The organism is Streptomyces katrae, assembly GCF_000717655.1.
Classification (GTDB): domain Bacteria; phylum Actinomycetota; class Actinomycetes; order Streptomycetales; family Streptomycetaceae; genus Streptomyces; species Streptomyces katrae_B.
On record NZ_JNZY01000013.1, the window covers coordinates 1 to 115,343 of the forward strand.

89 protein-coding genes, 1 tRNA gene, 1 pseudogene and 1 riboswitch (1 of these 92 running past the window's edge) are annotated in these 115,343 nt (G+C 72.1%); of the genes and pseudogenes, 32 read left to right on the forward strand and 59 right to left on the reverse strand.

The features are described 5' to 3' along the window. Positions 1 to 388: 388 nt before the first annotated feature. Positions 389 to 1,397: pseudogene (locus IF09_RS40350) on the reverse strand (stage II sporulation protein M). 111 nt (positions 1,398 to 1,508) lie between these two features. Between IF09_RS40350 and IF09_RS0117955 the strand changes: the two are divergent. Together IF09_RS0117955 and IF09_RS0117960 are read left to right on the forward strand one after the other, a co-directional pair. Next, entirely contained in the window at positions 1,509 to 2,498 is a 990-nt protein-coding gene (locus IF09_RS0117955) for an RDD family protein (RefSeq protein ID WP_030296864.1), read from the forward strand. A gap of 18 nt (positions 2,499 to 2,516) precedes the next feature. Then, on the forward strand, positions 2,517 to 2,822 hold the full coding sequence (locus tag IF09_RS0117960; protein ID WP_030296866.1) for a hypothetical protein: 306 nt from the start codon (positions 2,517 to 2,519) through the stop codon (positions 2,820 to 2,822). Between the two features lie 44 nt (positions 2,823 to 2,866). On the opposite strand, the gene IF09_RS0117965 is transcribed toward IF09_RS0117960, so the two are convergent. From IF09_RS0117965 to IF09_RS0118000, 8 genes are all read right to left on the reverse strand, one after another. Then, the gene (locus tag IF09_RS0117965; RefSeq protein ID WP_030296868.1) at positions 2,867 to 3,487 is read right to left on the reverse strand and encodes a hypothetical protein; all 621 of its coding nucleotides are present in this window, start codon (positions 3,485 to 3,487) and stop codon (positions 2,867 to 2,869) included. An 89-nt stretch (positions 3,488 to 3,576) separates the two neighbouring features. Continuing rightward, on the reverse strand, positions 3,577 to 5,013 hold the full coding sequence (ahcY, locus tag IF09_RS0117970) for an adenosylhomocysteinase (protein ID WP_030296870.1): 1,437 nt from the start codon (positions 5,011 to 5,013) through the stop codon (positions 3,577 to 3,579). A gap of 330 nt (positions 5,014 to 5,343) precedes the next feature. After that, positions 5,344 to 6,279, reverse strand: coding sequence for a cation diffusion facilitator family transporter (locus IF09_RS0117975; RefSeq protein WP_030296873.1), 936 nt, complete (start codon positions 6,277 to 6,279; stop codon positions 5,344 to 5,346). A gap of 92 nt (positions 6,280 to 6,371) precedes the next feature. Further along, the gene (manA, locus tag IF09_RS0117980) at positions 6,372 to 7,529 is read right to left on the reverse strand and encodes a mannose-6-phosphate isomerase, class I (RefSeq protein ID WP_030296874.1); all 1,158 of its coding nucleotides are present in this window, start codon (positions 7,527 to 7,529) and stop codon (positions 6,372 to 6,374) included. Positions 7,530 to 7,572: 43 nt separating this feature from the next. Then, positions 7,573 to 8,706 (reverse strand): SIS domain-containing protein, encoded by a 1,134-nt coding sequence (locus IF09_RS0117985; RefSeq protein ID WP_030296875.1) that lies wholly within the window; start codon positions 8,704 to 8,706, stop codon positions 7,573 to 7,575. A gap of 139 nt (positions 8,707 to 8,845) precedes the next feature. Next, positions 8,846 to 9,031, reverse strand: coding sequence for a Trm112 family protein (locus IF09_RS0117990; RefSeq protein ID WP_030296876.1), 186 nt, complete (start codon positions 9,029 to 9,031; stop codon positions 8,846 to 8,848). Positions 9,032 to 9,117: 86 nt separating this feature from the next. Further along, positions 9,118 to 10,488 carry a phosphomannomutase/phosphoglucomutase gene (locus tag IF09_RS0117995; RefSeq protein ID WP_030296878.1) on the reverse strand — a complete coding sequence of 457 codons (1,371 nt, stop codon included), beginning with the start codon at positions 10,486 to 10,488 and terminating at the stop codon, positions 9,118 to 9,120. A gap of 76 nt (positions 10,489 to 10,564) precedes the next feature. Further along, entirely contained in the window at positions 10,565 to 10,996 is a 432-nt protein-coding gene (locus IF09_RS0118000; protein WP_078613320.1) for a DUF3499 domain-containing protein, read from the reverse strand. An 86-nt stretch (positions 10,997 to 11,082) separates the two neighbouring features. Here IF09_RS0118000 and IF09_RS0118005 point away from each other — a divergent pair, with 86 nt between their 5' ends. Beyond that, positions 11,083 to 11,562: a metallopeptidase family protein gene (locus IF09_RS0118005; protein ID WP_078613321.1), complete on the forward strand. Its 480-nt coding sequence runs from the start codon at positions 11,083 to 11,085 to the stop codon at positions 11,560 to 11,562. Positions 11,563 to 11,587: 25 nt separating this feature from the next. On the opposite strand, the gene IF09_RS0118010 is transcribed toward IF09_RS0118005, so the two are convergent. The 3 genes from IF09_RS0118010 to IF09_RS0118020 form a co-directional block, all read right to left on the reverse strand. Beyond that, positions 11,588 to 13,066, reverse strand: a complete 1,479-nt coding sequence (locus IF09_RS0118010; protein WP_030296883.1) for a DUF5719 family protein — start codon at positions 13,064 to 13,066, stop codon at positions 11,588 to 11,590. Beyond that, positions 13,063 to 16,719: a glycosyltransferase family 2 protein gene (locus IF09_RS0118015; protein WP_030296885.1), complete on the reverse strand. Its 3,657-nt coding sequence runs from the start codon at positions 16,717 to 16,719 to the stop codon at positions 13,063 to 13,065. The genes IF09_RS0118010 and IF09_RS0118015 overlap by 4 nt, the downstream gene beginning before the upstream one ends. Positions 16,720 to 16,976: 257 nt before the next feature. After that, a complete protein-coding gene (locus IF09_RS0118020) occupies positions 16,977 to 17,240 on the reverse strand; it encodes a WhiB family transcriptional regulator (protein ID WP_003983763.1) in 264 nt (87 codons plus the stop codon). A 643-nt stretch (positions 17,241 to 17,883) separates the two neighbouring features. Here IF09_RS0118020 and IF09_RS0118025 point away from each other — a divergent pair. Genes IF09_RS0118025 through IF09_RS0118035 form a run of 3 tightly spaced genes read left to right on the forward strand, consistent with a single transcriptional unit; the run spans position 17,884 to position 20,741 of the window. Further along, a complete protein-coding gene (locus IF09_RS0118025; protein WP_030296887.1) occupies positions 17,884 to 18,432 on the forward strand; it encodes a cysteine dioxygenase in 549 nt (182 codons plus the stop codon). 30 nt (positions 18,433 to 18,462) lie between these two features. After that, a complete protein-coding gene (gene cofD / locus IF09_RS0118030) occupies positions 18,463 to 19,422 on the forward strand; it encodes a 2-phospho-L-lactate transferase (RefSeq protein WP_030296888.1) in 960 nt (319 codons plus the stop codon). After that, entirely contained in the window at positions 19,419 to 20,741 is a 1,323-nt protein-coding gene (locus IF09_RS0118035) for a coenzyme F420-0:L-glutamate ligase (RefSeq protein ID WP_030296890.1), read from the forward strand. Before cofD ends, IF09_RS0118035 begins: the two co-directional genes overlap by 4 nt. Positions 20,742 to 20,753: 12 nt before the next feature. On the opposite strand, the gene IF09_RS0118040 is transcribed toward IF09_RS0118035, so the two are convergent. Together IF09_RS0118040 and IF09_RS0118045 are read right to left on the reverse strand one after the other, a co-directional pair. Further along, positions 20,754 to 21,794 (reverse strand): DNA-3-methyladenine glycosylase family protein, encoded by a 1,041-nt coding sequence (locus IF09_RS0118040; protein WP_030296892.1) that lies wholly within the window; start codon positions 21,792 to 21,794, stop codon positions 20,754 to 20,756. Between the two features lie 160 nt (positions 21,795 to 21,954). Further along, positions 21,955 to 23,379 carry a peptidoglycan recognition protein gene (locus tag IF09_RS0118045; protein ID WP_030296894.1) on the reverse strand — a complete coding sequence of 475 codons (1,425 nt, stop codon included), beginning with the start codon at positions 23,377 to 23,379 and terminating at the stop codon, positions 21,955 to 21,957. Between the two features lie 140 nt (positions 23,380 to 23,519). Between IF09_RS0118045 and IF09_RS0118050 the strand changes: the two genes are divergently transcribed. From IF09_RS0118050 to IF09_RS0118065, 4 genes are all read left to right on the forward strand, one after another. Then, positions 23,520 to 24,272, forward strand: a complete 753-nt coding sequence (locus IF09_RS0118050) for a TIGR03089 family protein (RefSeq protein ID WP_030296896.1) — start codon at positions 23,520 to 23,522, stop codon at positions 24,270 to 24,272. A gap of 204 nt (positions 24,273 to 24,476) precedes the next feature. After that, positions 24,477 to 25,685: an LCP family protein gene (locus IF09_RS0118055; protein WP_030296897.1), complete on the forward strand. Its 1,209-nt coding sequence runs from the start codon at positions 24,477 to 24,479 to the stop codon at positions 25,683 to 25,685. 224 nt (positions 25,686 to 25,909) lie between these two features. Further along, positions 25,910 to 27,646 (forward strand): LCP family protein, encoded by a 1,737-nt coding sequence (locus IF09_RS0118060; RefSeq protein ID WP_030296900.1) that lies wholly within the window; start codon positions 25,910 to 25,912, stop codon positions 27,644 to 27,646. A 143-nt stretch (positions 27,647 to 27,789) separates the two neighbouring features. Next, positions 27,790 to 29,400, forward strand: coding sequence for an LCP family protein (locus IF09_RS0118065; RefSeq protein WP_030296904.1), 1,611 nt, complete (start codon positions 27,790 to 27,792; stop codon positions 29,398 to 29,400). 79 nt (positions 29,401 to 29,479) lie between these two features. Here IF09_RS0118065 and IF09_RS0118070 read toward each other — a convergent pair whose 3' ends face one another. Further along, the gene (locus IF09_RS0118070) at positions 29,480 to 30,508 is read right to left on the reverse strand and encodes a glycosyltransferase family 2 protein (RefSeq protein ID WP_030296906.1); all 1,029 of its coding nucleotides are present in this window, start codon (positions 30,506 to 30,508) and stop codon (positions 29,480 to 29,482) included. 175 nt (positions 30,509 to 30,683) lie between these two features. Here IF09_RS0118070 and IF09_RS0118075 point away from each other — a divergent pair, with 175 nt between their 5' ends. Continuing rightward, complete coding sequence (locus tag IF09_RS0118075; protein ID WP_078613323.1) at positions 30,684 to 32,237, forward strand: LCP family protein; 1,554 nt, start codon at positions 30,684 to 30,686, stop codon at positions 32,235 to 32,237. An 18-nt stretch (positions 32,238 to 32,255) separates the two neighbouring features. Here the strand turns inward: IF09_RS0118075 and IF09_RS0118080 are convergent, their stop codons facing one another. Next, positions 32,256 to 32,807 (reverse strand): acyl-CoA thioesterase, encoded by a 552-nt coding sequence (locus IF09_RS0118080; RefSeq protein ID WP_030296909.1) that lies wholly within the window; start codon positions 32,805 to 32,807, stop codon positions 32,256 to 32,258. A 106-nt stretch (positions 32,808 to 32,913) separates the two neighbouring features. On the opposite strand from IF09_RS0118080, the gene IF09_RS0118085 reads away from it, so the two are divergent. After that, a complete protein-coding gene (locus tag IF09_RS0118085) occupies positions 32,914 to 34,266 on the forward strand; it encodes an LCP family protein (RefSeq protein ID WP_030296911.1) in 1,353 nt (450 codons plus the stop codon). Positions 34,267 to 34,323: 57 nt separating this feature from the next. On the opposite strand, the gene IF09_RS0118090 is transcribed toward IF09_RS0118085, so the two are convergent. From IF09_RS0118090 to IF09_RS0118105, 4 genes are all read right to left on the reverse strand, one after another. After that, positions 34,324 to 35,406, reverse strand: a complete 1,083-nt coding sequence (locus IF09_RS0118090; protein ID WP_030296913.1) for a nucleotidyltransferase family protein — start codon at positions 35,404 to 35,406, stop codon at positions 34,324 to 34,326. A 144-nt stretch (positions 35,407 to 35,550) separates the two neighbouring features. Further along, the gene (locus IF09_RS0118095; RefSeq protein ID WP_030296914.1) at positions 35,551 to 36,645 is read right to left on the reverse strand and encodes a hypothetical protein; all 1,095 of its coding nucleotides are present in this window, start codon (positions 36,643 to 36,645) and stop codon (positions 35,551 to 35,553) included. A gap of 30 nt (positions 36,646 to 36,675) precedes the next feature. Then, on the reverse strand, positions 36,676 to 41,463 hold the full coding sequence (locus IF09_RS0118100) for a DUF6531 domain-containing protein (protein WP_051832615.1): 4,788 nt from the start codon (positions 41,461 to 41,463) through the stop codon (positions 36,676 to 36,678). A 268-nt stretch (positions 41,464 to 41,731) separates the two neighbouring features. Next, on the reverse strand, positions 41,732 to 42,889 hold the full coding sequence (locus IF09_RS0118105) for an acyl-CoA dehydrogenase family protein (protein WP_030296918.1): 1,158 nt from the start codon (positions 42,887 to 42,889) through the stop codon (positions 41,732 to 41,734). A 227-nt stretch (positions 42,890 to 43,116) separates the two neighbouring features. On the opposite strand from IF09_RS0118105, the gene IF09_RS0118110 reads away from it, so the two are divergent. Further along, entirely contained in the window at positions 43,117 to 44,460 is a 1,344-nt protein-coding gene (locus IF09_RS0118110; protein ID WP_030296920.1) for a UDP-glucose dehydrogenase family protein, read from the forward strand. 7 nt (positions 44,461 to 44,467) lie between these two features. Here the strand turns inward: IF09_RS0118110 and IF09_RS0118115 are convergent, their stop codons facing one another. The 4 genes from IF09_RS0118115 to IF09_RS0118130 form a co-directional block, all read right to left on the reverse strand. Further along, entirely contained in the window at positions 44,468 to 45,571 is a 1,104-nt protein-coding gene (locus tag IF09_RS0118115) for a dipeptidase (protein ID WP_030296921.1), read from the reverse strand. 137 nt (positions 45,572 to 45,708) lie between these two features. Beyond that, positions 45,709 to 46,905 carry a dipeptidase gene (locus IF09_RS0118120; RefSeq protein ID WP_234321052.1) on the reverse strand — a complete coding sequence of 399 codons (1,197 nt, stop codon included), beginning with the start codon at positions 46,903 to 46,905 and terminating at the stop codon, positions 45,709 to 45,711. Further along, the gene (purE, locus tag IF09_RS0118125) at positions 46,902 to 47,438 is read right to left on the reverse strand and encodes a 5-(carboxyamino)imidazole ribonucleotide mutase (protein WP_030296924.1); all 537 of its coding nucleotides are present in this window, start codon (positions 47,436 to 47,438) and stop codon (positions 46,902 to 46,904) included. The genes IF09_RS0118120 and purE overlap by 4 nt, the downstream gene beginning before the upstream one ends. After that, a complete protein-coding gene (locus IF09_RS0118130; protein WP_078613324.1) occupies positions 47,435 to 48,574 on the reverse strand; it encodes a 5-(carboxyamino)imidazole ribonucleotide synthase in 1,140 nt (379 codons plus the stop codon). The genes purE and IF09_RS0118130 overlap by 4 nt, the downstream gene beginning before the upstream one ends. A 236-nt stretch (positions 48,575 to 48,810) precedes the next feature. Between IF09_RS0118130 and IF09_RS0118135 the strand changes: the two genes are divergently transcribed. After that, a complete protein-coding gene (locus IF09_RS0118135) occupies positions 48,811 to 49,368 on the forward strand; it encodes a GtrA family protein (protein ID WP_030296928.1) in 558 nt (185 codons plus the stop codon). Between the two features lie 74 nt (positions 49,369 to 49,442). Here IF09_RS0118135 and IF09_RS0118140 read toward each other — a convergent pair whose 3' ends face one another. Then, positions 49,443 to 50,708 (reverse strand): ATP-binding protein, encoded by a 1,266-nt coding sequence (locus IF09_RS0118140; RefSeq protein ID WP_030296929.1) that lies wholly within the window; start codon positions 50,706 to 50,708, stop codon positions 49,443 to 49,445. A 12-nt stretch (positions 50,709 to 50,720) separates the two neighbouring features. Continuing rightward, positions 50,721 to 51,398: a response regulator transcription factor gene (locus IF09_RS0118145; protein WP_030296931.1), complete on the reverse strand. Its 678-nt coding sequence runs from the start codon at positions 51,396 to 51,398 to the stop codon at positions 50,721 to 50,723. Between the two features lie 493 nt (positions 51,399 to 51,891). Here IF09_RS0118145 and IF09_RS0118150 point away from each other — a divergent pair, with 493 nt between their 5' ends. After that, positions 51,892 to 53,409 (forward strand): peptide MFS transporter, encoded by a 1,518-nt coding sequence (locus tag IF09_RS0118150; protein ID WP_030296932.1) that lies wholly within the window; start codon positions 51,892 to 51,894, stop codon positions 53,407 to 53,409. A gap of 81 nt (positions 53,410 to 53,490) precedes the next feature. Here IF09_RS0118150 and IF09_RS0118155 read toward each other — a convergent pair whose 3' ends face one another. The 8 genes from IF09_RS0118155 to hutU form a co-directional block, all read right to left on the reverse strand. Next, positions 53,491 to 54,804 carry a hypothetical protein gene (locus IF09_RS0118155; protein ID WP_030296934.1) on the reverse strand — a complete coding sequence of 438 codons (1,314 nt, stop codon included), beginning with the start codon at positions 54,802 to 54,804 and terminating at the stop codon, positions 53,491 to 53,493. 14 nt (positions 54,805 to 54,818) lie between these two features. After that, on the reverse strand, positions 54,819 to 55,910 hold the full coding sequence (locus IF09_RS0118160; protein ID WP_051832617.1) for a hypothetical protein: 1,092 nt from the start codon (positions 55,908 to 55,910) through the stop codon (positions 54,819 to 54,821). Further along, a complete protein-coding gene (locus tag IF09_RS0118165) occupies positions 55,907 to 56,893 on the reverse strand; it encodes a hypothetical protein (RefSeq protein WP_051832619.1) in 987 nt (328 codons plus the stop codon). Before IF09_RS0118165 ends, IF09_RS0118160 begins: the two co-directional genes overlap by 4 nt. A 17-nt stretch (positions 56,894 to 56,910) precedes the next feature. Continuing rightward, a complete protein-coding gene (locus tag IF09_RS0118170) occupies positions 56,911 to 57,576 on the reverse strand; it encodes an LPXTG cell wall anchor domain-containing protein (RefSeq protein WP_030296939.1) in 666 nt (221 codons plus the stop codon). A 158-nt stretch (positions 57,577 to 57,734) separates the two neighbouring features. Then, positions 57,735 to 58,913 carry an imidazolonepropionase gene (hutI, locus tag IF09_RS0118175; protein ID WP_030296940.1) on the reverse strand — a complete coding sequence of 393 codons (1,179 nt, stop codon included), beginning with the start codon at positions 58,911 to 58,913 and terminating at the stop codon, positions 57,735 to 57,737. A gap of 199 nt (positions 58,914 to 59,112) precedes the next feature. Further along, positions 59,113 to 60,453 carry a formimidoylglutamate deiminase gene (locus IF09_RS0118180; protein ID WP_030296941.1) on the reverse strand — a complete coding sequence of 447 codons (1,341 nt, stop codon included), beginning with the start codon at positions 60,451 to 60,453 and terminating at the stop codon, positions 59,113 to 59,115. Beyond that, positions 60,444 to 61,634, reverse strand: a complete 1,191-nt coding sequence (locus tag IF09_RS0118185) for an allantoate amidohydrolase (protein WP_030296943.1) — start codon at positions 61,632 to 61,634, stop codon at positions 60,444 to 60,446. Before IF09_RS0118185 ends, IF09_RS0118180 begins: the two co-directional genes overlap by 10 nt. A gap of 35 nt (positions 61,635 to 61,669) precedes the next feature. Then, on the reverse strand, positions 61,670 to 63,334 hold the full coding sequence (hutU, locus tag IF09_RS0118190) for a urocanate hydratase (RefSeq protein ID WP_030296944.1): 1,665 nt from the start codon (positions 63,332 to 63,334) through the stop codon (positions 61,670 to 61,672). Positions 63,335 to 63,438: 104 nt separating this feature from the next. On the opposite strand from hutU, the gene IF09_RS0118195 reads away from it, so the two are divergent. Both IF09_RS0118195 and IF09_RS0118200 read left to right on the forward strand, forming a co-directional pair. Then, positions 63,439 to 64,803, forward strand: a complete 1,365-nt coding sequence (locus IF09_RS0118195; protein ID WP_037635291.1) for a diaminopimelate decarboxylase — start codon at positions 63,439 to 63,441, stop codon at positions 64,801 to 64,803. A 192-nt stretch (positions 64,804 to 64,995) separates the two neighbouring features. Further along, complete coding sequence (locus IF09_RS0118200; RefSeq protein ID WP_030296946.1) at positions 64,996 to 65,466, forward strand: hypothetical protein; 471 nt, start codon at positions 64,996 to 64,998, stop codon at positions 65,464 to 65,466. Between the two features lie 138 nt (positions 65,467 to 65,604). Here the strand turns inward: IF09_RS0118200 and IF09_RS0118205 are convergent, their stop codons facing one another. Then, positions 65,605 to 66,447 (reverse strand): MurR/RpiR family transcriptional regulator, encoded by an 843-nt coding sequence (locus tag IF09_RS0118205; RefSeq protein WP_030296947.1) that lies wholly within the window; start codon positions 66,445 to 66,447, stop codon positions 65,605 to 65,607. A gap of 192 nt (positions 66,448 to 66,639) precedes the next feature. Between IF09_RS0118205 and IF09_RS0118210 the strand changes: the two genes are divergently transcribed. After that, positions 66,640 to 67,005: a hypothetical protein gene (locus IF09_RS0118210; RefSeq protein ID WP_030296948.1), complete on the forward strand. Its 366-nt coding sequence runs from the start codon at positions 66,640 to 66,642 to the stop codon at positions 67,003 to 67,005. A gap of 369 nt (positions 67,006 to 67,374) precedes the next feature. Here IF09_RS0118210 and IF09_RS0118215 read toward each other — a convergent pair whose 3' ends face one another. After that, complete coding sequence (locus IF09_RS0118215) at positions 67,375 to 68,760, reverse strand: cystathionine beta-synthase (RefSeq protein WP_030296949.1); 1,386 nt, start codon at positions 68,758 to 68,760, stop codon at positions 67,375 to 67,377. A 122-nt stretch (positions 68,761 to 68,882) separates the two neighbouring features. On the opposite strand from IF09_RS0118215, the gene IF09_RS0118220 reads away from it, so the two are divergent. From IF09_RS0118220 to IF09_RS0118230, 3 genes are all read left to right on the forward strand, one after another. Further along, entirely contained in the window at positions 68,883 to 69,941 is a 1,059-nt protein-coding gene (locus IF09_RS0118220) for an SGNH/GDSL hydrolase family protein (RefSeq protein ID WP_037635294.1), read from the forward strand. Positions 69,942 to 70,135: 194 nt separating this feature from the next. Next, on the forward strand, positions 70,136 to 71,356 hold the full coding sequence (locus IF09_RS0118225) for an acetyl-CoA C-acetyltransferase (RefSeq protein ID WP_030296951.1): 1,221 nt from the start codon (positions 70,136 to 70,138) through the stop codon (positions 71,354 to 71,356). A 546-nt stretch (positions 71,357 to 71,902) separates the two neighbouring features. Next, a complete protein-coding gene (locus IF09_RS0118230) occupies positions 71,903 to 72,742 on the forward strand; it encodes a hypothetical protein (protein ID WP_030296952.1) in 840 nt (279 codons plus the stop codon). Here IF09_RS0118230 and IF09_RS0118235 read toward each other — a convergent pair. Then, on the reverse strand, positions 72,726 to 73,091 hold the full coding sequence (locus IF09_RS0118235) for a hypothetical protein (RefSeq protein WP_030296955.1): 366 nt from the start codon (positions 73,089 to 73,091) through the stop codon (positions 72,726 to 72,728). The two genes, IF09_RS0118230 and IF09_RS0118235, sit on opposite strands and share 17 nt — an antisense overlap. A gap of 106 nt (positions 73,092 to 73,197) precedes the next feature. Between IF09_RS0118235 and IF09_RS0118240 the strand changes: the two genes are divergently transcribed. Then, complete coding sequence (locus tag IF09_RS0118240; RefSeq protein ID WP_030156482.1) at positions 73,198 to 73,428, forward strand: DUF4287 domain-containing protein; 231 nt, start codon at positions 73,198 to 73,200, stop codon at positions 73,426 to 73,428. Positions 73,429 to 73,555: 127 nt separating this feature from the next. Here IF09_RS0118240 and IF09_RS0118245 read toward each other — a convergent pair whose 3' ends face one another. Together IF09_RS0118245 and IF09_RS0118250 are read right to left on the reverse strand one after the other, a co-directional pair. Further along, positions 73,556 to 74,404, reverse strand: coding sequence for a Bax inhibitor-1/YccA family membrane protein (locus tag IF09_RS0118245; protein ID WP_030296956.1), 849 nt, complete (start codon positions 74,402 to 74,404; stop codon positions 73,556 to 73,558). 134 nt (positions 74,405 to 74,538) lie between these two features. Continuing rightward, positions 74,539 to 74,618 (reverse strand) — tRNA-Leu (locus IF09_RS0118250). A 481-nt stretch (positions 74,619 to 75,099) separates the two neighbouring features. On the opposite strand from IF09_RS0118250, the gene IF09_RS0118255 reads away from it, so the two are divergent. Then, positions 75,100 to 75,873: an ABC transporter ATP-binding protein gene (locus IF09_RS0118255; RefSeq protein WP_030296958.1), complete on the forward strand. Its 774-nt coding sequence runs from the start codon at positions 75,100 to 75,102 to the stop codon at positions 75,871 to 75,873. A gap of 59 nt (positions 75,874 to 75,932) precedes the next feature. Continuing rightward, positions 75,933 to 78,485: an ABC transporter permease gene (locus IF09_RS0118260; protein WP_030296959.1), complete on the forward strand. Its 2,553-nt coding sequence runs from the start codon at positions 75,933 to 75,935 to the stop codon at positions 78,483 to 78,485. Between the two features lie 114 nt (positions 78,486 to 78,599). Here the strand turns inward: IF09_RS0118260 and IF09_RS0118265 are convergent, their stop codons facing one another. The 9 genes from IF09_RS0118265 to IF09_RS0118305 form a co-directional block, all read right to left on the reverse strand. Beyond that, positions 78,600 to 79,997 carry an SAM-dependent methyltransferase gene (locus IF09_RS0118265; RefSeq protein WP_030296961.1) on the reverse strand — a complete coding sequence of 466 codons (1,398 nt, stop codon included), beginning with the start codon at positions 79,995 to 79,997 and terminating at the stop codon, positions 78,600 to 78,602. 197 nt (positions 79,998 to 80,194) lie between these two features. Further along, complete coding sequence (locus IF09_RS0118270) at positions 80,195 to 81,580, reverse strand: NAD(P)/FAD-dependent oxidoreductase (RefSeq protein ID WP_030296962.1); 1,386 nt, start codon at positions 81,578 to 81,580, stop codon at positions 80,195 to 80,197. Between the two features lie 447 nt (positions 81,581 to 82,027). Further along, a complete protein-coding gene (locus IF09_RS0118275; RefSeq protein WP_030296963.1) occupies positions 82,028 to 82,969 on the reverse strand; it encodes a Ppx/GppA phosphatase family protein in 942 nt (313 codons plus the stop codon). Then, positions 82,966 to 83,514: a DUF501 domain-containing protein gene (locus tag IF09_RS0118280; RefSeq protein ID WP_030296964.1), complete on the reverse strand. Its 549-nt coding sequence runs from the start codon at positions 83,512 to 83,514 to the stop codon at positions 82,966 to 82,968. Before IF09_RS0118280 ends, IF09_RS0118275 begins: the two co-directional genes overlap by 4 nt. Before the next feature lie 74 nt (positions 83,515 to 83,588). Beyond that, entirely contained in the window at positions 83,589 to 84,077 is a 489-nt protein-coding gene (locus IF09_RS0118285) for an FtsB family cell division protein (protein ID WP_030296965.1), read from the reverse strand. Positions 84,078 to 84,195: 118 nt separating this feature from the next. Further along, entirely contained in the window at positions 84,196 to 85,482 is a 1,287-nt protein-coding gene (gene eno, locus IF09_RS0118290; protein ID WP_030296966.1) for a phosphopyruvate hydratase, read from the reverse strand. 320 nt (positions 85,483 to 85,802) lie between these two features. Continuing rightward, positions 85,803 to 86,504: a transglycosylase family protein gene (locus IF09_RS0118295; protein ID WP_030296967.1), complete on the reverse strand. Its 702-nt coding sequence runs from the start codon at positions 86,502 to 86,504 to the stop codon at positions 85,803 to 85,805. A 2-nt stretch (positions 86,505 to 86,506) separates the two neighbouring features. Next, positions 86,507 to 86,678, reverse strand: a riboswitch (cyclic di-AMP (ydaO/yuaA leader). Between the two features lie 282 nt (positions 86,679 to 86,960). After that, the gene (locus IF09_RS0118300) at positions 86,961 to 87,998 is read right to left on the reverse strand and encodes a LysM peptidoglycan-binding domain-containing protein (RefSeq protein WP_030296969.1); all 1,038 of its coding nucleotides are present in this window, start codon (positions 87,996 to 87,998) and stop codon (positions 86,961 to 86,963) included. A 102-nt stretch (positions 87,999 to 88,100) separates the two neighbouring features. Continuing rightward, positions 88,101 to 89,375, reverse strand: coding sequence for a cytochrome P450 family protein (locus IF09_RS0118305; RefSeq protein WP_030296971.1), 1,275 nt, complete (start codon positions 89,373 to 89,375; stop codon positions 88,101 to 88,103). Positions 89,376 to 89,490: 115 nt separating this feature from the next. On the opposite strand from IF09_RS0118305, the gene IF09_RS0118310 reads away from it, so the two are divergent. Continuing rightward, a complete protein-coding gene (locus IF09_RS0118310; protein WP_051832621.1) occupies positions 89,491 to 90,702 on the forward strand; it encodes a globin domain-containing protein in 1,212 nt (403 codons plus the stop codon). A 12-nt stretch (positions 90,703 to 90,714) separates the two neighbouring features. Here IF09_RS0118310 and IF09_RS0118315 read toward each other — a convergent pair whose 3' ends face one another. Together IF09_RS0118315 and IF09_RS0118320 are read right to left on the reverse strand one after the other, a co-directional pair. Then, on the reverse strand, positions 90,715 to 91,707 hold the full coding sequence (locus tag IF09_RS0118315; protein WP_030296974.1) for a nucleoside triphosphate pyrophosphohydrolase: 993 nt from the start codon (positions 91,705 to 91,707) through the stop codon (positions 90,715 to 90,717). A 61-nt stretch (positions 91,708 to 91,768) separates the two neighbouring features. Next, positions 91,769 to 92,395 carry a SurA N-terminal domain-containing protein gene (locus IF09_RS0118320; RefSeq protein WP_030296975.1) on the reverse strand — a complete coding sequence of 209 codons (627 nt, stop codon included), beginning with the start codon at positions 92,393 to 92,395 and terminating at the stop codon, positions 91,769 to 91,771. Between the two features lie 192 nt (positions 92,396 to 92,587). On the opposite strand from IF09_RS0118320, the gene IF09_RS0118325 reads away from it, so the two are divergent. Then, entirely contained in the window at positions 92,588 to 95,014 is a 2,427-nt protein-coding gene (locus IF09_RS0118325) for a YfhO family protein (RefSeq protein ID WP_051832623.1), read from the forward strand. Between the two features lie 266 nt (positions 95,015 to 95,280). Here the strand turns inward: IF09_RS0118325 and IF09_RS0118330 are convergent, their stop codons facing one another. After that, the gene (locus IF09_RS0118330; protein ID WP_324606853.1) at positions 95,281 to 96,792 is read right to left on the reverse strand and encodes a serine/threonine-protein kinase; all 1,512 of its coding nucleotides are present in this window, start codon (positions 96,790 to 96,792) and stop codon (positions 95,281 to 95,283) included. Then, positions 96,789 to 97,379, reverse strand: a complete 591-nt coding sequence (locus IF09_RS0118335; protein WP_051832626.1) for a hypothetical protein — start codon at positions 97,377 to 97,379, stop codon at positions 96,789 to 96,791. The genes IF09_RS0118330 and IF09_RS0118335 overlap by 4 nt, the downstream gene beginning before the upstream one ends. A 269-nt stretch (positions 97,380 to 97,648) precedes the next feature. Here IF09_RS0118335 and IF09_RS0118340 point away from each other — a divergent pair, with 269 nt between their 5' ends. Next, positions 97,649 to 98,500 carry a hypothetical protein gene (locus IF09_RS0118340; protein WP_030296983.1) on the forward strand — a complete coding sequence of 284 codons (852 nt, stop codon included), beginning with the start codon at positions 97,649 to 97,651 and terminating at the stop codon, positions 98,498 to 98,500. 72 nt (positions 98,501 to 98,572) lie between these two features. Then, positions 98,573 to 98,755 (forward strand): antitoxin, encoded by a 183-nt coding sequence (locus tag IF09_RS0118345; protein ID WP_030296985.1) that lies wholly within the window; start codon positions 98,573 to 98,575, stop codon positions 98,753 to 98,755. 147 nt (positions 98,756 to 98,902) lie between these two features. Here IF09_RS0118345 and mfd read toward each other — a convergent pair whose 3' ends face one another. The 3 genes from mfd to IF09_RS0118360 form a co-directional block, all read right to left on the reverse strand. Continuing rightward, positions 98,903 to 102,436: a transcription-repair coupling factor gene (gene mfd / locus IF09_RS0118350; RefSeq protein ID WP_030296986.1), complete on the reverse strand. Its 3,534-nt coding sequence runs from the start codon at positions 102,434 to 102,436 to the stop codon at positions 98,903 to 98,905. A 227-nt stretch (positions 102,437 to 102,663) separates the two neighbouring features. After that, on the reverse strand, positions 102,664 to 105,189 hold the full coding sequence (locus IF09_RS0118355) for an ABC transporter permease (RefSeq protein ID WP_051832627.1): 2,526 nt from the start codon (positions 105,187 to 105,189) through the stop codon (positions 102,664 to 102,666). A gap of 53 nt (positions 105,190 to 105,242) precedes the next feature. Further along, entirely contained in the window at positions 105,243 to 106,019 is a 777-nt protein-coding gene (locus IF09_RS0118360; protein ID WP_369778606.1) for an ABC transporter ATP-binding protein, read from the reverse strand. Positions 106,020 to 106,502: 483 nt separating this feature from the next. Here IF09_RS0118360 and IF09_RS0118365 point away from each other — a divergent pair, with 483 nt between their 5' ends. Further along, the gene (locus tag IF09_RS0118365; protein ID WP_106975090.1) at positions 106,503 to 107,960 is read left to right on the forward strand and encodes an MFS transporter; all 1,458 of its coding nucleotides are present in this window, start codon (positions 106,503 to 106,505) and stop codon (positions 107,958 to 107,960) included. A gap of 88 nt (positions 107,961 to 108,048) precedes the next feature. Next, a complete protein-coding gene (locus tag IF09_RS0118370; RefSeq protein WP_234321053.1) occupies positions 108,049 to 108,924 on the forward strand; it encodes a hypothetical protein in 876 nt (291 codons plus the stop codon). A gap of 26 nt (positions 108,925 to 108,950) precedes the next feature. Here the strand turns inward: IF09_RS0118370 and IF09_RS0118375 are convergent, their stop codons facing one another. Next, positions 108,951 to 109,808 (reverse strand): alpha/beta fold hydrolase, encoded by an 858-nt coding sequence (locus tag IF09_RS0118375; protein ID WP_030296997.1) that lies wholly within the window; start codon positions 109,806 to 109,808, stop codon positions 108,951 to 108,953. Positions 109,809 to 109,889: 81 nt separating this feature from the next. Between IF09_RS0118375 and IF09_RS0118380 the strand changes: the two genes are divergently transcribed. After that, on the forward strand, positions 109,890 to 110,438 hold the full coding sequence (locus tag IF09_RS0118380; protein ID WP_030296999.1) for a CGNR zinc finger domain-containing protein: 549 nt from the start codon (positions 109,890 to 109,892) through the stop codon (positions 110,436 to 110,438). 24 nt (positions 110,439 to 110,462) lie between these two features. Here IF09_RS0118380 and IF09_RS0118385 read toward each other — a convergent pair whose 3' ends face one another. The 3 genes from IF09_RS0118385 to IF09_RS0118395 all read right to left on the reverse strand — a co-directional run bounded on the left by IF09_RS0118385 (position 110,463) and on the right by IF09_RS0118395 (position 115,035). Further along, positions 110,463 to 111,344, reverse strand: a complete 882-nt coding sequence (locus IF09_RS0118385; protein ID WP_106975089.1) for a cellulose-binding protein — start codon at positions 111,342 to 111,344, stop codon at positions 110,463 to 110,465. A gap of 135 nt (positions 111,345 to 111,479) precedes the next feature. Next, positions 111,480 to 114,014, reverse strand: a complete 2,535-nt coding sequence (locus tag IF09_RS0118390) for an SUKH-4 family immunity protein (RefSeq protein WP_030297002.1) — start codon at positions 114,012 to 114,014, stop codon at positions 111,480 to 111,482. Between the two features lie 7 nt (positions 114,015 to 114,021). After that, positions 114,022 to 115,035, reverse strand: coding sequence for an SMI1/KNR4 family protein (locus tag IF09_RS0118395; protein ID WP_037635303.1), 1,014 nt, complete (start codon positions 115,033 to 115,035; stop codon positions 114,022 to 114,024). A 230-nt stretch (positions 115,036 to 115,265) separates the two neighbouring features. On the opposite strand from IF09_RS0118395, the gene IF09_RS0118400 reads away from it, so the two are divergent. Further along, positions 115,266 to 115,343, forward strand: the beginning of a protein-coding gene (locus IF09_RS0118400) for a YwqJ-related putative deaminase (RefSeq protein WP_030297006.1). Its footprint extends 495 nt past the window's final position; 78 of the gene's 573 nt are visible here — the first part of the coding sequence; the start codon lies at positions 115,266 to 115,268; its stop codon lies beyond the right edge, outside the window.

Consider the following 115,343-nt stretch of genomic DNA (forward strand, 5'->3'; position numbering starts at 1 on the left):
TGGCACGCTGTTGAGTTCTCAAGGAACGGACGCTTCCTTTGTACTCACCCTCTCGGGCTTTCCTCCGGGCTTTCGTTCTTCGTTTCCGACTCTATCAGAGTCAGTCCCGCTTGCTTTCCGGGGTCTTCGCTTTCGCGCTTTCCCTTTCCGGCGATGCCGACCCTACCAGAAGTTTTCCACCGGATTTCCCGGCTTCGGTTTCCTGGATGAGTGGTCGACGGTGCCCCAGTGGAATTCAATTCCTTGGGGGCGAGAGAGATGTTAAGCGATCACTGCCGAACTTGTCCAGTTCGAGGCAACCGTTAAAATCTACCTCCCCACGGCGCCTGTGTCAACAGTCGCTGCGGGACGACGAGGAGACTAGCAGCTCAGCCGGGTCGTACGCACATCAGGCCGCGGTCGGCAGCGTGGCCCGTCTGGTCGGCTGCCTCCACGTCGCCCGCCTCGCCCGCGCGCGAGGCCCGGCCACCCAGGACGTAGACGTACGCCAGGAACGCGGCCTCGGCGACGACGCCGATCGCGATGCGGGCCCAGGTCGGGAGGCCGGAGGGGGTTACGAAGCCCTCGATCAGGCCCGAGACGAACAGGACCGCCGCCAGGCCGATCGCCATGCCCAGCGCCGCGCGGCCCTGCTCGGCGAGGGCGGCGCGGCGGGTGCGGGGGCCCGGGTCGATGATCGTCCAGCCGAGGCGGAGACCGGTGCCCGCGGCGACGAAGACCGCGGTCAGTTCGAGCAGGCCGTGCGGCAGGATCAGGCCGAGGAACACGTCGAGGCGGTCGGCCGAGGCCATCAGGCCGATGCCGGTGCCGAGGTTGAGCATGTTCAGGAAGAGGATCCAGAGCACCGGAATCCCCAGGAACGCGCCCAGGACCAGGCATATCGCGGCGGCCTGGGCGTTGTTCGTCCAGACCTGCGCGGCGAACGAACCCGCCGGGTTGCTGGAGTAGTACGTCTCGTACCCGCCGCCCGGCTTCGTGAGCGCCTTCAGGTCGTCCGGGGCCGCAATGGCGCTCTGGACCTCCGGGTGGATGGCTATCCACCAGCCCAGGAGCACCGCGATCGCGACGGAGATCAGAGCCGTCGGTATCCACCAGCGGCGGCTGCGGTAGACCGCCGCCGGGAAGCCGACGGTGAAGAAGCGGGCCGCGTCGCGCCAGCCGCCGCGGCGGGTGCCGGTCACCGTGGCACGGGCGCGGGCGACCAGCTGCGTCAGCCGGCCCGTGAGCCTGGGGTCGGGGGCGCTGGACTGGATCAGGGAGAGGTGCGTGGAGGCCCGCTGGTAGAGCGCGACCAGCTCGTCCGCCTCGGCGCCGGTCAGCCTGCGGCCGCGGCCCAGCAGCTGTTCGAGGCGGTCCCATTCCGCCCGGTGGGCCGTCACGAAGACGTCGAGATCCATCCGGTTGCCGCTCCCCTGCCCCAGGACCCTGCTTCTGCTTACTCCTACCGTGGTCAGCTTGGCAGACTGGACGACCAAGGGGCGGGTCCGGTCACGGGAAAGGTGTGCAGGGTGAGCGATCTGGTGACGGGGGACGCGGTCGTCCTGGGTTTGCGGCCGGCGAGGCTGCCGAGCCGGGCGCTGGCCGTCTTCCTCGACCTGCTCGTGTACCTCACCGGGTACCTGATCATCTCGATCGGGCTGACCTTCGCGACCGCCTCGCTGGACGTGGCCGCGCAGGCCGCGGTGTCGGTGGCGAGCTTCGTCCTGGTGCTGGTCGGCGTGCCGATCGCGGTGGAGACGCTGTCCCGCGGACGCTCGCTCGGCAAGCTCGCCTGCGGGCTGCGCGTGGTGCGCGACGACGGCGGGCCGATCCGGTTCCGGCATGCGCTGGTGCGCGGGGCGATGGGGGTCGTGGAACTGCTGGGGACCTTCGGGGCCGTGGCCTGCATCGCGTCGCTTGTGTCGGCGCGGGGGCGCCGGCTCGGGGACGTGTTCGCCGGCGCACTGGTCGTGCGGGAGCGGGTGGCGGGGGCGCCGGTGATGCCGGTGCCTCCGCCGCCGCCCTGGCTGGCCGGACGGTTCTCCGGACTGGATCTGTCGGCCGTACCGGACGGGCTGTGGCTGGCGATACGGCAGTACCTGACGCGGATGAACCAGCTGGACCCGCAGGTGGGAGCCGCGATGGCGGCGAAGCTCGCGGACGACCTGGTCGCGCGTACGGGGACGCCGCCGCCGGTGGGGGTGCCGGCTGCCGCGTTCCTGATGGCGGTGGTGCACGAGCGGCAGACCCGGGACGCGGCCCGCGCCTTCGGCACCGGTCCCATTGCGCCCGGGGTGCCCGGGACCGTGGCGGGCCTGTCCGGGATGGCTCCGGGGACGCCGCCCGCGTGGGGGCACCCGGCTCCCGGGGCGCCCGTACCGCAGGCCGGACCGCACGCGGGTCAGCCGGCCCCGGTCCCGGGCGGGGCGCCCGCGGCGCCCGCCGCCCCGGTGGTGGCGCCCGCTCCGGCGGCTCCCGTGCCGCCGCGGCCCGCGACCGGGTTCGCGCCCCCGGCGTGATCATCTAGCCTGCACGGCATGTCTGCGAACGTCTCCTTCACCTTCCGCGTCACGGGCATCGAGGACGAGGCCCGGGCGCTGGCGGTCGTCGAGGAGCTCCGGGAGCTGATGCGGGACGAGAGCATCGGCGGCCAGGTGAGCATCGGCATCGTGCCGGAGCGCGACGGGCAGGTCGTCACCGGCGGGACCGACTTCCCGGTCTCCGTCAGCCGCGCCCACCTGTGGTGCCCGGAGTTCGAGAAGTCCCTCGCCTGGTACGCGAAGGAGGCCGCGCCTTCGGCGACGTGCGCGGTCGAGTGGAGCCACCCGGACGAGGAGCACTGACGCGGGGCGGGGCCGCGGAGCCGGGCCGGGATTGCCGGGCCGCTTCAGTCCTCGGGGAACGTCGAGGGCGGGGTCTCCAGGTGTTCGAGCTCGATGCCCGGGGCCGCGAGGACCACGTCCCCGGCCAGGTGGACCGTGTGGACCTCGCCGGTGTCCAGGGCGGTGACCCGGTATTCATCCACCACGAGCGGCCCGCTGTCCGTCGCGTGCTCGGCGCGCCCCAGCAGCGCCCAGGCCTGGTCGACCGTACGGGGCGCCAGCACCGGGTCGGTGAGTGCGACGAGCCGGACCCGGGTGGCGGGGGCGCCGGGGGTCAGGCGCAGCAGGCGGGCCGTCGCGACGAGGAAGGCCGGCGACGTGCCGGTGAAGCCCGCGGCGGGGACGTTGCCCTCGGTGGCCTCGGTGCCGGTGGGGTCGGAGCGCACCCAGGTGACACCGTCGATGGCGGCACCGCGCACCTGCCAGCTGGAGGCGTTCACCTCGAGGCGGATGGGGCGGCCGAGTTCGTCGACCGCCAGGTCGACCGAGCCGCGGTGGTCGCCGCCCGGGCCGGTGAGCTGGGAGACGTAGCGCCAGCCGGAGGGGCCGGGGGCGCAGTGGAAGTGCTCCTCGCCGAGCGGGGCGTGGTCGTGCGGGTCGTGGAGCGAGTAGCGGCCGCGGGGCATCGTGTCGGTCCTTGCCTGAGTACGGGGCAGGCCCCCGGCATCTCCGCCGGGGGCCTGCGTGACGTGCTGTCGCTCCTGCCGCGTGGGGATCAGTAGCGGTAGTGGTCCGGCTTGTACGGGCCCTCGATCTTGACGCCGATGTACTCGGCCTGCTCCGGGCGGAGCGTGGTGAGCTTGACGCCGAGGGCGTCGAGGTGGAGGCGGGCGACCTTCTCGTCGAGGTGCTTGGGCAGCACGTAGACGTCGGTCGGGTACTCCTGGGGCTTGGTGAAGAGCTCGATCTGGGCCAGGGTCTGGTCCGCGAAGGAGTTCGACATCACGAACGACGGGTGGCCGGTCGCGTTGCCCAGGTTCAGCAGACGGCCCTCGGAGAGCACGATCAGGACCTTGCCGTCGGGGAACTTCCAGGTGTGGACCTGCGGCTTGACCTCGTCCTTGACGATGCCCTCGATCTTGGCCAGGCCGGCCATGTCGATCTCGTTGTCGAAGTGGCCGATGTTGCCCACGATCGCCTGGTGCTTCATCTTGGCCATGTCCGAGGCCATGATGATGTCCTTGTTGCCCGTGGTCGTGATGAAGATGTCGGCCGTCTCCACGACGTCGTCCAGCGTCGCGACCTGGAATCCGTCCATCGCGGCCTGCAGCGCGCAGATCGGGTCGATCTCGGTGACGATGACGCGCGCGCCCTGGCCGCGCAGCGACTCGGCGCAGCCCTTGCCGACGTCGCCGTAGCCGAACACGACCGCGACCTTGCCGCCGATGAGGACGTCGGTGGCGCGGTTGATGCCGTCGATCAGCGAGTGGCGGCAGCCGTACTTGTTGTCGAACTTCGACTTCGTCACGGCGTCGTTGACGTTGATCGCCGGGAACAGCAGCGTGCCCTCGGCCATCATCTCGTACAGGCGGTGCACGCCGGTGGTGGTCTCCTCGGTGACACCGCGGATCTCGGACGCGAGCTGCGTCCACTTCTGCGGGGTCTCGCCGAGGGTGCGGTTCAGCAGGGTGAGGATGTGGCCGTACTCCTCGGAGTCCGCCGTGGACGGGTCCGGGGCGGAGCCGACCTTCTCGAACTCGACGCCCTTGTGGACGAGGAGGGTGGCGTCACCACCGTCGTCGAGGATCATGTTGGGGCCGCCGGTGGGGGTGTTCGGCCAGGTCAGCGCCTGCTCCGTGCACCACCAGTACTCCTCCAGCGTCTCGCCCTTCCAGGCGAAGACGGGGACGCCCTGCGGGTTCTCCGGGGTGCCGTTCGGGCCGACGGCGATGGCGGCGGCCGCGTGGTCCTGGGTGGAGAAGATGTTGCAGGACGCCCAGCGGACGTCGGCGCCGAGGGCGACCAGGGTCTCGATCAGGACGGCCGTCTGCACGGTCATGTGCAGGGAGCCGGTGATGCGGGCGCCGGCCAGCGGCTGAGCCTCGGCGTACTCCCGGCGGATCGACATGAGGCCGGGCATCTCGTGCTCGGCCAGCGTGATCTCCTTGCGGCCGAAGGCGGCGAGGGAAAGGTCTGCGACCTTGAAGTCCATGGGTACTGCTCCTCATGGTTCGAGAGGGTGGGTACGGCTGAGCCGGGCATCGCCCGTGGGGACGGTGCACCGAGCACTCAGTCCGTCGGGGGCCCTCTCTCCCCTCGGCCGGTCGCGAGGACCGCCCGACCGCCATCAGCAGCGACGCCTGACACTGACGACGAATCTACACCGAAGCATGTCCCGTCCGGCGGGCGGTATTCAGGTCTTCCGGATCTTTTGAACCTCCCCTCGAGTGTGGGAGACGCAGGGCTCCATCGGTGCAGACGAAGGCCACCGCCGGGCGCGAGACGCGCGCGGCGGGGGCCTTCGCAGGGGTGCGGCGCCTGGTCAGGCCTTGGCGGAGGGGTCCGACTCCGCGTGGTAGATGTCCGGCTCCAGGTAGATCACGCGGGCGATCGGGACCGCCTCGCGGATCCGGGCCTCGGCGGCGTTGATCGCGTCGGCCACCTGCGTCGCGGTGTCGTTGCCCTCGACCGCGATCTTGGCGGCGACCAGGAGCTCCTCCGGGCCGAGGTGGAGGGTGCGCATGTGGATCACGCGGGTGACGACGTCGCCGTCGACGAGGGCGGCCCTGATCTTCTCGACGTCCTCCGTGCCCGCGGCCTCGCCGAGCAGCAGGGACTTGGTCTCGGCGGCCAGCACGACGGCGATGACGAGCAGCAGGGTGCCGATGCACAGGGTGCCGATGCCGTCCCAGACGCCGTTGCCCGTCGCGAGCGCGAGGCCGACGCCGCCGAGGGCGAGGACCAGGCCGACGAGGGCGCCGAAGTCCTCCAGGAGGACCACCGGCAGCTCGGGGGCCTTGGCGCGCTTGATGAACTGACTCCACGACAGGGAGCCGCGGATCTCGTTCGACTCCTTGATCGCCGTACGGAACGAGAAGCTCTCGGCGATGATGGCGAAGACGAGCACGCCGATCGGCCAGTACCAGGCCTCGATGGGGTGCGGGTGCTGGACCTTCTCGACGCCCTCGTAGATGGCGAACATGCCACCGACGGTGAAGAGCACGATGGAGACGAGGAAGGCGTAGATGTAGCGTTCGCGCCCGTACCCGAAGGGGTGTTGCGGCGTCGCCTCGCGCTGGGCCTTCTTTCCGCCGAGGAGCAGCAGCCCCTGGTTCCCGGAGTCGGCCAGCGAGTGGACGCTTTCCGCGAGCATCGACGACGAGCCGCTGAAGACGAAGGCCACGAACTTGGCTACAGCGATGGCGAGATTGGCGGCGAGTGCCGCCACGATCGCCCTGGTACCGCCCGACGCGCTCATGGGTTTCCGGAGTCCCTTCCTCGGTGCGGCGCCCCTGCCGGGACGCCGCGCTACGGCGGCACATTGTTGCAGCCGCAGCGCCAGGCGCCACGTCAGAGGACGACGGTGGCCCGGAAGATGCTGCCGATTCCGGACAGTTCGACCTTTTCGCCTGCCGGGACGAAGACCGACTCTCCGGGGGCCAGCGTCACTTCGCCGGCCTTCGGGCGGCCCGCCGTGCACAGCAGGATCTGCGGGGCGTCGTCCGGGAGGGTGTGCGGGGCGGCGCCGGCGGCCAGGGCGAAGCGGGAGAGGCGGAATTCGTCGATGGGGGTCTCGTAGACCTCCTCGCCGTTGCCCTCGGGGCGCTGCACGGCCGGGTCGCCCGGCTCGAACCGCACGATCTTCAGCAGCTCGGGCACGTCCACGTGTTTGGGGGTGAGTCCGGCGCGCAGGACGTTGTCGGAGTTGGCCAGCAGCTCCACGCCGAGGCCGTCGAGGTAGGCGTGCGGGACTCCGGCACCGAGGAACATGGCCTCGCCGGGCTGGAGTCGGACGTGGTTGAGGAGCATGGCCGCGATCACGCCCGGATCGCCGGGGAAGTGGTGCACGAGCGAGGCGTACGGCGCGTACCGGCCCCCGAGGCGTTCGATCGCGGCGCCGGTCTCGGCCACCGTACGGGCCATCTCGGCGCGGTCCGCGGTCAGTACGGCGGAAAGCATCTCGCGCAGGGCCGCCTCCTCCGGGTGGGCCCGGAGCAGGTCGACGTACGGAACGAGGGAGTTGACGCCCAGGCCCGCGAGCAGGTCGGCGGCCTCCAGCGGCGGGCGGAAGCCGCACAGGCCGTCGAAGGGGGTGAGCGCGCAGATCATCTCGGGCTTGTGGTTGGGGTCCTTGTAGTTGCGGTGGGCCCCGTCGGCGGGGATCCCGCGGCGCTCCTCGTCGGCGTAGCCCTCCTTCGCCTGCGCGAGGTCGGGGTGGACCTGGAGGGAGAGCGGGGCCCCGGCTGCGAGGATCTTCAGGAGGAAGGGCAGCCTGGGGCCGAATTTGGCGACGGCGGCCGCGCCGAGCTCGCGCTCGGGGTCGGCGGCGATGACGTCCGCGAGGGTGGTCTCGCCGGCACCGCGGTCGAGGCGGGACGGGGCGCCCGGGTGCGCGCCCATCCACATCTCGGCCTGGGGTTCCCCGGTGGGGGCGACGCCGAGGAGCTGGGGGATCGCGGTGGTCGATCCCCAGGCGTAGGGGCGGATCGTGTTCGTCAGGCGGTCCATCTTCGTCCGTCTTCCTGGATGAAGGGCCGGCACGGTGGCGTGCTCAGCCGTGTCCCCTGCTCGCCAGCGCCAGGTAGGCGGTGGCGAAATCCGTGACGGCGAGGAGTTCGGCGAGCTGTTCCAGTTCGCCGCCTTCCTCTGGTTCGAGCTCGCTGATGGCCGTGTCGTGGCTGAGGGCGAGCTCGCGCGCGGCCGGGGCGGCGGTGAGGCCGCCCGTGGGCCGGTCGCGCAGCAGGACGATGCGGGCGCGGAGGGCCTGGGGCTCCTCCACCCGGTCACGGAAGAAGTCCTCGGGATCGGCACCGGCGGCGAAGGAGCCGGCGAGCAGGACCCCGTGGGCGGGCAGCGCCTCGGGGAGGTCGGCGGCCAGTGCGGGGCGGCCGGCGAGTTCGGCGAGGGTGGCGGCGAAGCGGCGGCCGGCCGGGCCCGCGCCGGCGCCCTCGCTCCAGATGAGCGGGAGGGTGTCGGCGAGCTCGGCGGCGAGGGTCTTGGCCGGATTGGAGTACGTGGCGATGGCCGGTCCGCAGCGCTCGGCGGTGCGGTCGAGCCGGTCGGCGACGCGCTGGAGGGTGTCCGGGGCGGCGGTGATCAGCCCGACCTTGTCGAGGAGCAGCAGCAGCGGGGTCAGCAGGGCCCACAGGGCGCCGGGCCCGGCCGCGGCGGATTCGTCGTACTCCTGGTACGGCGCCTTGGCCATCGGGACGAGGAGCCCGTGCGCGCCGTCCACGGCCTCGCTCAGCGGGGAGCGCTCGGGGGCGACGGCGACGACGGAGCAGCCGCGCCGGTAGGCCTGCTCGGCGAGGACGGCGAGCCCGGGTTCGGTGCCGTCGGTGGTGGCGATGAGCAGCAGGTCGACGGATCCGGCCCAGCCGGGCAGCGCCCAGCGCAGGGCGCCGGCGGCGTGCGCGACCCCGGTGGGGTGCAGGCGGGTGACGGGTGCGGAGGCTCCGGCGAGGGCGCCGAGCAGGTCGGCGACGCCGGTGGCGGCGGTGCCGGGGCCCGCGATGAGGACGGCGCGGGGCCGGCCGTCGGGGCGCAGGTCGGCGAGGCCCGCCTCGGTCGCGTGCCGGGATGCGGTACGGACTCTGGCCCCGGCCTCGGCGGCGCCGCGGAGCAGGCCGCGGCGGTCGGCGCGGGCGAGTTCGTCCGGTGCGTCGAGGAGCGACTCGTCGAGCATTGCGGCCTCCGGCTGACAGCTGGTTCAGAAGGGCGGGCGACTCGGTTGCTCGGGCGCCCGGCGCTGCGACGGGCGCCCCGTGGAGCCTGTGCGGTACCTGCGCGGCCTGGGGCTGGACGCCCCGGGGCCGGGCGGCGGCTCAGGCGGGGCGGCGTGCCTCGTCGACGAGGAGGACCGGGATGCCGTCGCGGACCGGGTAGGCGAGGCCGCAGTCCCGGCCGGTGCAGATCAGCTCGGGAGCCGCTTCGTCGGCCGACTTGTCCTCGAGGGGCGAGTGGCAGGCGGGGCAGGCGAGGATCTCCAGAAGGCCGGCTTCGAGCGGCATGGGGCGGTTCCCTTCGAACATGCGGATTGGGCGAGGTCAGCGTACCGCCGGGCCGCACGTCGCGCGGCCCGGCGGTGACGCGGTGCTTACGCGCGGACCAGGGCCAGGACCTCGTCGCGGACCTTGGCGAGGGTCACGGAGTCGCGGGCTTCGACGTTGAGGCGCAGCAGCGGCTCGGTGTTGGAGGCTCGCAGGTTGAACCACCAGTCGGCGGAGCTGGCGGTCAGGCCGTCGAGCTCGTCGAGGGTGATGCCCTCGACGGCGCCGTACGCGGCCTTGACGGCGGCGAGCCGGCCGGTCTGGTCGGCGACGGTGGAGTTGATCTCGCCGGAGCCCTCGTAGCGGTCGTAGGAGGCGACCAGCTCGGAGAGCGGGCCGTCCTGGCCGCCGAGGGCCGCGAGGACGTGGAGCGCGGCGAGCATGCCGGTGTCCGCGTTCCAGAAGTCCTTGAAGTAGTAGTGCGCGGAGTGCTCACCGCCGAAGATGGCGCCGGACTTGGCCATCTCCTCCTTGATGAAGGAGTGGCCGACGCGGGTGCGGACGGGGGTGCCGCCGTGCTCGCGGACGACCTCCGGGACGGACCAGGAGGTGATCAGGTTGTGGATCACGGTGCCGGTGCCGCCGTTGCGGGCCAGCTCGCGGGCCGCGACCAGGGCGGTGACCGCGGACGGGGAGACGCCCTCGCCGCGCTCGTCGACGACGAAGCAGCGGTCGGCGTCGCCGTCGAAGGCGAGGCCCAGGTCGGCGCCCTCGGCCTTCACGCGGGCCTGGAGGTCGACGATGTTCTTCGGGTCGAGGGGGTTGGCCTCGTGGTTGGGGAAGGTGCCGTCCAGCTCGAAGTACATCGGGACGACGTCGAGGGGCAGGCCGTCGAAGACGGTCGGGACGGTGTGGCCGCCCATCCCGTTGCCGGCGTCCACGACCACCTTGAGCGGGCGGATGCCGCTCAGGTCGACGAGGGACTTGAGGTGCTCGGCGTACCCGGCGAGGGTGTCCTGCTCGGTGACCGTGCCCGGGACGGTGCCGTCCGCGACGGCCGGGGCGCCCTGGTCGGACCACGTCTCGACGAGCTCGCGGATGGCGGAGAGGCCGGTGTCCTGGCCGACGGGGGCGGCGCCGGCGCGGCAGAGCTTGATGCCGTTGTAGCGGGCCGGGTTGTGCGAGGCCGTGAACATCGCGCCGGGCAGGTCCAGCATGCCGGAGGCGTAGTACAGCTGGTCGGTGGAGCACAGCCCGATCAGGGTGACGTCGACGCCGCGGGCGGCGGCGCCGCGGGCGAACGCGCCGGACAGGGCGGGCGAGGAGGGCCGCATGTCGTGGCCGACGACGATCGCCGTGGCGCCGGTGACCTCGACGAAAGCGGCACCGAACAGCTCGGCCAGCGACTCGTCCCACTCGTCCGGTACGACACCACGTACGTCGTACGCCTTGACGATGTTCGAAAGATCTGCGGCCACTGCCTGCCCTCCTGAGGTGCTGTGCGTGGAGCAAACCTACCCTGCACGGAGAGCGACTTTTCAGACCATGTGTAGGTCAGGAGTCGGGCGAACGCAGGACGCGCAGGTGTCCTCGACGGGTCTCGCCGGTGTTGCCGCCGCCGCTGCCCGGACGGGTTCCGCCGGCCTCGGCGGCCCGCTCGTGGGGGCGGGCCGCTTCGCGGACGGCGTTGGCCAGGGCTTCGAGGTCGTCGCCGCTCGGGCGGGACGGCGCGGAGCCGTCGGTGAGGCGCACGACGTCCCAGCCGCGCGGGGCGGTCAGGCGCTCGGAGTGCTCGGCGCACAGGTCGTAGCAGTGGGGTTCCGCGTAGGTGGCGAGCGGGCCGAGAACTGCGGTCGAATCGGCGTAGACGTACGTCAGTGTCGCGACGGCAGGGCGGCCGCACGCAGTGCGCGAACAGCGACGTACAAGGCTCACGACGTTGGACGGTACCGCACTCTTGACCGGGCCGCGACGACTCTCCCGCAGGCCACTCCCCGTGTCGTGCCTGCGGAGGGGCGCGGCGGGTCCGGAAACCCCCGGGTGGGAGGGGTTGCGGGGGCTACGCTGCGGGGGTGACGGACAGCCCCCTGCCCCCCGGCCCGCCCCGCCCCGCCGAGCCTCCCGCCGAGCCGCGGCCGCGCCGTCGCGACCGGCACGGGCGGGGGATGCGCGGGCCGCTGGCCCCGCCGCAGGTCCCGCTGTCGGCGAGCCGGGCGGAGCTGTTCGGGGACCTGGTACGGGATTCGGTCGAGCGGCTGGAGCGGCGCTGGCCTCAGCTGGCGGAGGTGGAGTTCGTGGTCGCGGACGTCCCTGGACCGCCGGGTGGTCCGGACGCCGGCTGGAACGACGAGGCGGTGCCGCTCGGGGCGCTGTCGGAGGCGGCGGGCACGGGTCGGCCGGCGCGGGTCGTGGTGTTCCGGCGGCCGGTGGAGATCCGCACGAAGAGCCGCGACGAGCGCGCCCTGCTCGTGCACGAGATCGTGGTCGAGCAGGTGGCGGAGCTGCTGGGGCTGTCCCCGGAGACGGTCGACCCGCGGTACGACCAGGAGTGACCGGCCGTCCCGCGGGCGCAGTTGGCTAGTCGGTCAGGACCGTCAGGTCCTGGGTGGCCTTGGGGACCGAGACCATCGCGTGGTCGTCCGACAGCGGCTGGATCGTGAACATCGGGACGCCCTCGTGCGGCAGGGTCAGGGTGCGGGCCGCGTACACGGGGCCGCCGGAGACGGTCTCGACCGTCAGCGCGTAGGCGCCCTTGGCCCCCGCCGGGGCCAGTGACACCGTCTGCGTCGTGCCCGCCTTGACCGTGACCTCCTTCGAGGCCGGCTCCCCGGCCTCCGTGCCCGCCGAGGCCGTCACCTTCACCTTCGCGTCGGCGCCGCCCGCCGCCGTGAGCGCGAGCACCGTCGCGTTCTCGTCGGCCCGGTCGTCGGCGACCGTCGCCCGCGTCCCGACGGGCCCGGTCGCCGGGACGAAGCCCAGCTCCTGCTTGGCGCCGCTGCCGCGGACCACGCGGACGGCCGCCACCACCGGCACGGCCTTCTTGTCGTTCGCCGGGGCCAGCAGCAGCGAACCCGCCTCGCCGCGGGTCACGTCCTTCAGGTCGACGCCCACCGTCATGCCGCCCTTGAGGTGCAGCTGCTCGTTGCCCGCCGGGCTGATCGAGCCGTTCGGCCCGGCCAGCTTGACGGTGAGGTCCGCGTCCTCCTCGCCGGGCGCGAAGGCGACCAGCCGTACCGAGGTGGCGTCGGCCGGGATCCCGGGCAGCACCAGCGAGCCCGCCGGGTCGGTGGAGGCCGGCAGCCAGTCGGCGCCCACCCCCTCTTCGCCGACCTGCACGGTGGCGCCGACCCGGCCCGCCCGCGTCGTCACATGGGCGGTGACGTCCGCGAGCTGGACCCCGGGGGCGAGCGAGGACAGCGAGACGGACTTGGTGGACCTGGGGTCGATCCGGATGTTCTCGCCGGTGCCGCCCTCGGACTTGACCGCCCCGTCCGGGCCGAACATCTTGATGTCGATCACGGCCGCGGTGTCGTCCGGGTTGGTGAGGTGCACGTAGTCCTCGCGCCCCTTGGCCGTACTCGCGCCGGGGAACCAGAAGTCGGTGCCGGGCGCGGTGCAGCTCACGCCGAGGACGCCGCGCGCCCGGCCGACCGAGACCTTCGTGGTCTGCTGTGCGGTCCAGCCGGGAGCCAGGATCCCGTCGGCGACACCCACCAGTGCGGGCGCCTCCGCGCCGGAGGCGGCGGCCCCGGCCGGCTTGCCGCGCTCCTTGAGCTCGAGCACCGGCTTGGCCTCCTTGGTCGCGCCGAGGAGGCGGGCCGTGCCCTTGCCGCCTCCGGCCGCGCCGGGGGTGATCGCCGTGTACGTGGTCTCCGCGATGTCCGAGGAGCTGGGCGCCGGGCAGACCAGCGCGGACCGCTCCACCGGCATCCGGGCCGCGGCCGCCGTCCGGTCGTCGGCGGCCGGGGCGGCGGGGGCGGCGAGGTATCCGACGCCGGTGACGGCCGCCAGGGCGGCGGCCACCGCCGCCAGCGTCAGGGGTGCGCGCTGCTTCACTGCTGGGGGCTCCCGTCCGGACGCGGGTCTTGCTGTCCGTAGGTGTCGTACGGCTGCTCGTACGGCGGGTAGGGGTACGGCTGCTGCGGCTGCTGCGGGTACCCCTGCTGGGGGTCGTAGCCCTGCTGCGGGTACGGGTACTGCTCGTACTCCGGGGCCTGGGCGGGCGCCGGCACGTACGGCTGCTGGGGCTGCTGTGGCTGCTGGTCGTACGCGTGGCCCTGGTCGCCGTAGGCCTGGTACGCGTAGGTCTCCTCCCCGTACGCCGGCTGCGCCGGGATCTGCGCGTACGGATCGGCGACCGCGCCCGAGGGCTCCTCGGCGGCGGCCGTCGCGGCGGCCGAGGACTGCGCCTCCGCGCGCAGCCGGCGCGCCCGGCGGCCCTCTCCGGCCTCGCCGGCGGCGGACCGCTCGGCGGCTTCCGCTTCCTCCTCGGGCAGGTCGTCGTCGAGGCTCGCCCGGCGGCCGGGCAGGGCCATCACGAGCAGCACCAGCGCGAGGAGGCCCTGGGCCCAGTGCCAGGCGGTCCGGGTCAGCGCGTCCTCGTGCACGAGGTCCAGGCGTCCGCCGGCGGCGGGCAGTTCGAAGCCCTGCGCCCAGCCGTCGAGGGTCTTGGGCTTGAGGGGCTTGCCGTCGAGGGTGGCCTGCCAGCCGGGGGCGGCCCGGTCGGCGATGCGCAGCATGCGGCCCGCCTCGCCCGCCGGGATCTTGGTGTGGGCCTCGACGGGGCCGGAGGCGACCGGGATGGGGGCCTCGCCCGGCTTCCCGGAGACGATGGCGGCGCGGGCGACCTGGCGGTCCACGCGCCACAGGGCGCTGCCGTCGAGCTGGCTGAGGCGGCTGAGGCCCGGGGTGGCGTCGAGGACCTTGCGCATCTGCTGCGGGGCCCCGTCGCGGACCAGGATGTAGCGGATGGCGAAGCCGCTGAGCTGGTCGGTCTGGTCGGCGCCGGAGCCTGCGACGAGGCTGGAGACGACCTTGTCGAGCTGGGGGCTGCTGCCGGCCGCGGCGGCGAGTTCGGGGTCGCCGAGGCGGCCGCCGGAGCCACGGACCAGCGTGTAGGACACGGTGGCGGGCGAGGTGCCGCCGAGGACGAGGGTGCGGGCCTGGTCGCGGGTGCCGCTCTCCTCGGCGACGAACGCGGGGACCTGGACCGGGTCGCGCCGCTCCAGCGGGCCGTCGGCACCGCTGATCATCCAGCCGGCGGCGCCGAGCAGCGGGCCGGCGACGGCGCCGAGCGCGATCAGCGCGGCCAGCGGCTGGCGCCAGCCGAAGCTGCTGGCGGCGACCCGCTCCTTGGCCCCCTCGGCGCCGACGGCGGCGGCCGCGAGGAGGGCCAGTCCGTAGACGAGGGTGGCGGGCCCGGCCCATCCGGTGCGGTTGACGACGACGGCCAGGAGCAGGGCGGCCAGGGCGACGGCCCAGGCGGTGCGGACGGCGAACCGGCGCTCGGCGCGCAGCAGGGCGGCCAGGGCGGCGAGGACGATGCCGATGAGCAGCAGGCCGCCGGCGGTACGGGGGCCGCCGGGGCTGATGCCGAGCAGGTCGAGGGCGGTGGCCGAGCCGGATCCGTACGCCAGACCGGCCTCGTGCAGGAGCCGGCCGGGGTGCATGAGCAGGCTCAGCGACCAGGGGGCGAGCACGAGGAGCGGGACGGCGAGCGTGGCGAGCAGGCGCAGGCCGTACGTCTTCCACTCGGCGCGGCGCAGCACGAGGGCGGCGGTGCCGAGGGCGACGGCCAGCAGCCATACGACGGGGGTGAAGGCGGTGGCCAGGGTCAGCAGGAGGGTGTACGTCCACACCGGGCGCCGGCCGGCCCGTTCGCCCTCGGCCGCGCCGTCACCGCCCTTGGGTCCGGCGGAGCCGAAGCCGAAGGCGGCGACCGCCGAGCGGGCGATGAGCGGGAGCAGGATCGCCAGGACGGCGGTGCCGAGGCGCCCGCCGGCCAGCGCGCCGGTGACGGCGGGCAGGAAGGCGTAGGCGACGGCGGCCCAGGCGCGCAGCAGCCGGGAGTCGACGAGCGGCCGGGAGGCGAAGTAGGCGGTGAGCCCGGCGAGCGGGACCGAGCAGACCAGCAGCAGGGTCAGCGCCGCGCTGGTGGAGCCGAACAGCAGGGTGGCGAAGGCGCCGAGGACGGCGAGGTACGGCGGCGCTCCGGCGGTGGAGCCGGCGGCGACGGGCTGCCAGTCGTCGGTGTAGCTGTGCCAGAGGGCGAGCCCGCTGTCGGGGGCGGGCAGCAGGGCGCCGCCCATGAGGGAGCCGCCGCCGAGCAGGGCGCGGCAGGCGATGACGGAGACGAGCAGGAGGAGGGCGAAGAGGACGGGCGCGGGGTTGCGGGCGATCCGCTTGAGGCGCGCGAACTGTTCGATCTCGAGGTAGTCGGCGTCGTCGCCGCCGGGGCCGGACTCGACGGCTCCGCCGTGCCGGCCGATGGCGGACGCGTCGGTGTCGCGGTCGCCGCCGAAGTACCCGGCGAGCTGTTCGGCGTTGGCCCGCAGGCTCGCGCCGGGCGGCGGGAACAGGGGGCGCAGTTCCTTGGCGGGGACGGCCGGGCGGCCCCGTCTGCGGCGCGCGCCGAGGATCCGGCCGGGGCGCAGCAGGGTGGCGAGGAGGCCTGTGATCTCGTCGACGGCCTGGCCGGGGGCCTTGCCGATGAGGTAGGCGAGGGTGCGGAGCACGGTGCCGACGAGGAGGCGCAGCAGGACGTACGGCAGGGCGCGCGCGGAGCTGTTGGCGAGCACCGTGTAGACGGCGCCGGCCTTGTCGACGCGGTGGGGGCTGGCGCTCGTACGTCCGGCGCAGTCGACGGTGCGGCGCTCGCGGGCGGCTGCCTCGGCGTGCCGCAGCACGGCGTCGGGGGCGACGAGGACGGTGTGGCCGGCGCTCTGGGCGCGCCAGCAGAGGTCGACGTCGTCCCGCATGAGGGGCAGGCGGCGGTCGAAGCCGCCAAGGGCCTCGTACACGTCGCGGCGCACGAGCATGCCGGCGGTGGAGACGGACAGGACCGGGCGGACCTGGTCGTGCTGGCCCTGGTCCTGTTCGCGGCGGTCGAGGCCCGTCCAGCGGCGGCCGCTGCGGGCGATGGTGACGCCGGCCTCGAGGAGCTGCTTCTTGTCGTACCAGCCGCGCAGCTTGGGGCCGATGACGGCGGCGTCGGGGTTGTCCTCGGCGACGCGCAGCAGTTCGGTGAGGGCGTCGGGTTCGGGGGCGCTGTCGTCGTGGAGCAGCCAGAGCCACTGGACGGGTTCGCCGTGCGGGAGTTCGGGGAGGTCGTAGGCGTCGTCGCGCCAGGTGCGGCTGACGGGGTCCCAGCCGCTGGGGCGCTTGAGGTACGAGAGGTCCTCGGGGCTCAGGGTGCCCGCGGTGCGGGCGGCCTCGTCGACGGCGGCGCCGAAACCGGTGCGGCGGGCGAGGTGGAGGACACGGTCCTCGCCGAAGGCCTCGCCGAGCAGGCGCGCGGATTCGTCGGCGCTGCCGGTGTCGGCGGCGACATGGCTCTGCGCGGGGCGTTCCTGGCCGAGGAGGCCGGCGAGCGTCCTCGGTAGCCAGCGGGCGCCGTCGTGGGCGACGAGGACCGCGGTGACCACGTGCCGGGGGAACTCGGGTGTGGCGGCAGCCTGGTAGGAGGCCGTCGACTGGCTGTGCAGGGACATCGCTCTACTGGCCCTCCGGCCTGGGGATCCCCCCGGACGCGGTCCGGGGAGTGGGTCCGGGGGTGGTTGTGCTCCCGGAGGCTGCTGGACAGCGCCCCACACTAACGGCTGGGAACACAGCGGTCCGCCTCCTGCGGGGAAGGTGCAGGAGGCGGACCGTTTGCTCTGCTCATTGCTTTGTTCTGAAGCTTCGTTCCGAAGCTCGTTCTGCGTACTGACCGGTGTTGCCCAGTGTTGTCCTGTGTTGCGCTGCGTGCTCAGACCGCGGCTTTTTTCAGCCGTCGGCGTTCACGCTCGGACAGACCGCCCCAGATGCCGAATCGCTCGTCGTTGGCGAGTGCGTACTCGAGGCATTCGGAGCGGACCTCGCAGGCGAGGCAGACCTTCTTGGCCTCGCGGGTGGAGCCGCCCTTCTCGGGAAAGAAGGACTCGGGGTCGGTCTGGGCGCAAAGAGCACGCTCCTGCCATCCGAGCTCTTCGTCCGCCTCCTCGACCAGCAGTTCCTGAAACAGCTCGGTCATGTGCGCCCCTCGCTCTGTCTGTGCGTCCCCGTGGTGGTGCCGTTACTGATCGCTACGTAACGACACGAGTGAAATTACAAGTGGGCCGCTCCAGCGCAGTCAAGCCGAGATCTGCTATTGGGCCCCTTATTCACTCTGCGGAACCAAGCGTATGCAGAAAGTGTTCATATCGCCAAAAATCGTGACACATGCCACTGGCGCCCCACTGTGCCCCTGTTCACCCGCAATCGACGTGTCACTCCGGGGTGCGGTTGCGATCAAGCCAAAGAAGCGGCGCAGATCACATTCCGGTCACGGTGCGGCGTGTCGCGGCCGGGCGTTCGTGGGCTCCGGCGTCACGTGGAGCGCCACCTCCCCTGCATCGGTATGCACAAACCTTTCTCCGAGCACAGCAACCGGATCAGATGAAACTTTCGCGACAAACGAGGCATTGGGTTGACAGTCCGGCCCACGACCCGGTCTCCTTGTCCCCATGTCAGTGACCTCAGCAGCCACCCGGACCCCCATTCGTGGGTTCCTGTGCGCTGCCCAGGTTCGCTGTCGCTGTCGCTGCTGTTGATGCCTTCGGAGCCCCCGGCTCCCCTGAGCTCCGGCCACCCCACAGCGACCGCCAGCACGACTGACATCCATCGAGGACTCCCCGATGAACACCACTCCCGCAACCGTCGAGAGCGACCTCCAGATCGCCGGCGACATCCTCTCCGTCCAGCACCTCCTGCAGCCCGCCCGCGAGCACCCGGCCACCGTCGCCGACTTCGTCGGCCTCGCGCGCACCATCGCCGCGAACCGCGCCGAGTGGGAGCACCTGGTCGAGTACGACGCCACCACCCGCTGGTACCACCGGCTGCGCACCGTCCCCCAAGCTCTCGACTCCGCTCGAGCAGGGGGTGCCCCCATCGGCTACGAGGTCTGGCTGCTCAGCTGGGTCCCCGGCCAGGGCAGCGGCCTGCACGACCACGGCCTCTCCTCCGGCGTCCTGACCGTCCTCGACGGCGAGCTCACCGAGCACGGCCCGCGCGGACCGCTGACCCTCCGCGCCGGCTCCCAGCGCGTCTTCGCCCCCGGGTACGCCCACGAGGTCGTCAACGACGGCCTCGACGGGGCGGTCAGCCTCCACGTCTACTTCCCGGGCCTGACCGAGATGCCGATGCACCACTGCTCCCCGGCCCGGCCGGAGACCCTTTCGGTCTGACCGGTCCGCGCACCTGCCAGACTGCCGTGCATGCGCATTGTTGTTCTGGCCGGCGGCATCGGCGGCGCCCGTTTCCTCCGCGGACTCAAGTCGGCGGTTCCCGACGCGGACATCACGGTCATCGGCAACACCGGTGACGACATTCACCTGTTCGGGCTGAAGGTCTGCCCCGATCTGGACACGGTGATGTACACCCTCGGCGGTGGCATCAACGAAGACCAGGGCTGGGGCCGCACCGACGAGTCCTTCACCGTCAAGGAGGAGCTCGCTGCGTACGGGGTCGGACCCACCTGGTTCGGCCTCGGCGACCGCGACTTCGCCACCCACATCGTCCGTACGCAGATGCTCGGCGCGGGCTACCCGCTGAGCGCCGTCACCGAGGCCCTCTGCGACCGCTGGCGGCCCGGGGTCCGGCTGCTGCCCATGTCCGACGACCGCGTCGAGACCCACGTCGCCGTCAACGACCCCGAGACCGGCGAGCGCCGCGTCATCCACTTCCAGGAGTACTGGGTCCGGCTGCGCGCCTCGCTCGACGCCGAGGCCGTCGTACCCGTCGGCGCCGAGCAGGCCAAACCCGCTCCCGGCGTGCTCGAGGCCGTCGCGGCCGCCGACCTGATCGTCCTCCCGCCGTCCAACCCGGTCGTCTCGGTCGGCACCATCCTCGCCGTGCCCGGCATCCGCGAGGCCGTGGCCTCCGCCGCAGCGCCCGTCGTCGGCCTCTCGCCCATCGTCGGGGGCGCGCCCGTGCGCGGGATGGCCGACAAGGTGCTCGCCGCCGTGGGCGTCGAGTCCACCGCCGCGGCCGTCGCCCTGCACTACGGCAGCGACCTGCTCGACGGCTGGCTCGTGGACACCGCCGACGCGGCCGCGGTCGCCGAGGTGGAGGCCGCCGGGATCGCCTGCCGTGCGGTACCGCTGATGATGACCGACCTGGCCGCCACCGCCGCGATGGCCCGCGCCGCGCTGGAGCTCGCGGAGGCCTCCCGGTGAGCGTTCCCTCCGCCGCCTCCGCTCCCTCCGCTCCCTCGTACGAGGTGCGCGCCGTCGCCGGGATCCCGGAGGTCCGCCCCGGCGACGACCTCGCGCGGCTCATCGCGGCGGCCGGGCCGGGGCTGCGGGACGGGGACGTCCTGCTGGTCACCTCGAAGGTCGTCTCCAAGGCGGAGGGCCGGATCGTCCGCGCCGACTCCCGCGAGGACGCCATGGACGCAGAGACCGTACGGGTCGTCGCGCGCCGGGGCCCGCTGCGGATCGTGGAGAACCGGCAGGGGCTGGTCATGGCCGCGGCCGGCGTCGACGCCTCGAACACCGAGCCCGGGACGGTGCTGCTGCTGCCCGAGGACCCCGACGCCTCGGCCGCCGCCATCCGCGCCGGCCTGCGCGAGCTGCTCTCCGTCGACGTCGGCGTCATCGTGACCGACACCTTCGGGAGGCCGTGGCGCACCGGACTGACCGACGTGGCGATCGGCTCGGCCGGGGTGCGGGTCCTGGACGACCTGCGCGGCGGTACGGACGCCCACGGCAATCCGCTCAGCGCGACGATAGTGGCCACGGCGGACGAGCTGGCCGCGGCCGGAGACCTGGTCAAGGGCAAGGCGGCCGGGCTGCCGGTGGCGGTCGTACGCGGGCTGGGGCACGTACTCGGCGAGGGTTCGACGGCGGCCGACCTGGTGCGCTCGCCGGCCGACGACATGTTCCGGCTGGGCACCTCGGAGGCGGTACGGGAAGCCGTGACGCAGCGCCGTACGGTACGGACCTTCACGGCGGAACCGGTGGACCCGGGCGCCGTCCGCCGGGCGGTGGCGGCGGCCGTGACGGCCCCGGCGCCGCACCACACGACGCCGTGGCGGTTCGTCCTGCTGGAGTCGGCGGCGGCGCGGCTGGAGCTGCTGGACGCGATGCGGGACGCCTGGATCGAGGACCTGCGGCGGGACGGCAAGTCCGAGGAGTCCATCGCGAAGCGGGTGCGGCGGGGCGATGTGCTGCGCAATGCCCCGTACCTGGTGGTGCCGTGCATGGTGACGGACGGCGCGCACGACTACGGGCACGCCCGGCGCGATGCGGCGGAGCGGGAGATGTTCGTGGTCGCGATGGGCGCGGGCGTGCAGAACTTCCTGGTCGCGCTGGCCGGGGAGCGGCTGGGCTCGGCGTGGGTCTCCTCGACGATGTTCTGCCGGGACGTGGTGCGCAAGGTGCTCGGGCTGCCGCAGGACTGGGACCCGATGGGCGCGGTGGCCGTGGGCCACGCGGCCGAGGCCCCCCGGGAGCGGCCGGCACGGTCGGCGGAGGCGTTCATCGAGGTGCGGTGACGCGGACGCCCGCTAGATCTTGCCGATGTCGTTGCGGTACATGCGGGGTGCGCGGCGGGGCGGGGTGTGGCCGGCGAGCAGGATGAGGCGGGCCGCGCGGTGGCGCTGGCCGGCGTACGGGGCGAGCAGCTCCAGCATGGCCTCGTCGTCGGCGTCCCGGTTCCCGGCGAGGGCGTAGCCGATGATGCCGGGCAGGTGCAGGTCGCCGGTGGTGACTGCGTCGGGGGCGCCGTTGCTGCGCTGGAGGGTCTCGGCGGAGGTCCAGGGGCCGATGCCGGGTACGGCCTCCAGCCGTTTCGCCGCCGCGGTGAGGTCCATGGCCGCGGCCTCTTCGAGCCGGCTCGCGACCCGGACGGCGCGGACGATGGTCGCGGAGCGCTTGGCGTCGACGCCCGCCTTGTGCCAGTCCCAGGACGGGATCAGCGCCCAGGTCCGGGCGTCAGGCATGACGTACATGCCCTGCGGCCGGTGCTCGGGGCCGGGTGCGGGGTCCCCGTACTGGCACACCAGGCGCCGCCAGGCGCGGTACGCCTCGTCGGCGGTGACCTTCTGCTCCAGGACGGTCGGGATCAGGGACTCCAGGACCAGTCCGGTACGGGTGAGGCGGAGGCCGGGGCGGCGGCGGTGGCTGGCGTGCAGCAGGCGGTGGCGGGGGACGAAGACGGTGGGATCGTCGCCGTCGCCGAGGAGGGCGGGGAGTCCGTCGAGCACCCACTCGGCGCCGGGCCCCCAGGCCTCTGCCTCGGCGGCGGTACCGGTGCCCGGGCGCAGTGCCACGCGGAGGGTGGCCGGGCCCTGGGGGGTGCGGGTGGTCTTCCAGACGGAGCCGTCGGGGGTGGTGCGGAAGGTGGGATCGCCGGGGCCGCGTCTGAGCGGGCCGAGCGTGAGCCCGAGGTCGACGACGCCCCCTGGGGTCCAGGTCCGGGCCAGGGCCCCGGCCCCGGTGCGGGCGGCCCCCGTTTCTGCCACGGGCCGCCCGGCGGTGCCTGCGGGCACGGTGGTGCGGCCGCCGCGGACGGCGGTGCGGTTGAGGGGGTCGAAGCGGCCGGCCATGCCATTGAGCGTAGCCCTGCGGGGCCGGTCCCCTGCCCGCCCTGCCCCTCTTCCCCGGCTCCGCCCGGACCCCCCGCACGGCTGCGGCGCCGCTGCTGGGGGCCGGATCCCCCAGACCCCGCGCCTCGAAAGCCGGCGGGACTTTGACGACACCCCCTGGCTAGGGACGGCCCTGGAGCTTGGCCGAGGAGGTGCGGGTGGGCGGGAGTTGTCCGTACAGGAGCTTGCCCGGGCATTCCGTGGCGAAGCCGTCGCGGTGGCCCGAGATGACGTTCAGCTTCACGTTCGTGCCCTTCGCGAACTTGTTGCCGCCGCCCGACTTCAGGGTGGTCTTCGCCCGCGGGTCCCGGTTGAACAGGCCCAGCTTCCAGGCCGTCAGCTGCGCCACCGCTTTCACCGCGGCGGCGGGTGGCGCGGTGGTCGAGTACGTACCGATCACCGCGATGCCCATGCTGTCCGTGTTGAACCCCATGGTGTGCGCGCCTTGCACCGCCTTGGCGACTCCGCCCGCCCGGCCCTCGTACACCGTGCCGCACTTGTCGACGGCGAAGTTGTAGCCGATGTCGCGCCAGCCGCTGCTGACCACGTGGTAGCGGTACAGGCTGCGCAGCACCTTCGGGGCGTCCTTGCAGGTGTAGTTGTTGCCCGAGGCGCTGTGGTGGACGAAGGCGGCCTTGACCGTGCTCGTGTAGACGAAGCCCGGCTCGCGCAGGGATTCGTCCGCGCCCCAGCCGAGCCGCGTGACGATCCGCGGCCGCGGGCCGATGTACGGGCGGGCCGCCGCGCTGAGGGTGCCGTCGCTGGCGAGCACCGCGTCGGCGGTGGAGTCCGCCTTGTTGAGCGCGGTGATCTCCATCGCCCCGAGCGGGGCCAGCGGGACGTTGGCGGAGGAGGACTCCGCCGTCTCCATGCTCATGCCCGGCAGGGCCTCCACGTCGCCCTTGTCGTCGCCCTCGGGCTCGTCGGAGGTGCCCGAGGCGCCGTTCTTGGCGTCGATCACCGTCACCGGGTCCGACGCGCCGGGGTCGACGAGTTCGATCCGCATGCCCGAGGGGAGCCGGGCCGCCGCGCGGGCGGCCGGGGCGCCCGGTTCCGCCTGGACGCGGACCTCGATCCCGTCGGAGTCGCCGACCCACAGCGGGGCCGTGCTGCCGCGGACCCGGCCGGTGCCGCTCTCCGCGGTGCCGAGGTCGGGGGCGTGTTCGCTGTTGCGGGTCTCGAGGTCCTGCCAGTCGGACCAGGTCCCGGTCGCCACCGCGCGGGTGCGGACCTGGACCCGGCCGGACAGCTCGGTGCTCGCGTCGTCCCAGACGACGCCGACCAGCGAGAACCTCTTGACCTCGCGCGGCGGCAGACCCTGGGTCTCGGGCAGCCGCGGCGAGGCGCTCATGCCGGGGACGCCGGGCGACCGGTCGGCCGCGGGCCCCAGGGGGGCGAGCGGCAGCGACTCGGTCGACCCGGCCGGGGCCACGGGGGCGGCCGCGCCCATGGACGGCGCGGCCAGGGCCGGAGTGGAGAGCGCGAGCGGCAGGGCCAGAGCGGCGGCCGTCGCGACACCGATGGAGGAAGCAAGGAATCCACGCATGAAAGCGATGCTGAGCACAGTCACCACGAAGCGCCATCGGAGAACTGACGGTCCGTCCGATCCGGTGCGCGTGTCCCTCGCCCGTACGGAGGAGCCGGTGCCCGCCGTACGGACGAGGGCCCGCGCGTAGGCTGGGGCGGGTGAACGCCACTGACCGCACCCCTGCCGACCTGCTGCGATCCGCGCTCGCCGCCGATCCGGGCCGCCCTCTCGTCACCTTCTACGACGACGCCACGGGCGAGCGCGTCGAATTGTCCGTCGCCACCTTCGCCAATTGGGTGGCCAAGACCGCCAATCTGCTCCAGGGCGACCTGGGCGCCGAGCCCGGCGACCGGCTCGCGCTGCTGCTCCCCGCGCACTGGCAGAGCGCCGTGTGGCTGCTCGCCTGCGCCTCGGTCGGGGTCGTCGCCGAGGTGGGCGGGGACCCGGCCGGTGCCGATCTGGTGGTGAGCGGGCCGGACACCCTGGAGGAGGCCGCGGCCTGCTCCGGCGAGCGGGTCGCGCTCGCGCTGCGGCCGCTGGGCGGGCGGTTCCCTCAGCCGCCCGCCGGGTTCGCGGACTACGCGGTGGAGGTGCCGGGGCAGGGCGACCGCTTCGCCCCGTTCGTCCCCGTGGACGCGGACGGCCCGGGGCTGGTGGTCGGCGATGAGGAGTTCTCGTACGCCCGGATCGTCGACCGGGCCCGCGAGGACGCGGCGAAGCTCGGCCTCGGCACGGGTTCGCGGCTGCTGTCCGGGCTCGGCTACGACAGCTGGGACGGGCTGTCGGCAGGGCTGTACGCCGCGCTGGCGGCGGGCGGGTCCGTGGTGCTGTGCCGGAACCTGGACCGGCTGCCTGCGGACGGCCTGGCGCAGCGGATCGAGAGCGAGCGCGTCACCCACACCGCCGCCTGACCGGTTCCCGCCGCAGGGCGGCGCCGTCACTCACTCCGCCCCACCGCAAAGCGGGGCGATCTGTCACCCGGACGGCCCTAGACAGGGGCCTGCCCCCGGGCCACCGCGACGGGCCGGGGGCACGATCGGCAGAGGCCGTGCATCCACCCGTACGGCCCGCACGAGTCACCGACGCAGCCGGTGCGGCGAGGGGACGGAACGCGAGTGACGGACAGCGCAGGCATACCGGGCGGCACCCCGGCCGACGGAGGCTCCTCGAAGCCTCCGCGCGGCCGCCGGCGCCGTCTGCTGCGCTGGATCGGGCTCGGGCTGGCCCTGCTGGTCCTGGCCGGGGCGGCCACCGGCTGGTGGCTCTACCGCAAGCTCGACGCGAACATCACCGAGGACACGTCCGCGGCGGCCGAGCTCGAGCGCTACGAGCGGGAGCGCCCCACGCACCTCGTGGGCGGCGCGCAGAACATCCTGCTGATCGGCTCGGACTCGCGCTCCGGCGAGGAGAACGCCCGGTACGGGCAGGACCGGGGCACCGAGCGCTCGGACACCGCGATCCTGCTGCACCTGCCCGCGGACCGCAGGAGCGCGACGGCGGTCTCGATACCCCGGGACCTGATGACGCGGATCCCCTCCTGCCTGACGGAGGGCGGGAGCCGGACCGTCGAGCGGCTCGCGCAGTTCAACTGGGCGTTCCAGTGGGGCGGTGCCGCCTGCACGATCCGCACGGTGGAGAAAATGACCGGAATCCGGGTCGACCACCACATGGTGGTGGATTTCGGCGGATTCAAGAAGATGGTCGACACGGTCGGCGGGGCGGAGGTCTGCCTCAAGCAGCCGATGAACGACCCGGAGGCGAAGCTGAAGCTGCCGGCCGGCCGGCAGACCCTGCACGGGGAGCAGGCCCTCGGCTTCGTCCGCGCCCGGCACAGCCTGGGCGACGGCAGCGACACCGAACGGATGGAGCGCCAGCAGCAGTTCCTCGGCTCGCTGGTCAAGAAGGTGCAGAGCAACGGTGTCCTGCTGAACCCGGGCCGGCTGTACCCGCTGCTGGACGCGGCGACCTCCTCCGTGACCACGGACCCGGGACTGGCCTCGCTGCGCGACCTGTACGAACTGGTGCGGAGCATCCGGGACATACCGGCCGAGCAGGTCAAGTTCCTGACGGTGCCCCGTCGCCCGTACGCCGCCGACCCGAACCGGGACGAACTGGTGCAGCCGGCCGCGGCCCAACTCTTCGAGCAGCTGCGGACGGACCGGCCGCTGACGGTGACCCCGCCGACGGCCGAAACCGAACAGCTCCGGGAGACCGCCCGCGCCGGCGAATCCGACGCCTCCGCACCCCCGCCGGGAACCGGTTCCGCCCCGGCCCCCGTCCCCACCTTCACGGGGACCACGGCGGGCACGGCCGATTGCCGGTAAAGCAATCCCCAAAGGCGGGGCCCGTACAGAAGGGGTTGGGGGGTTTGGGCCGTTATAAGGGGAGTGGAATTTGTCACCACCATGGTTTGCAGTTGACCTGGCCGGATAAGGTGAGCGATCCGGTGCCCCGGCCAGCAAAGAGGCCGTGCACCAGCAGCCGGATCGTTGACCGGGCGTCTTGGGGGAGGCGCGTCGCGAGGCACCGACGGAGGATTCGAGCAACCGTGGATGCGCAAAGCCGTGGGCGGGCGAACGAGATCGACCCCGCAGACCAGTGGGTGCTCAATCCCCGCACAGGCAACTACGAACTGCAACTGGACCGCTCCGCTGCGCAGCAGCAGCCGTCGGTCGCAGCGCCCCGCAGATCGTCCTCCGCCCGCCCCGGAGCGCCGGCAGCCCCCAAGGCCCCCTCCCCGGCGGTGCCCGGCCCGCGGCGCGGCGACGGCCCGCCCGGGCGGCGCGGCGGACGTCCGCGCAAGGGCGGCGGGGGCGGCGGCCGGCGCAAGAAGGTCCTGGTCGTCACCGGCGGCACCCTGGCCTTCCTGCTGGTCGCCGGTTCGGTGGGCGCGTACCTCTACTACGACCACCTGAACAACAACCTCAACGTCACCGACGTCGGCGACGCGGGCACGGGCGGGTTCAAGAAGGACCAGCCCATCAACATCCTGGTCATCGGCACCGACAAGCGCAGCGGCGCGGGCAACCAGGGCTACGGGGACGCGGAGAGCGTCGGCCACGCCGACACCACGATCCTCTTCCACGTCGCCAAGGACCGCAGCAACGCCACCGCGCTGTCCATCCCGCGCGACCTGATCACGAACATCCCGGCCTGCCCGACGAAGCAGCCCGACGGTTCGACGAAGACCATCCCCGGTCAGAAGGGGACGCGGTTCAACGTCAGCCTCGGCCAGGAGGGCCGGGACCCGGGCTGCACCATGCGCACGGTGAAGGAGCTCACCGGGATCACGGTCGACAACTTCATGATGGTCGACTTCAACGCGGTGAAGGTGCTGAGCACGGCGGTCGGCGGCGTTCCGGTCTGCCTCGCGAAGCCCGTGGACGACAAGGACTCCAAGCTGAAGCTGGACGCCGGCGAGCACCGGCTGCAGGGCGAGCAGGCCCTGGCCTTCGTACGGACCCGGCACTCGTTCGGGAACCACGGCGACCTCGACCGGATCAAGACCCAGCAGCAGTTCCTGGGCTCGATGATGCGCGAGATGAAGTCGAAGGAGACGCTGACCAGTCCGAAGAAGTTCTTCTCCCTCGCGGAGGCGGCCACCAAGTCGCTGACCGTCGACTCGGGCATAGGGTCCATCGACAAACTCACCAACCTCGCCGGCGAGTTGAAGGACATCGACCTGAAGAACATCACCTTCACCACGCTCCCGGTGCTCGACAACCCTGCCGAGCCCGAGGGCAAGAAGGCGACCGTCATCGTCGACCAGCGCGTGGCCGACCCCCTGCTGAAGATGATCCAGGGCGACGTCTCGCTGACGGAGGTCGAGGAGAAGGAGCAGGCGGCGAAGGACGCGGCCGACGCGGAGGCCAAGAGCAAGGCGGACGCCCTGCTCCAGGGCAACCGCGCGCCCGCGGGCGACGTACGGGTGGACGTCTACAACGGCGGCGGACCCGGAGGCGCCGCCTCCAGCACCCTGACCTGGCTGCAGAACAGCAAGGGCGTGAACAAGGCCAGCAACCGCGGCAATGCGCCCGCCAAGGTCGACGCGACCCAGCTGGAGTACGCGCCCAACCAGGCCGACCAGGCCCGGGCGCTGGCCGACATGATGGGCCTGCCGGCCACGGCACTGAAGATGGGCCCGGCGGACGCCGCGCCCAAGACCCCGATGAAGCTGACGCTCGGCGCGGACTTCAAGGGGGCGGGGGTCCCGCTGACGGCGCCTCAGAAGGCGCCGGAGGAGGTTCAGCGGGTCGAGGCCGACAAGGCGGTCTGCGCCAAGTAGGCCGAGCGGGCCTGACAGGCCGAGCAGGGCAAGAAGGCCGGACGGCCCGGACCGGCTGTCCGGCCGGGGGCCGGCCTGTGCCGGTGGACCGGCACACCACGACACGAAGTGAATCTTGAGGGGGACGTGTGAGGCACAGCAGTGTGCGAGGGGAGGGGGCGCCCGCCCAGTCCGACGGTGGCATATCCGGCGCCGGAGCCGGCAGCGGCGGCCCGAAGCGACGGGGCCGCCGGCGCGTGCTGCGCTGGGTGTCCTCCGTACTGTCGCTCCTCATACTCGCGACGGCGGCGGGCGGCTACCTCTACTACCGCCACCTCAACGGCAGCATCAAGACGGACGCACTGAACCTCGGCGAGACCAAGCTGGGCGGCTCCAAGCCCAACGCCTTCGGGCAGACCCCGCTGAACATCCTCCTCATCGGCTCCGACGCCCGTGACGACGCGGCCAACCAGGCCCTCGGCGGGGCCAGGGACACCTTCGACGGCCCGCCCCTCGCGGACGTGCAGATGCTGCTGCACCTGTCGGCGGACCGCAGCAACATGTCGGTCGTGTCGATGCCGCGCGACACGATGCTGATGATGCCGAAGTGCACCGAGCCGGGCGGCAAGGTCCACCAGGCCAGCAGGGGCCTCGTCCAGACCAACGAGTCCCTCAGCCGGGGCGGGCCGGGCTGCACGGTCGCCGCCTGGCAGGAGCTCACGCACATCCCGATCGACCACTTCATGATGATCGACTTCAAGGGCGTGGTGACGATGGCGGACGCCATCGGCGGCGTCCCGGTCTGCGTCCAGCAGAACGTGGAGTCGCGCACCAAGGACGGCAAGGGCTCCGGCCTGAAACTCCCCGTCGGGACGAACACCATCCAGGGCGAGCAGGCCCTGCAGTGGCTGCGCACCCGCTACGGCTTCGAGGACGGCACCGACCTCGGCCGTACCCACGCCCAGCACATGTACATGAACTCGATGGCCCGCGAATTCCGCAAGAACGCCAAGCTCAGCAACCCGGTGAAGCTCAACAGCCTGGCGCAGGCGGCCATCAAGGCCATGGTCGTGGACCCCGGCCTCAACAAGATCGACAAGCTGTACGACCTCAGCACGGAGCTCAAGAAGGTCCCCACCGGGCGGATCACCATGACCACCATGCCGTGGGTGTACAGCACCCGCGAGGAGGGCCGGGTCGAGCCCAAGCCGGTCGAGGCCGAGGGCCTGTTCCGGATGGTGCGCGAGGACATCGCACTCGACGGCAAGGGGTCCGGTAACCCGGCCGCCGATCCGTCGGCGCCGGCCGCCTCCGGGTCCCCCGCGGCCCCGTCCCAGCCGGCCGCCGACCCGGCCGCACCCCCGGCGAAGATCCCGGTCACGGTGCGCAACGCGACCGGCGGCAAGGACGGCGCCCAGACCCGGGTCAAGGGCCGGGCCGACGACGTCGCCGCCCTCCTGGTAGGCAAGGGCTTCACCAAGGCCTCGTCCACCACGCAGACCGCGGCCGAGGACACCACCGTGATCCGCTTCTCGAGCCCGGACCAGGCGGGTGACGCGGCGGCCGTGGCCACCGCGCTCGGCCTGCCGGCGAGCGCCCTGGAGAAGTCCGACGACGTCACCGGGATCGTCCTGTTCGTCGGCAAGGACTGGCGGACCGGCAACGCGCCGACCCCGCCGCCGCCCGCCCCGACCAAGGCGCCGGACTCGGCCCGCCCGTTCAACGGCGACGACGACAAGGAGTGCATGGCGATCCAGCCGGGCTTCACCTGGTAGCGCCTGCACGGGAAAGGGGCCCGGGGTGCTGTCGGCCGACAGCACCCCGGGCCCCTTCACATGGAGGTGCGCGGCCTGCTCAGACCTCGCTGGCGAAGTCGCGGCGCACCGCCGGGCGGCGGCTCGCGATGACCTTGGCCGCGAGCGAGCGCGGGCTGGTCAGGAAGCCGAAGCCCCAGGACATGTGCATGGTGGCCATGGCCACCGGGATCTGCGCCCGCGCCTTCAGGGACAGGCCCTTGCCGGCCGGGATCGAGCCGACGGTGATCGCCGCGAGGTAGCCCGCCGGGACCACGAAGCCCCACGGGCTGACGACCGCACCGGCCAGCACGCCGGCCGCGATCGCGCACAGGGCGGTCGGCGAGGCGAGGTAGCGCAGGTTGATCGAGCCCGAGTGGTAGCGGGCCACCACGTGCCGCCAGCGCCCGTAGTCCTTGTACTGCTTGGCGAGCGCCCGTACGGACGGCCGCGGGCGGTACTGGACCTTCAGCTCGGGCGAGAACCAGATGAGCCCGCCGGCCTCGCGGATGCGGAAGTTCAGCTCCCAGTCCTGGGCGCGGATGAACTCCTCGTTGTACCCGCCTGCCAGCTCCAGCGCCTCGCGGCGGAAGACGCCCAGGTAGACGGTGTCGGCCGGGCCGGCCTTGCCCCCGGTGTGGAAGGCCGCGTTGCCGACGCCGATCTTCGAGGTCATCGCGGCGGCGACGGCGTCCTCCCAGGCGTTCTCGCCCTCGGCGTGCATGATGCCGCCGACGTTCTGCGCACCGGTCTCCTCCAGGAGGCGGACCGCGGTGGCGATGTAGTTCGGCGAGAGCATGCCGTGGCCGTCGACGCGCACCACGACGGGATGGCGCGAGGCCTTGATGGCGGCGTTGAGGGCGGCCGGGGTGCGGCCGGAGGGGTTCGGAACGGTGACGACGCGGGGGTCCTCGCGTACGAGCTCGGCGGCGATCTCGTCGGTGCGGTCCTTGGACGGCCCCAGCGCGATCACCACCTCCATCTCACCGGCGTACTCCTGTCCGAGGATGTGGCGGACGGAGTCACGCAGATGGCGCTCCTCGTTGAGCACCGGCATGATCACCGAGACTGCGGGCTGCTGGGCGGGCATGTGGTCCTTCAAGGTCGGGTATCGGTGTCACGTTACCGCGTACGGGGGAAACGGGTGCGCGCCGCATGATCGGTAGGGACAGAGGCTGATCGTATGGGCCTACTGTTCTGACGATCTGCCCGCTGTGTCTGGTTCGTTCCTGTCGGCCCCTGCTGCCCCCGCGGAGGTGTCCCCCGTGCCCCAGCCACACCGCCCCACCCGACCCGCCCGGCCCCCGCAGCCGCAGCGCGCGCGGCGGGGCGGTGGTCCGGCCCGGCGCCGGGGGGACCGGCCGCGGTGGGGGGTACGGCTGGCGGCCGGGCTTGCCGTGGCGGTGCTGGGCTCCGGGGCGATCGGGCACGCGGTGATGACCGGCCTGGACACCGGGATCGAGCGGGTGGACCCGTTCAAGGACATGAAGAACCGGCCGCAGGCCGGGCACGGCCTGAACTTCCTGCTGGTCGGCACCGACGGCCGGGACAAGATCACCCGGCAGGACAGGCGCGAGTACCGCCTCGGCGGCGCCCCCTGCCACTGCACCGACACCGTGATGCTCGTGCACCTCTCCGCGAACCGGCAGCGGGCCAGCGTCGTCAGCCTGCCCCGCGACAGCTACGCCGAGCTGCCCGCGCACCGGGACGAGTCCAGCGGGAAGCAGCACGGGCCGCACGCCGTGAAGCTCAACGCGGCGTACGCGGAGGGCGGGCCCCAGCTGACCGTGCGGACGGTCGAGAACCTGACCCGGGTGAAGATCGACCACTACCTGGAGGTCGACTTCAGCAGCTTCATGAAGACCGTCGACGCGATGGGCGGCGTGGAGATCTGCACCGCCAAGGCCCTGCACGACAAGAACACCGGCCTGGACCTGCTGCCCGGCACCCACCGGCTCAGCGGCGGACAGGCCCTGCAGTACGTGCGCTCGCGCCACGTGGACGGGGCCGCCGACCTCGGCCGCATGCAGCGCCAGCAGCGGTTCGTCGCCGCCCTGGTCAAGCAGGCGACCGGCGGCGGAGTACTGCTGAACCCGGTGAAGTTCAAGGAGGTCAGCTCCACGCTGCTGGGGTCGGTCCGGGCCGACCGGGGCTTCGGATCGGAGCAGATGCTGGCCCTGGGCCAGGCCCTGCGCGATTTCACCCCGGCCTCCTCGGAGTTCGCCTCGGTGCCGATCGGGAACCCCTCGTACCCCGTCAAGGGCATCGGCTCGACGGTGAAATGGGACGAGCCGAAGGCCGCGGAGCTCTTCGAGGCGCTGCGCCAGGACCGGCCGCTGGCCGCCCCCGCCGCACCGGGACCGGTGCCTGGGCAGGTCCAGGCCCAGGCCCAGGCACAGGGGCAGGCACAGGGGCGGTCCGGGCGCCGGGCACAGCGGCAGCCGGCGGTGCCGGTGGACGTGCCGCCGCAGCAGATCCGGGTCCAGGTGGAGAACGGGACCCGGATCGACGGGCTGGGCGGGCGGGTGGACTCCGCACTGCGCGCCACCGGCTTCGACACCACCCGGGCCCCGGTGGGCGGCGCGAGCCGCAACGTCAAGCGCACGGTGATCGCGTACGACCCGCGCTGGGACCGCTCGGCCCGTACGGTCTCGACCGCGCTGCCGGGCAGTGAACTGCGGGCGGTGGCGGGCCAGGGCCGGACGGTCCTGGTGATCGCCGGAGCGGACTACCGGAAGGTGGTGCCCGTCCGCCCGGAGGACCCCTACCAGGGCCGGTTCGGGGTGGTCACGGGAGACCAGGTGGTCTGCGGGAAGTAACGGCGGCTGGGCGGCGGCTCAGTCGGTGTCGAAGCCCTGGGCCGCGCGCTCCTCGCGCAGCGCCATGATCGCCCGGCGGCGGGCGAGCCGGTGTGTGCGGCGGATCTGGGCCTCCTGGTTGCGGCGCCGGTCCTGGTCGGTCTCGGGGAGCACCGGCGGGACCGTACGGGGCTTGCCCTCGGCGTCCACGGCGGTGAAGACGAGGTAGGCGCTGCCGACCTGGGTGGCGGGGGTCGACTCGTTCCACCGCTCGGCCAGGACCCGTACGCCGATCTCCATGGAGGAGCGGCCGGTCCAGTTGCACTGGGCCTTCACGTGGACCAGGTCGCCGACGCGGACCGGTGCGAGGAAGGCCATCTCGTCCATGGACGCGGTGACGGCGGGCCCGCCGGAGTGGCGCCCGGCGACGGCGCCGGCCGCGTCGTCCACCAGCTTCATGATCACACCGCCGTGCACCGTGCCGAGGAGGTTGGTGTCATTGGCCGTCATGATGTGGCTGAGGGTGGTCCGCGAGGCCGAGATCGGCTTGCCCTGCAGGTCGCCAGCCGTGGCGCCCGGTATCTCTGTCATGCGCCCACCTTAAAGCCGACGCGCAGGCATCAGCTCTGCAACAGCAACGGAACGAAGCTCCGCCCGGACTGTCGGGCACCCCGTCCGGCCAGGCATCCTAGGCGGCATGAGTGAGTGGCCCCAGGGGCGCAACGACAGCGGCGACGACCGGTACGGACGCGGCAGCGCACAGGCGCAGCCGGAGGGTGCCCGGCGGATGCCGCATGTCCAGCGCCGGCAGCAGCGGCCGGTGCCGCAGCAGCAACCGCAGCGACCGGCGCATCCGCCGGCCCGGCCGGGGCAGCCGCCCGCGTACGGGGTACCCCCGCAGCAGGCCCCGGGCCACGACACGTACGGCGGCTACGACAGCGGCTACAACACGGGCCAGGTCTACGGGCGCCCGCAGACCAGCCCGGCGGGTCCGGAGGGCCCGGGTGCGCCGAGCGGGCCCGGCGGCCCCGGGGGTCCCGGCGGGCCGGGCCGCAGGCCGGCCGGACCGGCTCCGGACTGGCGCAAGCGGATCAAGATCGGCTCCATCGTGCTGGTCACGGCGCTGCTCGCGACCACGATCGGCACGTACTTCTGGGCCGACTCCAAGGTGCGCCGTGAGGTCGACCTCTCCAAGGTCATCGAGCGCCCGAAGGAGGGCGACTGCACGACGTACCTGATCGTGGGCTCCGACAGCCGCGAGGGTCTGTCCGACGAGGACAAGAAGAAGCTCCACACGGGCTCGGCCGAGGGCAAGCGCACCGACTCGATGATGATCCTGGCGGCCTGCTCCAGCGGGAACACCATGATCTCGCTGCCCCGCGACTCCGACGTGGAGATCCCCTCCTTCGTCGGCTCCCAGTCGGGCAAGAAGTTCCCGGCGCAGGGCCGGCACACCAAGCTCAACGCGGCGTACGCGGAGGACGGCCCGGAGCTGCTGGTGCGCACCGTCGAGCACAACACGGGGCTGCGCATCGACCACTACGCGGAGATCGGCTTCGCCGGTTTCGCGAACATCGTGGACGCGCTCGGCGGTGTCGACATGAACATCGAGAAGGGCTTCAAGGACGAGAAGTCGGGCGCCGACTTCAAGGCCGGCGAGCAGACGCTCAACGGCGAGCAGGCCCTCGCCTTCGTCCGGACCCGGTACGCGTTCGCCGAGTCGGACCTGGCGCGTACGAAGAACCAGCAGAAGTTCCTGGCGACGCTGGCCAACCAGGCGGCCACGCCGGGCACGATCCTCAACCCGTTCAAGCTCTACCCGGTGCTGGGCGCGGGCCTGGACACGCTGATCGTGGACAAGGACATGTCGCTGTGGGACATGGCCGACATGTTCTTCGCGATGAAGGGCATCAGCGGCGGCGAGGGCGTGTCGATGAACATGCCGATCGCGGGCGAGCGCGGCGGCAACCTGCTCTGGGACAAGGCGAAGGTGCAGCAGCTCGTCAAGCAGATCCAGAACGACGAGAAGGTCACCGTCACCGCCAACTAGCCGGACATGACGATGCCGCCGACCGAAAGGCCGGCGGCATCGTCATGTCATGCGTTCTCAGCGGTCGGAGGAGAAGCGGACGGCGGCGGAGGGCAGTTCGGCCCCGCACCACACCCGCGCGCCCGCGCGCAGTTCGTTGTCGGATCCGACGACGGACCCGTCCCCGAGGACCGCGCCGTCCAGGACGGTGCGCGTGCCCACCGAGGCGCCCACGCCGATCAGGCTGGCGCGCACCTGGGTGTCCGGGCCGATGACCGCGCCGTCGAGCACGATGGAGCCGTCGACGACCGCGCCCGCGGCGATACGGGCTCCGGCGCCCACTACGGTGCCTCCGGACAGCTTGGCTCCGGCCGCCACCTCGGCACCCGGGAGCACCAGGGACTCGCCGCGCGGGCCCGGGACGGCCGGGGAGGGGACGACTCCGCGTACGAGGTCGGCCGAGGCCTGGACGAAGGACTCGGGCTTGCCGAGGTCCAGCCAGTACGTGTTCTCGGTGACCCCGTGCAGCTTCGCGCCGGAGGCGAGCAGCCCGGGGAACGTCTCCCGCTCGACGGAGACGGGGCGCCCCTGCGGAATCGAGTCGATGACACTGCGCCGGAACACGTAGCAGCCGGCGTTGATCTGGTCGGTGATGATCTCCTCGGGGGTCTGCGGCTTCTCGGTGAAGGCCAGCACCCGCCCCTCGGGATCGGTGGGGACCAGGCCGAAGGCCCGCGGGTCGTCCACCCGCACCAGGTGCAGGGAGACGTCGGCGGCGGCCGCCCGGTGCGAGTCGACGAGCCCGGCGATGTCCAGGCCCGTGAGGATGTCGCCGTTGAAGACGAGTACGGAGGAGTCCGGTCCGCCGGTCAGCCGCTGCGCGGCGTTGCGGATGGCTCCGCCGGTGCCGAGCGGCTCGTCCTCGACGACGTACTCGAGCGAGACGCCGAAGGCGGAGCCGTCACCGAAGTACGGCTCGAAGACCTCGGCGAGGTAGCAGGTGGCCATCACGATGTGCGTGACACCTGCGGCGGCGGCCCTGGCTATCTGGTGGGCGAGGAACGGGACCCCGGCCGCGCGCACCATGGGCTTGGGGGTGTTGACCGTGACGGGGCGCAGACGCGTCCCCTGCCCCCCGACCAGCAGGATGGCTTCCAAAATTGTTTCTCCCCACCCGGTTCGGGAGTCCGAAGGTCTCCAAAGTTAGCCCATCCGGGAGGCGGCACAGGCCGGAGGCGGCTCAATTGTGTTCGCCGCCTCCTTCCGACAGGCGCTGACGCCCTCCTGAGAGGCCGCCGGGTCGTTCTACTGGAAGCTGAGCCGGTGCGGATGCGTCGGGGTGGCGGGGCAGGTGTGGACGCGCATGAGGCCGCGGCCGAGGTAGACGCCTGCCGGGTCACTGATCCGGTCGTCCGGTACGGAGTCCCGGTCCTCCAGCGGGATCCAGCTCTCGGAGGCTCCGTCCCATTCGCCGCCGGCCACGGTGAGCAAGGGGGGCATGGTTGCTCCGCAGACCTCGCAGCCGATGTGCACCGGGTCGGTGAGGTGCCACGATGCGAAGCCTCCGACCTTCCAGCCGGGCGGGATGGACAGATCACCTCGGTAGGTGACCTCGTTCTCCCCGTCCTCACCGGCGCGCGCGGCGGCCATGGCGGCCTCGTACTCCTCGTACGTGTCGAAGCTGGAGGGCGAGGCCGAGGAGTCGAAGGCGTCGTCCTCTTCGTCGTCTCCTGTCTCCCACGCTTCGATGGCCTCCTGAAGGTCTTCGTCCAACAGGCCTTCGTACTCGTGCTCCACCACTTGTTCGGGGTGAAGCTCGCAGGTGTTCGGAACGCATTCGGCCCTGCCCACCACCACGGGCTCCGGGATCACGGCGAGGGCCTCGCTCACGTCTTGGGAGCGCCGCCACTTCAGCACGACGTCGATGGTCCGGCCGGGCCCGTGCACTTCGAAGGGGCACCAGAGGACCTGGAGGAGGTCACAGCCCTCAGGTCCGGTGAGGTCGGGGATGTCGCGTGCGAAGAGCTGCGCGGCGGCGAGCAGCGGAATCGGGTCCGCGTCGTCGATCCGGGGGGCGTGCGGTCCCGGCACAAGGGTGTCCAGGACCGCACGTTCGGCGTCGGTGGGACCAGTTCCGGGATCCCGGTGCCAGGCCTCGTCGAGGATCCGCCGCCGGAGGCGCACGTCTGACAGCCGGTGGCCCCAGCCCTTGGGGTGGACCACGGTGCACACGGGCCACGGCTCGTCCGCGGGCCACAGGAACGGGCCGGCCACCGAACTGTCGTCCGCCTTCGGGGAGCCGTGGCGCGGGTGCAGGCGGGTGCTGGTGCGGCGGTGGTCGGCGAGTGCGGGGAACAGGCCCTCGGCATCGACCGGGCGGGGCGGGGTGGTGCGGGTCATGTGGTCCTCACTTGCTGTTCGGGGCGAGTGCTACACGCCGGTCCTGACGCCGGACGCAGGATTCTCGAGGCTGTGGGTGAAGGTGAAGCCCTTGTTTCCGAAAGCTGTGAAGTCCAGACGGATGGGGATGGGGTTGGCTCCCGCGTAGACGGGCACGATGCTGTACTGGATGACTTCACCATTACCCTTCTTGACCGCGTCGAAGATCACCTGTTCTACCTGGTCCCGCTGGTCCGGTGAGTTCGTGGGGTCCTGCGTCTGGGTGACCAGGTTGTGATAGGCCTTCGTTCCGGTCCCGGCTCCGCCGAGCCGATCGGCCAGCAGATGGCCGCGCGCCTCGTTGAAGTCCGTTCCGTTGCCACGCCAGCCCGGGGGCTTGAGCTTGCCGGCGGCCGTCCCCTTCTTCGCGTCCAGGATTTCGGGGCGAAGGCAGGCGTGGACGCCGGTAGGGCGTCCGAGGTGGTCGAGACGGCCGTAGCGGATGCTCCCGTCCCAATCGTATGCGTCCATCTGGCAGCGCTTGGGTGCCAGACCCAATGGGTCGCTCCACACCCATGGGTTGAGGACGTACGTCGAGGGGTTGGGCGCTGGTGACAGGCCGAGCGGGTCGGGGCTGGTGTAGCGGGCGGTGTCCGGGTCGTAGTGGCGGAAGTAGTTGTAGTGCAGACCGGTCTCGGGATCGGCGTACTGGCCGGGAAAGCGCAGCGGGGTGTACGCGGTTGCGTCCTTGCCCCAGCCGGTCGTGCCCCAGCAGGCCGAACGGGCCCGCCAGGCCGTCTCGCCGGACTCGGCCACCAGCTCGGTCGGCGCACCGACCAGGTCGGTGATGATGGCGAAGAAGCGGCTGTCGACCTCTGCGTCGTCCAGTTCCCGGCGCTCGTACTGGCTCAGCGGGCGGTGGCCCTCGTACTCCCAGGTGAGCACGGTCCGGGTGGCGGAGTCGGACTGCTCGACCAGCAGAGATCCGTCCCATGTGAACCGGACGGTCTCGGTGACCGTCAGGCCGTCGGGGGACATGCGGTGTTTGGCGGTACGCCGTCCCAGTGGGTCGTAGGAGTATTGCCACACGGCGCCGTCCGGGGTGGTGCACGAGACCAGATGGTCTTCGGCGTCGTAGGTGTAGCGCCATATGTCGGGCTTGCGGGAGAGTCTCGTGACCCGTCGCATGACCACGCGGCCCGCCGCGTCGTGTTCGTAGGTGACGGCGCCTGCGGATGTCACACGGGTTCCGGCGTAGGTGCGGGACCCGCGGGCCTCGCCGTGGCCGGCTGCTCTCGGCCAGTCGGCCTGCGTCTGGTTGCCCGCGCCGTCGTACGCGTACGTCTCCGTCCAGCCGGGTGCTTCGATGCTGAGCGGACGCCCCACGGGGTCGAGTGAGATCTGCTTGTCCCACCTGGCCCCGGCCACCGACTCCGTGATCCGCACCGGATACCCGTCGGCGCGATACGCGTAGTTCCGGACGGGTGAGGCGGTGCCGCCCCTGGTCACGGACTGGCTCACGGGCCGACTACGGCTGTCCCACGCCGTATGCAGGGAGACGGGAGCCGACTGCGATCCCCACGTGCGAGTCAGTTCCCGGCCGAGCACATCGTGGGTGAAGGCGATCGTGTGTCCGTCGGTCGTGAGTGAGAGGCGGTCACCCGCTTCGCCGTAGGTGGTGTGGCTGACGGCACCCGAGGGTGTGGTGCGGGAGACGCGGCGGCCCAGCAGGTCGTAGCCGTAGCGGCTGGTTCGACCGTCGACGGTTTCGGAGATCAGCCGTCCCATGACGTCGCGTTCCATGACGACGGCGGAGGCCGCCGACCGGGCGGAGACGAGCTCGCCTGCCCGGTCGTAGGTGTAGCGGACGAGGTGTCCTTCGACCTGCCGGGAGGTCAGCCGGTCCATGGAGTCCCACGTGTACGCGACCGACACCCCTTGAGGGCTCGTACGGCAGGTCAGACGGCCCGCCTGATCGTAGGCGTAGCGAGTCCGGCGGCCGTCGAAGTCGTCCTCGGCCACGAGCCGTCCCGCGCTGTCGTAGGTGTAACTCCACTTTTGCCCGAGCGGGTTGGTCACCTGGGCCAGACGCAGTTCGGTGTCGTAGCGCAGCTCGTGGCGGGCGCCGTCTGCCGCGATACGGGCAAGTGGCTTGTCGAAATGGCCGTACTCGGTGGCCGAGACACCACCATGGGCATCGGTATGGGCGAGGCAGTTGCCCTCAGGATCCCAGCGCCAGGACTCACGGCTGCCGTCGGCGGTGACGCGGTGCAGCAGCCGGTCGTCCGCATCCCAGGTGAAGTGCTGCGCACTGCCCGCGGGATCGGCGATGCGGGTGGGGCGGCCCCGGTGGTCGCGCTCCACCGTGGTGACACCCCCGTCGGAACTGGTGATCTCCACGGGAAGTCCCGCGCGGTTGGCGCGGATGTGCGTAGTGGAGCCGAGAGCATCCGTGAACGACGCGACCGCACCGGTGCGGTCGTGGGTGAACCGGGTGAGAGCGTGGTCGGGCCCGCGGGTGCCGGTGCAGTTGCCGAGTTCGTCGAAGTACTGCTCCCATACGGTGCCGTCCGGGGCCGTGACCTCGACCGGCAGGTTCAGCGCGTTGTAGCGCGCCGTGGAGACCGAACCGTCCGGGAGTCGGACGGCGGTGAGATTGCCCGCTTCGTCCCAGGTCAGCTCGGTGGTCTGACCGAGCGGATCGATACGGCTCAGGGGGCGGTCGTATGCGTCCCAGGTCAGCTGGGTCGTATGGCCGAGCGGATCGGTCTCGGAAACGACCTGGAGCCGGTCGTTGAGGTGGAGGACCGTGGTGGCGCCGGTGGAGTCGGTGTAGCAGGTGACCCGGTGCCCTGTCTGAGGGTGTACGTCGTAGGTGAAGTGCGAGGAGAGGATGCCGTCGGGGCCCACGGTGCTGACGACACGGCCGTCCGCGTCGTAGACGTACCGGAACGTGGACAGGTTCCGGTCGGTCCACGAGGTGACGCGACTGTCGGCGTCGTAGGTGAACCGCATGGGGGGAGCGTCGAGACTCTCCGAACCGGTCAGTGACGTAAGGTCACCGGCCGCGTCGTAGCCGTAGCGGAGGACCGTTTCCGCGCCCTCCGGTCCTTCGAGGGCGATCGCTGTGACGCGGGAGGTGTCGGCCGTGACTCTGACCGTGTATCCACCGGAGTGGACGACCGAGAGGGGCGCTCCGTCGGAACGGCGGTTGAAACGGATGCGGTTGTCGTTGCGATCGCAGACTTCGGCCAGCCAGTGGGCGGGAGAGTCCCGGTAGGGGCTGCCGGTGAACGTTCGAGTGACCCCGCCGGCCGCGTCGAAGACCGTGTACCGGCTCTCGCCCTCGTCTTCGCCGTCGTGGACAAGAGGCAGGCGATCACCTTCCAGCGGCATCACCTGCTCCCCATCCGGACGGGGAAGCCGCGGGTAGACCAGCAGTGAGCCGTCCTCCCGGACCCAGACGGCACCGAAGCCGACCGGGTCGACTTCGATCCGTTCGTCGAGAGTGGAGGCCCAACTGCGGCCGAACCAGTGTCCGTACCGGTAGGTGGACACGTGCGTACGGCGAAGTGCCACGGGCAGTACACCGGGCAGGGTCAGGTCCGTCTGCGGGAGCAGCATCTTGCCGGTGGCCACGTCGACGGGATCGTTTTTGCAGACGGTCTTGTCGAGGGAAATGGCGTTGCTGCGAGGGGCGTCCTTGGCTTCCTGAGCCGAGTTCGGCTTGGTGCGGGCCGAGTCCTCACCCTTGCCGTAGCCGGCCGGATCCTTTCCCCCCGGCCCCTTGCCGCCGTGGCCGCCCTTGCCCTTCAGGCGGTTGAAGTCGTCATGGAGGGCCTGGTCGTTCTTCTTGTGGTCGGTGGAAATCTGTTTGACGGCTTTGGGCAGGGTGGTGCCGACGTGGTCGCCCATGGCCTTGGTGGCCTTGGTGAGGGCTGCCATGGCCTTGTCTGCGACCGGGTCGATGGCCTGGGCGATGGAGTCGCGGCCCCTGGTGCGGCCGTGGTGGTGCTTGGCCTTGGTCAGTTTCGCGGTGGTCTTGCCGTGGATGTTGGTGCTGACGTGGTTGAGGTTGGTGCCGGCACGGGCGTGCTCGGAGTGCTCGATGTGGAGGTCGACCAGGCCGGTCCCTCCACCGTTTCCGGAACCGCTGCCGCCTGCGGAGGCGAGGTGGAGGGACTCCTTGCCGGACTGGACGCCGTCGTTGAAACCGTCCTTGCCCGCTTTCTTCGTCTGGTCGAGGTCGACGCCGTCCTGGAAGCCGAGGGCCATCGAGCCGAGCTGGACGACGAGGTCGGCGGCCATGCCCTCCAGGGCCGCGACGGCCGGTTCGGTCATCGCCGAGACGATGTAGCCGACGGCTTCCTCGACACACTCCTTGATGAGGCGTTTGATGACCTCTTGGGTTGCGCGCATGGCCCCTGCGCCGATCAGCATCGACAGACCGCCGGTGACCGGAATGAGGGAGAGTGCGATACCCGCTTCGGAGGCGAGGTACCCGAGCTGTACCAAGGCGGCGGTCTTCATGCCGACGACCGCACCGGCGGCCAGGTCCATCGCCCCGGCGATGGTGCGGGCCGCACCTGCGATGTCCTTGAAGTGCTTTCCCTTGACCTTGTTCCAGTGCTCGTTCAGCGCCTCGATCGACTCGCCTTTGCTGGCCGACAGCAGGCGCTCGACATGGTTGTTGGCCAGCTGGCCGTCGTCCAGGAGGTCATCCGCGAACTCGCGGAGCGAGTCGGCCATCTCCCGGTAGGCGTCCTCGTCGACATTCGGCCAAGCCACACCGATCAAGTCCAGCAGCGTGTCGGCCCAGTCAGGCAGCGTGACAGACATCCCCCACCCCCGTGGTTGAACCAGAACATCAATCGAACAGTCCTACCACGTAACCAACCTGACGGATAATCCGATGATCACGGTCTGCTCAGGGGGCCGTCCTGTACCGGCCTGCGGCGGGAAGGCGTCCCGAGCGGGGCGGGATCCCGAACCGCCCTGCCCGCCGGGACGGTCAAGCAACGCAAGAAGCCCCTGCCGATCGGCCGGGGCTTCTTGCGGAAGTGTCATCACGGAGAGGCGGCGAAAGCGCCTGACCGCGAAAACCTTGCTACGGAAGGTTCCTCGCCATGACGATCCGCTGGACCTGGTTCGTGCCTTCATAAATCTGGGTGATCTTCGCGTCGCGCATCATGCGCTCGACCGGGTAGTCGCGGGTGTAGCCGTAGCCGCCGAGGAGCTGGACGGCGTCCGTGGTGACCTCCATCGCGATGTCGGAGGCGAAGCACTTGGCCGCGGCGCCGAGGTAGGTGAGGTCGGCGTCGCCGCGCTCCGAGGCGGCGGCCGCCTGGTAGGTCAGCGCGCGGGCGGCGGAGACCTTCATGGCCATGTCCGCGAGCATGAACTGCACGCCCTGGAAGTCGCCGATCGGCTTGCCGAACTGCTTGCGCTCCCGGACGTAGCCCTTGGCGTAGTCCAGGGCGCCCTGGGCGATGCCGAGCGCCTGGGCGGCGATGGTGATGCGGGTGTGGTCGAGGGTCTTCATCGCGGTGGCGAAGCCGGTGCCCTCGGCGCCGATCATGCGGTCGGCGGGGATCCGCACGTTGTCGAGGTAGACCTCGCGGGTCGGGGAGCCCTTGATGCCGAGCTTCTTCTCCGGGGCGCCGAAGGAGACGCCCTCGTCGGACTTTTCGACGACGAAGGCGCTGATGCCCTTCGAGCGCTTCTCCGGGTCCGTCACGGCCATGACCGTGTAGTACTCGGAGACGCCCGCGTTGGTGATCCAGCGCTTGACGCCGTTGAGGACCCAGAAGTCCCCGTCGCGCACGGCGCGGGTCTTCATGCCGGCGGCGTCGGAGCCGGCGTCGGGCTCGGAGAGGCAGTACGAGAACATGCCGTCGCCCTTGGCCAGCGGGCCGAGGTACTTCTTCTTCAGGTCCTCGGAGCCGGAGAGGATCACCGGGAGCGAACCGAGCTTGTTCACCGCCGGGATCAGGGAGGAGGAGGCGCAGACGCGGGCCACCTCCTCGATCACGATCACGGTGGCGAGGGCGTCCGCGCCGGCGCCGCCGTAGGTCTCCGGGACGTGGACGGCGTGCAGGTCGTTGGCGACGAGCGCGTCGTGGGCCTCCTGCGGGAAGCGTGCTTCCTCGTCGACCGCGGCTGCGAACGGCAGGATCTTCGCTTCGGCGAGCGAGCGGACGGACTCGCGGAGCATGTCGTGCTCCTCGGCCGGGCGGTACAGGTCGAAGTCGGCAGAACCCGCCAAGACTCTCACTCCCCAAGTGTGATGCGCGTGCGATGCGCGTGCGGCGCATGTGCGCTGCGTGATGCTAACTACCGTTAAGTAACCCAAATCTTAGTGTCCGGCGTCGTGGCAGCGATATGTACGAGGTACGTGAGCTGCGTGACAGCCGGGTCTCCTGGGGAACGTCCCCTCGGACCGGCCCGACTATGCTCAGTGGCCGCAAACGGCCCCGCACCTCTGGAGCACCCATGGCCCCCCTCAGGATCACTGTGATCGGCACCGGCTACCTCGGCGCGACCCATGCCGCGGCGATGGCGGAGCTGGGCTTCGAGGTGCTCGGGCTGGACGTGGTGCCGGAGAAGATCGAGATGCTGTCCGCGGGCCGGGTGCCGATGTACGAGCCCGGGCTCGAGGAACTCCTCGCCCGGCACGTCGCGGGCCTGCCGGGTTCCACCGGGCGGCTGCGCTTCACGCAGTCCTGGGAGGAGGTCGGCGCCTTCGGCGACGTCCACTTCATCTGCGTGAACACCCCTCAGAAGCACGGCGAGTACGCGTGCGACATGTCGTACGTCGACTCCGCGATGCAGTCGCTGGCCCCGCACCTGACCCGGCCGGTGCTGGTCGTCGGCAAGTCCACCGTGCCGGTGGGTTCGGCCGAGCGGCTCGCCGTGAAGCTGGCCGAGCTGGCCCCGGCGGGCGGCGAGGCCGAGCTGGCGTGGAACCCGGAGTTCCTGCGGGAGGGCTTCGCCGTGCAGGACACCCTGCACCCCGACCGGATCGTGATCGGCGTCCAGGGCGAGCGCGGCGAGAAGCTGTTGCGCGAGGTGTACGAGACGCCGATGTCGGAGGGCACCCCGCTGGTGGTGACCGATTTCCCGACGGCCGAGCTCGTGAAGACCGCCGCGAACTCCTTCCTCGCCACGAAGATCTCCTTCATCAACGCGATGGCGGAGGTCTGCGAGGCCGCCGGCGGCGACGTGGTCAAGCTGGCCGAGGCCATCGGCTACGACGAGCGGATCGGCGCGAAGTTCCTGCGCGCCGGCATCGGCTTCGGCGGCGGCTGCCTGCCCAAGGACATCCGGGCGTTCATGGCGCGCGCCGGCGAGCTCGGCGCGGACCAGGCGCTGACCTTCCTGCGCGAGGTCGACTCCATCAACATGCGCCGGCGCGGCCACATGGTCGAGCTGGCCCGCGAGGCCGTCGGCGGGTCCTTCCTCGGCAAGCGCGTCGCCGTGCTCGGCGCCACCTTCAAGCCGGACTCGGACGACGTCCGCGACTCCCCCGCGCTGAACGTGGCCGGGCAGATCCACCTCCAGGGCGGCCAGGTCACCGTCTACGACCCGAAGGGCATGGACAACGCCCGCCGCGTCTTCCCGACGCTCGGGTACGCGGACTCGGCGCTGGAGGCGGCCCGCGGCGCGGAGGTCGTCCTGCACCTGACCGAGTGGCGCGAGTTCCGCGACCTCGACCCGGTGGAGCTGGGCGAGGTCGTCACCGACCGGCTGATCCTCGACGGCCGCAACGCCCTCGACACCGACCGCTGGCGCGCGGCCGGCTGGACGTACCGCGCGATGGGCCGTCCGCGGGCCTAAGGGCTGTCTACGCCGGTCTGCGGTGCTGGGCGGCGCGGGCCGTGAATTCCGCGTCGCGCAGCACCCGCTGGGTGTTTTCCCAGGTCAGCAGGGCCAGGTCGGTCTCCGGCCAGCCCCGTTCGAGCAGTTCCGCGATCAGCCGCGGATAGCCCGAGGGGTCGGTCAGGCCGGTCGGCCGTGGGGTGGCCTGCTCGGAGCCGAAGGTGGCGCCGAGGCCCACGCAGTGCGGGCCCGCGACGGCCCGTACGTGTTCCACGTGGTCGGCGACCGCGTGGAGCGAGTCCCCGGTCTGCTCGGCGTCGAAGGTGACCATCGCCAGACCGTTCGCCGCCCGCAGGGCCAGCAGCACCTCGTCGGTCACGTTCCCCGGATGCGGGTTCAGCGCGGCCGCCGCGGTGTGCGAGACGATCACCGGGGCCTTGGACGCCCCCGCGAGCTGGCAGGCCACCTCCGGCGTACAGCCGGTCAGGTCCACCAGCATCGCCAGCCGGTTCATCTCCCGGACCACCTCGTGGCCGAACGGCGTCAGGCCGTGGTGGGCCCAGGGCGCTCCCGCGGGCGCGAGGGCCCGTACGCCCAGGGCGTGGAACGCGCGCAGGGCGCCCAGCGAGTCGGTCAGCGTACGGCCGGGCACGGGGCCCAGGAACGAGGCGATCCGGCCCCGGTTGCGGGCATCGGCCATGTCGTCCGCGGTCAGCGCAAGGCACAGGCCGTCCGGGTAACGGCGCGTCAGGGCGAGCGCCACGTCGATCTGTTCCAGGGTCTCGGACACCACCTGGTCGGCGTCCCCGGCCTCGCGCGGCAGCAGCATCGACCAGAACTGGGCGCCGACCCCGCCGGCGCGCAGCCGCGGGATGTCGGTGTCGACGCCCGAGTCCGGGGTGTCGATGTCGTGGTACGGGCTCTGGCGCAGCGTCCGGACCAGCGTGTTGTGCCCGTCGGCGACGGGATGCACGGACAGCAGCGCGACGGCCCGCTCCAGGGCGCTGCCCGGTACCGCGGCGGGCAGGTCCTCGGCTCCGGGGGAGCCGGAGCCCGCGGGGGGCGTATCAGCGTCGTATGCGGTGTGTGCGGTGTACGCGGCGTTCTGTTCATCCTGCAGGTCGGCCATGGCGTTCGCTCCGGTCTCGGCGGCAGCAGGGAGGGATGCTGCCACGGTGACACGCCGGACGGCCGGATCGCCCGGCGGATGTGGCGTTCGGGTGTAACCCGCAGGTCACACCCCTCGCCACAGCCGCCGGGCCGCGGCTACAGGATCGCGTTGGAGGGGCCGCGGGACGCCGAGAGCTCGCGCGCCACCGCTTCGGCGTCGCGCAGCGCCCGTACGGCGTTGGACCAGGTCAGCTTGGCCAGGTCGGCGTGCGACCAGCCGCGCGTGAGCAGCTCCGCGATCAGGTTCGGGTAGCCGGCCACGTCGTCCAGTCCGGCCGGGGTGAAGGCCGTGCCGTCGTAGTCGCCGCCGATGCCGATGTGGTCGACGCCGGCCACCTCGCGCATGTGGTCGAGGTGGTCGGCCACCGTGGCGGCCGTGGCCACCGGGCGCGGCCGCTCCGCCTCGAAGGCGCGGTGCAGGGCCATCGCCCCGGGCGAGGTGTCCAGGTGGTGGAAGCCGTGCGCCCGCAGGTTCTCGTCCGCGGCCAGGGTCCACTCGACCGCTGCCGGGAGGATGAACTTCGGTACGAACGTGGCCATCGCGACACCGCCGTTGGCCGGCAGCTGCGCCAGCACGTCGTCCGGGATGTTGCGCGGGTGGTCGCACATCGCCAGCGAGGACGAGTGCGAGAAGATCACCGGCGCGGCCGAGACGGCGAGCGCGTCGCGCATCGTCGTCGCGGCGACGTGCGAGAGGTCGACGAGCATGCCGATGCGGTTCATCTCGCGGACGACCTCGCGGCCGAAGTCGCTCAGGCCGCCGTGGCGCGGCTCGTCGGTCGCCGAGTCCGCCCAGTCGATCGTGTCGTTGTGCGTGAGCGTCATGTACCGCACGCCCAGCTGGTGCAGGGCGCGCAGCGTGGCGAGCGAGTTGTTGATGGAGTGGCCGCCCTCGGCGCCCATCAGCGAGGCGATCCGGCCGTCGGCGCGGGCCGCCTCCATGTCGTCCGCCGTCAGCGCCCGCACCAGGTCCGCCGGGTAACGGTCGATCAGCTGGGCGACGGCGTCGATCTGCTCCAGGGTGGCGCTGACCGCCTCGTCGCCGGCGAAGTCGGAGCGGACGTAGACCGACCAGAACTGCGCGCCGACGCCGCCGGCGCGCAGCCGCGGGATGTCGGTGTGCAGCAGGCCGCGCTGGTCGCCGGCGATGTCGCGCTGCGCCAGGTCGTAGCGGACCTGCTCGCGCAGGGCCCAGGGCAGGTCGTTGTGCCCGTCGACCACCGGATGTGCGGCGAGCAGCTCGCGGGCCTCGGCGAGGCGGTCCGCCGCCACGGACGTGTGCGCCGCGCTCACTTGCCGAACCCGAAGGACTCCGCGCCCGCGACCTTCGTCCGCAGCCGCTTGCCCTTCTCGGTGGCCTGGTCGTTGAGCTCCTGCTGGAATTCCTTCATCCTGCCGAGCAGCTCGGGGTCGTGGGCGGCCAGCATCCGTACGGCCAGCAGCCCGGCGTTGCGCGCCCCGGCGACGGAGACGGTGGCGACGGGAACCCCTGCGGGCATCTGGACGATCGACAGCAGGGAGTCCATGCCGTCGAGGTACTTCAGCGGCACCGGGACGCCGATGACGGGCAGCGGGGTCACCGAGGCGAGCATGCCGGGCAGGTGGGCGGCCCCGCCGGCGCCGGCGATGATCGCCTTCAGGCCGCGCCCGGCGGCCTGCTCCCCGTACGCGACCATCTCGCGCGGCATCCGGTGCGCGGAGACGACGTCGACCTCGTAGGGGATCTCGAACTCGTCCAGGGCCTGGGCGGCGGCCTCCATGACGGGCCAGTCGGAGTCCGAGCCCATGACGATGCCGATGAGGGGACCTGCGGTGGAGGTGCTCATGAGGTGATCGTTCCCCTGAGGTAGCCGGCTGCGTGGCGTGCGCGTTCCAGCACATCGTCCAGGTCGTCGCCGTAGGTGTTGACGTGGCCGACCTTGCGGCCGTGTTTCACGTCCTTGCCGTACATGTGGATCTTGAGCTGCGGGTCGTGGGCCATGCAGTGCAGGTACGCCGCGTACATGTCGGGGTAGTCACCGCCGAGCACGTTCGCCATGACCGTCCAGCGGGCCCGGGGGCGGGGGTCGCCCAGGGGGAGGTCCAGGACCGCGCGGACGTGGTTGGCGAACTGGGAGGTGATCGCACCGTCCTGGGTCCAGTGGCCGCTGTTGTGCGGGCGCATCGCCAGCTCGTTGACGAGGATCCGGCCGTCGGCGGTCTCGAACAGCTCCACGGCCAGGTGGCCGGTGACGCCGAGCTCCTCGGCGATGCGCAGGGCGAGGGCCTGGGCCTCGCCCGACAGGGCCTCGGACAGGTTCGGGGCGGGCGCGATCACCGTGTCGCAGACGCCGTCCACCTGGACGGACTCGACGACGGGGTAGGCCACGGCCTGCCCGTGCGGGGAGCGGACGATGTTCGCCGCGAGCTCGCGGACGAAGTCGACCTTCTCCTCCGCCAGGACCGGGACGCCCGCCTTGAAGGGGGCCTCCGCGTCCTCGGGGGTCCGGACGAACCAGACGCCCTTGCCGTCGTATCCGCCGCGCACGGTCTTGAGGATGACCGGGAAGCCGCCCACCTCCTGGGCGAAGGCCGCCGCGTCCGCCGGATCGCTCACGATCCGGTGGCGGGGGCTCGGGGCGCCGATCTCGTCGAGCTTGGCGCGCATCACCCCCTTGTCCGCGGCGTGCATCAACGCGTCGGGCCCCGGGCGGACGGGGATGCCGTCCGCTTCCAGGGCCCGCAGGTGTGCGATGGGCACGTGCTCGTGGTCGAAAGTGATCACATCGCAGCCGCGCGCGAAGGCGCGCAACGTCTCCAGGTCGCGATAGTCGCCGATGACGACATCGCTCACGACCTGGGCCGCCGAGTCCTGTGGGGTGTCACTGAGGAGCTTGAATCTGATGCCGAGGGGGATGCCCGCCTCGTGGGTCATGCGGGCGAGCTGTCCGCCGCCGACCATGCCGACTACCGGGAACGTCACCCCTCCAGAGTATCCGCCGGTATTCCGCCATCCGGACACGGGCCTGGCCCGTACTGATCGGCGCCCGTCGTCGCGCGCGTCGCCGTCACGTCCGCGTGTGCCGTGCGTCGCACGGCGTGCGAAGGCACAGACGGGCCGGTGGGACGACACTTAGCATGTCTGGGTTGACCGAAGGCGGCACACGCCTCCACGGACGCCTCCGCGCGGGGCGGCGAAGGACAGGACCGATCCATCACATGAGCACCCCGCAGCAGGGATCCGCCCTCGACCGCCTCCGCGGCCTGGGCCGCGAGGTCGCGAAGTTCGGGGCCGTCGGCGGCGTGGGCGTGCTCGTCAACCTGGGTGTCTTCAACCTGATCCGCCACACGACGGACCTGCAGGTGGTCCGGGCGAGCGTCATAGCCACCGTCGTGGCGATCGTCACCAACTACATCGGCTTCCGGTACTTCACCTACCGCGACCGCGCGCACACCGGGAGCTCCCGCGAGCTGCCGCTGTTCGCGGCCTTCAGTGTGATCGGCCTGGTGGTCGAGAACGGCGTGCTGTACACGGCCACCTACGGGTTCGGCTGGGACGGCCCGCTCGCCACGAACGTGTTCAAGTTCATCGGCATCGGCACGGCCACCGTGTTCCGCTTCTGGTCGTACCGGACGTGGGTCTTCAAGGCCCTGCCGGAACCCGCCCCGGCCCAGGCTGCGGTCCAGGCCCCGGGCCCGGCCCCGGTCGCCGCGCTGCGCGGCGGGGCCGAGAGCGGCGAGAGCGCCGCACGCGCCCCCGAGCCCGCCGGCAAGTAGCCGCACTCGCCGCTGCGGGCGCCCGGCCGGCTCAGCGGACGGCTGCCGCGGACCGCAGCGGCCCTCCCGCCCGCTCAGCGGACCGTCTGCTCCGGCTCCGGCCGCTCCGGCGCCGTCCGGCTCAGGAACAGCGCGAACACCGGCGGCTGCGTCTGCAGCAGCTCCAGGCGCCCCCCGTCGGCCTCCGCGAGGTCCCGTGCCACCGCCAGACCGATCCCGGTGGAATTGCGGCCGCTGATGGCGCGCTCGAAGATCCGGTTGCCGAGGTCCGCCGGGACCCCCGGGCCTTCGTCCGTGACCTCCAGCACCGCCTGGTTCCCGATCACCCGGGTACGCAGCGCCACCGTGCCGCCCCCGTGCATCAGCGCGTTCTCCACGAGCGTGGCCAGCACCTGCGAGACCGCCCCGGGGGTGCCGACGGCCCGCATGCCCGTCTTGCCGGAGCGCACGATTGCCCTGCCCGCGCTGCGGTAGGCCGGCCGCCACTCCTCCACCTGCTGCTTGACGACCTCGTCCAGGTCGAAGGGGACCGCCGAGCCCGTCCGCGGGTCCCGCGAGTTCGTCAGCAGCCGTTCGACCACGTCCGTGAGCCGCTCGACCTGGGTGAGGGCGATGCTCGCCTCCTCCCGTACGGTCTCCAGGTCCTCGGTGACCGTGATCTCCTCGAGCCGCATCGACAGGGCCGTGAGGGGGGTGCGCAGCTGGTGCGAGGCGTCCGCGGCCAGCCGCCGCTCGGCGGTCAGCATCCGGCCGATCCGCTCGGCGCTGGAGTCCAGCACGTCCGCGACCCGGTCCAGCTCGGGGACCCCGTACCGCTTGTGCCGGGGCCGCGGGTCGCCGGAGCCCAGCCGCTCGGCCGTCTCGGCCAGGTCCGTGAGCGGGGAGGCCAGCCGGTTGGCCTGCCGTACGGCGAGCAGGACGGCCGCCACGACGGCGAGCAGCGCCACCGCGCCGACCACCGCCAGGGTCCGCCCGACCTCGCGGGTCACCGTGGAGCGGGACTCCTCGACGACGACGGTCTCGCCCTGCTCGCCCCTGGCGGTGCCGCGGATGACGCTGTCGGGGATCCGGTCGCCGACCTCCACGGGCGGCTGCCCGGGCACGGTGATGCGGGCGTAGCGGCCCATGTCCAGCTGCTCGGCGAGGGCCTGGGCGTCGATGGGCCTGCGCTCCAGGACGCTCGCCTCGACGATGCCGACCAGGCGCAGCGCCTCGGACTCGATGCGGTCCTGGGCACTGCTGGTGATCGTCCGGGTCTCCACGATCACGAGGGAGACCCCGAAGACGGCGATGACGACGAGCACCACGGCGAGCGTGGAGTTGATCAGACGGCGGCGCATGCTCCGGTGCCGCTAGCTCTTCTCGAAGCGGAAGCCGACGCCGCGGACGGTGGCGATGTAGCGCGGGTTGGCGGCGTCGTCGCCGAGCTTCTTGCGGAGCCAGGAGATGTGCATGTCGAGGGTCTTGGTGGAGGACCACCAAGTGGTGTCCCAGACCTCGCGCATCAGCTGGTCACGGGTGACGACCCGGCCGGCGTCGCGGACCAGGACCCGCAGCAGGTCGAACTCCTTGGCCGTGAGCTGGAGCTCCTCCTCCCCCATCCAGGCGCGGTGCGACTCGACGTCGATCCGCACCCCGTGGGTGGCGGGGGCCTGGGCGGCTTCGTTGGCGCCGCGCCGCAGCAGGGCCCGTACCCGGGCCAGCAGCTCGGCGAGGCGGAAGGGCTTGGTCACGTAGTCGTCGGCGCCGGCGTCCAGGCCGACGACCGTGTCGACCTCGTCCGCCCGGGCGGTGAGCACCAGGATGGGGAAGCCGTGGCCCTCGGCGCGCAGCCGGCGGGCGACCTCGAGGCCGTCCATGCCGGGCAGGCCCAGATCCAGGACGACGAGGTCGACGCCGCCCTGCAGTCCCGCGTCCAGGGCGGTGGGGCCGTCCTCCCGGACCTCGACCTCGTATCCTTCCCGGCGCAGGGCGCGGGCCAGGGGCTCCGAGATGGATGCGTCGTCCTCGGCGAGCAGTACACGCGTCATGTGGGTGATGGTAGTCCGCGGGGACGATGTGGAGGGGCGCACCTGCACACCCCTGCCGATCTGGTCTTATGTCTGAGGGCGGCCTTCGAATGTGACCAAACGGTTCCCTGACCGCCTGTGATCCATCTCTCAAGTCCTTTCATATGCCGCAGTGTCGTGTCGTATGGTGGCGAGACGCCTGATGCACTACCTCTGAGACCTTTGTGCCGAAAAGCGAGCCGAAGGTCTCGATTCTGTCCGGATCGATCAGGGGGTCTTGACGACCTGCCTCTTCGACTTCGGTGACAGTGAATGACCTGTGGGCCGGGCCCCGCGCGCGAAAGGTGCGCCTGGGGCGTGGATCCCGGTTACGGATATCCCTCTGCCCCCCTCCTGTCCGGACGGGGGCAGACCCCTGGGCGTGGGGCGGGAACCCGTCGCCGGTGCCGGCCGCCCCCCACCGGGCGCTGTTCCGCTCACGAAGCGAAGCGTCCCGACCAAGCAAGGATCGACCATGGCTTCCAGCCTGACGAGGGACTCGGCGGATCCGTCCACCGAGAAGACCTTCTTCGGCCACCCCCGTGGCCTGGCCACTCTGTTCATGACCGAGATGTGGGAGCGCTTCTCCTACTACGGCATGCGTGCACTCCTGGTGTACTACCTGGTCTCGGGCGGCGCCGACGCCGCCACGGGCAGCCAGGGTGGCGGTCTGGCCATGACCGCGGCCACGACCACGGCCATCTACTCCGTGTACGTCTCCATGGTCTACCTGATGGCCATGCCGGGCGGCTGGTTCGGTGACCGCGTCTGGGGCGCCCGCAAGACCGTCGCCATCGCAGGCTTCGTGATCATGGCCGGTCACCTGTCGCTGGCCCTGCCGGGCCAGGCGATGTTCTTCGTCGGTCTGATCCTCGTCGCGGCGGGCTCCGGCCTGCTGAAGGCCAACATCTCCACGATGGTCGGCCACCTGTACGACGGTCCCGAGGACCCGCGCCGTGACGGTGGCTTCACGCTCTTCTACATCGGCATCAACCTCGGTGCCTTCGTCGCCCCGCTCGTCGTCGGAACGGTCGGCAAGGAGCACAACTGGCACCTGGGCTTCGCCCTCGCCGCCGTCGGCATGGGCCTGGGTCTGACCCAGTTCCTGCTCGGCACCAAGCACCTGAGCCCGAAGAGCAGCCTGGTCCCGAACCCGCTGACGCCGGAGGAGCGCAAAGCCGTCCTCACCAAGGTCGTCCTCGCGGTCGTGGGCATCGCCGTCTTCTACGGTGCCGTGGTCTTCCTCGGCGCCTACACGCTGAACTGGGCCCTGGTCCCGCTGACGCTGGCCGGTCTGTTCATCCCGATCGCCGTCCTGACGCGCATCAAGCGCGACAAGGACCTGTCGGGCGCCGAGCAGTCGAAGATGACCGCGTACATCTGGTTCTTCATCGCCGCCGCCGTCTTCTGGATGATCTACGACCAGGGTGGCTCGACGCTGTCCCTGTTCGCCGACGACAAGACCGCCAGCACCGTGTTCGGCCTCGGCTTCTCGGCCACCTGGTACCAGTCGCTGAACCCGCTGTTCGTGATGGCGCTGGCCCCGGTCTTCGCCTGGCTGTGGGTGTGGCTGGCGCGCAAGAACCAGGAGCCGAACACCATCGTGAAGTTCGCGATGGGACTGGTCCTGATCGGTGCCTCGTTCTTCGTCTTCATCATCCCGATGAACATGGCGGGCGGCGACGTCAAGGTCTCCCCGATGTGGCTGGTCTCGATCTACATGATCCAGACCATCGGCGAGCTGTGCGTCTCCCCGGTCGGCCTCTCCGTCACCACGAAGATGGCGCCGCAGAAGTACGCCTCCCAGATGATGGGTGTCTGGTTCCTCGCGGTCACCGCCGGTGACTGCATCACCAGCCTGCTCTCCATCGCCGGTGTGGACCTGAACGGCCTCGGGGTGATCGCCCTGCAGGCGGCCGCCGCCGCACTGGCCGGCTTCGCGGTCTACGCGTACCGCAAGAAGGTCCAGGCGCTGATGGGCGACGTGCACTGACGCACCCCCGCAACGCGCGCAGCGGCCCGGCACACCTCCTGGTGTGCCGGGCCGCTGTGTTGTACGAGGACGACGTACGGGTTACCGCGTGCCGCGCAGCCGGCGCCACGGGGTGAAGGTGAAGACCGCGCCGCCGAGCAGGATCACCGTGCCCGCGACCAGGGCGAGGGCCTTGATGCCGCCCTCGTCCTCGGCGCCCGTCTCGGCCAGACCGCCCGAGGCGGTGGTGGAGCCGGTGGTGGCCGGCGAGCCGGAGCCGCCCTCCTGGGCCGTGGTGTCGAGCTCCAGCGAGACGCCGCTGCTGGCCGCCTTGCAGGGCACGTTGATCGGCGTGGACCCGGGGGCCATCGTGACGTCGATCGTCAGCTGGTCCGGGCTCAGCGTGACCTTGCCGGTCTTGCCGGGCTTGTAGGTGCCGGTCATGTCGCTGAGGCTGACCGGGGCCTTGTCCGGGATCGGCTCCGCGTTGGCCGGCCCGGAGACCTTGACCATGCCGCTGTCGGCGCCGCCGAGCTTGACGTTCATCGAGGGCTTGAGGGCCCCCGCCGGCAGGGCCATCGGGCTGGCCATCGCGCCCTTGGCGGTCTTGACGGTCAGGTCGTAGCTGCCGCCGTTCTTCTTGGCGTTGATCGTGACCGGGGTCTTGATGCCCCCGGGGACGACCGGACCGCAGTCGAAGGCGACCTCGACGGGCTTGCCCGGGAAGTCGGTCTGGCCCCCGCCGCCCCCGCTGGTGGACCCGCCGTTGGCCGAGCCGCCACTGGTGGACCCACCGTTGGCCGACCCGCCGTTCGTGGACCCGCCGTTCGTGGAGCCGCCGTTCGTGGAGCCGCCGTTCGTGGAACCGCCGTTCGTCGTGCCGCCGCTGGTGCCGGCCGCCACGTCGATGGTGGCCCCGACGCCCACGGCACCCGTGGGTGCGCACTTGGTGACGAAGGTGCCGAAGGGGAAGGTGACCGCGACGTCGTACTTGCCGGGGGTCAGGGTGATCTTGCCGGCCTTGGTGAGCTTCAGCTTCCCCTTCATCGTCGACATCTGCATGGGGGCCTTCTTGGGGATCGGCGGGTTCTTCTTCTCCCCGACGACCTTCAGCTCGCCGCCCCCGCCGCCCACCGTGATCCAGCCGGTGGGCTGGACCGAGTCCTGCGGGATGTCCATCAGGTCCGTGTTGTTCGACGCCGGCTTCACGGTCTCCCAGGACACGTCGACCTCGTCACCGACCTTCGCCGAGGCCGGAGCGGTGACCTTGGCGGTGGTCTCGCCCTCCACCGGGTCGCCACCGCCCGCCGGCGGCACGCACTTGACGTTGAACTTGGTCTCGGCCGCCTGGGCGGGAGTGGCCCCGATGGCCATGCCGGCGCCGCCGAGCAGCAGCGCGATCACGGCCGCGCTCACCCTCCGATGGGTCTTCACAAAGGTCCTTTCGTCGTCGGGCTGTTCTCAGACGGTGCGGACGCCTGTGGTACGTGTGGGGATCTCGGCCCGGGCGCGCTGTCCGGGGTGAACCACGGCAGGACCGCCGTGGTGGTCTGGGGGGAGTCCTGCGCCGCCGCCGGCCCGGCCTCGGCAGTGCCCGGCTCCGGGGCCTGCGCGCCCCGGTGGCGGCCGCCGGCCGGCGCCGTACGCGGCCGGACCCTGTCGACGACGGCCATGCCGATCCGGAAGACCGCGGCCGGGATCACCAGCAGGAGCAGGCCCCAGAACAGCAGCACCCCGTACGGGCGGTCCACGCCCCAGGGCTGGGTGGCCACGACCGTGTCGCCGTACTTGAGGGAGACGGTGTAGTCCCCGTGGGCCCCCGCGGCGAGGCTGACGTCCAGCCGGACCTCCGCCTTGCCGCCCGGCGGGATCGTGCCCTTCCACCGGACCTCGTCCCACAGCGGTGCGAACACCCCGTGGGCGGTGCCGAGCTGGAAGACCGGGTCCTTGACCGGGGCCGAGCCGAGGTTGCCGACGGTGACCGTGAACTTCCTGCCGGGCGGGGCGCCGAACCAGGTCAGCACCCCGTCCTCGCCCTCGAGCCGGACCCCGGTGAGCATCGCCAGGCGCGCCGTGCCGGACTCGGCGGGCAGCTCGGCCACCGGGTGGTCGGTGATCTTCAGCGGGGCGGCGACGGTGGACTGGTCCCCGTTGACGGAGGTGACGTTGACGACGCAGGGGCAGGGCTTGGGCGGTGCCACCACGGGCAGCCGGGCGGTGAAGTGCCCGTCGTCGCCGACCGAGACGGCGGTTCCGTCGGCGTTGGCGCAGCTGTTGGTGCCGCCGATCATGTTCTGTCCGCAGACCAGCAGCATCACCAGGGTCTTCGCCCGCCAGCCGGTGCCGGTGACGGTGATCTCCGTGCCCTTCGCGGCCTCCTGGAGCGAGAGCGCCACGGCGGGCTTGCCCTCAGCGGCCACCGCGGCCGGGGCCGGGAACAGGACCAGGGCGCACACCGCCAGCCCCGCCGCGAGCAGGGCCCCGGCCTTGCCGCCGGCCGTTCCGCCGACCTTGGCGCTCACCTGGATGCTCCCGTCAGCTCGTGATCCGGTGCCCGGTTCCCCGCGGGTACGGGCTCCTCGTACGCCGGCGGCTCCCTGCGGCTGCGCCGGCTGCGTACGAGGAGCAGCGCGGCCGCGGTGACCCCGCCGAGGCCGAGCAGCCCGGCGCCCGACCGGGCCGCGATGCCCCAGGGCACGAACCACGCCGAGGCGGTGGCGGTGGCCGGGGCGGCGCCGGGGGCAGTGACCGTGAGGGTGAGGGCGACGTCGTCGAGGACCGGCGCGCCGGGCCAGGGCTCGGTCAGCGACACCCGCTGGCCGGGGAGCAGCTCCACCGGCAGGGCGCGGGCGGTCCGGCCCGGGACCTCGCCGAAGAGGCCCTCGGCGCGCAGGGCCAGTTCGGGGGCGAGGGCCACGTTGCCGCGGTTGACCAGGGTGTACGCGACCACCGCGGCCGCGCCCTTGCCGCGTACGGAGACGTCCTCGACCGTGAGGGCGGCCAGCGTCGGGCCGCCGACGCGCAGGTCGACCCGTACGCCCACCTCGCGGCCGTCCTCGGTGGCGACCACGGCGGCCGGGTGGTCGCCGGGCAGGGCCGCGGGCGGCAGGGTGACGGTGAAGGGGACCACCGCGCGGGTGCGGGGCGGGACCTTCACGGCGGCGGCGGTCCCGAAGCTGATCCAGGACCCGGCGCCGGCCGATTCCTGCTCGGGGCGCACGGCGAAGGCGCCGCCGGCCGTGTTGTAGGCCTCGGCCCCGCGCAGGGTGACGGTGCGCTCCCGGTCGGAGGTGTTGGTCAGGGCCAGCCGGTCCTCCAGGACGGTGCCGGCGGGTCCCGCGAGGTAGAAGGACGGCCGGGCCGCTGCGGCGCCGCCCGCGGCGGGCTCGGCGGTCCAGCCGGGCTCGTCGGCGGCGGCCCCCGCCGCGGACCCGTACAGCAGGGCCGCGGCGAGCAGCGCGAGACACGGGCGCCGGACGGAAGCGGGGGTGTGGAGCACGGGCATGGCCGGGGGTGCTCCGTTCAGGACCGGGCCCGCTGGCCGCGCCGGGTCAGCCAGAGCACGCCGGCGGCGCCGGTGAGCAGCACGGTGCCGCCGAGGGTGCCGAGGGCGAGGGCGGAGTCGGTGGGCCCGGTCTGCGGGAGGGTTTCCCCCGGGGTGCTGCCCCCGGACTGCGGACCCGCCGTCACGTCCAGCTCCAGGGACGGCTTGGGGCTGTTGCCGGGGGTGCAGGTGGTGGTGGTCCCCAGCGCCTTGATGGTGAGCACGCCCGCGGTGAAGGTGACCTTGCCGCTCTTCTTGGGCGTGTAGGTGCCCGAGAGGTCAGTGATCTTGATGGGGGTGTTGGCGGGCACGGCCTCGGGGTTGGGCGGCCCCGAGACCGGCACGGACACCTTCTCCGCGCCGTCGGCCAGGATGACGGCGCTGGGGCTCATCGCGCCCTTGCCGAGTTCGACGGGGCTGGACGAGACGCCCTTCTGGAAGGACATCGTCAGCTTGTAGCCGTCGCCCTCCTTGACGGCCTTGATGTCGATGGGCGACACCGCCGACTTGTCCCCGATGGGGGTCTTGCAGTCGTACGCCACGTCGACGACGTCGGCCTGGGCTGCGGGGGCGGCCAGCAGGACCGCCGTTCCGGCCAGCGCGGAGGCCAGCGCAAGCGCGGTGGAGCGTTTCCGGTCGGTCACCTTCGTCTTCCCCTCGGGCCACAAGTTACTGACGACACATCAGATTGGTGGCTCAAGGTACGCCCGGGACCTTGCGGAGGGAAGACACGGGACAGGCCTGGATCCACGGCCTTTCGGCCGCCTGGATTCAGGCCATGTCCGGGCGTAGCGGCGGTCGTTCAGGCGGCGCGGACGCCTCGCTGCCAGACGGCGCGGACGAGCGGGACACCGGGCCGGTAGGCCAGGTGGACGTGGCTCGGGGCCTCCAGGAGGGCCAGGTCGGCGCGGGCTCCGGGGGCGATCCGGCCGAGGTCGCTGCGGCGCAGCGCCCGCGCGCCACCGGCGGTGGCCGCCCACAGCGCCTCGTCCGGGGTCATCCGCATGTCCCGGACCGCGAGCGCGATGCAGAACGGCATGGAACTCGTGTACGAGGAGCCCGGGTTGCAGTCGGTGGACAGCGCGACGGTGGCGCCCGCGTCGATGAGGCGGCGGGCGTCGGGCCACTGGGCGCGCGTGGAGAACTCGGCGCCGGGCAGAAGCGTCGCGACGGTGGTGTCCGCGGCCTGCACGAGGGCGTCGACGTCGGCGTCGGTGAGATGGGTGCAGTGGTCGGCGGAGGCGGCCTCCAGCTCGACGGCGAGCTGCACGCCGGGGCCGTAGGACAGCTGGTTGGCGTGCACGCGCGGGATCAGCCCGGCGGCGGCGCCGGCGGTGAGGATCGCGCGCGCCTGGTCGCCGTCGAAGGCGCCCTTCTCGCAGAACACGTCCACCCAGCGGGCGTACGGGGCGCAGGCCGCCAGCATCTCGCCGGTGACGAGGTCGACGTAGCCGGCCGGGTCCTCGGCGTAGTCGGGGGACACGATGTGCGCGCCGAGGTAGGTGACCTCCTCGGTGTGCGCGGCGGCGATGCGCAGCGCGCGGGCCTCGTCCTCGACCGTGAGGCCGTAGCCGGACTTCGTCTCGAAGGTGGTGGTGCCCTGGCGGCGGGCCTCGTCGAGGTGGCGCAGCAGGTTGGCCTCGAGCTCGGCGTCTGTGGCGGCACGGGTGGCGGCGACGGTGGTGCGGATGCCGCCGGCGGAGTAGCTGCGCCCGGACATCCGGGCGTTGAACTCGGCGGTGCGGTCGCCGGCGAAGACGAGGTGGGAGTGGGAGTCGACGAAGCCGGGGATCAGCGCTCGGCCCTGCGCGTCGAAGGCCGAGTCGGCGGCGGGGGCGTCGGCGGCCGGGCCGACCCAGGCGATGGTCTCGCCGTCGATCACGACGGCCGCGTCCCGGACCAGGCCGAGGGGGCTGCCGTCGCCGAGGGCGGGGTCGTTGGTGACGAGGCTGCCGATGTGGGTGACGAGGGTGGTGGTCATGGTTCCTCTCCAGATTTCTCTCCCCGCCCCGCCCTTTCGGCGTTTCCCGGGGCTCCGCCCCGGACCCGCGCCTCAAACGCCGGCGGGGCCGGTTTCTCCGGCCCGCGCGGCGTTCGGGCGCACGCACGCACAGCGCACGTAGGTGGTCCGGGGGCTCGCCCCCGATGTCGGGAAGGGGCGGGGTGGGGGGAAGACGACGTCAGCCGCGTACGGCTGCGATGGACTCGGACAGGGCGGACGGTACGTCCGGGACCCGGGTGTGCGACCCGTCGCGGACGATGTGGCGGCCGCCCACCACCGTGTGCCGGACATCGGCGGCCGTCGCCGCGAACACCGCCGTCTCGGCGCCGAGCCGCGGCAAGGGACCGGCGGTACGGACGGAGTCCAACGCGATCGTGGTGAAGTCCGCGAGCGCACCCGCCTCCAGACGCCCCGCGGCGGCCAGGCCGAGGGCCGCATGACCATCCGCCGTCGCCGCCGTCAGCAGCGCGTTCGCCGTCCAGTGGCCCCGGGTCCGGCTGCGCAGGCGCTCGTTGAGCTCCATCGCCCGCGACTCCTCCAGCAGGTCGATCACCGCATGGCTGTCGCTGCCGAGCGAGAGCGGGCTGCCGGCCTGCTGGAGCCGACGGGCCGGGCCGATGCCGTCGGCGAGGTCCCGCTCGGTGGTGGGGCACATGCACGTACCGGTCGCGGTCCCGCCCAGGAGCGCGATGTCCCCGTCCGTCAGGTGCGTGTTGTGGACGCCGGTGGTCCGCGGGCCGAGCACCCCGTGGTCGGCCAGGAGCTGGGTCGGGGTGCGCCCGTGCGCGGCCCGGCAGGCCTCGTTCTCGGCGGTCTGCTCGGAGAGGTGGACGTGCAGCGGGGCCTGCCGCTCCTCGGCCCAGCGGGCGACCGTGGCCAGCTGCCCGGCCGGTACGGCGCGCACGGAGTGGATCGCCGCGCCGATCAGGGCGTGTTCGCGGGGCTTGAGCGCCGAGACGCGCTCGGCCCAGGCGTCGGCCGTCCCGTCGGAGAACCGCAGCTGGTGCGGGTTGGGCGCCTCTCCGAAGCCGGACGACAGGTATGCCGTGTCGAGCAGCGTGATCCGGATGCCCGCCTCCGCGGCCGCCTCGATCAGGGCCTCGCCCATGGCGTTGGGGTCCGCGTACGGGGCGCCGCCGGGCGCGTGGTGGACGTAGTGGAACTCGCCGACGTTGGTGATGCCGGCCAGCGCCATCTCCGCGTACACCGCGCGCGCGAGCGCGAAGTACGTGTCGGGGGTGAGGTTCTGGGCGACCTGGTACATGAACTCGCGCCAGGTCCAGAAGGTCCCGGAGCCCACCTGAACCAGCGAGCGCAGCGCGCGGTGGAAAGCATGGGAGTGCGCGTTGGCCAGCCCGGGGACGGTCAGCCCGCGCAGTACCTCGGCCCCCGGCGGCGGGGCGTCGGCCCCGGTCCGCAGGGCCGCGATCCGCCCGTCGGCGCCCGCCTCGAGGGCCACGCCCGGCTCGACGTGTGTTCCGAGCCAGGCGTGTTCCAACCAGTACGTCTTCACCGGCAGGCCAGTCCTTCCAGTACGTCGGCCAGAGCCAGGACACCGGCCACGCAGTCGTCCTCGGGGGCGAACTCCCTCGGCGAGTGGGAGACGCCGGTCGGGTTCCGTACGAACAGCATCGCGGTCGGCACGGCTGCGGAGAGGATTCCGGCGTCGTGTCCCGCCCCGGTCCCGAGGACGGGGACGCAGCCGCCGAGGATCCGGTTCATCTCGTCGCGCAGCGCGTGCTCGAACTCGACGACCGGGGTGAAGGACTCCCGGACGATGGCCAGGTCGATCCCGTCCTGGTCGGCGCGCTCGCGGGCGGCCTTCTCGATGGCGGTGACCACCGCGTCGAGGGTGGCCTGGTCGGCGGCGCGGGAGTCGAGCCAGCCGCGTACGAGGGACGGGATGGCGTTGACCCCGTTCGGCTCGACGGCGATCTTGCCGAAGGTCGCGACGGCGCCGGCGAGGGCCGCCTCCGTACGGGCGGCCAGGACGGTCGCCGCGTACGTGAGCATCGGGTCGCGCCGGTCCACGAGGCGGGTGGTGCCGGCGTGGTTGGCCTCGCCGTGGAAGTCGAACCGCCAGCGGCCGTGCGGCCAGATCGCGGACGCGATGCCGACGGCGTCACCGGACAGGTCCAGCGCCCGGCCCTGCTCGACGTGCAGCTCGACGAACGCGCCGATGCGGGCGAGGCGTTCCGGGTCGGCGCCGATGGCGTCGGGGTCGTATCCGGCGGCCTCCATGGCCCGGGGCAGGCTGATCCCGTCGGCGTCGCGGAGCTCGTACGCCTTCTCCTTGGTCAGCTGCCCGGCGGCGAGCCGGGAGCCGACGCAGGCGAGGCCGAAGCGGGCCCCTTCCTCGTCGCCGAAGTTGGTGATGGCCAGTGGCCTGGCGAACTCCGCCCCTCTCCTGCGGAGTTCGTCCAGGGCCGCGAAGGAGGACACCACGCCGAGGGGGCCGTCGAAGGCGCCGCCGTCGGGCACGGAGTCCAGGTGGGAGCCGGTGACGACGGCGTCACCGGCGAGGGGGTCGCCGAGCCAGGCCCACTGGTTGCCGTTGCGGTCGGTCTCGTACGTGAGGCCGCGGGCCTCCGCCTGGGCCTGGAACCAGGTCCGGCAGTCGGCGTCGGCTCCGGTCCACGCGTAGCGGCGGTACCCGCCGGAGTCGGCGTGGCGGCCGAGGGGGGCGAGCTCGTTCCACATGCCGTGGAACGAGGTCGCCCCTGCGGGGTTGTCGCTCACGCGTCGTCGCCCTCGCGCATGGGGACCCGGACGCCGCGCTCGTCCGCGACCGACTCGGCGATGTCGTAGCCCGCGTCGACGTGGCGGATGACGCCCATGCCGGGGTCGTTGGTGAGGACGCGGCGGATCTTCTCGCCCGCGAGCTTGGTGCCGTCGGCGACGGTGACCTGGCCCGCGTGGATCGAGCGGCCCATGCCGACGCCGCCGCCGTGGTGGATCGAGACCCAGGAGGCGCCGGAGGCGACGTTGACCATGGCGTTGAGCAGCGGCCAGTCGGCGATCGCGTCGGAGCCGTCGAGCATGGCCTCGGTCTCGCGGTACGGGGAGGCGACGGAGCCGCAGTCGAGGTGGTCGCGGCCGATGGCCAGCGGGGCGGCGAGGGTGCCGTCGGCCACCATCTCGTTGAAGCGCTCGCCCGCCTTGTCGCGCTCGCCGTAGCCGAGCCAGCAGATGCGCGCCGGCAGGCCCTGGAAGTGGACGCGCTCGCCGGCCATCTTGATCCAGCGGTGCAGCGACTCGTTCTCCGGGAAGAGCTCGAGCATGGCCTTGTCGGTCTTGTGGATGTCCGAGGCCTCGCCGGACAGGGCCGCCCAGCGGAACGGGCCCTTGCCCTCGCAGAACAGCGGGCGGATGTACGCCGGGACGAAGCCGGGGAAGGCGAACGCGCGGTCGTAGCCGGCCAGCTGGGCCTCGCCGCGGATGGAGTTGCCGTAGTCGAAGACCTCGGAGCCGGCGTCCATGAAGCCGACCATGGCCTCGACGTGCTTGGCCATGGATTCGCGGGCCCGCGTGGTGAAGCCGGCCGGGTCCTTGGCCGCGTACGCCGCCATGTCGTCGAAGTCGACGCCCACGGGGAGGTACGCGAGCGGGTCGTGGGCCGAGGTCTGGTCGGTCACGATGTCGATCGGGGCGCCCTCGGCCAGCATCTGCGGGAGCAGCTCGGCCGCGTTGCCGAGCAGGCCGATGGAGAGGGGCTTGCGGGCGTCGCGCGCCTCGACCGCGAGCTGCAGCGCGTGCCGCAGGTTGTCGGCCTTGACGTCCAGGTAGCGGTGCTCGATGCGGCGCTCGATGGCGCGCGGGTCGACGTCGATGCAGATCGCGACGCCGTCGTTCATCGTCACGGCCAGCGGCTGGGCGCCGCCCATGCCGCCGAGGCCGGCGGTCAGGGTGATGGTGCCGGCGAGGGTCCCGTTGAACTTCTTGGCCGCGACGGCCGCGAAGGTCTCGTACGTGCCCTGCAGGATGCCCTGGGTGCCGATGTAGATCCAGGAGCCGGCGGTCATCTGGCCGTACATGGTCAGGCCGAGGTGCTCCAGGCGGCGGAACTCCTCCCAGTTGGCCCAGTCGCCGACCAGGTTGGAGTTGGCGAGCAGCACGCGCGGCGCCCACTCGTGGGTCTGCATCACGCCGACCGGGCGGCCGGACTGGACGAGCATCGTCTCGTCCTGCTTGAGGGTCCGCAGGGTACGGACCATCGCGTCGAAGGAGCGCCAGTCGCGCGCCGCCTTGCCGGTGCCGCCGTAGACGACGAGCTTGTCGGGGTGCTCGGCGACCTCGGGGTCGAGGTTGTTCTGCAGCATCCGGAGGGCGGCTTCCTGCTGCCATCCCAGGGTGCTGAGCTCGGTGCCTCGCGCAGCACGTACGGGGCGGGGTCCTGACATGGCGGTGCCTCCTCCGATGTTGGTCAATCTATTCACATCCTGGCTTCCTGAATAGATTCAGTCAACAGCTGCGGGCCGACCCGCCGGATGATTGGCTGACGGACATGCCTGCCGAGATGCACGCGAGGAACGCGGTGACGCGCCGGGACATGGCCGTACGGGCCGCGGTCGAGCAGGGTCTGGTGGGCGGGGCGGACGCTGCGGAGCCGCTGGTCTGCCTGCTGGACGTGACCGGGATCCGGTCCTCCGCCGACGCCCTGACCAGCGCCTTCGCGGGCGCGCTGACACCCGGCACCCCCGTCCTGCACGCCTTCGCGGTGAAGGCCTGCCCGCTCGTGCCGGTGCTGCGGCTGCTCGCGGACTGCGGCCTCGGCTGCGAGGTGGCGAGCCCCGGCGAGCTGGCGCTGGCCCGGGCGGCCGGGGTCGAGCCGGAGCGGACGGTTCTGGACTCCCCCGCCAAGACGGTGGCCGAGCTGCGCGAGGCGCTGGCGCTCGGGATCGCCGTCAACGCCGACAACCGGCAGGAACTGGAACGCCTGGACGCCCTGGTCGCCGAGGCCCCCACGACGGCCCCTCTGGGGATCCGGATCAACCCGCAGACGGGCGCGGGCACGATCGACGCCCTCTCCACGGCCACCGCGACGTCGAAGTTCGGGATCGCGCTACGGGATCCGGGGGCGCGCGAGTGGGTCGTACGCGCCTTCCTGGACCGGCCGTGGCTGACCCGGCTGCACGCCCACTCGGGCTCCCAGGGCGTACCGCTGCCCCTGATCGCGGAAGGGGTCCGCGCCCTCCACTCCCTGGCGGAGGAGATCAACGCCGCGGCCGGCCGCCGCCAGGTCGACACCCTCGACATCGGCGGTGGCCTGCCGGTGAACTTCGCGTCGGACGCCGAGAGCCCGACGTACGCGCAGTACGTGGCGGCCCTCCGCGAGGCCGTCCCGGCGCTGTTCTGCGGCCGCTACGGCCTGGTGACGGAGTTCGGCAGGTCGCTGCTGGCCAAGCACGGGCTGACGCTCTCCCGGGTCGAGTACACGAAGACCACCGGGGGCCGCCCCATCGCCCTCACGCACGCCGGGGTCCAGCTGGCGACCCGTACGGTCTACGCACCGGCGGCGTGGCCGCTGCGGATCCTGCCGTACGACGCGAAGGGCACCCCGAAGACGGGACCCCCGGTCGCCCAGGACATCGCGGGCCCGGCATGCTTCGCGGGCGACCTGCTGGCCACGGCCCGGGAGCTCCCGGAGCTGGCCCCGGGGGACCTGATCGGCGTCCCGGACACGGGCGCGTACTTCTTCACGGCCCACTACGGCTACAACAGCCTCCCGCGCCCGGCCGTCCACGGCTACACGACGACCCGCTCGGGCGCGGTCCGCTTCACCCCGGTCCGCCCGGCCCAGTCGGCGGCGTCGATCGTGACGGAGGCGGGCGGCGACTTGGGGGAGGCCCTGGTGCGGGTGGACGACTGATGGCCGTCGGTCTGCGGGACGGGGCGGGGCGGCAGTCGTCCTTGCGACATGGACAGCTACCCAATCAACCGAAATCCGTCAAGTCACGAATTCCAGGGTCATGACGCGATCCGGCCGCCGGGGCTTACTGGATGCACGGGCTCACGCAGAACCGGTGACCCACTCCCCCCTCCCTCCCCTGGAAGGTCTCCCATGTCTCTCACCTCCCGCACCCTGCGTCTCGCGCTGCTGACCGCCTCGACCTCGCTGGCCGCCGGAGGCGTACTGCTCCCCACCGGCGCGTTCGCCGCCCCGGCGACGCCGCATGCGATCACCCTCCCGGCCGACCGCGGCAGCGACGACCACAAGGACCGCCGGGGCGAGGACGGGAAGAACGACAAGGTCGGGTCCGACGAGAACCCCGCAGGCGAGGGCGAGGTTCCTTCCAAGCCGGCGGACTCCGAGTCCGGCGTGGTTCCGGAGAGCTACTGCAACGACCCGAAGGCGGCCCCGGGGCTGTGCGTCAACGGAAAGCCCCTGCCGAAGGGCGACGGCACCGTCAAGGTCCCGATGGGATCGCAGCTCTGCCTCGGAGTCGACACTCCCGAGCAGTGCGCGGCGCGGCAGCCCAAGCCCCCCGTCCCGGGCGGCACGGGCAGCTCCACCATCGAGCTCGCGGTCTGACCCCGCCAGTCCCCGGAACCCACGAAGGGCGCGACTCCCCCAGGAGCCGCGCCCTTCCGCGCCCGCGCTCCGCTGCCCGGCCCCGGCGGGGCGGCAGGCGCGGGGAACGCGGGTCGGCGGCTTCCGGCGCAGGAGCCCCTACTCCACGAACAGCCCCCGCGCCGCCGCCCGGGCGTCGAAGGCTTCCAGGCGGGCCTGGGCGTCCGGGAGGGCGTCCGCCATCGCCTCCAGGAGGACCCGGCCCAGCAGCATCGGCGCGCACGCCGTGTCGAAGGCCAGTCCCGTCCCGACGGGCGCCGGGATCAGCAGGTCCGAGGAGCGGGCCACCGGGGCGAACGCCGAGTCCGCGACCGTCACCACCTTCAGTCCGGCCGCCCGCGCGTGGTCCAGCGCCTCCGCCACCTCCCGCGGATGCCGCGGCAGCGCGAAGCACAGCAGCGCCGAGGCCCCGGCCCCGGCGGCCGCGTCGATCCGGTCGGCGAGCATCGAGCCGCCCTCGTCGAGGAGCCGTACGTCCGGATGCACCTTGGCGGCGAAGTACGCGAACCCCCGCGCCTGCGAGGACGCCGCCCGCAGTCCGAGCACGGGCAACGGCGTGGACGCGGCGAGCACCCGGCCCGCCTCCTCGACCGGCGAGGGGTCGGCCAGCATCGCCGACAGCTGCCGCAGGTTTTCGATCTCGCCCTGGACGGCCTGCTGGTACTCGTTGTACGCGTCCTCCTGCGCAGCCTCGGCGCGCTCGGCGGGAGCCACCTCGCGCAGGTGCCGGCGCAGCGCCGGGTATCCGTCGAAGCCGAGCGCCACCGCGAAACGGGTCACCGAGGGCTGGCTCACCCCGGCCAGCTCGGCGAGCTCCACGCTCGACAGGAACGGTACGTCCGCCGCGCCCCGGACCATGCAGTGGGCGATCCGCCGCTGGGTGGGCGTCAGCCGGTGCCCCTCGAACAGCTTCTGCAGCCGCGCTGCCGGGCTGTCGCTCATCCCGACCCCCTCCGTCCCCGTGATTATTCAGTCATCGAGCACTCTGCATGCGGTTATGCAGCACGGCAAGCCACGGACCGCTCCGCGAGACGGCCCGGGTCGAGGAGGGAGCGGGGATACGGGCGACGACGGCCCGGGGATACGGGGGCTACCCCCAGTGCTGCGGCCGGCGCCCGTTCCTACCCTGGGCGCATGGAGTCCCAGGAGCTGAAGAAGGAACTCGACGCGACGTTGGACGCCCGGCGCGAGCTGGGGCCGGACTACGAGGCCGCACTCGTGGACTCCTTCGTGGAGAAGGTGGACACCCAGGTCCGCCGCCGGCTGGCCGAGGAACGCCTGGCCGCCGTCCGCGGGGGCCGGGGCCGGGGCGCACCGGCGCCGCTGGACGGCACCTTCGGCGAACGCTTCGGCTTCGCGATCATCACGCTGGTCCTGGCGATCCCGCTGTCGGCCATCGGCGCCACGCAGGCGGGGTTCAAGGGCCTGCTGGTCGCCTGGGCGGGCGTCGTCGGCGTGAACTTCGTCCACGCCGCCAAATCCTTCCGCCACCGCCCCTGACCGCTGCGAAGGGCGAGCGAGCCACCAGGCACGAGCGCCCCGGAGGCGGGCCGAGCCCCGTGAAGAGGTGTGCGCGGGGACCGCCGCACCCTCGCGAGTGCGAGGGGCGGGACGACGGCGGTCCCCGCGAAGGACACGGGCCGGGTCAGGGCCGGCCGCGTCCGTGGCGTCCGCGCGGTCCGGGAGCCGCTCCGGATTCACGCCAACGCCGTTCGGTGGTGCCGGCCGGGGCGTTTGCGCTCCTGCCGACAACCACCACTGTGCCGGAGCCGTGTTAAGCCGGTGCTGCCACCACATGACGGGCCCGTACCTTTTGCGCGACATGCCGACACGACTGCCGACACCACGTCACCCCGCCACCGGCAGCGGCTACTTCGCGCCCTTCGCGAGGAACGCCAGCAGGTCCTGACGGCTGACCACGCCGGTCGGCTTGCCCTCGACCAGCACGATCGCCGCGTCCGCCTCGCCCAGTACGGACATCAGTTCCGACACCGGCTCGCCCGAGCCGACCTGCGGCAGCGGCTTGCTCATGTGCTTCTCGAGCGGGTCGGAGAGCGAGGCCTGCTTCGCGAACAGCGCCGACAGCAGCTCCTTCTCCACCACCGAGCCGATGACCTCGGCGGCCATCACGTCCGGGTGGCCGGCGCCGGGCTTGACGATCGGCATCTGCGAGACGCCGTACTCGCGCAGCACCTCGATGGCCTCGCCCACGGTCTCCTCGGGGTGCATGTGGACCAGGGACGGCATGGCGCCCTCCTTGTCCGCGAGCACGTCGCCGATGCGCGCCGCGGGGCCCGCCTCCTCGAGGAAGCCGTGACCGGCCATCCACTCGTCGCTGAAGATCTTGCTCATGTAGCCGCGGCCGCTGTCCGGCAGCAGGACGACGACGACGTCGTCCGGGCCGAGCCCCTCGGCGGCCTTCAGCGCCGCGACGACCGCCATGCCGCAGGAGCCGCCGACGAGGAGGCCCTCCTCCTTGGCGAGGCGGCGGGTCATCTGGAAGGAGTCCTTGTCGGACACCGCGATGATCTCGTCGGTGACGTTCGGGTCGTACGCGGTCGGCCAGAAGTCCTCGCCGACGCCCTCGACCAGGTACGGGCGGCCGGAGCCGCCGGAGTAGACCGAGCCCTCGGGGTCGGCGCCGATGACCTTGACCTTGCCGCCGGACACCTCCTTGAGGTAGTTGCCGGTGCCCGAGATCGTGCCGCCCGTGCCGACGCCCGCGACGAAGTGGGTGATCTTCCCGTCCGTCTGCTCCCAGAGCTCGGGACCGGTGGTCTCGTAGTGCGAACGGGGGTTGTTCGGGTTGCTGTACTGGTCCGGCTTCCAGGCGCCCGGGGTCTCGCGGACGAGGCGGTCGGACACGTTGTAGTACGAGTCCGGGTGCTCGGGGTCGACGGCCGTCGGGCAGACCACCACGTCGGCGCCGTACGCGCGCAGCACGTTGATCTTGTCCATGGACACCTTGTCAGGGCAGACGAAGATGCACTTGTAGCCCTTCTGCTGGGCCACGATGGCGAGTCCTACGCCGGTGTTGCCGCTGGTCGGCTCCACGATGGTGCCGCCGGGCTTGAGGGCACCGCTCTGCTCGGCGGCCTCGATCATCCGGACGGCGATCCGGTCCTTCACGGATCCGCCGGGATTGAAGTACTCGACCTTGGCAAGGACGGTGGCCTGCAGGCCTTCGGTCACACGGTTGAGCTTCACCAGCGGGGTGTTGCCGACGAGGCTGATCATCGAGTCGTGGAATTGCACCATGTTCTCCAGGGAGGGGACTCCACGGGTTCTCCGGGAGGTCCGGCCAGACTATGCGGAAAGGGATTGGGCGACCGGCAGTACGGGGCAGGAAGGTCATCGAGGCCAGGCAGCGAAGCGAGGTGGCTCGAGAGGTGTCCAGGGCGAGGACGGCCCGCCGGATCGCGGCGGGCGCGGCGTACGGCGGCGGCGGGCTCGGGCTGGTCGGAGCCGCCGCCGTGGGGCTGGTGCTGGCGGAGGTCCAGTTCGCCAAGCGGACGGTGGGCACCGCACTGGGCGATCCGCCGCGGGCGGACGGGCTGTACGGGAGCGAATTCGGCAGACCCGGGGCCGGGCTGGAACCGGGCACCGTCCCACTGCGGCTCGCCATGCTGGGCGACTCCACGGCCGCCGGACTCGGCGTACGCCGGGCCCGACAGACCCCGGCCGCGCTGCTGGCCTCGGGGCTGGCGGCGGTGGCGGAGCGGCCGGTGGAGCTGCGCAACGTGGCCGTCTCCGGGGCCATGTCCGACGACCTCGAGCGCCAGTCGGGCCTGCTCCTGGACGGCGAGCTGCCGCCGCCGGACGTGTGCGTGATCATGATCGGCGCGAACGACGTGACGCGGCGCATGCCGCCGACGCAGTCGGTGCGCCACCTCACCTCGGCGGTACGCCGGCTGCGGCTCGCGGGCGCCGAGGTGGTGGTCGGGACCTGCCCCGACCTCGGCACCATCGAGCCGGTGTACCAGCCGCTGCGGTGGCTGGCCCGGCGGGTCTCGCGCCAGCTGGCTGCCGCGCAGACCATAGGGGTCGTCGCGCTGGGGGCCCGTACGGTCTCGATGGGGGACCTGCTGGGTCCGGAGTTCGCGGCGAACCCCCGGGAGATGTTCGGCCCGGACTCGTACCACCCGTCGGCGGAGGGGTACGCGACCGCCGCGATGGCGGTCCTCCCCACCCTGTGCGCGGCGCTCGCCCTGTGGCCGGAGTCGGACCGGCTGGAGGTTTCGCGCCACGAGGACATGCTTCCGGTGGCCAAGGCCGCGTCTGCCGCTGCCGGGCTGGCGGGCACCGAGGTCACGGCCGCACGCGGGCCGTGGGCCCTCCTCAAGCACCGTCGCCGCCGCCGCGTCCCGACCGAGGACGTCTCCACGCCCCCGCCCGACCCGGACCCGGTCCCGGGCTCCCAGGTGGCCGGCACCTGACCCGTTCCGGGCGGAGCCCGGTGCCCGCCCCGGGACCGGGCCCGCCCGCGCCGGCGCGGGGCGGAACAGGAGACGGGGGGCCGGGCGTTGAACCCGCGGAGCGACCGGCATCACATGCCGAAGCCGGTGACCTCGACCGTACGGGGCGGTAACTTCGCATGCGGTCCCGCAACGACGTACCCCTTGGAGTCCCGATGCCCGAAGCCGTCATCGTTTCCACCGCCCGCTCTCCCATCGGGCGCGCCGGCAAGGGCTCGCTCAAGGACGTCCGTCCGGACGACCTGACCGCCACGATCATCCAGGCTGCCCTCGCCAAGGTCCCCGAGCTGGACCCGCGCCAGATCGACGACCTGATGCTCGGCTGCGGCCTCCCCGGCGGCGAGCAGGGGCACAACCTCGCGCGTATCGTCGCCGTGCAGATGGGCATGGACTACCTGCCCGGCACCACGATCACCCGCTATTGCTCCTCCTCCCTCCAGACCTCCCGCATGGCGCTGCACGCCATCAAGGCGGGCGAGGGCGACGTCTTCATCTCCGCCGGCGTCGAGACCGTCTCCCGGTTCGTGAAGGGCTCCTCCGACGGCCTGCCGGACACGCACAACCCGCTCTTCGCCGACGCCGAGGCCCGTACCGCCGCCGTCGCGCAGAGCGAGGGCAGCGACTGGCACGACCCGCGCGAGGACGGCCTGATCCCCGACGCGTACATCTCCATGGGGCAGACGGCCGAGAACCTGGCCCGCCTCAAGGGCGTGACCCGCCAGGACATGGACGAGTTCGGCGTCCGTTCGCAGAACCTCGCCGAGGCCGCGATCAAGAACGGCTTCTGGGAGCGGGAGATCACCCCGGTCACCACCCCGGACGGCACCGTCGTCTCCACGGACGACGGCCCGCGCGCCGGCGTCACCCTGGAGGGCGTCCAGGGCCTCAAGCCCGTCTTCCGCCCCGACGGCCTGGTCACGGCCGCCAACTGCTGCCCGCTCAACGACGGCGCCGCCGCGCTGGTCATCATGAGCGACACCAAGGCCCGCGAGCTGGGCCTGACGCCGCTGGCCCGGATCGTCTCCACCGGCGTCACCGGCCTGTCCCCCGAGATCATGGGCCTGGGCCCGGTCGAGGCGTCGAAGCAGGCCCTGAAGCGCGCCGGCCTGACCGTCGGCGACATCGACCTGTTCGAGATCAACGAGGCCTTCGCGGCCCAGGTGATCCCCTCCTACCGGGACCTGGAGATCCCGCTGGAGAAGCTGAACGTCAACGGTGGGGCCATCGCCGTCGGTCACCCGTTCGGGATGACCGGTGCCCGCCTCACCGGCACGCTGATCAACAGCCTGCAGTTCCACGACAAGCAGTTCGGCCTGGAGACCATGTGCGTCGGCGGCGGCCAGGGCATGGCCATGGTCATCGAGCGGCTGAGCTGAGCCGGAGCGGAGGGTAGGGGTCGTCGCGAGGAACGAGCGGCGGCACCTGCCCGCAGCGGTGGCGAAGGTCAGCGCGACCCCATGGAGGAGAGCGGCTGAGCTGAGCCGGAGCGGAGGGTAGGGGTCGTCGCGAGGAACGAGCGACGGCACCTGCCCGCAGCGGTGGCGAAGGTCAGCGCGACCCATGGAGGAGAGCGGCTGAGCTGAGCCGGAGCGGAGGGTAGGGGTCGTCGCGAGGAACGAGCGGCGGCACCTGCCCGCAGCCGTGCGTCCAGGCGCCGCAAGGGATTCGCTTGATCCCTTGCGGCGTACTGACACCGATTCCAATCCCGTCGCGGCCGACCTGTGACCGAATCTCCCCCAGGATGTGACCTTTGTCCTGGGGGTTTGTCGTTTCCCCAGGTCAGGGCGTATCCGCACTCCCCCGGTGTGACCAAAGCCCTGTCCAATTCGTGACGTAATGCACTGCACGCCATTCCCAGGTCGGGACACTCTGATGTAGGAAGTCGGGGGATCGAATCAATCAGGAGTTAGTCAGTGAGCGCCATGTCTCTTGCCCTGCTGCTGACCACGGCCGCCGCCGCGGCCGTGGGCGCTGCTGCGCTGCACGCTGTACACGGCCTGCGCAAGCAGGTGTCGGCCCTCCGCGGTGAGCTGGCCACGCCGGCCCACGCCCGCGGCGGTGCGACCGTCCCGCACGCCCGCAGTGCCGTGCATTCCCCCGCCGCCGAGATACGAGCCGCCGTGGCCGAGGCCCTGGCCGAGGAGCGCGAGCGCGAGCTCGCCGAGGCGCGGGCCTTCTGGGCCGCGCAGGAGGCCCGTGACGCCGCCGACGCTTCCCCTCGCTTCGCCGGGGAGCCCCCTGCCTCCCTGCTGGGCGGCCTGCCGGGGCTCGGTGAGGACGGCCCGGCCGTCTTCCTGCCCCGCCAGGCGGACCTCGTGGGTCTGGAGCCGGTGCTCGGCGACGAGGCGGCCGACGACTATCCCGAGGATTCCGCCGAGCTGGCCGCCGCCCGCCGGCGCCACCCCTCGCACCCCGACTTCGTACCGGTCCAGGCCTCGGCCCCCGGCGCCGACCACGAGCGCACGGTCAGCCGCCTGGAGGAGCTCGCGGAGGCCCGCACGGCTCTCGCCGACGTCCGCCCGGGCCCGCTGGGCACGCTCGACGTGTACGTCTTCACCGACGGCACCACGCTGTGCATGACGCCGGGCCACCGGGAGACGGCGGAGCGCCTTGCCGAGGCCCTGCGCTCGGGCACCGCGCCGGTCCTGCTGGGCGGCTCGGGCATCTCGGGCGCCTATGCGCTGACCTTCTCCTGCGGTGACTCCCAGGACCCGGACAACAACGTCTACATCCTCGCGGACCGCGTCATCGCGTCGCTCTGACTTCCGCCTGTTCCACCAGCCGCACGGCCTCGTCCAGCATCTCGGACGGGGCCTTCGCGGTTTCCGGGGCCTCCTCGGCAGCGGCGGCGCCCAGCGCCTCCGCGAGGTCCAGCCCGGCCACCGCGACCTGGTCCCCGACCACGAAGACCCCCGCGTCGGGCATGTTCCGCGCCGGAGCCGCCCCCTCGGCCCGCTCCGGTGCCTCGAGCACCTGGGCCCGTACGGAGAGCTCCCGGGCCAGCTCCAGCGCCTCGGCGGCGGCCCCCTGCCGGAGACGGCTCTGCGGCATGGCCCGCAGCCGGTCGGCGAAACGTTCCACGGCGGCGGTCAGAGGCGAAGTATCAAGCACCCGGCCGACCTTACGCGCCGCCGCGGCACCATTGCCAACGGGCGAACTCTCCGGCACGGTGGCGTGAAGAGAACAGCACAGCACGGCGATACCTCCGGAGGCGCCCATGTCCGTAGAGTTCTCCGAGCAGACCCACCGGAACATGATCGACAGAATCCCCCAGACCACCGGTCGTGAAGTCTCCGACTGGCTCCGCACGGTGGACGACGGCCCCTCCCTCGTCCGGTTCGAGGAGAAGGTCAGCTGGCTGCGCGGCGCGCACGAGCTCTCGTACGGCCAGGCCAAGGCGATCATCCACGAGTACGACCTGCGCAGGGCCGCCCGCAAGTTCGGCTGAGCCCTCCCCCGTCCCTGCCCCTCGATCCCCCGCCCCCGACCCCGTACCCCCTCCGAGACGCGGGAAGGCCCCGCGAGCGGTGAGCTCGCGGGGCCTTCCCCACTCCGTGCAGAGGGTGCCGGTACGACTAGTCGTCGCCGGAGAGGATCTGGAACAGGCGCAGTAGCTCCAGGTAGATCCACACCAGGGTCAGCGTGAGGCCGAAGGCCGCCAGCCAGGCCTCGTCGCGCGGCGCGCCGTAGGCGATGCCGTCCTCGACCTGCTTGAAGTCCAGGGCGAGGAAGCAGGCGCCGAGGACGACGCCGATGATGCCGAACAGGATGCCGAGGCCGCCGCTGCGGAAGCCGAGGCCGTCGCCGCCAGCGAAGACCGAGAACAGCAGGTTCGCGACCATGAGCAGCATGAAGCCCATGGCGGCCGCCATCACGAAGCCGTAGAAGCGGCGGGTGACGCGGATCCAGCGCATCTTGTACGCGAAGAGCACCGAGGCGAACACGCACATCGTGCCGAGCACGGCCTGGATGACCACGCCGGCACCGAGGTAGGTGCTGGTGGCCGAGCTGATGACGCCGAGGAAGAAGCCCTCGAAGGCCGCGTAGCCCAGGATGATCGCCGGGGAGGCCTTGCGCTTGAAGCTCTGGACGAGTCCGAGGACCATCGCGACGAGCGCGGCGCCGATGGCGACGCCGTACGACTTGCCGACGTTCGCCGGGTCGACGGGCATGGCGATCCACGCGATCGTCGCCGTGAGGATGACCGTGCCGAGCGTCATGGCCGTACGGCTCACGACGTCGTCCATCGTCATGACGCCGGCGCGCGCGGGCGCCTGCGGCATGCCGGTGGTCACGTCGGTGGCGTAAGGATTCGTCGCGTACGGGTTGGTCCCGGCCTGCTGGTGCTGCGCGTCAAAGCCCGCGTAGCCCCCGCTGTCGCGGCTGAACCCCCGTCGCGAGAAGACCGGGTTGCTGCTCCTCATCTCACTCCTCCATGGCCACCGTGCGCGGCCTTGCAACAAGAGTAATGCGCTCGCAAAGAAAGCACCCTACCGCTCGAGGAGGATCTTAGGAGAAGGCACGGCGAAGCGCCGGAGATATCGGGAAGGTGCGGGAGTGCCCGGAGCCGGACTTGAACCGGCACGGCCTAAGCCAGCGAGGTTTAAGCTCGCCGTGTCTGCATTCCACCATCCGGGCAGGGCGTAGCGGCTCCCGTACAAAAAGCACTGAACGCTGCGCCGAGCCTATCCGGAACGCCCAGGTCGCAAGCGGGGCCTCTATCCGATGTTGTCTGATTTTATTGGCGCTTGAGGGTCCGTCAGGAGCGAGAACACGCGGTGGGCCCGTTACGGGCGGCGATCACGCCCGAAACGGGAATGACGGGATTTCGATGGCTCGCGCCACCCGGCCCGCCACCCTTCCCGCCACCCCGGGCCACCCCGGGCCACCCCGGGCCGCGCGCCCCGCCCCCGGGCACGCCGGGCACCCGGTCCGCCCCTGAGTGCCGCCCGGCCGGCCGTCATACCAGAGGAGGAGGCGGGACGCCCCGCGATCAGACTCCAGTGGGCCAGGGAACGGGCACCGCGGCTGATCCCCGGCGCCACGGGCGCGGCGACGATGGAAGGGTCCCGCCGATCAGCAGACCGCACCCCGGTCCGCAGCCCGAGGAGTCGCTTCCGTGACCACCATGAACTACGCCCCCCGCACCACCCAGGCCGTGGCCGCCCGGGCGACCGGCCTCTCCAAGGTGTACGGCCAGGGCGAGACCCAGGTGGTCGCCCTCGACAACGTCTCCGTGGACTTCGGGCAGGGCCAGTTCACCGCGATCATGGGGCCCTCTGGCTCCGGCAAGTCCACGCTGATGCACTGCGTCGCCGGCCTGGACACCTTCTCCGCCGGCTCCGTCCGCATCGGCGACACGGAGCTCGGCACCCTCAAGGACAAGCAGCTGACCCAGCTGCGCCGGGACAAGATCGGCTTCATCTTCCAGGCGTTCAACCTGCTGCCGACCCTGACGGCGCTGGAGAACATCACCCTGCCGATGGACATCGCGGGCCGCAAGCCCGACAAGCAGTGGCTGGACAACGTGATCAGCATGGTCGGCCTCTCCGACCGGCTCGGCCACCGTCCCACCCAGCTCTCCGGCGGCCAGCAGCAGCGCGTGGCCGTGGCCCGCGCCCTGGCCTCCCGCCCCGAGATCATCTTCGGTGACGAGCCCACCGGAAACCTGGACTCGCGCTCCGGCGCCGAAGTCCTCGGCTTCCTGCGCAACTCCGTCCGCGAGCTCGGCCAGACCGTCGTCATGGTGACCCACGACCCAGTGGCCGCCTCCTACGCGGACCGCGTCATCTTCCTCGCCGACGGCCGCATCGTCGACGAGATGCTCAGCCCCACCGCCGACGGCGTGCTCGACCGCATGAAGGCCTTCGACGCCAAGGGCCGCACCAGCTGAGGGACTGCCCCTCCGCCAGTCCTCCTCCGCTGACCCACGACATCCTGGACTCCTCCACCATGTTCCGTACCGCCCTGCGCAACGTCCTCGCGCACAAGGCCAGGCTGCTGATGACGGTGCTCGCCGTCACCCTCGGCGTCGCCTTCGTATCCGGCACCCTCGTCTTCACCGACACCCTCAAGAAGTCCCTCTCAGGCCAGTCCGCCAAGAGCTACGAGGGAGTGGCCGTCTCCGTCACCTCGTACGGCCAGGGCCGCAACGCAGCGGGCGAGAAGGAGGGCGAGCCCGGCCTCAGCCAGCAGACCCTCGACAAGGTCAAGGCGCTCCCGGGCGTGGCCTCCGTCTCGGGGCGCGTCTCCGGCTTCGCCGGCGTCGGCGACGAGAACGGCAAGCTGATCGGCTCCGGCTGGTCCAACCAGGGCGCCAACTACACGCCCGTCAAGGACGGCAAGGACCCGCGCTACGCGTTCACCCAGGGCGCCGGTCCGGCCAAGGCCGACGAGATCGCGCTCGACAGGGCGACCGCCGACAAGGGCAGGTACAAGGTCGGCGACAAGGTCCGCGTCGCCACCAACGGCCCGGTCAAGGAGTACTCCCTCGCCGGTGTCTTCACCACCGAGGACGGCGCCGTCCAGGCCGGCGGCAGCCTGGTGCTCTTCGACACCAAGGTCGCCCAGGACCTCTACCTCAAGCCCGGCTACTTCCAGGAGATGTCGGTCGGTGCCAAGGACGGCACGTCCGCCGACAAGCTGCTGGCCGACATCAAGCCGCTGGTCGACAGCAAGAACACCAAGGCGCAGACGGGTGCGGCGCTCGCCAAGGAGCAGGCCAAGGAGATCGAGAAGGGCCTCGGCCAAATGGGCACCATGCTGCTCGTCTTCGCCGGCATCTCGCTCTTCGTCGGCATCTTCCTGATCTACAACACCTTCACCATGCTGGTCACCCAGCGCACCAGGGAGCTGGCCCTGCTGCGCGCCGTCGGCGCCCACCGCGGCCAGGTCATGCGCTCGGTGCTCGCCGAGGCCCTGGTCGTCGGCGCCGTGTCCGCCGCCGTCGGCCTGATCAGCGGTATCGGCCTCGCGGTCGGCATGCGCTCCCTGATCGGCTCCTTCGGCGCCAAACTCCCGGGCGGTGGCCTGGTGATCGCCCCGGGCACCGTCGTCGCGGCCCTGGTCATCGGCGTCCTCGTCACGACGATCGCCGCAGTGCTGCCGGCCTGGCGCACCGGCCGGATCGCCCCGGTCGCCGCCATGGGCAGCGCCCACCTGCCGGCCACCGCGAAGTCCCTGGTCCTGCGCAACGTCCTCGGTTCCGTCATCAGCCTCCTCGGCATCGGCCTGGTCGTGCTCGGCGTGTCCATGGGCGGCGACGACGGCCGCATGACCATCGGCGCGGGCGCCTTCTTCATGCTCATCGGCATGATCGTGCTGCTGCCGCTGCTGTCCAAGCCGGTCATCGGGGCCGTCCGCCCGCTGCTGCAGAAGGTGTTCGGCATCCCCGGCAAGCTGGCCTCCCAGAATGCCGTCCGCAACCCGCGCCGCACCGCCGTCACCGCCGCGTCCCTGGCCATCGGCCTGACCCTGGTCACCACCCTGTCGGTGCTCGGCATCACCGTGGGCAAGGTCGTCGACCGCATGAGCACGGAAAAGCTCAAGGCGGACTACAAGGTCTCCATGGCCGACGACATGGGCAGCCTCGACAAGTCGGTGGCCGAGACCCTGGCCAAGGCGCCCGGCATCAAGGCCGTCTCCCCGCAGACGGGTGGCTACTTCAAGGTCGGCGAGGACTTCCGGTCGGTTTCCGGTGTCACCCCGGCCGCCATCGGCCAGCTGCTGAACATCGAGACCGTCAGCGGCTCGGTGGACTCCCTCGGCAAGGGCGAGATCCTGGTCGCCGAGAAGACCGCGAAGAAGCAGGACCTCGGCGTCGGCTCCACGCTCAAGGTGCGGTACGACGACGGCCGGGAGGCGACCCTCAAGGTCGGCGCGGTCTACAAGGACATGGAGGGCCTGCTCTCCCCGTACGTCATCGACGACAAGATCCTCGGCGAGCACAGCGAGGAGCAGTACGTCCGCGAGGTGTACGTCAACGTCGACGGCGGGGCGTCCAAGGCCGGCCAGCAGAAGGTCATCGACGCCCTCGGCAAGAACCCGGCCATCACCGTCGCCACCCAGCAGGACATGCGCAACGAGATGGGCGGCATGATCAACACGATGCTGAACGTCATGTACGGCCTGCTCGGCATGGCCCTGATCATCTCGGTGCTCGGTGTGGTCAACACCCTGGCGATGTCCGTCTTCGAGCGGACCCAGGAGATCGGCATGCTGCGGGCGATCGGTCTCGACCGGGGCCGGGTCAAGAACATGATCCGCCTGGAGGCCGTCGTGATCTCGCTCTTCGGAGCGGCCCTGGGCGTCGCCATCGGCATCTTCCTCGCCTGGGCGGTCGGCACCACGCTGGCGAAGGCCATGCCGAACTACGAACTGATCCTCCCGTGGGACCGGATCGGCATCTTCCTCCTGCTGGCCGCCGTGGTCGGCGTCCTGGCCGCCATGTGGCCGGCCCGCAGCGCGGCCCGGCTGAACATGCTGACCGCCATCAAGACGGAGTAGCGCAGAGCGGTTCGCAGGGACACGGAAGGGCCCCGGGGCGTGCCCCGGGGCCCTTCCCGTTCGTGCGGGGACCTGCAGTACGGGACCTGCGGTACGGGACCCGCCGTACCGGGCTCACGCGCCCCAGGTGCGCAGCCGCAGCGGCAGGCCCGAGCGGCCGGCCGCCGCCGGCTTCACGGCGAGGACCTGGTTGACGCCGAGCCGGCCGTGCTCGAAGCCCAGCGCCGAGGCCGCCATGTACAGCAGCCAGACCCGGGCCCGCCCGGGCGAGGTCAGCCGTACGACCTCCTCCCAGTGCTCCTCCAGCCGGGCCACCCAGGCGCGCAGGGTCAGCCCGTAGTGCTCGCGCAGCGCCTCCACGTCGCGGACCTCGAACCCGGCGCGTTCCAGCTCGCCCACCGTCGTGCCCACCGGGGAGAGCTCCCCGTCGGGGAAGACATAGGCGTCGATGAACTCGTCCACGTGGTACGCCTCTTCGTCCGGCTCCGGCGGGCGCGCGATCTGGTGGTTCAGCAGCCGGCCGCCGGGGGTCAGCAGGCCGTGCAGGGTGCGGGCGTACTCGCGGTAGCGCTCCGCTCCCACGTGCTCGGCCATGCCGATGGACGAAATGGCGTCGTACGGGCCGTCCTTGACGTCCCGGTAGTCCTGGATCCGGATGTCGACCCGGTCGGCCAGGCCCTCCTCCGCGGCCCGCTTGCGGGCGTACACGGCCTGTTCGCGCGAGAGGGTGACACCGGTGACGCGGACCCCGTACTCCCGGGCCGCGTGCAGGGCCATGGAGCCCCAGCCGCAGCCGACGTCGAGGAGCCGCAGGCCGGGCTCGAGGCCCAGCTTCCGGCAGACCAGGTCGAGTTTGTCCCGCTGGGCGTCCTCCAGGGTGGCGCCGGGGCTCCAGTAGGCGCAGGAGTACACCATCGACGGGCCCAGCACGTGCTCGTAGAACTCGTTGCCGACGTCGTAGTGATGGCTGATCGCCTGCCGGTCGCGGCTTTTGGTGTGCAGCGGGCCGCCGCGGCGGGGGGCCTCCTCCGGCGGCGGAGCGGGCGCCGGCCACGGCCGGGCCAGCGCGACGAGGTCGCGCAGGGCGGACCGGGCGGCGGGGTCGCGCAGCAGCGCGGCGGTCCCGGCGGCGCCCGTCGTCGCCCGGTGCGGCAGGTGCGGGCGCAGGGCGGCGAGTTTGCCGAGCCCCGAGCGGCGGACCGCCGGCTCGGCTTCGGGGGTGGTGGCGGTGGCGGTGGCGGGATCCCGCTCCCAGAGCAGGCCGGCCACCCGGTCCAGCAGTTCGAACAGGTCGCCCTCGACGGTGAGGTCGCCGGCGACCCAGGCACGGGCCAGGCCCAGTTCACCCGGTCGCCACAGGACACGGCGCAAGGCGCGCCGGTTGGCCAGCACCAGGGTGGGGCCGGTGGGCGGTCCTGCCTCGCTGCCGTCCCAGGCGCGAATCCGGACGGGCACGGGGGCGCCCAGCAGTGTCTCGGCAAGAGCGGCCAGCCGCGGCGCGGCGTCGGTCATCGTAGGCACCTCCAGAACGATCCGACCGAACGGCCTACCCACTTCCGGGATCCGTCAATCGAAGACCGCTCCATCGGCGGGGTCGCCGGAGGATCCCGCCGAGGGGGCCTCCGGGAACGCCGAAGGGGCCGCCCGCACCACGGATGGCGGGCGGCCCCTTCGGGGACGTGCTGGAGGTGTTGCCGGTCAGGCCCGGGTCAGGAGGCCTTGGCCTTCGCGGCGGGGGCTGCCGCGGCGGCCGGCGCCGGCGCCGGCTTGGCGGCCTCGTAGAACTCCTCGCGCGGAGTCTCGAGCGCACCGAGGGAGACGACCTCGCGCTTGAGGAACATGGCGAGGGTCCAGTCGGCGAAGACGCGGATCTTGCGGTTCCAGGTCGGCATGGCCATGCCGTGGTAGCCACGGTGCATGTACCAGGCGAGCCGGCCCTTGAGCTTGATCTTCGTCTTGCCCATGACGATCATCGCGACGCCCTTGTGGAGGCCGAGGCCCGCCACCGCACCCTTGTTGGAGTGCGAGTACTCGGCCTGCGGGAAGCCCCGCATGCCCGAGATGACGTTGTCGCCGAGGACCTTGGCCTGGCGCAGCGCGTGCTGGGCGTTCGGCGGGCACCAGGCGTTCTCGACGCCGGCCTTGCGGGCGGCGACGTCCGGGACCTGGGCGTTGTCGCCCGCGGCCCAGATGTAGTCGGTGCCCTGGACCTGGAGGGTCGGGGCGGTGTCGACGTGGCCGCGCGGGCCGAGCGGCAGGCCGTAGCGGGCCAGCGCCGGGTTGGGCTTGACGCCTGCGGTCCACACGATGGTGTCGGAGTCGACCTCGAGGCCGTTCTTCAGCACCACGTGGCCGTCCACGCAGGAGTCCATGGAGGTGCTGAGGTAGATCTCGATGCCGCGGGACTCGAGGTGCTCCTTGCCCCAGGTGCCGAGCTTGGGCCCGACCTCGGGGAGGATCTTGTCGGCCGCGTCCACCAGGATGAAGCGCATGTCCTCGCGCTTGATGGTGGTGTAGTACTTCGCGGCGTCGCGGGCCATGTCCTCGACCTCGCCGATCGTCTCGGCACCGGCGAAGCCGCCGCCGACGAAGACGAAGGTGAGGGCCTTGCGGCGGACGTTCTCGTCCGTCGTGGACTCGGCCTTGTCGAGCTGCTCGAGGACGTGGTTGCGCAGGCCGATGCCCTCTTCGACGCCCTTCATGCCGATGCCCTGTTCGGCGAGGCCGGGGATCGGGAAGGTGCGGGAGACGGCGCCGAGCGCGATCACCAGGTAGTCGAAAGGCAGCTCGTACGCCTCGCCGACGAGCGGCGTGACGACGGCGACCTTGCGGTCCTGGTCGATGCTGGTGACCCGGCCGGTGAGAACCTCTGCCTTGGGCAGCACGCGTCGCAGCGGGACGACGACGTGCCGAGGCGAGATGCTGCCTGCGGCCACTTCGGGGAGGAAGGGCTGGTAGGTCATGTACGACCGCGGGTCGACGACCGTGACGGTCGCCTCGCCATAGCGCATCTTCTTCATGATCCGCTTGGCCGCGTACAGGCCTACGTACCCACCTCCTACAACGAGGATCCTGGGACGCTCCGTGGTGCTCATGGAACGAGTATCCAGCACCCAAAGGGGTGCCGCTCGTGAGCCCCTTCACAAGGTGCCGGAAAGCCTCTGCTACACTGCGCGGCCCACGTGACGGAGGTCATGGCGCCGAAGGGGAACCAGGGTGTAACGGGAGTCGTTGTTCACCCGTCCTGAACTGGCCTCCAAGCCCATAAGCGGAGTAGACCACCGGGTTGGTGGATACCTACCGACGAGGCCGGACCGCGCCCTCGAAACGCACGAACGCCGACGAAAAAGAGGCCCGCGAGCCCCGGGAGCCCCCCAAAGAGACCTTCCCGGGGCCCATCAGGCCCCTTTTCCTTGTGAAGAACTTCACGAACTTTCTGTGGAGGGCGGGACCTAAGGGCACCGTAAGGGCCCCCGGGCGTCCCCGGCAGGCCCCCCACGACCCCCGCACGAGCCCCGCACCAGCCTCCCGCGACCCGCCCGTCAGGCGATGGACCAGGCGATTCCGTCGAGGATGTCGTGCTCCGAGACCACGACCTCGGAGGCACCGATGCGCTCCATGATCGCGAGCAGTACGAGGGTGCCCGCGCCGATGACGTCCACCCGGCCCGGGTGCAGGACCGGGATCGCCGCGCGTTCGGCGTGCACCGACGTCAGCATGCGTTCGGTGATCTCACGGACCTGCTCGTACGGGATGCGCGCGTGGTGGATCGCGGAGGAGATGTACTCCGGCAGCCCCAGCGCGATCCCGGCGACCGTGGTCACCGAGCCGGCCAGGCCCACCAGCGTGCGCGCCTCGGACAGCGGGACCGTCTGCTCGACGAGGTCCAGCGCCGCCTCGATGTCGGCCTTTATGGCGGCGATCTGCTGCGCGGTCGGCGGGTCGGTGACCGCGCCGTCCACCACCAGGTGGCGCTCGGTCATGCGGACGCAGCCCACGTCGACCGAAAGGGCCGCCCGTACGTGCTCCTCGCCGACGACGAACTCGGTCGAGCCGCCGCCGATGTCCACCACCAGGAAGGGCTTCTCCATGTGGGTGGTGCCCGTCAGCTCCTTGGTGGCGCCGATGAAGGAGAACTCCGCCTCCTGGTCACCGGAGATCACCTCGGGCTCGACGCCCAGGATTCCGAGGACCCCCTGAACGAACTCGTCCCGGTTCTCGGCGTCGCGGGAGGCCGAGGTCGCCACGAAGCGCAGCCGCTGCGCACCCAGCTCCTCGATGACCGCCGCGTACTCGCGGCAGGCCGCGAAGGTGCGCTCAAGCGCCTCCGGGGCCAGCCGGCCCGTCTTGTCCACGCCCTGGCCCAGGCGGACGATCGTCATCCGCCGGTCCAGCTCGACCAGCTCGCCGGTGGCGGGGTCGCAGTCCGCGACGAGCAGGCGGATGGAGTTCGTACCGCAGTCGATGCCGGCGACGCGGGTCACGCGTCCGACTCCTTCTTCTCCGCCTTCTCCGCGCACGGGGTGACGCAGGCGCCCTTGGCCCACCACTCCGGCAGCATCGCCAGCGCCTCGTCGCCGAACGGGTTCACCCCGGGACCGGCGGCCAGCGAGTGGCCGACCAGCACGTGCAGGCACTTCACCCGGTCCGGCATCCCGCCGGCGCTCGGGAAGCCCTGGAGCACCTCGATGGCGTCACGGCGCCGGATGTAGTCCTCGTGCGCGGCCTGGTAGGCGGCGGCCAGCTCTGGGTCCTCGGCGAGGCGGGCCTGCATCTCCTTCATCACGCCGTTCGCCTCGAGCGTGCCGATCGCGGAGGCCGCGCGCGGGCAGGTGAGGTAGTACAGCGTCGGGAAGGGCGTGCCGTCGGGGAGGCGCGGGGCGGTCTCCACCACGTCCGGCTGGCCGCAGGGGCAGCGGTGGGCGATGGCGCGCAGCCCGCGCGGCGGGCGGCCGAGCTGCTGCTGGAACGCGTCGATGTCCGCGTCGGTCGGCTCGGTCCGGTCGGTCTGGGGCGGGGGCGTCTGCATGCCTGGAGGAAGTCTCTTCGTTCTCGTGGATGGGTGCGGTGCTCGGGGCGCGGTACTCGCAGTGCCGTTGTTCGTCACTCGCCGGGGCGGTCGGCCTTGTCGACGCCGTCCCAGACGTTGGAGTACCAGGGCCGGTCGGAGCCGGCCGATCCGGTGCGGTGCCGCTCGGCGGCCCCTGCCCCGGGGTCGGTCATGATGTAGCTGATCTCGCCCGGCCGGACGAAGTGCAGGTGCTTGCGCGCCTGCTGCTCCGCGTACGCGTTGTCCTGCCAGCGGGCCTTCTCGTCGCGGAGGCGTTCGAGGCGTCGGCTCGCGGCCTCGGCGGCCCGCTGCTGCTCCGCGATCTCCGAACGCTGGGAGACGTACTGGCGCATCGGATACGCGAGGGCGACGACCAGCGTACAGAGGACGAGCACCAGGAGTGCGGCCCGGCCGGTGAGCCGGCTGCGGCGGACCTGACGGCGCGTCTGCGAGCGGTAGACGTGGGCTGCGGTCCGCTCACCGAGCTGCTTGAGCCTGGTCGCGGTGGAGAAGGTGGAGAACCGATCCCGGTTCCCGGCCATTGATCCCGCCTCCCCTGCTACGCGGTACGCACTACGCAATACGTCCCCGCACACGGTACGGGACCGAGTGCGGGGACGTACGGAAGCAAGCGCGTGATTAACGCTCGGCCCTCAGCACTCAGCCCTTGAAGCGCGGGAAGGCGGAGCGGCCCGCGTACACCGCGGCGTCGTCGAGGATCTCCTCGATGCGCAGCAGCTGGTTGTACTTGGCGACGCGGTCCGAGCGGGCCGGGGCGCCGGTCTTGATCTGACCGCAGTTCACGGCGACGGCGAGGTCGGCGATGGTGACGTCCTCGGTCTCACCGGAACGGTGCGACATCATGCACTTGAAGCCGTTGCGCTGGGCCATCTCGACGGCGTCGAGGGTCTCGGTCAGCGAACCGATCTGGTTCACCTTGACGAGCAGGGCGTTCGCGGAGCCCTCCTCGATACCGCGGGCCAGGCGCTCGGGGTTGGTGACGAAGAGGTCGTCGCCGACGATCTGGACCTTGGAGCCCAGCTTGTCGGTGATGGTCTTCCAGCCGGCCCAGTCGTCCTCGAAGAGCGGGTCCTCGATGGAGACCAGCGGGTACGCCTCGACGAGCTCGGCGTAGTAGTCGGTCATCTCGGCGGCCGAGCGGGACTGGCCCTCGAACTCGTACTTGCCGTCCTTGTAGAACTCGGACGCGGCGACGTCGAGCGCGAGCGCGATGTCCTTGCCCGGGGTGTAGCCGGCCTGCTTGATGGCCTCGACGATGAGGTCGAGCGCGGCGCGGTTGGACTCCAGGTTCGGGGCGAAGCCGCCCTCGTCGCCCAGGCCGGTGGACAGACCCTTGGTGTGCAGGACCTTCTTGAGGGTGTGGTAGACCTCGGCACCCCAGCGCAGCGCCTCGGAGAAGGACTCCGCGCCGATCGGGGCGATCATGAACTCCTGGATGTCCACGTTGGAGTCGGCGTGCGACCCACCGTTGAGGATGTTCATCATCGGAACGGGCAGCAGGTGCGCGTTCGGGCCGCCGAGGTAGCGGAAGAGCGGGAGGTCCGAGGCCTCGGACGCGGCGTGCGCGACGGCGAGGGACACGCCGAGGATGGCGTTGGCGCCGAGCGAGCCCTTGTTGTCGGTGGCGTCCAGGTCGAACATGGCCTGGTCGATCAGGCGCTGCTCGGTGGCGTCGTAGCCGACGAGCTCCGGGCCGATCTGCTCGATGACCGCGAGGACGGCCTTCTCGACACCCTTGCCCATGTAACGGTTGGGGTCACCGTCGCGGAGCTCAATGGCCTCGAAGGCACCGGTGGAGGCGCCGGACGGAACTGCAGCACGGCCGGTGCTGCCATCGTCGAGGCCCACCTCGACCTCGACCGTGGGGTTGCCTCGGGAGTCCAGGATTTCCCGGGCTACGACGACGTCGATGGACGGCACGAGCATCTCCTTCTGGGATGTGACGCTGGGTGTGCGGTGGCATGTCGGACCGTGGGATGGCCCCGCCGACTAGAGCCTAACCGGCTCCGGGCACTAGGCCGGCCGACCGCCCGCCTCCTGGGACGAAAAAGGGCCCGAATACCCGCCTTCCGGTACATAGGACTCCTGACCGCTGCCGTCCCGGCCGGGTCCTGGGCGGGTCCGGGAGGGGAATCAGGAGAGGACCGGGCCGGACAAACGCCGCCGCCCGGCGCGTGGGGGGAAGACGCGCCGGGCGGTGGGGATGCTGCGTGCTGTGCTCGCTGCCGCAGTTGTTACGGCAGGGTTCAGCTGAGCTTCAGCTTCTGACCGGGGAAGATCAGGTCGGCGTCCGAGACGATGTCCTTGTTGAGCTCGAAGAGCTTCTCCCAGCCGCCCTTGACGCCGTTGACCTCGGCGATGGTGCCGAGGGTGTCGCCGGGCTTGACCTCGTACGAGCCGTTGCCGGTCTTCGGGGCCGGGGCCTCGGAGCGCTCGGAGCGGGTCGTCGGAGCCTCGGAGCGCTTCGTCTCCTTCTTGGGCTCGGTCTTCTTCGGCTGGGTCTTCTTGGTCTCGGTCTTCTGCTCCGTCTTCTTCGGGGTGTCGGTCGTACCACCGCCGGTGTAAGAGGAGTTGGAGAGGCCGACGCCGCAGGACGGCCACGCGCCCTTGCCCTGGCCCTTGAGGACCTTCTCGGCTATGGCTATCTGCTGCGACTTGGAGGCCTGGTTGGCCTGCGCGGCGTACGCCTTGCCGCCGTACGCGGCCCAGGTGGAGGACGAGAACTGCAGGCCGCCGTAGTAGCCGTTGCCCGTGTTGATGGACCAGTTGCCGCCGGACTCGCACTGCGCGACGCGGTCCCACTCGGACGCGGTGGCGGCGGAGGCCGAGCCGGCCGCCATCAGCGGGGCGGCGACGGCGACACCGGCGACGCCGGCGAGCGTGACGATGCGGGTGGTCCGCTGGATGGCCGTGGCGCGACGGTGCTTGCCCTTGCCGGAAAGCAGCATGGAGTTCTCCTCACCGACGCCTACGAGGTGAGCTGTCGGGTTCGGGCGGATGAGTGCCCGGCCGTGCGACGTGGCGCACGACTTAACCCCTAGCCGTTTCCGTGACCGTCTCTCAACGGCCGGTCCCGGCGCCTACCTTGGTTCCCCCGCTCCTGCCTTCGGCGCTTGACGCGACGACTGTTCCCTCCGGCCGCCGGCAGGATTCGGCGATGCGGTCGAAGGAGCCCGCGGTGGCGGGCGACTCAGAAGGTAGACAGGTCTCTCCCCGATGTTCAACGAGGAACACCGGGGAGAAACGGCCCCTACTTGCGCTCCCTTTAGGGGCGTTTGCGCAGGTGAGGACCGGGTTTGCGGAAGACTCCGGGCGGGACACGCCAGTTGACCGGAAGAGACACATGTCTCACTTGCAGATAACGGGCATTCAGCCCTTTCCGGGTGTCCGAAGTGCCGCTATTCCTAGCTTAGATCCAGGTTCTGGCCGGGCTTGATCAGATCCGCGTCCTTGCCGATGACCTGCTCGTTGGCCTGGTAGAGCGCGTTCCAGCCGCCCTTGACCCCCTTGGCAGACGCGATGGTGGCCAGACTGTCGCCCGCCTGGACGGTGTACGAGGGCGCCGACGCCCCCTCAGATGCGGCGGGCAGCTCGAGGGCGGGCGTACCACGGTGCTTGCCGGTGCCGGTGAGGTCCGGGACGGCACTCGGGTCGGTGGAGGCGCCCGGGGCACCCGGGGCCGCGGGGGTGCCGGGGTCGGCCGGGACGACCGGAGCGGTCGGGTCCGTCGGGCTGCCGGGCGTGGCCGGGCTTCCCGGGGCGGTCGGGGCCGTCGGCGCCGTGGGAGTGCCCGGGTTGGCGGTCGGGTCGCCCGGGAGCACCGGGACGGTCGGCGACGTGGACGGCACGTCCGGGTCGGGCATGACGGGCAGTCCGCTGTTCGGCGCGAGCGGCGCCGGCGGGAGCGTGAAGTCCGGTGCCGGGGCCGGAGCCGGGGTCGGGGCGCCGAAATCGCGCGCCTTCGCGCCGGTGCCACCGGCCGGGACCGAGTCGTCGGGGCGCGAGGGGCTCGGGGTGACGGGGCCGAGCGTGCCGGGCAGGCCCGGGTCCACGGACGCGGCGGGGGCCTGCCGGGTCAGCCCGGCCGACTCCGAGCACTGCCCCCACGCCTGGGGGCCCTGGGTGCCCAGGACGCGCTCGGCGACGGCGATCTGCTGCGAACGGCTCGCGAGGTCGGGGCGCTCGGCGAAGTCGAGGCCGCCGGAGGAGTTCCACTGCTCCTGCGTGAACGAAAGTCCGCCGTAGGACCCGCTGCCGGAGTTGGCACTCCAGGAGCCGCCGCTCTCGCACTCGGCGACCTTGTCCCACGTGGAGGTGTCCGCCGCGCTCGCGCCGGTGGCGGCGAGCAGCGGCAGAGCCAGGGCGGAACCGGTGACTCCGGCGGTGACGACTATCGCGGGTACCTGGCGGGGGCGTCTGTGGCGGCCGTTCCCGGAACGCATGAGCTGCACCTTTCGCATAACGACTGGGTAACGGCAGAACCTAGCCGCCTTAGCACGCAAGTCACAACTCCTGACCGTGGCTGACTTACCGTCAGGGGGCCTTCAGGCGTTTCGGGCTGTAAACCTGACGGGAAGAGTGCGCAGGCCACGCATGATCAGACCTCCGCGCCAGCGAAGCTCGTTGGGCGGAACAGCGAGTTCCAGATCCGGCAGACGCGTCAGCAAAGTCGCAAGCGCCGTCTGCCCTTCAAGTCGTGCGAGCGGAGCACCCAGGCAGTAGTGGATGCCGTGCCCGTATCCGAGGTGCTGGTTGTCGGTGCGGGAGAGGTCGAGGGTGTCGGGATCGGCGAACCGCTCGGGGTCCCGGTCGGCCGCGGCGAGGACGACGAGCACCGGATCGCCGGCCGCGACGGCCTGGCCCCCGAGCTTCAGCGGCTCGGTGGCGAACCGCCAGGTGGCCAGCTCCACGGGGCCGTCGTAGCGGAGCAGTTCCTCGATGCCGGTCTCCAGCAGGCCGCTCTCCCCGGCGGCCAGGGAGTCCTGGAGGCGGGTGCGCTGACCGGGGTTCATGAACAGGGCGTGCACCCCGTTTCCGATCAGGTTCACCGTGGTTTCGAACCCCGCGAACAGGAGGATGAAGGCCATCGCCGTGGCCTCGGCCTCCGTCAGGTGGTCGCCGTGGTCGCTCGCGCGGATCAGGTCGGAGATGAGGTCATTGCCCAGATCGTCCCTTTTGCGATGGATGAGTTCGCCGAGGTAGGTCCGCATCTGCTTCACGGAGCGGGCGACGCCACCGCGCGGGCCACCGCCGTGGCGGATCATCATCCCGGCCCAGTCGCGGAAGTCGTCCTGGTCCTCGCGCGGTACGCCGAGCATCTCGCAGATGGCGTAGATGGGGAGCGGGAAGGCGAACTCGTGGATGAGGTCGGCTTCCCCCTTGCTCGCGAACTGATCGATGAGGTGGTCGGTCAGCTCCTGCACCCGCGGGGTGAACTCGGCCACCCTGCGCGGGGTGAACGCCTTCGACACCAGCCGCCGCAGCCGGGTGTGGTCCGGCGGGTCGATGTTGAGCAGGTGCGTCATCAGCTCCGCCTTGCGCTCCCCCGGGATCCCGGTCTTGCCCTTGGCGTGCGCCGGCTCCGCGTGGTGCGCCGGGTTCTTGCTGAGCCGCTGGTCCGCGAGGGCCTGGCGGGCGTCGGCGTACCGGGTGACCAGCCAGGCCTCGACCCCGCTGGGGAGCTTCGTGCGGTGCACCGGGGAGTGCTCGCGCAGCCAGGCGTACGCCGGGTACGGATCGGTCGCGAACTCCCAGTCGAACAGGGTCGGACCCTGGGGAGGAGTGCTGTCTGCGGGGGCTGCGGAGGTCGGCTCGTGCACCCGATGACCGTATCCCGCGGGTCGGCCGGCATCCCATATGGGTCGTTCGCCGCGGCTGTCCGTAGATCCGCCATCGCTTGACCTCGCGTTCCCCGGCCCTCCTACTTTCGGTTCTGTGGATGCAAGGATCTTGAAGAGCAGTTTCGCGGTGGTGGAGAGAAGGGCCGAGCACGCGGTCAAGTACTTCTACTCCCACCTCTTCTGGCACAACCCCGGGATCCGAGAACTCTTCCCGGCCCCCGCCGAGGACATGGAACGCCAGCGCGACCGGCTCTTCGCCGCGCTGACCCACGTGGTCGCCCACCTCGACGACGAGGGCCTCCTCCCCTATCTCCACGACCTCGGCCGTGACCACCGCAAGTTCCTCGCCCGGCCCGAGCACTACGCGGCCGTCGGCTCCAGCCTGCTCGCCGCGCTCGCCCGGACCTCCGGAGAGGCCTGGACCCCGGGCGTGGAGAAGGCCTGGTCCGAGGCGTACCAGGTGATCGCCGACGCCATGATGGAAGGAGCCGCCGCGAGCGAGGACCCGCCGTGGTGGGACGCCGAGATCGTGCGCCACCTCCAGTACGGGGAGGACATAGCGGTGCTGACCCTGCGCCCGCACGCCCCCCTCCCCTATCTCCCCGGCCAGTACGTGAGCGTGAGCAGCGAGCGGGTACCGACGACCTGGCGCACGTACTCCATCGGGAACGCCCCGCGCCCGGACGGCACCCTCGACCTGCACGTCAGCCGCATCGAGCACGGGCGGCTCAGCACCGCCCTGGTCCGCGAGGCCCGGCCGGGCGAGATACTGCGGCTCGGCGCGGCCGGCGGGCGGCTGACCTTCCGCCGCGCGGACCGGCCGGTCAGCTTCATCGCGGCGGGCACCGGCTGGGCGCCGGTCCGGGCCATGCTGGAGGAGCTCGCCGGGCAACCCCCCGATCAGGACGTAAGGCTCTTCGTCGTCGCCCGGGACGCCGCCCACCTCTACGACCGCCCGCTGATCGACGAGTACGCCGCAGCCTTCGGCTGGCTCGGCGTCACCTACATCACGCCCGCCCCCGGGCAGCACCGCAACCAGGCCACCGGGCGGCTCGCGACCGCGCTCGGCCACCGGGCGCTGTGGCCCGAGCAGGACGTCTACCTCAGCGGCCCGCCGCCGTTCATCGACGAGACCGCGTACCTGCTCCGGGAGCTCGGGGCCCTCCCCGGCCGGATCTTCCACGACTCCGTACCCGCCGCCGGCACGGGCCACGGCCCGAACGGCCGGCCCCTGGGCTTCGGGGAGTGGTTCCTGAGCCGCCCCGCCCCGCACTGGCACAACCCGTCGGGGCGCGAGCTCCGGTAGACCTCCTGCGGGCTACTCGCCGACGCCCTCGGCGGCGCGGATCGCGTCCCGGTAGACGCGGGCCGCGGCACGCAGCGCGGTCTCGGGGTCGACGCCCGCCGCCTCGGCGCGCGCCGCCAGTTCCAGCAGTTCGTACCCGATGCCCTCGCCGCGGGGCAGCTCCACGGCCACGCCGTTTGTACGGACCCGGCCGGCGAGCTTGGCCGCGAGCGCGAGACCGGGCTGGCCCAGCGGGATCCCGTCGGTGACCGACTCCCGCTGCTTCTCGACCGCCTTGGTGCGCTGCCAGTGGGCGCTGACGTCCTCCGGGGTCTGCGCGTCCGCGTCCCCGAAGACGTGCGGATGCCGGTGGATCAGCTTCTCGACGAGGCTGCCGGCCACGTCGTCGATGGAGAACGCCTCGTCGGCGTGCTCCTCGGCGATCCGCGCGTGGAAGACGACCTGGAGGAGCACGTCGCCCAGCTCCTCGCGCAGCGCCTCCCGGTCCCCGTCCTCGATGGCCTCGACCAGCTCGTACGCCTCCTCCGTGGCGTACTTGACCAGTCCCTCGTGGGTCTGTCGCGAGGTCCAGGGGCACTCCCGGCGGACCCGGTCCATCACCTGGACGAGGTCGAGCAGGCGCGCGCCGGGCAGATCGTAGGAGCCGGGCAGCAGCTCGAGGTCGGGCATGTCGACGCGGCCGGAGCCGGCGAGCCGGGCCAGCCCGTCGGTGAGGCCCTGGTCACCCTCGCCGCCGGGGATCACCACGACCGTGCGGCCGCCGGCGCATGCCTCGACCAGCGCGTGCGCGTCGGGGGTCTCGTGTGCGACCTCGACGCCCGCCTCGCGCAGGTACGGAAGCTGCGGGTGGCCCGGGTCGGCGCACAGCACCCGGTCCGCGGCGTGCAGGGTCTGCCAGGCCGGCCAGGACAGCAGGCCGGGGGCGACCCGGTGGCTGGCGGTCAGCAGGACGATCCGGCCGGCGGCGGTGTCGTCGGCAGGGGTGTCGCCGGCAGCGGCGGGCACGGCGGGGGCGGGTTCGGCGGCGTGGTCGGTCACCCTCCGAACCTACCTCCGGACGGGTGACTCAGGCTCCGGCGGGGGCCTGCTCGGGCCGGGTCCGCTGGACGATCCACGGGGTGTCCTGGTCGCCGAGCACGATCTGCTGCGCGTCCCAGACGCCGTAGCGCGGGTTCACCTCGATGTGCAGCGCCTTCGCGGCGGACGCGAGCTTCTCGACGGCCTTGTCCTGGCTGCCGTAGTGGTCGAAGAGCTTGTCGCGCAGCAGCTTGAAGCGGGCGTCGGCGTCGAGCTGGCCGGGCGCCAGCTGGGCCTGCTCGAGGGCGGCCGCGGCCAGCTTCTCGCTGCCGCCCGCCTTCTCCAGCTGGGCCTTGCGGAAGTCCTGGACCTCCTTCTCGCCGACGCTCACGCCCGCCTCCTTCGCGGCGCGTTCCAGGACCACGGTCTGGATCATCTTGTTGAGCTTGACGCGCTCCAGGCCGGGCGAGGCCTGGATGAGCTGGGCGGCGGTCGGACCGGATCCGTTCTGCGCCGCACGGACGTCGCCCACCTGGGCCTGCAGCGCGGAGGTGGTGATCCGTTCGCCGCCGACGACGGCCGCGGTGCCGGGGCGGGCCTGACCCGAGCAGGCGGACATCAGGGGGGCCGCCACGAGCAGGGCGGCGGAGACGGAGAGCGCAGTGCGACGGTGCAAAGGAGCCTCCAGGGCCGGGAGATTGTGCGTCGGTGCACAAGGGCCGTGCGGTGATCGATGGTATGCAGTCAAGGTGATCCGGGCCACTGGTTCGACCAACGATTCCCGGGGTGTCGGGGTGCGCATCTGTTGATGTCGCAGTCACCCGATGGCCATCCTGTGGTCCACCGGCGGTGCCAAGGTCGGCCCACCATGTCGACACCGCACCGCTCGCCGCGCCGCCGGAGCCTGCACGGCTCGGCCCTCGCCGCCCTGATCACGGTGGTGGCCGTGTGCGCCGGGGACGCGGCCGCCCGCGTGTTCCCGTTCGGGCACCGCCACCGCAGCATCAACGACCTCGGCAACCAGTTCGTCCCCTTCCACGCCCACCTGTGGGACCTCCTGCACGGGCGCGCGGAGGGCGGGCTGCTGCTCAACTGGCAGTCCGGCTACGGCACGAGCTTCCTGCCCGACTTCGGCACCTACCTCTCGAGCCCCTTCGCGGTGCTCGTCGCCCTGTTCCCGCGCGAGGACATCGACCTCGCGGTGTACGTGGTCACCGTGCTCAAGACGGCCGCCGCCGCGGCGGCGATGGCCTGGCTGCTGCGCGCTCAGCGCCGCGGGCCGTGGTGGGCGGCGGGGCTGCTGGCGGCCTCGTACGCGCTGTGCGGCTGGTCCGTGATCGAGGCGTCGTACAACCCGATGTGGCTGGACGGGCTGATCGCGTTCCCGCTCCTGTGTCTGACGGGTGAATGGGCGCTGCGGGGACGCCGGCCGGCGCTCGCCGTCCTCGTGGTGGCGCTGTGCTGGACGGCGAACTTCTACACGGCCTACATGGCGACGCTGGGCGCGGCGCTGGTACTTCTGCTGCGGGTGGTGCTGACGCGCCAAGGGGTGCGGGAGCGGCTGCGGGTGCTCGTCCGTGGTGCGGGGACGACCCTGCTGGGCATCGCGGTGTCCGCCCCGGTGCTGGTCCCCCTCTTCCTGAGCTCGAAGCAGGCGTACCCGGGGTGGACGCGGCAGTTCGCGCCGGTCTCCTGGCCGGACCTGTTCGCGCGGGTCCTGCCCGGCACGTACTCCTTCTCCTCGCCGGCGCTCTTCGTGGGTACGGGGACGCTGCTGCTGGTGGCGGCCCTGCCGTTCCACCGGGCGGTGCCGCTGCCGACCCGCCTGGGGTGGGCGGGGCTGACGGCGGCCGTCCTGCTCTCCTTCCAGTGGACGCCGACGCACCTGGCCTGGCACCTGTTCGCCACCCCGAACGGCAGCCCGTACCGGCAGACGTTCGTGCTGGCCGGCGTGGCCGTGATCGCCGCGTGGACCGGGCTGGCGACGGCCGGGCTGCCGGGGCCGCGGGCGCTGGCGGCAGGGGCGGCGGTGCTGGCCGCCGCGGCCGTGGCGGCGAGCGGCAGCCCCCTGGCGACGACGTGGGGGTTCGTTCTGTTCTGCGGCGGGCTGGCGCTCGCGGCGGGGGCCTGGTGGTGCCTGGGCCACCGCAGGCTGGTCCTCCCGGCGGCCGGGGTGCTGGCGCTCGTACTGACCGGGCAGGCGGCCGCGACGACGGCGTTCGGGCACAAGGGCAAGCTGGGCGGCCTGGACGACTACCCCCCGTGGGGGGCGGCGCACACGGCGCGCGCCGAGGCCCTGGCCGGCGCCGAGGGCTGGCCCGCGTACCGCACGGACCCGGGCCGGCCGGCGCTGTCGGGCAACGATCCGCTGCTGCTGGGCGGGGAGGGCGGCGCGTACTACAGCAGCCACACCCCCGACGTGTTCACGCGGACGATGGTGGCCCTCGGGGCGGGCTGGACCTCGCGCGGGCGCAACGTGCAGAGCATCGACAACCCGGTGACGGACGCGGTGTTCGCGGTCGGCGCCCGCCTGCGGCCGGACGGCACGATCGGCCGCGCGCAGGTCGTCCCGCCGCTGGTCACGGTCCGCCCGCCGGGGCCCGTGCCCTCGTACGGCGAGGGCGACGGGCCCCCGTTCGCCAACCAGGAACTCCTGCTGGGCGCGAAGGTGTACGAGGACCCCGTCTCCCCCGGGGTGTGCCGCGCGGGCACGGAGGCCTACCTCTGGGCCCCGGAGTACAACGCGACGGCCCGCCTCGCGGACGGCCGCGCGTTCCGGCTGAACGGCAACGCCCCCCGCAACCGGGCGGCCGTCCAGCCGCTGGGCGCCTCCCGGGGGGCCTCCTCGGCGCTGGTCTTCGACGCTGTCGCGCCCCCGCGCTGGGCCCTGTCGTGCCTGGACCGCGCCCGCCTGGACGCGGCGGTGGCCGCGTTGCGCGCGTCGGCCCCGGCTTCACTCCGGATCGGCTCCTCGACGGTCAGCGCCACCGTCCCGGCGGGCACCACCGGCACGGCGGTCCTCGCCGCCCCCGCCCTTGCGGGCTGGACGTGCAACGGCCGCCCGGCGACGCCCTACCTGGGCCTGGTGGCGATCCCGCTGGACGGCCGGACCCTCACGGTGACCTGCACCTTCCGGCCCCCTGGCCTCGCCCCGGGCCTGGCGCTCGCGGGCGCGGCCCTGCTGGTGCTCCTGGCTGTCCCTGTCCGAGCCCGGCGCTGGCGAACCCCTCGCCCATCGGATGCGGTGAACCGTGTGCAGCTTCTTCGCGTAGGTGCCGGCGGCGTCCAGGAGTGAGGCGCCGCCCCGGTCCGACACGGTCGGTCCGTTGCCGGTCTTGCGGCTGGAGAGGAAGCGGCGCTGGCCGGCGGCGTCCAGGCCGCGGTGGATGCCGACGTGGTCGACGGTGACGGTCACCGTGTCGTCCGCCCCTTGCCGAAGGGCGAGTCAGCCGGCCGGCCGGAGAAGCGGCCGAGACCGACCACCTCTCGGGAACGCCCGGGCGCATGGGGATGCGGACAGGGAGCCGTACGGTACACCGCACGGCGGAACCCCGGCCGGCGTCAGCGGACCTGGCTCAGCCAGTGCAGGGTGCGGCGGACCTCCGTCGAGAAGGGGTGCGCCGGGCCGTGGACGCGCTCCGCGTCGAACAGGAGGCGGGCCAGGGTGTCGTGTGCCGCGGGGCGGTCGCCCATCGAGAGCAGCAGCTGGGCTATCCGGCGGCGGACCTCCAGCGGCAGGCCGGGATCCGGATTGGCGTAGTGGTTCTCGAAGAGCGGGAGCAGGGAGCGGTACTCGGCCAGGGCCGCCCCGGGGGCGCCGAGCTGCTCCAGGCACTGGGCCGCGTCGTAGCGGAAGCGCAGGGACTGGGGGTCGCCGGCCGGGAACTCGTCGGCGAGGCGGCGCAGCTCGGGCAGCGCACGGCGGTACTGGCCGTCGTCCATCAGCGTGGCGGCGTACTGCTTGCGCAGGGAGCGGACCACCGGTGAGTGCTCGCCGTGCTCAGCCTCCGCGGCCGGGAGGATCCCGCCGAGGATGTCCACGGCCTGGGTGAGGCGGCCCTGGTCCAGGAGGCTGCGGGCCTCGTCCACCGCGGCCGGGATGTCCGGCTTCCGGGGCGGCGTCGGCGGTGCGGCCGGCTGCGGCGGGACGGTGGAGGCGCGGTCCGGCCAGGGGGCGTGGGGGCGCAGGAAGGGGCGGGTCGGGTCGAGCGTGCCCGTCGGCGTGCCCTCCTTGGGCAGCAGCGACGCGAGGGCTTCGTAGACGTGCTGTGCGGAGGCGGGCCGGTCCTGCGGGTCCTTCGCGAGGAGGTGGAGCAGGACCGCCTCGAGCTGGTGCGGGATCTCGGGGCGCATCCTGCGGACCGGGACGGGCGGCTCGTACAGGTGGCGGTGCAGTACGCCGAGCGCGGTGGACCCCGCGAACGGGACGTTGCCGCTGAGGAGTTCGTACAGCAGCACGCCCAGCGCGTAGAGGTCGGTGTACGGGCCCACCGCGCCGCCCATCGCCTGCTCGGGCGCCATGTACGCCGGGCTGCCGATCGGGGTGCCGGTGCTGGTGAGGCGGGTGGTGTCGGTGTCCATCACCGAGGCGACACCGAGGTCGAGGACCAGCACGGTGCCGTCCGGGCGGATCATCACATTGCGCGGCTTCAGGTCGCGGTGCACGATCGGCACCGCGTGCACGGCCGACAGCACCCCGCACAGCTGCGCGACCACGGCGACCGCCCACGGCCAGGGGTACGGGTCGTGCTGGGCGAGGTGGTCGGCGAGGTCGGTGCCCTCGACGTAGCCCATGACGAGGAACAGCTCGTCGCCGTCGCTGCCCGCGTCGTGGACCGTGACCAGCCCCGGGTGGTCCACCTGCGCCGTGACCCGGCATTCGCGCACGAAGCGACGGCGCAGCTCGTCGGCGACGGAGCCGGGGCCCGCCACCTTGTCCGGGCGCAGCAGCTTGACGGCGACGCGGCGGTCCAGCCGCTGGTCGTACGCCGTCCAGACCTGGCCCATGCCGCCCTGTCCCAGGACGGAGGCCAGCCGGTAGCGCTCGCCGATGATCCGGTCGTCGTCGGTCACCGGGCCGGGCCCTCACCCTCGTTGCCGGGCGCGTTCGGGTCCGGGTTCGGGTTCGCCTGCGGATTCGGTCGCGGGTGCGGCGTCTGCTTGCGCAGCAGTTCGCTCAGCTCGTCGAGCTCGGCGCGCACCTGTCCGATCCGTGGCGGGCCGGCCGGCCCGGGAGCCGGTGCGGGGGCCGGGGACGGGGTCGGCGTCGGCGTGTGCTGTTGGGCCGGCGGGTATCCGTACCCCGGCCGGGCCTGCTGCTGCGGGACGTACGGCGCGGGCTGCGCCGGGTACCAGGGGGCGGTCGGGGCCGCCGACCGTGCTCCGTAGTGGCGGATGTCGGCGACGAGGAAGTACACGCAGGTCAGGAAGCCGGTGATGATGATGCCGAAGGCGCCGGTATTGCCCTGCCAGCCATCGGTGTTGGGCGTCGGGTCGGCGCCGATCAGCGCGATCCAGGCGACGCTGAGCCCACAGTTGACGGCCAGCAGCCACCAGTCCACGGGCTTGCGGGTGACGAGCGCGAGCCGCAGCATCGTGCCCCAGCCCAGGAAGCCGCAGCTCAGGACGGGCAGCAGGGCGAACAGCACGCGCAGTGCCACGATTCCCCCGGAACTGGGCTGGGGGCCTTGCTGCGGCGGGAGGCCGGGGCCGTGCATCGCTGCTCCTGACGGACCGTGTCGACGAAGTTTCGGGTCTGAGCGTATACAGCGTTTCCGGCCGCCAGTGAGGGGATGCGCGCAACCGTTGCAGGGTCGCCGCACACCTCCGCCCGCCGCGGGCCGCGCCGCCCGGGCGGAAATCGCCGGGGCTCCCTGACCGGCGGCGACTACCCTCGGCAGTCGAGTTGTTGTTCCAAGGGGGGATCCACATGCGGAGCCGGACCATCGGCATGTCGGCGCTGGCCACGACGGCGCTGTTCGGGCTGACGACGGCCTGCCTGCCGGCGGGCGGGGGCAAGGCCGCCGACGTCGGCAGGGCGGCCCGCGCCGCCGAGCAGGTCTCGGCCGGGGCCACGCCGACGCCCGCGGCCAAGGGCAAGGACAAGAGCACCGGTGTGCTCGCGGACCTGTCGGGCGCCGAGATCCTGAACCAGTCGTACGAGGCCATGCGCAAGGTCGAATCGGCCCACGTGGTCGCGAAGATGCGCGAGGACGGGCAGCAGGTGGAGTTCGAGCTGTCCCTCGACAGGAAGAGCGGCTGCAACGGCGTGATCCGGTACGAGGGGATGGGCAAGGTGGACCTCATCAAGTCCACCGACCTCATGCACTTCAAGGGGGACGCCGGCTACTGGCGGGCCGTGGCCGCGAAGAAGCACACCCCCAAGAAGCAGACGGACGCGATGGTCACCATGCTCGCCGACCGCTGGCTGAAGATGCCGCTCTCCGATCCCGAGGCAGCCTCGATGGCCCATGTCTGCGACCTGGGCAAGCTGATGGGCGGCAGCGGCAAGCCCAGCCCGCTGGCCCGCAAGGGCGAGACGGTCGCCATCGACGGCAAGCAGGCACTGGCGATCACCTCGGCGGCCAAGGAGGGCACGGAGGTCGACTACATAGCCGCCCAGGGCACCCCGTACCTGCTCAAGTCCACCATTTCGGGGGACGAGACCGGGGAGATCCTCTTCTCCGCGTTCGGCACGCCGGTCGACACGGCCCTGCCGGAGGGCGCGGACGTGCTGGACCTGTCGAAGCTGGGTGGCGGCGCCCCCGGCGAATCGGTCTGACACCGGCCTCGGCGGGCGGATCCCCGGAAACGCGCGTAGCGTCGCAAAAGGGATACGGAAGGGAGCCCTCGCATGGGGATCTTCGACAGGGCCAAGGAAATGCTGCAGGGCCACGGCAAGCAGGCGAAGCAGGCGTCCGACGCCGCCGAGCAGCAGATCGACCAGCGCACCGGCAACAAGTACGCCAAGCAGGTCGATCAGGGCCAGCAGCAGGTCGAGAAGCAGTTGGGCATCGACGACGACCCGAACCGGTAGGCCCCGCCCGAGCAGCCGGCGGCGCGGCCGGGGACCCGCAGGTCCCCGGCCGCGCACCGCGTCGCACGCAAGCGGTCGTACGGGAGCGGTCGTACGGAAGGCGGTCGTACGGAAGGCGGTCGTACGGAAGGCGGTCGTACGGAAGCCTTACGAACCGAGGATCGTGGTGAGGAACTCCCCGGTCCAGGCCAGTAGTTCCCGTCCGACCAGCGGCTTCCCGCCCACCCGGGCGGTCTTGGGCCGCGGGATCAGCACCTGCGAGGTGGCCGGCTTGAGCACCGCGCCCGGGTAGAGCCGCTTGAGGCGCAGCTCCTGCGATTCGCGCAACTCCACCGGCCCGAAGCGGATGTTGACGCCCTGGAGGGTGATGTCGCCGACGCCGCAGGCCCGCGCCAGCATCCGCAGCCCCGCCACCAGCAGCAGGTTCTCCACCGGCTCCGGCAGCTTGCCGTAGCGGTCGTGGAGCTCCTCGCGCACGGCCTTGATGTCCGCCTCGGAGTTAGCCGACGCGATGGACCGGTAGGCCTGGAGGCGCAGCCGCTCGCCGGGGGCGTAGTCGTGCGGGACGTGCGCGTCGACCGGCAGCTCGATCTTGACCTCGAGCGGCGGCTCCTCCTCCACCCCGCCCTCGACCGCGGCCCGGTAATCCGCCACGGCCTCGCCGACCATGCGGATGTACAGGTCGAAGCCGACGCCGGCGATGTGCCCGGACTGCTCGCCGCCGAGCAGGTTGCCCGCGCCGCGGATTTCCAGGTCCTTCATCGCCACGTACATGCCGGCGCCCATCTCGGTGTGCTGGGCGATCGTCGCGAGACGCTCGTGCGCGGTCTCCGTCAGCGGCTTCTCCGGCGGGTAGAGGAAGTACGCGTACCCGCGCTCGCGGCCCCGTCCGACGCGGCCGCGCAGCTGGTGCAGCTGGGAGAGGCCGAAGTTGTCGCCGCGCTCCACGATGAGGGTGTTGGCATTGGAGATGTCGATGCCGGACTCGACGATGGTCGTGGAGACGAGGACGTCGAACTTCTTCTCCCAGAAGTCCACGACGACCTGTTCCAGGGCCTGCTCCGACATCTGCCCGTGCGCGGTCGCGATCCGCGCCTCGGGCACGATCTCGCGCAGCTTGGCGGCCGCCCGGTCGATGGACTCGACCCGGTTGTGGATGTAGAAGCACTGGCCCTCGCGCAGCAGTTCGCGCCGGATGGCCGCGCCGATCTGCTTCTCCTCGTACGGGCCGACGAACGTGAGCACCGGGTGGCGCTCCTCGGGCGGGGTGGTGATGGTCGACATCTCGCGGATGCCGGTCACCGCCATCTCCAGGGTGCGCGGGATCGGGGTCGCGGACATGGTCAGCACGTCGACGTTGGCGCGCAGCTTCTTCAGCTGCTCCTTGTGCTCGACGCCGAACCGCTGCTCCTCGTCGACGATGACCAGGCCCAGGTCCTTGAACCTGGTCTCCTGCGAGAAGAGCCGGTGCGTGCCGATGACGATGTCCACGGAGCCCTCGCGCAGGCCCTCCAGCGTGGCCTTGGACTCGGTGTCGCTCTGGAAGCGGGAAAGCGCCTTCACGTTGACCGGGAATTGGCTGTAGCGCTCGGAGAAGGTCCCGAAGTGCTGCTGCACCAGCAGCGTGGTGGGGACGAGCACGGCGACCTGCTTGCCGTCCTGGACCGCCTTGAAGGCGGCCCGGACCGCGATCTCGGTCTTGCCGTAGCCGACGTCGCCGCAGATCAGGCGGTCCATGGGGACGGACTTCTCCATGTCCTCCTTGACCTCGGCGATGGTGGTGAGCTGGTCGGGCGTCTCCGCGTACGGGAAGGCGTCCTCCAGCTCGCGCTGCCAGGGGGTGTCGGGCCCGAAGGTGTGCCCGGGGGCCGCCATGCGCGCGCTGTACAGCTTGATGAGGTCGGCGGCGATCTCCTTGACCGCCTTCTTCGCGCGCGCCTTGGTCTTGGTCCAGTCGGCGCCGCCGAGCCGGTGCAGGGTCGGGGCCTCGCCGCCGACGTACTTGGTGACCTGCTCCAGCTGGTCGGTGGGGATGTAGAGGCGGTCGCCGGGCTGGCCGCGCTTGGCGGGGGCGTACTCGACGAGGAGGTACTCGCGGGTGGCGCCCTGGACGGTGCGCTGCACCATCTCGATGTAGCGGCCGACGCCGTGCTGCTCGTGGACGATGTAGTCGCCGGCCTCCAGGGTGAGGGGGTCGATGGACTTGCGGCGCCGGGTCGGCATCCGGCCCAGGTCCTTGGTGGCGGTGCGCTGGCCGGTCAGGTCCGTCTCGGTGAGGACGGCGATCTTGAGCGCGGGGTCGACGAACCCGTTGTCGAGCGAGCCGCACGCGACGTGGACGATCGACGGCTCCAGGGCGCGCAGATCGGCCTCGAGCCGGGCCGCGATGCCCTCGCCGCCGAGCACCTCGACGGTGCGGGCGGCCGGGCCGTGGCCCTCGGTGAGGTAGACGGTGTGCCAGCCGTCGGCGATCCAGCCCTTGGTGTCGGCGAGCGCGCGGGCGGTGTCGCCCCGGTAGGCCTCCGGGGCGTGCATGCCGAGCTTGAGCGTGTCCCCGCCGCCATCGGCCTCGTCGGCCGCGAAGGGGGACACCGACCACCACATCATGCCCAGCTCGCGCGCGTGCTCCCGTACGTCCGCGATCCCGCGCAGCGAGGCCGCGCCGACGTCGATCGGGGCCTTGCCACCGCCGGCGGTGGCGGCCCAGGAGGCCATCAGGAACTCCTGGGAGGTCGTCACCAGGTCCGCGGCCCGGGTGCGCACCCGCTCCGGGTCGCACACCACGGCCATGGACCCGGCCGGCAGGACGTCGACCAGCAGTTCCATGTCGTCCACGAGGACCGGGGCGAGGGACTCCATGCCCTCGACCGCGATCCCCTCGGCGATCTTGTTCAGCAGTTCGCCGAGCTCGGGGTGCTCCTCGGCGAGGGCCGCGGCCCGCTCCCGCACCTCGTCGGTCAGCAGCAGCTCCCTGCAGGGCGGGGCCCACAGCCCGTGCTCGGCGACCTCCAGGGACCGCTGGTCGGCGACCTTGAAGTAGCGGATCTCCTCGACCTCGTCGCCCCAGAACTCCACGCGCAGCGGGTGCTCCTCGGTGGGCGGGAACACGTCGAGGATGCCGCCGCGCACGGCGAACTCCCCGCGCTTCTCGACGAGCTCGACGCGGGCGTACGCGGCCGCGGCCAGCGCCTCGGTGATCTCCCCCAGATCGGCGCTCACGCCCTGGCGCAGGCTCACCGGAACCAGGTCGCCGAGCCCCTTGACCTGCGGCTGGAGCACGGACCGGATCGGCGCGACGACGACGGAGACGGGCCCTGCGGCCGGGTCGTCCTTGCTCGGGTGCACGAGGCGGCGCAGTACGGCGAGCCGACGGCCCACGGTGTCGCTGCGCGGCGAGAGCCGCTCGTGCGGAAGGGTCTCCCAGGACGGGTACTCGGCCACCTCGTCGGGGGGCAGGAACGAGCGCAGCGCGGCGGCCAGGTCCTCGGCCTCCCGCCCGGTGGCGGTGACCGCGAGCACGGTCCGCTCGGTCCTGGCGGCCAGCGCGGCGATGGCGAAGGGCCGTGCGGCCGGCGGTCCGACGAGGTCCACGTGCATGCGGTTGCCGTCGCCGGCCGCGGTGACCGCCTCGGCGAGGGCCGGGTCCCGGGTGACGGCGTCGAGCAGTCCGTGCAGGCTCATGAAAGGAGGCTTCCGTCCGGTGAAGGGGCAACGCGAAGGGCCCGACACGTCTCACGGGCCGGGGCTTCCCACCCTACGACGCCGCCCCCTCACCCGCGCGAGGGATTGCGGCCACTCCGGGGAGTGACCGGCCGTCCCGGCTGCCGGACCGGGCCGCCCGAACGGCCGTCGGCCCCGGCCGGCCCGTGAGGGCTGACCGGGGCCGGCGGTCCCCCGTACGACCGCGGCTACTCGCTCGCGATCGCGTTCAGTACGTTCATCCGTCCTGCCCGGAAGGCCGGGACCAGTGCGGCGAACAGGCCCACGAAGGCCGACCCGGCGAACACGCCGATGATCGTCGGCCAGGGGATCTCCAGCACCTTCAGGCCCTGGAGGACGAGCAACTGCTGCGCGGCGGCCCCCCAGCCCATGCCCAGGCCGAGGCCCAGGAGGGCGCCGAAGAGGGCGATGACCACCGACTCCAGGCGGATCATGCGGCGCAGCTGGCGGCGGGAGAGGCCGATGGCGCGCATCAGGCCGATCTCCCGGGTCCGCTCGACGACCGAGAGGGCGAGGGTGTTCACGACGCCCAGGACCGCCACGATGATCGCGAGGGCGAGGAGCCCGTAGACCATGTTCAGCAGCTGGCCGACCTGGTCCTGGAGGTCCTTCTTGTAGTCGGTCTGGTTGCGCACCTGGTACTGGGGGTACTCGGCGAGCGCCGCCTTGACCGCCGCGTACGCGGAGCCGGCCTTCCCGTCGGCGGCCTTGGCCAGCAGCATGAAGGGCAGGGGCATCCGGTCGGCCGGGACGTACTGCTGCGCGGTCGCGGTGCTGATGTACATCGAGCCCTTGTCGATGTTGCCCTCGTCCGAGGTGATCGCGGCGACCTTCAGCCTGGCGCTCTTGCCCTCGGCGAAGGCGACGGTCATCTCGTCGCCGACCTTGACGTGGTGCTCGTCCGCGTAGAGCGAACCGACCGACATCGCGCCGCTGCCGTACGCCGCCGCGTGCTCGCCGGCCACCGCCTTGCGCCGGACGTCCTGGACGTAGGTGGGGTCGGTGACGCTCAGCTCGGCGTCCTTGGCTGAGCCGTCGGGTGCGGTGATCTTCGCCTTCACCAGCCGGTACGCGGTGACGTGGTCGAGGTCCTTGGCCGCCCGCAGCGCCTGCTCGGCCTGCGGGACGACCGGCTGCTGCGCCTGGGACTGGACCATGTAGTCCGCGCCGACCGACTTGTCGAGCTCGTCGGTGGCGGAGGCCACCATCGAGGAGCCGACGACCGACAGACAGGCGACCAGCGCCAGTCCGATCATCAGCGCGGCGGCGGTGGCGCCGGTGCGGCGCGGGTTGCGCAGCGCGTTGCGCTCGGCGAGCCGGCCGACGGACCCGAAGGGCCGCAGGACCACGCCGGAGAGCAGCCGGACCACGCCGCCGGCGAGCAGCGGGCCGATCACGATGAAGCCGATGAGGGTGAAAAGGACGCCCATGGCCAGCCAGAGCGAACCGGGCGCGGCCTTGTCGGCGGCCGCGGCGAGGAACAGGCCCGCGCCGCCGATGCCGGTCAGGACCAGGCCCACGGCCGCCCTGATGCGGCCGGCCTTCTTGTCGCCGGGGGTGCCGGCGTCGCGCAGGGCGGCCATCGGCGAGACCTTCCCGGCCCGGCGGGCCGGGATGAACGCCGAGACGACGGTGACGATGATGCCGAGCACCAGGCCGACGACGGGGGTGGTCCAGGCGACGGTCAGGTCGTCGGTGGACAGGTGCATGCCCATCTGGCCCATGAGCTTCATCAGGCCGATGGCCAGGCCCACACCGGCGCCGACACCGAGGAGCGAGCCGACGAGGCCGAGCAGCAGGGCCTCGACGACCACGGACTTCAGCACCTGGCCGCTGTCGGCGCCGATGGCGCGCATCAGGCCGATCTCGCGGGTGCGCTGGGCGACCAGCATCGAGAACGTGTTGAAGATCAGGAAGATGCCGACGAGGAAGGCGATCCCGGCGAAGCCGAGCATCACGTACTTCATGACGTCGAGGAAGGAGCCGACGTCCTTGCGGTTGGCGTCCGCGGCCTCCTTCGCCGTCTGCAGCTTGTACGTGTCCGCGCCGACGGCCTTCGCGATGTTCTGCTTCAGCTGGTCGTCGCTGACCCCGTCCTTGGCGCTGACGTTGACGTGCGTGAAGAGGCCGGGCGCGCCGAGCAGCTTCTCCTGCGCGGTGGCCGTGTCGAAGTAGACGATCGCGGCACCCGGGTTGGTCACGGTGAAGGTGGCGATACCGCTGATCCGGGCGCGGATGTCGCCGGTGACGGCGATGGTGCGCAGCTCGTCGCCCAGCTTCAGGTGGTGCTTCTCGGCGGTGTCGGCGTCGACCATCATCTCGGTCGGGCCGCGCGGGGCCCGGCCGGAGGTGATCTTCATCGACTTGAGCTCGTTGTCGCTCCAGTTGCCCGCGATGGTCGGGGCACCGGTGGTCGAGCCCAGGTTCTCGTTCTTGGCGCCCACGACCGTGACGGACACCGAGACGACGCCGCCCTCGGCGCCCTTGACCCCGTCGGCCTTCTTGACCTGCTCGACGAGCGAGGCGGGCAGCACCTCGGGCTTGCCGCGGTCCGGGACGTCCTCGCCGCCCTCGGCCGCCTTCGGAGAGAGCGTGACGTCGGAGTTGGTGACGGCGAACAGCTTGTCGAAGGTGGTGTTCATGGTGTCGGTGAACACCAGGGTGCCGCAGACGAAGGCGACGGAGAGCAGGACGGCGACCGCGGAGAGCGCCATCCGCCCCTTGTGCGCGACGAAGTTGCGTCGCGAGGTCTTCAGGACGGTGTTGCTCACGAGGTCCGCCCGCGCGCGTCGAAGTCCTTCATCCGGTCGAGCACCTGGTCGGCGGTGGGCCCGTACATCTCGTCCACGATCCGGCCGTCGGCCAGGAAGATGACACGGTCCGCGTACGAGGCGGCGACCGGATCGTGCGTGACCATGACAATGGTCTGGCCGAGTTCGTCCACCGAGCGGCGCAGGAAGCCGAGGACCTCGGCGCCGGCCCGGGAGTCCAGGTTTCCGGTGGGCTCGTCGCCGAAGATGATCTGCGGGCGGGCCGCGAGGGCACGGGCGACGGCCACGCGCTGCTGCTGGCCGCCGGAGAGCTCGGTCGGGCGGTGCTTGAGGCGGCCGGCGAGGCCGACGGTCTCCACGACCCGGTTCAGCCACTCCGCGTCGGGCTTGCGGCCCGCTATGTCCATGGGGAGCGTGATGTTCTCCAGGGCGTTGAGCGTCGGCAGCAGGTTGAACGCCTGGAAGATGAAACCGATCCGGTCGCGGCGCAGCTGCGTGAGCTTCTTGTCCTTCAGCCCGGTGATCTCGGTGTCGTCCAGGTGGATCTGCCCGCTGGTCACCGTGTCGAGACCGGCGAGGCAGTGCATCAGCGTGGACTTGCCGGAGCCGGAGGGGCCCATGATCGCCGTGAACTGGCCGCGCTTGATGTCCACGTCCACCTCGTCGAGGGCGACCACACGGGTCTCCCCGGCGCCATAGGCCTTGACGACCTTGCGCGCCCGGGCCGCGACGGCTTCATGCCCTCCAGTACCCCCGTGCCTGGTTTCGGTCATAGCCGTTGTCACGGTGCTTCCCCTCGTTCGTTGCGTTGCTGCGCGTGTGACCGGATTCCGGCGGGTCGGCCGGATCCGGCGTGTGATGCCGTCCTGAAGTCTGCGGGGCGGAGGCGGCCGGCGCCCTGGTGCCCATCGCCGTATCCACCGGGGGGTTAACCCCACCCCCGCCCGTATGAACCAGTTAAGGACCTCGCGAGGCCGTCCTCCTCCTCCGCCGGGACGAAAGGCCCCTGGACCCTTGTGAGGAGCAACCCTTAGGGGTTCTCCGCCTTTTGGGGGACCAGCTCTGGGGGGATACCGCCGGATACCCCGTGATGAGAGGGTGTTCCCCGCAGGTACGTGCACGGTGAAAGGATCGTGGTGGGCGCGGAGGAGAGCACGGGGGAACGCACCGGGGACGCCGCCGGGTCAGGGGCCGGGGCCTCGGCGGCTGCCGGGAGCGGCAGCCGGCCGCCGCGCACGGCGCTCGTCGCCGCCCTCATGCTGAGCATGGCCCTCGTCGCCCTCGACACCTCCATCGTCTCCACCGCCGTCCCCCAGATCGTCGGCGACCTCGGCGGGTTCTCCGTCTTCTCCTGGCTCTTCGCCGGCTACCTGCTCGCGATCACCGTCACCCTCCCCGTCTACGGGAAGCTCTCCGACACCCTCGGCCGGGGGCCCGTCCTGCTCTTCGGCATAGCCCTGTTCATCGTCGGCTCGGTGCTGTGCGCGCTCGCCTGGAACATGGCCGCCCTCATCGCCTTCCGCATCGTCCAGGGGCTGGGCGGCGGCGCGCTCCAGGGCACCGTGCAGACCCTGGCCGCCGACCTGTACCCGCTCAAGGACCGCCCCAGGATCCAGGCCAGGATGTCCTCCGTCTGGGCCGCCTCCGCCGTGGCCGGCCCCGCGCTCGGCGGGCTCATCGCCTCGTACGCCGACTGGCGCTGGATCTTCCTCATCAACCTGCCGCTGGGCGGCCTGGCCCTGTGGCTGCTCGCCCGCCATCTCGTCGAGCCCGCACGGTCCCCCGGTCGCCGCGGCCCGATCGACTGGGCCGGCGCCCTCGGCGTCTTCGCCTGCGGCGGGCTGCTGCTCTTCGCGCTGGTGCAGGGCGGGGTCGCCTGGCCCTGGCTGTCCGCGCCCTCGCTCGCCCTGCTGGGCGCGAGCGCGGTGCTGGCGGCCGTGGTCGTCCGGATCGAACGCCGGGCCGAGGAACCGATTCTCCCCGGGTGGGTCTGGCGCCGGCGCACCATCGCCGCCGTGAACCTCGCCCTCGGCGCACTCGGCCTGCTCATGGTCGCGCCGCTGGTCTTCGTCCCGACGTACGCCCAGTCGGTCCTCGGCCTCGGACCCACGAGCGCGGGGCTCGTCATGTCCGCGATGACCCTCACCTGGCCCCTGTCCGCCGCCTTCAGCCAGCACGTCTACCGGCGCATCGGCTTCCGCGACTGCGCCGTCGTCGGGATCTCACTGGCCGCCGTGATCCTGTTCTCGTTCACGCTGCTCCCCCATCCCGCCCGGCCCTGGCAGCCCACGCTGATCATGCTGCTGCTGGGCGCCGCCCTCGGCCTGTTCCAGCTGCCGCTGATCGTCGGGGTCCAGTCCACCGTGGGCTGGTCCGAGCGGGGTACGACGACGGCCTCGGTGCTGTTCTGCCGCCAGGTCGGCCAGAGCCTCGGGGCCGCCCTGCTCGGGGCCGTCGCCAACGCGACCATCGCCGCCCGGCTGGCCGACGCCCCGATGACCGGACTGCCGCACCACCTCGACGACGTCTCCAAGGCCCTCGACCGGCCCGGGCTGCTCCCGCCGGCCGCCGCCGACTACCTGCGCGCGTCGGTGGCCGCCGCCGTGGACCACATCTTCCTCGGCGCGACCGCCGCGGCCGTGGCGGCCCTGCTGATCCTGCTCCTGGTGGCTCCGCGGCGGTTCCCGATCCTGGCGGAGCATCAGGAGAAGTAGGGGCGCGCCCGGCTCCTGCTTGTCATGGTCCCGGTCAACGGAGTACACCTCGGAGTCCTGAATCCGAGATCCGTTCCGGGGGGACGACATGGTTTCCGCACTCTTCGCACTGGCCTTACTGGCCGCCGTGGCCGGGCCGATCGGCCTGCGGCTGCGCCGCCATCCGGGCTTCGTCACCGGCCGCGACGGCCGGCTCTCCACCTCCACCACCCTGGCGCTGGCCTGGACCGTGATCCTGGTCTGGCTCCTGCTCACGATCCTCGCGTACGGGCTCACGGCGGGCGGCGGAGCCGGCTGGTTCGCCGGGGAGCACGGCCCGCTGTCCTCCCTGACCACCGTCTACCTGCCGCTGCTCGGCGGCCCGTACGTGGCCCTGATCGCGGCGAAGACCGTCGTCGGCATCCGTGTGGAGAACGGCAGCATGGCCAAACCCGCCCCCAAGCCGACGCCCTCGGGGAAGCGGCCGCTGCGCGAGCTGATCGCGAACGACAGCGGGCGCACCGACCTCGTGGACCTCCAGTACGTGACGCTGAGCGCGATCACGATGCTGTACGTGGTGCTGTTCTTCCTCTCCGACGTGGGCGGCGGGCTCCCCCGCCTCCCCGCCGAGATCTGGGCGCTGACCGGCGCACCGGCGGGGGCGTACCTGGTGAACAAGATGGCCACGCGCGCGAACCCGGTGATCACGGGCGTGGCGGTGCAGGGTTCCGCCCTGCGGGTGGAGGGCGGCGGCTTCGGCCCGCAGGCCCGGGTGGAGCTCGACTCCACCGCCCTGGCGACCGAGTACGACCCGGCGACGGGCACCCTGACCGCGCAGCTGCCGGCCGCCGCGCCCGCCGCCTTCACGGTGGTCGTCACCTCCCGCGGCCTGCGCAGCGACCCGTACCGTCACGCACCGGCGGCTGCGGGCTCGGGACGGGCTCCGGCTCCGGCTCCGGCTCCGGCCCAGCGGGCGGCGGGCTAGTACGCCCGCGTCGGGGGCGGGTCAGGTCACGGGAGCTTCGCGAGGAACTCCCTGATCAGCGGGGCGATCTCCGCGAGGTGGGTCTCCAGTGCGAAGTGCCCCGCCCCCTCGAAGACGTGCACCTCGGCATCCGGCGCATCGCGCAGGTACGCCTTCGCCCCCGCCGGGGTGAAGAACGGGTCCCCCTCGCCCCAGACGACCAGGACCGGCACCCGGGCGGCGCGCAGCCAGGCCTGCCAGGCGGGGTAGTGGGCGAAGTTGGACGCGTAGTCGAAGGCCAGATCGGCCTGCGCGTCGGCGCGCCCGGGCAGCCCGAGGTAGTGCACGTCGAGCGTCCAGCCGTCCGGGGAGATCAGGCTCGTGTCGGCGACGCCGGTCTCGTACTGGAAGCGGGTGCCCTCCGGGGTGAAAAGCCCCCGCACGCGCTCCTCGTCGCCCGGCATCTCCCGCCGCAGTCCGGCGAACTCGCGGGCCGCGTCGGAGAGTCCCTCCTCGTACGCGTTGCCGTTCTGCACGATCAGGCCCGTCACCCGTTCGGGCCGCCGCGCGGCGAGCCGCAGCCCGACGGGGGCGCCGAAGTCGAAGACGTACAGCGCGAAACGGTCCAGCCCGAGGGCGTCGGTGAAGCCCTCCACGATGTCGGCGAGCCGGTCGAAGGTGTACGTGAACCCGTCCGGGGCCTCGGTCCGGCCGAAGCCGGGGTAGTCGGGGGCGATCAGCCGGTACGGGGTGTCGCCGAGCGCGTCCATCAGCCGGGCGAACTGGTGCGAGGACGTGGGGAAACCATGCAGGAGCAGCAGGACCGGGCCGTCGGCGGGGCCGCTCTCGCGGTAGGCGACGCGGACCCCGTGCACCTCGGCGGTGCGGTGGTGGACGAGCTGCATCACATGCCTCCAATGGCTTGGTTTCCATTAGTCTCACCGGAGATCAGTAATGGGTCAAGTGCTTCACGTACCATTAGACCCATGACGTTTCCGCTCACCGGGGAGCCCCTCGCCCTGGACCTCCTCAACACCCGGCCCGCGGGCGCCGGCGACCTGCTCGCCGGCCCAGAAGGGCTCGCCGCCTGGCTGGCCGCACAGGAGGGCCGGCTCGGGCCGGTCGCGAAGGTGGGTCCGGCGGAGGTGGCGGCCGTGCACGGCGTACGGGAGGCGGCCGGCGCGGCGCTCTCGGCCGCGCGGCGCGGCGAGCGGCCCCCGGCCGGCGCCCTGCGCACGCTGAACGAGGCCTCGGCCGGCGCCCCGGTCCACCGGGAGCTCGCCTGGACCCCGGAAACCGGCCTTGCGGCGACCCCGCACCGTACGGGCACCACGGCCCGGCGGCTCGCGGCGCAGCTGGCGGACGCCGCGGCAGAGCTCCTGACGGACCCGCGGGTACGCGACGTACGGGAGTGCGAGGGCGCCGACTGCGTCCTGCTGTTCCTCCCGGCCCACCCGAGGCGCCGCTGGTGCGTGGCCTCGACCTGCGGCAACCGCGCCCGCGTGGCCCGCTACTACGCCCGCCACAAACCCTGACCCCCGGCCGGGCGGGCCGCCGGTTCAGCCCTCGGCCGGGGCGCGGCCCGTCAGGGCAGCGAGGCTCGAGCGCACGTGGTTCATGTGCGCCCGCATCTCGTCCTGCGCCTCCGCGTGCTCCCGCAGGATCCGGTCCGTCTCACGGCCGGTCCGCTCCTCCCACACCCGGGCCTCCGCCAGCAGCTCCGCCGCCCGCGCCTCCGCATCCTCCTGCCCGTGCCGCGCCGACTCCTCCGCCTCCGCGTAACCGCGCCGCGCCTCCGCCAGCCTGCCCTCCGCGTACCGTTCCAGCTCCGCGTGGCGCGCCTCCAGATCGGCCTCCCGGGCCGCCAGCTCCCGTTCCGCCGCGTCCCACCGTTCCACGTGCTCCTGCTCGCGGTCCGCCAGCAGCGCATCCGACCGGCGCCGCATCTCCGCCAGCGCCGCCTGCGCCTGCGAGCGCCACTGGGCCGCATCGTCCCTGGCCTCCGCCCGGACCGCGTCGGCCTCCCGCTCCGCCCGCAGCAGCCCCTGCCGCGCCCGGACCTCCGTCTGCTCGCGCACCGCCTCCGCGTCCTGCCGCGCCAGCTCCGCCACCCGGTCCGCGTACGCCTCGGCCGCACCCGTCGCGTCCACCGCGTCCGCCCGCGCGTCCCTGCGCACGGCGTCCGCCTCCTCCTCGACCAGCAGCAGGATCCGCCGCGCCCGCTCGCTCAGCTCGTCGTACGTCTGCGGAGCCAGCTCCGCCACCGCCTCGCGCAGCCGCCCCGCCTCCGCCTCCATCCGCTTCGCCAGGACCGTCAGCCGCGCCACCCGCTCCCACGCCTCGTCCCGGCTCCCGGACAGCCTGGCGAGATACCGGTCGACCTCTTCGATGCGGTAGCCGCGACCTCGTACGGTCGCGAAACCCGGTCCGTGAGGTGACATGGGTGCAGTCATCCTGGAAGCGCCTCTCTCGGGGGGATTCCTGTCAAGGATGCGCCATTTGCTCCCAGAAGCCGGAATGGCCGGGCCGAGACCCTGTACGAGGGTCCCGGCCCGGCCATTCAACTGATCATCCGATCAGAGCAATCCGTCCCACATCTGCTCCAGAAGCACCGACCACCAGCTCTCCGGCGACGCCAGCGCCGCACTGTCGAGCCCGGCCAGATTCGTCTGGAAATCGACGGTCCAGCGCCCCGCCTGCTCCGGCGTCAGATGCTGGCGCAGACGCCACATGTGACCCAGCATCGCCAGCGAACGGGCGAACTGCGGCAGGCTCGAATTCACGAACTGCGGCGGCACCGGCGCACCGCCCGGACCGGCCTCCACCGGAACCGCCACTATGTGCGCCGTCCCGTACTGCACGCACAACGCCTTGCCGAAGTCACTGCCCACGACCAGGTACGAACCCGCGTCCGACGCCGGCTGCACCTGCCGCTGCGCAGCCAGCTCCGCCAGCGTCGGCACCGGCTGGCCCGGCACCGCCTGCGCCCAGAAGAACGGCCCGAAGTCCGTCGGCAGACCCGCCCACACCAGCGTCTGCGCCACGATCTCCGGCACACCCTGGCGGGACACCGCCCGCTGGTCGAAACGGAACACACCCTGCGGACCGAACGCCCCGGCCAGCTCCGCGCCGATGGCATCCAACGGAATCGCCGGCTGCAGCGGCACCTGCTGCAACGGCGCCCGTACCGGCGCAGGACGCGCCGGGCCGTCCGCCACCTGGTGCAGCTCACCCTGATGGGTCAGCAGATGCCGCATGCCCTGCTGACGACCCGCATGGTCCTGGCCGTACGGGGCCACGCTCGTGATCCGGACCTGCGGCCAGGTCTCCCGGATCATCCGCGCGCAATAACCGCCGGGCAGCTCGCACGACTCCAGCTCGGTGTGCAGTTCCAGCACCTGCTGCGGCGGCACGTTCATCGCCCGCAGCTCGTGCAGGATCTGCCACTCCGGGTGCGGCGTACCCGGCGCGGAACGCCGGATGAGCTGCTGCTCGGAGCCGTCCGGCGCGCGGTAGCGCAGCACGGCCTGGTAGCCGGGGCCGACCGTGGGCACACCGGCGGGCGCCGGGGGCTGCGGCGCGGGGCCGGGACCGGCCTGCGGCTGCCCGGGCGGGCCGGGAGGCGCGGGCGGCTGACCCGTCACGGCCGGACCGGCCAGCATCGTCGCGGCATGGTCGAGCCCGCCCCCGGGCGCACCGGGCGCCCCCGGCGGACCGGGCGGCTGGGGTACGCCGGGACCCGCGAGCATGGTGGCTGCCTGATGGGCCGAGCCACCGGGGGCCCCGGGCGGGCCGGGAGGCGCGGGCGGCTGACCCGCGCCCGGGGCCCCGGGCGGACCGGGAGGCGCGGGCGGCTGACCCGTCACGGCGGGACCGGCCAGCATCGTGGCGGCATGATCCAGCCCACGCCCCAGCGAACCCGGAGCACCGGGCGGACCGGGCGGCGCAGGCGGCTGACCCGCACCGGGAGCACCCGGCGGACCGGGCGGACCCGGAGGCGCAGGCTGACCCGTCACGGCCGGACCCGCCAGCATCGTGGCGGCATGATCCAGCCCACGCCCCAGCGAACCCGGAGCACCGGGCGGACCGGGCGGCGCAGGCGGCTGACCCGCACCAGGAGCACCGGGAGCACCCGGCGGACCGGGCGGACCCGGAGGCGCAGGCTGACCCGTCACGGCCGGACCCGCCAGCATCGTCGCGGCATGGTCGAGCCCGCCGCCAGGCGCACCGGGAACCCCCGGAGCACCAGGCGCACCGGGAGCCCCCGGCGGACCGGGCGGCGTCACCGGCTGCGCGCCCGGCCGGGAGACCTGGGCCTTGCTCGTCGGCGCATCGGCGATGGACCCGGAATCCGGGCCCGCGTCGGCCCCGAGGTGCAGGGCCGGCGCGATCGCCGTCCTGGGGAGCCGGCTGCCCCCGGGAATCAGCGCGGTCTTCGCCTCCGAGGCCCCGCCGGGCGGCGGCGCCACGTCCTCCAGGTCCGACCCCGACAGCGGCGGCGCGAACACCGTCGCGGGCAGCGGTACGGACACGTCGTCCGCACCGGGATTCACATCGGTCCCGGCCCACGGCGTGGCCCCGACGGGCACCCCGTCGTTGGCCGTCGGCTCGTACGGCACCTCGCGGCGCAGCGGCACCGCCTCCACCGGCTCGGGCGCGGACGCCCGAACGGGCTCCGGCGCAGCCGGAACCGCAGGCTCCGAAGCAGGCACGGCGGCAGGGGCAGGGGCCGCCGGGATCCCCGCCCGGTCCGCCGCCTCCTGCAGCCACTCCGGCGGACTCAGCATGAACGAGGTCTGCTCCGAGTCGATCCGCGGCGACGGCACCGACGCCTCCGCCACCGGGGCGGCCGCAGCCCCGTACTCCTCCTCGTACCGGCGGATCACCTCACCCACCGGCAGCCCCGGCCACAACGTCACCTCACCGCTGTCCCGCGCGATGACCAGCCTCTGCCGGCCCCCACCGGACACCGGACCGGCCGCACGGTCCTCCGCCCACACCACGAACCCGAGCCCGAACTCCCGTACGCGCACCTCGCGGTGCTGGTACGCGGGCAGGTCCCCGTTGATCCACTCCTCGGCGCGCTCCTGCGCCTGCGCAAACGTCACCATCGCGCCGTCACCCCTCCACCGGTGCCGCACCCGGCCCCGCAACCGACCCCGACACGGGAACCGAGCGTGCGAATCCGCCGTCCACCATCAGACCGGCCACCGTCTCCAACTCCGGCGGGTTCCCCGCCAACCGCTCGAGGAAGGCATCGAAATCGGCACCGCACGGCAGCAACAACCGCTCCACGCGCTCCTGCACCGACCAGCCGTCCCGGTCGCGGGCGTCGTCGTACGGGGAGAACCACACCGAGCCGATCGCCTCGCCCTTCACCTTCACCGCGAGCAGACCCCCCTGGACGAAGGCCACGCACAGGTAGTCCTTCGTCAGGTGGTCCCGCAGACACTTGTTGACGTACACGAGGTCGTTGACCGCCGCCTCCTCACGCACCGTGAAGAAAGGCTGGTCCACCAGCAGACCGAGCTCCACGTCGAGACCCGCGCCCACCGGCGCACAGCCGCCCGCAGCCTTCAGGAACGCGCGGTACGCCTCCGGCAGCCGGTAACCGAGGTCCTCCTCGACACCCTGCACCGCCTCCTCGGCCACCGACACCACCGACTTCGGCAGCCCCAGGTGCACCGGACGCACCTCCTGCAACGGCCGCGTCCCACGCTTCTCGTGGTCGACCGGCGCCGTCGCCAGCCCCGCGTGATGCCGCAGCAGCGCCTTCACCTCGACCGGGACCAGCTCCATCCGCCGCGTCCCCGCCACGTGGTGCCAGGTCCAGCCGTGCGGGGTCGCCACCGGCCCGACGGTGTCCCACAGCGCATGGCCGGCCGCATGCATCGCCGCGTTCGCGGACACACAGTCCGTCAGCCGCAGCTCGTCCACACCGAAGCCCTCCGGCGGCTCGGCGATCTCCACCGCCGCACGCGCGTACGGGGAGAAGTCGGGATGTCCGTCCCCGTCCATCCGCACACCGTGGGGATGCCGAGCGGCCCGGACCGGGTCCGGGAAATGCACGACCTGCCCCGAATACGCGGCGTTGGGTGGCGCGGCCTGCTGCCCGAGCCGACCTGTCGTCATGGCGGTAGCCCCCTGCTGGATCTGGCTGGTTCACCACAGCCTATGTGCTCCGGCAAGAGCGTCACCCGCCCACGACCCCCGCACCCGCGCGAGGGCCAGGAACATCCGAATTGATACGAATATTCGACCCCGCTTCCACACGACAGGGGACATTTGACAGGCTGTCCCCTCAGCACGGGGGCGTGCGCGACAGCGGCCACCACCGCCGCCACGGGAGGGAAGACGCGACCATGCAGAACACCGCCACACGCACAGACACGGCCGACGGCGCCTCGGGAACGGGCGGCCACGGCACACAGGCGACCGGC

Bases quoted from the DNA above. Each gene is read 5' to 3' on its own strand.
- IF09_RS0117960 (WP_030296866.1), top strand. From the start codon at position 2,517: ATGTCTGCGAACGTCTCCTTCACCTTCCGCGTCACGGGCATCGAGGAC.
- IF09_RS0117965 (WP_030296868.1), bottom strand. From the start codon at position 3,487: ATGCCCCGCGGCCGCTACTCGCTCCACGACCCGCACGACCACGCCCCG.
- ahcY (WP_030296870.1), bottom strand. From the start codon at position 5,013: ATGGACTTCAAGGTCGCAGACCTTTCCCTCGCCGCCTTCGGCCGCAAG.
- IF09_RS0117975 (WP_030296873.1), bottom strand. From the start codon at position 6,279: ATGAGCGCGTCGGGCGGTACCAGGGCGATCGTGGCGGCACTCGCCGCC.
- manA (WP_030296874.1), bottom strand. From the start codon at position 7,529: ATGGACCGCCTGACGAACACGATCCGCCCCTACGCCTGGGGATCGACC.
- IF09_RS0117985 (WP_030296875.1), bottom strand. From the start codon at position 8,706: ATGCTCGACGAGTCGCTCCTCGACGCACCGGACGAACTCGCCCGCGCC.
- IF09_RS0117990 (WP_030296876.1), bottom strand. From the start codon at position 9,031: ATGCCGCTCGAAGCCGGCCTTCTGGAGATCCTCGCCTGCCCCGCCTGC.
- IF09_RS0118015 (WP_030296885.1), bottom strand. From the start codon at position 16,719: ATGTCCCTGCACAGCCAGTCGACGGCCTCCTACCAGGCTGCCGCCACA.
- IF09_RS0118020 (WP_003983763.1), bottom strand. From the start codon at position 17,240: ATGACCGAGCTGTTTCAGGAACTGCTGGTCGAGGAGGCGGACGAAGAG.
- IF09_RS0118025 (WP_030296887.1), top strand. From the start codon at position 17,884: ATGAACACCACTCCCGCAACCGTCGAGAGCGACCTCCAGATCGCCGGC.
- cofD (WP_030296888.1), top strand. From the start codon at position 18,463: ATGCGCATTGTTGTTCTGGCCGGCGGCATCGGCGGCGCCCGTTTCCTC.
- IF09_RS0118040 (WP_030296892.1), bottom strand. From the start codon at position 21,794: ATGGCCGGCCGCTTCGACCCCCTCAACCGCACCGCCGTCCGCGGCGGC.
- IF09_RS0118045 (WP_030296894.1), bottom strand. From the start codon at position 23,379: ATGCGTGGATTCCTTGCTTCCTCCATCGGTGTCGCGACGGCCGCCGCT.
- IF09_RS0118070 (WP_030296906.1), bottom strand. From the start codon at position 30,508: ATGCCCGCCCAGCAGCCCGCAGTCTCGGTGATCATGCCGGTGCTCAAC.
- IF09_RS0118080 (WP_030296909.1), bottom strand. From the start codon at position 32,807: ATGACAGAGATACCGGGCGCCACGGCTGGCGACCTGCAGGGCAAGCCG.
- IF09_RS0118085 (WP_030296911.1), top strand. From the start codon at position 32,914: ATGAGTGAGTGGCCCCAGGGGCGCAACGACAGCGGCGACGACCGGTAC.
- IF09_RS0118095 (WP_030296914.1), bottom strand. From the start codon at position 36,645: ATGACCCGCACCACCCCGCCCCGCCCGGTCGATGCCGAGGGCCTGTTC.
- IF09_RS0118100 (WP_051832615.1), bottom strand. From the start codon at position 41,463: ATGTCTGTCACGCTGCCTGACTGGGCCGACACGCTGCTGGACTTGATC.
- IF09_RS0118110 (WP_030296920.1), top strand. From the start codon at position 43,117: ATGGCCCCCCTCAGGATCACTGTGATCGGCACCGGCTACCTCGGCGCG.
- IF09_RS0118115 (WP_030296921.1), bottom strand. From the start codon at position 45,571: ATGGCCGACCTGCAGGATGAACAGAACGCCGCGTACACCGCACACACC.
- purE (WP_030296924.1), bottom strand. From the start codon at position 47,438: ATGAGCACCTCCACCGCAGGTCCCCTCATCGGCATCGTCATGGGCTCG.
- IF09_RS0118135 (WP_030296928.1), top strand. From the start codon at position 48,811: ATGAGCACCCCGCAGCAGGGATCCGCCCTCGACCGCCTCCGCGGCCTG.
- IF09_RS0118140 (WP_030296929.1), bottom strand. From the start codon at position 50,708: ATGCGCCGCCGTCTGATCAACTCCACGCTCGCCGTGGTGCTCGTCGTC.
- IF09_RS0118145 (WP_030296931.1), bottom strand. From the start codon at position 51,398: ATGACGCGTGTACTGCTCGCCGAGGACGACGCATCCATCTCGGAGCCC.
- IF09_RS0118150 (WP_030296932.1), top strand. From the start codon at position 51,892: ATGGCTTCCAGCCTGACGAGGGACTCGGCGGATCCGTCCACCGAGAAG.
- IF09_RS0118165 (WP_051832619.1), bottom strand. From the start codon at position 56,893: ATGCCCGTGCTCCACACCCCCGCTTCCGTCCGGCGCCCGTGTCTCGCG.
- hutI (WP_030296940.1), bottom strand. From the start codon at position 58,913: ATGACCACCACCCTCGTCACCCACATCGGCAGCCTCGTCACCAACGAC.
- IF09_RS0118185 (WP_030296943.1), bottom strand. From the start codon at position 61,634: ATGTGGAACGAGCTCGCCCCCCTCGGCCGCCACGCCGACTCCGGCGGG.
- hutU (WP_030296944.1), bottom strand. From the start codon at position 63,334: ATGTCAGGACCCCGCCCCGTACGTGCTGCGCGAGGCACCGAGCTCAGC.
- IF09_RS0118195 (WP_037635291.1), top strand. From the start codon at position 63,439: ATGCCTGCCGAGATGCACGCGAGGAACGCGGTGACGCGCCGGGACATG.
- IF09_RS0118200 (WP_030296946.1), top strand. From the start codon at position 64,996: ATGTCTCTCACCTCCCGCACCCTGCGTCTCGCGCTGCTGACCGCCTCG.
- IF09_RS0118205 (WP_030296947.1), bottom strand. From the start codon at position 66,447: ATGAGCGACAGCCCGGCAGCGCGGCTGCAGAAGCTGTTCGAGGGGCAC.
- IF09_RS0118210 (WP_030296948.1), top strand. From the start codon at position 66,640: ATGGAGTCCCAGGAGCTGAAGAAGGAACTCGACGCGACGTTGGACGCC.
- IF09_RS0118225 (WP_030296951.1), top strand. From the start codon at position 70,136: ATGCCCGAAGCCGTCATCGTTTCCACCGCCCGCTCTCCCATCGGGCGC.
- IF09_RS0118230 (WP_030296952.1), top strand. From the start codon at position 71,903: ATGTCTCTTGCCCTGCTGCTGACCACGGCCGCCGCCGCGGCCGTGGGC.
- IF09_RS0118240 (WP_030156482.1), top strand. From the start codon at position 73,198: ATGTCCGTAGAGTTCTCCGAGCAGACCCACCGGAACATGATCGACAGA.
- IF09_RS0118245 (WP_030296956.1), bottom strand. From the start codon at position 74,404: ATGAGGAGCAGCAACCCGGTCTTCTCGCGACGGGGGTTCAGCCGCGAC.
- IF09_RS0118260 (WP_030296959.1), top strand. From the start codon at position 75,933: ATGTTCCGTACCGCCCTGCGCAACGTCCTCGCGCACAAGGCCAGGCTG.
- IF09_RS0118265 (WP_030296961.1), bottom strand. From the start codon at position 79,997: ATGACCGACGCCGCGCCGCGGCTGGCCGCTCTTGCCGAGACACTGCTG.
- IF09_RS0118270 (WP_030296962.1), bottom strand. From the start codon at position 81,580: ATGAGCACCACGGAGCGTCCCAGGATCCTCGTTGTAGGAGGTGGGTAC.
- IF09_RS0118280 (WP_030296964.1), bottom strand. From the start codon at position 83,514: ATGCAGACGCCCCCGCCCCAGACCGACCGGACCGAGCCGACCGACGCG.
- IF09_RS0118285 (WP_030296965.1), bottom strand. From the start codon at position 84,077: ATGGCCGGGAACCGGGATCGGTTCTCCACCTTCTCCACCGCGACCAGG.
- eno (WP_030296966.1), bottom strand. From the start codon at position 85,482: ATGCTCGTGCCGTCCATCGACGTCGTCGTAGCCCGGGAAATCCTGGAC.
- IF09_RS0118295 (WP_030296967.1), bottom strand. From the start codon at position 86,504: ATGCTGCTTTCCGGCAAGGGCAAGCACCGTCGCGCCACGGCCATCCAG.
- IF09_RS0118300 (WP_030296969.1), bottom strand. From the start codon at position 87,998: ATGCGTTCCGGGAACGGCCGCCACAGACGCCCCCGCCAGGTACCCGCG.
- IF09_RS0118325 (WP_051832623.1), top strand. From the start codon at position 92,588: ATGTCGACACCGCACCGCTCGCCGCGCCGCCGGAGCCTGCACGGCTCG.
- IF09_RS0118340 (WP_030296983.1), top strand. From the start codon at position 97,649: ATGCGGAGCCGGACCATCGGCATGTCGGCGCTGGCCACGACGGCGCTG.
- IF09_RS0118345 (WP_030296985.1), top strand. From the start codon at position 98,573: ATGGGGATCTTCGACAGGGCCAAGGAAATGCTGCAGGGCCACGGCAAG.
- mfd (WP_030296986.1), bottom strand. From the start codon at position 102,436: ATGAGCCTGCACGGACTGCTCGACGCCGTCACCCGGGACCCGGCCCTC.
- IF09_RS0118355 (WP_051832627.1), bottom strand. From the start codon at position 105,189: ATGGCGCTCTCCGCGGTCGCCGTCCTGCTCTCCGTCGCCTTCGTCTGC.
- IF09_RS0118360 (WP_369778606.1), bottom strand. From the start codon at position 106,019: ATGACCGAAACCAGGCACGGGGGTACTGGAGGGCATGAAGCCGTCGCG.
- IF09_RS0118365 (WP_106975090.1), top strand. From the start codon at position 106,503: ATGCTGAGCATGGCCCTCGTCGCCCTCGACACCTCCATCGTCTCCACC.
- IF09_RS0118370 (WP_234321053.1), top strand. From the start codon at position 108,049: ATGGTTTCCGCACTCTTCGCACTGGCCTTACTGGCCGCCGTGGCCGGG.
- IF09_RS0118375 (WP_030296997.1), bottom strand. From the start codon at position 109,808: ATGCAGCTCGTCCACCACCGCACCGCCGAGGTGCACGGGGTCCGCGTC.
- IF09_RS0118380 (WP_030296999.1), top strand. From the start codon at position 109,890: ATGACGTTTCCGCTCACCGGGGAGCCCCTCGCCCTGGACCTCCTCAAC.
- IF09_RS0118385 (WP_106975089.1), bottom strand. From the start codon at position 111,344: ATGTCACCTCACGGACCGGGTTTCGCGACCGTACGAGGTCGCGGCTAC.
- IF09_RS0118390 (WP_030297002.1), bottom strand. From the start codon at position 114,014: ATGGTGACGTTTGCGCAGGCGCAGGAGCGCGCCGAGGAGTGGATCAAC.
- IF09_RS0118395 (WP_037635303.1), bottom strand. From the start codon at position 115,035: ATGACGACAGGTCGGCTCGGGCAGCAGGCCGCGCCACCCAACGCCGCG.